The sequence below is a fragment of the Alteromonas sp. 38 genome, from assembly GCF_902506055.1.
GTDB classification, from domain to species: Bacteria; Pseudomonadota; Gammaproteobacteria; order Enterobacterales; family Alteromonadaceae; genus Alteromonas; species Alteromonas lipotrueae.
This window is the reverse complement of the sequence record NZ_LR733300.1, coordinates 2,652,336-2,767,678: the sequence shown is the minus strand read 5'-3', so window position 1 is coordinate 2,767,678 and position 115,343 is coordinate 2,652,336. Positions and strand designations below refer to the sequence as shown.

Annotated in this window: 102 protein-coding genes and 3 pseudogenes (2 of these 105 cut by a window edge); 43 read left to right on the top strand and 62 right to left on the bottom strand. The window is 43.1% G+C overall.

The genetic code is table 11. The features are described 5' to 3' along the window. A protein-coding gene (gene gap, locus FLAVO9R_RS12030; RefSeq protein ID WP_159531601.1) for a type I glyceraldehyde-3-phosphate dehydrogenase crosses the window boundary here: on the bottom strand, nucleotides 1–640 show its 5' portion. 356 nt of this gene lie to the left of the window's left edge; the window shows 640 of its 996 coding nt (coding positions 1–640); it begins with the start codon at nucleotides 638–640; the stop codon falls past the left edge of the window. Nucleotides 641–880: 240 nt separating this feature from the next. Between gap and malQ the strand changes: the two genes are divergently transcribed. The 5 genes from malQ to msrB all read left to right on the top strand — a co-directional run bounded on the left by malQ (nucleotide 881) and on the right by msrB (nucleotide 9,640). Then, a complete protein-coding gene (gene malQ, locus FLAVO9R_RS12025; protein ID WP_159531599.1) occupies nucleotides 881–3,076 on the top strand; it encodes a 4-alpha-glucanotransferase in 2,196 nt (731 codons plus the stop codon). A 114-nt stretch (nucleotides 3,077–3,190) separates the two neighbouring features. Continuing rightward, nucleotides 3,191–5,392: a 1,4-alpha-glucan branching protein GlgB gene (gene glgB, locus FLAVO9R_RS12020; RefSeq protein WP_159531597.1), complete on the top strand. Its 2,202-nt coding sequence runs from the start codon at nucleotides 3,191–3,193 to the stop codon at nucleotides 5,390–5,392. Between the two features lie 8 nt (nucleotides 5,393–5,400). Then, complete coding sequence (glgX, locus tag FLAVO9R_RS12015) at nucleotides 5,401–7,488, top strand: glycogen debranching protein GlgX (RefSeq protein ID WP_159531595.1); 2,088 nt, start codon at nucleotides 5,401–5,403, stop codon at nucleotides 7,486–7,488. Between the two features lie 112 nt (nucleotides 7,489–7,600). Then, a complete protein-coding gene (gene gndA, locus FLAVO9R_RS12010) occupies nucleotides 7,601–9,154 on the top strand; it encodes an NADP-dependent phosphogluconate dehydrogenase (RefSeq protein WP_159531593.1) in 1,554 nt (517 codons plus the stop codon). A gap of 87 nt (nucleotides 9,155–9,241) precedes the next feature. Next, the gene (gene msrB / locus FLAVO9R_RS12005) at nucleotides 9,242–9,640 is read left to right on the top strand and encodes a peptide-methionine (R)-S-oxide reductase MsrB (protein ID WP_159531591.1); all 399 of its coding nucleotides are present in this window, start codon (nucleotides 9,242–9,244) and stop codon (nucleotides 9,638–9,640) included. A gap of 180 nt (nucleotides 9,641–9,820) precedes the next feature. Here msrB and FLAVO9R_RS12000 read toward each other — a convergent pair whose 3' ends face one another. Then, the gene (locus tag FLAVO9R_RS12000; RefSeq protein WP_232370638.1) at nucleotides 9,821–10,690 is read right to left on the bottom strand and encodes a DUF2989 domain-containing protein; all 870 of its coding nucleotides are present in this window, start codon (nucleotides 10,688–10,690) and stop codon (nucleotides 9,821–9,823) included. Between the two features lie 147 nt (nucleotides 10,691–10,837). Between FLAVO9R_RS12000 and FLAVO9R_RS11995 the strand changes: the two genes are divergently transcribed. The 7 genes from FLAVO9R_RS11995 to FLAVO9R_RS11965 all read left to right on the top strand — a co-directional run bounded on the left by FLAVO9R_RS11995 (nucleotide 10,838) and on the right by FLAVO9R_RS11965 (nucleotide 19,327). Beyond that, the gene (locus tag FLAVO9R_RS11995) at nucleotides 10,838–12,283 is read left to right on the top strand and encodes a glyceraldehyde-3-phosphate dehydrogenase (RefSeq protein WP_159531587.1); all 1,446 of its coding nucleotides are present in this window, start codon (nucleotides 10,838–10,840) and stop codon (nucleotides 12,281–12,283) included. A 158-nt stretch (nucleotides 12,284–12,441) separates the two neighbouring features. Beyond that, complete coding sequence (locus FLAVO9R_RS11990; protein WP_159531585.1) at nucleotides 12,442–13,572, top strand: M14 family metallopeptidase; 1,131 nt, start codon at nucleotides 12,442–12,444, stop codon at nucleotides 13,570–13,572. Between the two features lie 102 nt (nucleotides 13,573–13,674). Then, nucleotides 13,675–15,333, top strand: coding sequence for an alanine/glycine:cation symporter family protein (locus FLAVO9R_RS11985; RefSeq protein WP_159531583.1), 1,659 nt, complete (start codon nucleotides 13,675–13,677; stop codon nucleotides 15,331–15,333). Nucleotides 15,334–15,531: 198 nt separating this feature from the next. Next, a complete protein-coding gene (locus FLAVO9R_RS11980) occupies nucleotides 15,532–15,861 on the top strand; it encodes a zinc ribbon domain-containing protein (protein WP_013783656.1) in 330 nt (109 codons plus the stop codon). After that, nucleotides 15,858–16,151, top strand: coding sequence for a YeaC family protein (locus FLAVO9R_RS11975; RefSeq protein ID WP_159531581.1), 294 nt, complete (start codon nucleotides 15,858–15,860; stop codon nucleotides 16,149–16,151). The genes FLAVO9R_RS11980 and FLAVO9R_RS11975 overlap by 4 nt, the downstream gene beginning before the upstream one ends. Beyond that, complete coding sequence (locus FLAVO9R_RS11970) at nucleotides 16,141–19,110, top strand: DUF349 domain-containing protein (RefSeq protein WP_159531579.1); 2,970 nt, start codon at nucleotides 16,141–16,143, stop codon at nucleotides 19,108–19,110. Before FLAVO9R_RS11975 ends, FLAVO9R_RS11970 begins: the two co-directional genes overlap by 11 nt. A gap of 1 nt (nucleotide 19,111) precedes the next feature. Next, nucleotides 19,112–19,327 carry a hypothetical protein gene (locus FLAVO9R_RS11965; RefSeq protein WP_159531577.1) on the top strand — a complete coding sequence of 72 codons (216 nt, stop codon included), beginning with the start codon at nucleotides 19,112–19,114 and terminating at the stop codon, nucleotides 19,325–19,327. 50 nt (nucleotides 19,328–19,377) lie between these two features. Here the strand turns inward: FLAVO9R_RS11965 and FLAVO9R_RS11960 are convergent, their stop codons facing one another. Then, entirely contained in the window at nucleotides 19,378–19,572 is a 195-nt protein-coding gene (locus FLAVO9R_RS11960; RefSeq protein ID WP_083820183.1) for a hypothetical protein, read from the bottom strand. A gap of 54 nt (nucleotides 19,573–19,626) precedes the next feature. After that, the gene (locus FLAVO9R_RS11955; RefSeq protein ID WP_041452796.1) at nucleotides 19,627–19,803 is read right to left on the bottom strand and encodes a DUF1328 domain-containing protein; all 177 of its coding nucleotides are present in this window, start codon (nucleotides 19,801–19,803) and stop codon (nucleotides 19,627–19,629) included. 254 nt (nucleotides 19,804–20,057) lie between these two features. Between FLAVO9R_RS11955 and yfbR the strand changes: the two genes are divergently transcribed. After that, a complete protein-coding gene (gene yfbR / locus FLAVO9R_RS11950) occupies nucleotides 20,058–20,711 on the top strand; it encodes a 5'-deoxynucleotidase (protein ID WP_159531575.1) in 654 nt (217 codons plus the stop codon). A gap of 80 nt (nucleotides 20,712–20,791) precedes the next feature. Here the strand turns inward: yfbR and FLAVO9R_RS11945 are convergent, their stop codons facing one another. From FLAVO9R_RS11945 to FLAVO9R_RS11905, 9 genes are all read right to left on the bottom strand, one after another. Beyond that, nucleotides 20,792–21,343, bottom strand: coding sequence for a CC0125/CC1285 family lipoprotein (locus tag FLAVO9R_RS11945; RefSeq protein WP_159531573.1), 552 nt, complete (start codon nucleotides 21,341–21,343; stop codon nucleotides 20,792–20,794). A gap of 30 nt (nucleotides 21,344–21,373) precedes the next feature. After that, nucleotides 21,374–21,631, bottom strand: a complete 258-nt coding sequence (locus FLAVO9R_RS11940) for a hypothetical protein (protein WP_159531571.1) — start codon at nucleotides 21,629–21,631, stop codon at nucleotides 21,374–21,376. Nucleotides 21,632–21,687: 56 nt separating this feature from the next. Then, nucleotides 21,688–22,200, bottom strand: coding sequence for a hypothetical protein (locus tag FLAVO9R_RS11935; protein WP_159531569.1), 513 nt, complete (start codon nucleotides 22,198–22,200; stop codon nucleotides 21,688–21,690). Nucleotides 22,201–22,203: 3 nt separating this feature from the next. Then, entirely contained in the window at nucleotides 22,204–22,521 is a 318-nt protein-coding gene (locus FLAVO9R_RS11930) for a DUF883 domain-containing protein (RefSeq protein ID WP_159531567.1), read from the bottom strand. A 254-nt stretch (nucleotides 22,522–22,775) separates the two neighbouring features. Next, nucleotides 22,776–24,761, bottom strand: coding sequence for a response regulator (locus tag FLAVO9R_RS11925; protein ID WP_159531565.1), 1,986 nt, complete (start codon nucleotides 24,759–24,761; stop codon nucleotides 22,776–22,778). 158 nt (nucleotides 24,762–24,919) lie between these two features. Then, nucleotides 24,920–25,372 (bottom strand): response regulator, encoded by a 453-nt coding sequence (locus FLAVO9R_RS11920; protein WP_013783668.1) that lies wholly within the window; start codon nucleotides 25,370–25,372, stop codon nucleotides 24,920–24,922. Further along, nucleotides 25,362–26,876 (bottom strand): sensor histidine kinase, encoded by a 1,515-nt coding sequence (locus FLAVO9R_RS11915; RefSeq protein ID WP_159531563.1) that lies wholly within the window; start codon nucleotides 26,874–26,876, stop codon nucleotides 25,362–25,364. Before FLAVO9R_RS11915 ends, FLAVO9R_RS11920 begins: the two co-directional genes overlap by 11 nt. Before the next feature lie 4 nt (nucleotides 26,877–26,880). Continuing rightward, nucleotides 26,881–27,105: a hypothetical protein gene (locus FLAVO9R_RS11910; protein WP_057791242.1), complete on the bottom strand. Its 225-nt coding sequence runs from the start codon at nucleotides 27,103–27,105 to the stop codon at nucleotides 26,881–26,883. 17 nt (nucleotides 27,106–27,122) lie between these two features. Further along, on the bottom strand, nucleotides 27,123–28,454 hold the full coding sequence (locus tag FLAVO9R_RS11905) for a sigma-54-dependent transcriptional regulator (RefSeq protein WP_159531561.1): 1,332 nt from the start codon (nucleotides 28,452–28,454) through the stop codon (nucleotides 27,123–27,125). Between the two features lie 577 nt (nucleotides 28,455–29,031). On the opposite strand from FLAVO9R_RS11905, the gene FLAVO9R_RS11900 reads away from it, so the two are divergent. After that, the gene (locus tag FLAVO9R_RS11900) at nucleotides 29,032–29,637 is read left to right on the top strand and encodes an exopolysaccharide biosynthesis protein (protein ID WP_159531559.1); all 606 of its coding nucleotides are present in this window, start codon (nucleotides 29,032–29,034) and stop codon (nucleotides 29,635–29,637) included. Nucleotides 29,638–29,709: 72 nt separating this feature from the next. Here the strand turns inward: FLAVO9R_RS11900 and FLAVO9R_RS11895 are convergent, their stop codons facing one another. Both FLAVO9R_RS11895 and FLAVO9R_RS11890 read right to left on the bottom strand, forming a co-directional pair. Further along, nucleotides 29,710–30,645, bottom strand: coding sequence for a LysR family transcriptional regulator (locus FLAVO9R_RS11895; protein WP_159531558.1), 936 nt, complete (start codon nucleotides 30,643–30,645; stop codon nucleotides 29,710–29,712). 73 nt (nucleotides 30,646–30,718) lie between these two features. Next, a complete protein-coding gene (locus tag FLAVO9R_RS11890; RefSeq protein ID WP_159531556.1) occupies nucleotides 30,719–31,069 on the bottom strand; it encodes a rhodanese-like domain-containing protein in 351 nt (116 codons plus the stop codon). 187 nt (nucleotides 31,070–31,256) lie between these two features. Here FLAVO9R_RS11890 and FLAVO9R_RS11885 point away from each other — a divergent pair, with 187 nt between their 5' ends. Continuing rightward, nucleotides 31,257–31,598 carry an ArsR/SmtB family transcription factor gene (locus FLAVO9R_RS11885; RefSeq protein WP_159531554.1) on the top strand — a complete coding sequence of 114 codons (342 nt, stop codon included), beginning with the start codon at nucleotides 31,257–31,259 and terminating at the stop codon, nucleotides 31,596–31,598. A 40-nt stretch (nucleotides 31,599–31,638) separates the two neighbouring features. Here the strand turns inward: FLAVO9R_RS11885 and FLAVO9R_RS11880 are convergent, their stop codons facing one another. After that, the gene (locus FLAVO9R_RS11880; RefSeq protein WP_159531552.1) at nucleotides 31,639–32,382 is read right to left on the bottom strand and encodes a PRC-barrel domain-containing protein; all 744 of its coding nucleotides are present in this window, start codon (nucleotides 32,380–32,382) and stop codon (nucleotides 31,639–31,641) included. 266 nt (nucleotides 32,383–32,648) lie between these two features. Beyond that, nucleotides 32,649–33,008 (bottom strand): DUF413 domain-containing protein, encoded by a 360-nt coding sequence (maoP, locus tag FLAVO9R_RS11875; protein WP_159531550.1) that lies wholly within the window; start codon nucleotides 33,006–33,008, stop codon nucleotides 32,649–32,651. 388 nt (nucleotides 33,009–33,396) lie between these two features. On the opposite strand from maoP, the gene FLAVO9R_RS11870 reads away from it, so the two are divergent. The 4 genes from FLAVO9R_RS11870 to FLAVO9R_RS11855 all read left to right on the top strand — a co-directional run bounded on the left by FLAVO9R_RS11870 (nucleotide 33,397) and on the right by FLAVO9R_RS11855 (nucleotide 35,192). After that, the gene (locus tag FLAVO9R_RS11870) at nucleotides 33,397–33,564 is read left to right on the top strand and encodes a hypothetical protein (protein ID WP_201299263.1); all 168 of its coding nucleotides are present in this window, start codon (nucleotides 33,397–33,399) and stop codon (nucleotides 33,562–33,564) included. Nucleotides 33,565–33,692: 128 nt separating this feature from the next. Next, entirely contained in the window at nucleotides 33,693–34,529 is an 837-nt protein-coding gene (locus FLAVO9R_RS11865; RefSeq protein ID WP_159531548.1) for a LysR family transcriptional regulator, read from the top strand. A 16-nt stretch (nucleotides 34,530–34,545) separates the two neighbouring features. Then, nucleotides 34,546–34,896, top strand: a complete 351-nt coding sequence (locus FLAVO9R_RS11860; protein WP_159531546.1) for a DUF2750 domain-containing protein — start codon at nucleotides 34,546–34,548, stop codon at nucleotides 34,894–34,896. A 65-nt stretch (nucleotides 34,897–34,961) separates the two neighbouring features. After that, nucleotides 34,962–35,192, top strand: coding sequence for a DUF2789 domain-containing protein (locus FLAVO9R_RS11855; RefSeq protein ID WP_159531544.1), 231 nt, complete (start codon nucleotides 34,962–34,964; stop codon nucleotides 35,190–35,192). Here the strand turns inward: FLAVO9R_RS11855 and FLAVO9R_RS11850 are convergent. After that, nucleotides 35,189–35,845 carry a YceH family protein gene (locus FLAVO9R_RS11850; protein WP_159531542.1) on the bottom strand — a complete coding sequence of 219 codons (657 nt, stop codon included), beginning with the start codon at nucleotides 35,843–35,845 and terminating at the stop codon, nucleotides 35,189–35,191. The genes FLAVO9R_RS11855 and FLAVO9R_RS11850 overlap by 4 nt on opposite strands. Nucleotides 35,846–36,011: 166 nt before the next feature. On the opposite strand from FLAVO9R_RS11850, the gene FLAVO9R_RS11845 reads away from it, so the two are divergent. The 3 genes from FLAVO9R_RS11845 (at nucleotide 36,012) to FLAVO9R_RS11835 (ending at nucleotide 43,560) form a co-directional block, all read left to right on the top strand. Beyond that, nucleotides 36,012–37,319: a ribonuclease J gene (locus FLAVO9R_RS11845; RefSeq protein WP_373996592.1), complete on the top strand. Its 1,308-nt coding sequence runs from the start codon at nucleotides 36,012–36,014 to the stop codon at nucleotides 37,317–37,319. A 112-nt stretch (nucleotides 37,320–37,431) separates the two neighbouring features. Continuing rightward, nucleotides 37,432–41,613 carry an EAL domain-containing protein gene (locus FLAVO9R_RS11840; protein WP_159531539.1) on the top strand — a complete coding sequence of 1,394 codons (4,182 nt, stop codon included), beginning with the start codon at nucleotides 37,432–37,434 and terminating at the stop codon, nucleotides 41,611–41,613. A 267-nt stretch (nucleotides 41,614–41,880) separates the two neighbouring features. Further along, nucleotides 41,881–43,560 carry an AMP-binding protein gene (locus FLAVO9R_RS11835; RefSeq protein ID WP_159531537.1) on the top strand — a complete coding sequence of 560 codons (1,680 nt, stop codon included), beginning with the start codon at nucleotides 41,881–41,883 and terminating at the stop codon, nucleotides 43,558–43,560. 107 nt (nucleotides 43,561–43,667) lie between these two features. On the opposite strand, the gene FLAVO9R_RS11830 is transcribed toward FLAVO9R_RS11835, so the two are convergent. Then, a complete protein-coding gene (locus tag FLAVO9R_RS11830) occupies nucleotides 43,668–44,321 on the bottom strand; it encodes a dUTP diphosphatase (RefSeq protein ID WP_159531535.1) in 654 nt (217 codons plus the stop codon). 574 nt (nucleotides 44,322–44,895) lie between these two features. On the opposite strand from FLAVO9R_RS11830, the gene recC reads away from it, so the two are divergent. Genes recC through recD form a run of 3 tightly spaced genes read left to right on the top strand, consistent with a single transcriptional unit; the run spans nucleotide 44,896 to nucleotide 54,754 of the window. Beyond that, nucleotides 44,896–48,528 carry an exodeoxyribonuclease V subunit gamma gene (gene recC / locus FLAVO9R_RS11825; RefSeq protein ID WP_159531533.1) on the top strand — a complete coding sequence of 1,211 codons (3,633 nt, stop codon included), beginning with the start codon at nucleotides 44,896–44,898 and terminating at the stop codon, nucleotides 48,526–48,528. Beyond that, complete coding sequence (locus FLAVO9R_RS11820; protein ID WP_159531531.1) at nucleotides 48,525–52,736, top strand: UvrD-helicase domain-containing protein; 4,212 nt, start codon at nucleotides 48,525–48,527, stop codon at nucleotides 52,734–52,736. The genes recC and FLAVO9R_RS11820 overlap by 4 nt, the downstream gene beginning before the upstream one ends. Then, nucleotides 52,733–54,754: an exodeoxyribonuclease V subunit alpha gene (gene recD, locus FLAVO9R_RS11815; RefSeq protein WP_159531529.1), complete on the top strand. Its 2,022-nt coding sequence runs from the start codon at nucleotides 52,733–52,735 to the stop codon at nucleotides 54,752–54,754. The genes FLAVO9R_RS11820 and recD overlap by 4 nt, the downstream gene beginning before the upstream one ends. Nucleotides 54,755–54,894: 140 nt before the next feature. Here recD and FLAVO9R_RS11810 read toward each other — a convergent pair whose 3' ends face one another. Further along, nucleotides 54,895–55,305: a hypothetical protein gene (locus tag FLAVO9R_RS11810; RefSeq protein ID WP_159531527.1), complete on the bottom strand. Its 411-nt coding sequence runs from the start codon at nucleotides 55,303–55,305 to the stop codon at nucleotides 54,895–54,897. A gap of 192 nt (nucleotides 55,306–55,497) precedes the next feature. Here FLAVO9R_RS11810 and FLAVO9R_RS11805 point away from each other — a divergent pair, with 192 nt between their 5' ends. Both FLAVO9R_RS11805 and FLAVO9R_RS11800 read left to right on the top strand, forming a co-directional pair. Beyond that, nucleotides 55,498–59,922 (top strand): hypothetical protein, encoded by a 4,425-nt coding sequence (locus FLAVO9R_RS11805; protein ID WP_159531525.1) that lies wholly within the window; start codon nucleotides 55,498–55,500, stop codon nucleotides 59,920–59,922. A 610-nt stretch (nucleotides 59,923–60,532) separates the two neighbouring features. Further along, a complete protein-coding gene (locus FLAVO9R_RS11800) occupies nucleotides 60,533–61,717 on the top strand; it encodes a pyridoxal phosphate-dependent aminotransferase (protein WP_159531523.1) in 1,185 nt (394 codons plus the stop codon). A gap of 156 nt (nucleotides 61,718–61,873) precedes the next feature. Here FLAVO9R_RS11800 and FLAVO9R_RS11795 read toward each other — a convergent pair whose 3' ends face one another. The 3 genes from FLAVO9R_RS11795 to FLAVO9R_RS11785 all read right to left on the bottom strand — a co-directional run bounded on the left by FLAVO9R_RS11795 (nucleotide 61,874) and on the right by FLAVO9R_RS11785 (nucleotide 64,897). After that, complete coding sequence (locus FLAVO9R_RS11795) at nucleotides 61,874–62,137, bottom strand: DUF7218 family protein (protein ID WP_159531521.1); 264 nt, start codon at nucleotides 62,135–62,137, stop codon at nucleotides 61,874–61,876. Between the two features lie 166 nt (nucleotides 62,138–62,303). After that, the gene (locus tag FLAVO9R_RS11790; RefSeq protein ID WP_159531519.1) at nucleotides 62,304–63,479 is read right to left on the bottom strand and encodes a saccharopine dehydrogenase family protein; all 1,176 of its coding nucleotides are present in this window, start codon (nucleotides 63,477–63,479) and stop codon (nucleotides 62,304–62,306) included. 209 nt (nucleotides 63,480–63,688) lie between these two features. Further along, nucleotides 63,689–64,897 carry an aminotransferase class I/II-fold pyridoxal phosphate-dependent enzyme gene (locus tag FLAVO9R_RS11785; RefSeq protein ID WP_201299262.1) on the bottom strand — a complete coding sequence of 403 codons (1,209 nt, stop codon included), beginning with the start codon at nucleotides 64,895–64,897 and terminating at the stop codon, nucleotides 63,689–63,691. 432 nt (nucleotides 64,898–65,329) lie between these two features. Between FLAVO9R_RS11785 and FLAVO9R_RS11780 the strand changes: the two genes are divergently transcribed. Beyond that, nucleotides 65,330–67,705 carry a zinc-dependent metalloprotease gene (locus FLAVO9R_RS11780; protein ID WP_220099903.1) on the top strand — a complete coding sequence of 792 codons (2,376 nt, stop codon included), beginning with the start codon at nucleotides 65,330–65,332 and terminating at the stop codon, nucleotides 67,703–67,705. A 194-nt stretch (nucleotides 67,706–67,899) separates the two neighbouring features. On the opposite strand, the gene FLAVO9R_RS11775 is transcribed toward FLAVO9R_RS11780, so the two are convergent. The 22 genes from FLAVO9R_RS11775 to FLAVO9R_RS11670 form a co-directional block, all read right to left on the bottom strand. Next, complete coding sequence (locus FLAVO9R_RS11775) at nucleotides 67,900–70,689, bottom strand: tetratricopeptide repeat-containing hybrid sensor histidine kinase/response regulator (RefSeq protein ID WP_159531515.1); 2,790 nt, start codon at nucleotides 70,687–70,689, stop codon at nucleotides 67,900–67,902. A gap of 29 nt (nucleotides 70,690–70,718) precedes the next feature. Continuing rightward, nucleotides 70,719–70,928: a hypothetical protein gene (locus FLAVO9R_RS11770; RefSeq protein ID WP_159531513.1), complete on the bottom strand. Its 210-nt coding sequence runs from the start codon at nucleotides 70,926–70,928 to the stop codon at nucleotides 70,719–70,721. A gap of 40 nt (nucleotides 70,929–70,968) precedes the next feature. Continuing rightward, the gene (locus tag FLAVO9R_RS11765; RefSeq protein ID WP_159531511.1) at nucleotides 70,969–71,778 is read right to left on the bottom strand and encodes an SAM-dependent methyltransferase; all 810 of its coding nucleotides are present in this window, start codon (nucleotides 71,776–71,778) and stop codon (nucleotides 70,969–70,971) included. Between the two features lie 544 nt (nucleotides 71,779–72,322). Beyond that, complete coding sequence (locus FLAVO9R_RS11760; RefSeq protein ID WP_159531509.1) at nucleotides 72,323–72,787, bottom strand: hypothetical protein; 465 nt, start codon at nucleotides 72,785–72,787, stop codon at nucleotides 72,323–72,325. A 323-nt stretch (nucleotides 72,788–73,110) separates the two neighbouring features. Next, the gene (locus FLAVO9R_RS11755) at nucleotides 73,111–73,842 is read right to left on the bottom strand and encodes an SDR family oxidoreductase (RefSeq protein ID WP_159531507.1); all 732 of its coding nucleotides are present in this window, start codon (nucleotides 73,840–73,842) and stop codon (nucleotides 73,111–73,113) included. Between the two features lie 86 nt (nucleotides 73,843–73,928). Beyond that, nucleotides 73,929–74,777 (bottom strand): acyl-CoA thioester hydrolase/BAAT C-terminal domain-containing protein, encoded by an 849-nt coding sequence (locus FLAVO9R_RS11750; RefSeq protein ID WP_159531505.1) that lies wholly within the window; start codon nucleotides 74,775–74,777, stop codon nucleotides 73,929–73,931. Nucleotides 74,778–74,833: 56 nt separating this feature from the next. Beyond that, a complete protein-coding gene (locus FLAVO9R_RS11745) occupies nucleotides 74,834–75,073 on the bottom strand; it encodes a hypothetical protein (protein WP_159531503.1) in 240 nt (79 codons plus the stop codon). A gap of 115 nt (nucleotides 75,074–75,188) precedes the next feature. Beyond that, on the bottom strand, nucleotides 75,189–75,695 hold the full coding sequence (locus tag FLAVO9R_RS11740) for a GNAT family N-acetyltransferase (RefSeq protein WP_013783713.1): 507 nt from the start codon (nucleotides 75,693–75,695) through the stop codon (nucleotides 75,189–75,191). 24 nt (nucleotides 75,696–75,719) lie between these two features. Continuing rightward, nucleotides 75,720–76,004, bottom strand: coding sequence for a hypothetical protein (locus tag FLAVO9R_RS11735; RefSeq protein WP_159531501.1), 285 nt, complete (start codon nucleotides 76,002–76,004; stop codon nucleotides 75,720–75,722). A 33-nt stretch (nucleotides 76,005–76,037) separates the two neighbouring features. After that, on the bottom strand, nucleotides 76,038–76,316 hold the full coding sequence (locus FLAVO9R_RS11730) for a hypothetical protein (RefSeq protein ID WP_013783715.1): 279 nt from the start codon (nucleotides 76,314–76,316) through the stop codon (nucleotides 76,038–76,040). A gap of 223 nt (nucleotides 76,317–76,539) precedes the next feature. Beyond that, nucleotides 76,540–77,229, bottom strand: a complete 690-nt coding sequence (locus FLAVO9R_RS11725) for a VIT1/CCC1 transporter family protein (RefSeq protein WP_159531499.1) — start codon at nucleotides 77,227–77,229, stop codon at nucleotides 76,540–76,542. A 425-nt stretch (nucleotides 77,230–77,654) separates the two neighbouring features. Beyond that, the gene (locus tag FLAVO9R_RS11720) at nucleotides 77,655–78,104 is read right to left on the bottom strand and encodes a hypothetical protein (RefSeq protein ID WP_159531497.1); all 450 of its coding nucleotides are present in this window, start codon (nucleotides 78,102–78,104) and stop codon (nucleotides 77,655–77,657) included. 24 nt (nucleotides 78,105–78,128) lie between these two features. Beyond that, the gene (locus FLAVO9R_RS11715; RefSeq protein WP_159531495.1) at nucleotides 78,129–78,380 is read right to left on the bottom strand and encodes a hypothetical protein; all 252 of its coding nucleotides are present in this window, start codon (nucleotides 78,378–78,380) and stop codon (nucleotides 78,129–78,131) included. Between the two features lie 898 nt (nucleotides 78,381–79,278). Next, complete coding sequence (locus FLAVO9R_RS11710; protein WP_159531493.1) at nucleotides 79,279–79,590, bottom strand: hypothetical protein; 312 nt, start codon at nucleotides 79,588–79,590, stop codon at nucleotides 79,279–79,281. Between the two features lie 126 nt (nucleotides 79,591–79,716). Beyond that, nucleotides 79,717–80,100 (bottom strand): hypothetical protein, encoded by a 384-nt coding sequence (locus FLAVO9R_RS11705; protein WP_159531491.1) that lies wholly within the window; start codon nucleotides 80,098–80,100, stop codon nucleotides 79,717–79,719. A gap of 82 nt (nucleotides 80,101–80,182) precedes the next feature. Further along, entirely contained in the window at nucleotides 80,183–81,064 is an 882-nt protein-coding gene (locus FLAVO9R_RS11700) for an IS3 family transposase (protein WP_159531489.1), read from the bottom strand. After that, complete coding sequence (locus FLAVO9R_RS11695) at nucleotides 81,016–81,375, bottom strand: transposase (RefSeq protein WP_159531487.1); 360 nt, start codon at nucleotides 81,373–81,375, stop codon at nucleotides 81,016–81,018. The genes FLAVO9R_RS11700 and FLAVO9R_RS11695 overlap by 49 nt, the downstream gene beginning before the upstream one ends. Before the next feature lie 92 nt (nucleotides 81,376–81,467). Next, on the bottom strand, nucleotides 81,468–81,854 hold the full coding sequence (locus tag FLAVO9R_RS11690; protein WP_159531476.1) for a hypothetical protein: 387 nt from the start codon (nucleotides 81,852–81,854) through the stop codon (nucleotides 81,468–81,470). A gap of 118 nt (nucleotides 81,855–81,972) precedes the next feature. Further along, nucleotides 81,973–82,407: a hypothetical protein gene (locus tag FLAVO9R_RS11685; protein WP_159531474.1), complete on the bottom strand. Its 435-nt coding sequence runs from the start codon at nucleotides 82,405–82,407 to the stop codon at nucleotides 81,973–81,975. Between the two features lie 123 nt (nucleotides 82,408–82,530). Continuing rightward, on the bottom strand, nucleotides 82,531–82,848 hold the full coding sequence (locus tag FLAVO9R_RS11680; RefSeq protein WP_159531472.1) for an SMI1/KNR4 family protein: 318 nt from the start codon (nucleotides 82,846–82,848) through the stop codon (nucleotides 82,531–82,533). Nucleotides 82,849–82,951: 103 nt separating this feature from the next. Beyond that, the gene (locus tag FLAVO9R_RS11675) at nucleotides 82,952–83,344 is read right to left on the bottom strand and encodes a hypothetical protein (RefSeq protein WP_159531470.1); all 393 of its coding nucleotides are present in this window, start codon (nucleotides 83,342–83,344) and stop codon (nucleotides 82,952–82,954) included. A gap of 106 nt (nucleotides 83,345–83,450) precedes the next feature. Beyond that, nucleotides 83,451–83,750, bottom strand: coding sequence for a hypothetical protein (locus tag FLAVO9R_RS11670; RefSeq protein ID WP_159531468.1), 300 nt, complete (start codon nucleotides 83,748–83,750; stop codon nucleotides 83,451–83,453). A 341-nt stretch (nucleotides 83,751–84,091) separates the two neighbouring features. Between FLAVO9R_RS11670 and FLAVO9R_RS11665 the strand changes: the two genes are divergently transcribed. Beyond that, nucleotides 84,092–85,042 carry an IS110 family transposase gene (locus FLAVO9R_RS11665; protein WP_159531466.1) on the top strand — a complete coding sequence of 317 codons (951 nt, stop codon included), beginning with the start codon at nucleotides 84,092–84,094 and terminating at the stop codon, nucleotides 85,040–85,042. A gap of 27 nt (nucleotides 85,043–85,069) precedes the next feature. Here the strand turns inward: FLAVO9R_RS11665 and FLAVO9R_RS11660 are convergent, their stop codons facing one another. From FLAVO9R_RS11660 to FLAVO9R_RS11630, 7 genes are all read right to left on the bottom strand, one after another. Next, on the bottom strand, nucleotides 85,070–85,603 hold the full coding sequence (locus FLAVO9R_RS11660) for a hypothetical protein (RefSeq protein WP_159531464.1): 534 nt from the start codon (nucleotides 85,601–85,603) through the stop codon (nucleotides 85,070–85,072). Nucleotides 85,604–85,735: 132 nt separating this feature from the next. Continuing rightward, nucleotides 85,736–86,290, bottom strand: a complete 555-nt coding sequence (locus tag FLAVO9R_RS11655; RefSeq protein WP_159531462.1) for a CbrC family protein — start codon at nucleotides 86,288–86,290, stop codon at nucleotides 85,736–85,738. A gap of 529 nt (nucleotides 86,291–86,819) precedes the next feature. After that, on the bottom strand, nucleotides 86,820–87,146 hold the full coding sequence (locus tag FLAVO9R_RS11650; RefSeq protein ID WP_159531460.1) for a hypothetical protein: 327 nt from the start codon (nucleotides 87,144–87,146) through the stop codon (nucleotides 86,820–86,822). A 114-nt stretch (nucleotides 87,147–87,260) separates the two neighbouring features. Next, complete coding sequence (locus tag FLAVO9R_RS11645; RefSeq protein ID WP_126873382.1) at nucleotides 87,261–87,995, bottom strand: hypothetical protein; 735 nt, start codon at nucleotides 87,993–87,995, stop codon at nucleotides 87,261–87,263. A 130-nt stretch (nucleotides 87,996–88,125) separates the two neighbouring features. After that, the gene (locus FLAVO9R_RS11640) at nucleotides 88,126–88,569 is read right to left on the bottom strand and encodes a DUF2059 domain-containing protein (RefSeq protein ID WP_159531458.1); all 444 of its coding nucleotides are present in this window, start codon (nucleotides 88,567–88,569) and stop codon (nucleotides 88,126–88,128) included. Next, nucleotides 88,566–89,042, bottom strand: a complete 477-nt coding sequence (locus FLAVO9R_RS20580) for a DUF3024 domain-containing protein (protein ID WP_442858570.1) — start codon at nucleotides 89,040–89,042, stop codon at nucleotides 88,566–88,568. Before FLAVO9R_RS20580 ends, FLAVO9R_RS11640 begins: the two co-directional genes overlap by 4 nt. Before the next feature lie 373 nt (nucleotides 89,043–89,415). Further along, nucleotides 89,416–89,727 carry a hypothetical protein gene (locus tag FLAVO9R_RS11630; protein ID WP_159531456.1) on the bottom strand — a complete coding sequence of 104 codons (312 nt, stop codon included), beginning with the start codon at nucleotides 89,725–89,727 and terminating at the stop codon, nucleotides 89,416–89,418. Nucleotides 89,728–89,975: 248 nt separating this feature from the next. Here FLAVO9R_RS11630 and FLAVO9R_RS11625 point away from each other — a divergent pair. Both FLAVO9R_RS11625 and FLAVO9R_RS11615 read left to right on the top strand, forming a co-directional pair. Beyond that, a pseudogene (locus FLAVO9R_RS11625) lies at nucleotides 89,976–90,946 on the top strand (integron integrase). 917 nt (nucleotides 90,947–91,863) lie between these two features. After that, on the top strand, nucleotides 91,864–92,220 hold the full coding sequence (locus FLAVO9R_RS11615; protein WP_159531450.1) for a HopJ type III effector protein: 357 nt from the start codon (nucleotides 91,864–91,866) through the stop codon (nucleotides 92,218–92,220). 4 nt (nucleotides 92,221–92,224) lie between these two features. Here FLAVO9R_RS11615 and map read toward each other — a convergent pair whose 3' ends face one another. From map to FLAVO9R_RS11600, 3 genes are all read right to left on the bottom strand, one after another. Continuing rightward, a complete protein-coding gene (gene map, locus FLAVO9R_RS11610) occupies nucleotides 92,225–92,995 on the bottom strand; it encodes a type I methionyl aminopeptidase (protein WP_159531448.1) in 771 nt (256 codons plus the stop codon). Continuing rightward, nucleotides 92,988–93,194 (bottom strand): ParD-like family protein, encoded by a 207-nt coding sequence (locus FLAVO9R_RS11605; protein WP_057792933.1) that lies wholly within the window; start codon nucleotides 93,192–93,194, stop codon nucleotides 92,988–92,990. The genes map and FLAVO9R_RS11605 overlap by 8 nt, the downstream gene beginning before the upstream one ends. Before the next feature lie 312 nt (nucleotides 93,195–93,506). Next, nucleotides 93,507–93,728 (bottom strand): hypothetical protein, encoded by a 222-nt coding sequence (locus FLAVO9R_RS11600; protein WP_159531446.1) that lies wholly within the window; start codon nucleotides 93,726–93,728, stop codon nucleotides 93,507–93,509. A 175-nt stretch (nucleotides 93,729–93,903) separates the two neighbouring features. Between FLAVO9R_RS11600 and FLAVO9R_RS11595 the strand changes: the two genes are divergently transcribed. Then, nucleotides 93,904–94,680: a CmcJ/NvfI family oxidoreductase gene (locus FLAVO9R_RS11595; protein WP_159531444.1), complete on the top strand. Its 777-nt coding sequence runs from the start codon at nucleotides 93,904–93,906 to the stop codon at nucleotides 94,678–94,680. A 70-nt stretch (nucleotides 94,681–94,750) separates the two neighbouring features. On the opposite strand, the gene FLAVO9R_RS11590 is transcribed toward FLAVO9R_RS11595, so the two are convergent. After that, nucleotides 94,751–97,270, bottom strand: coding sequence for a hybrid sensor histidine kinase/response regulator (locus FLAVO9R_RS11590; RefSeq protein WP_232370637.1), 2,520 nt, complete (start codon nucleotides 97,268–97,270; stop codon nucleotides 94,751–94,753). Nucleotides 97,271–97,700: 430 nt separating this feature from the next. On the opposite strand from FLAVO9R_RS11590, the pseudogene glpT reads away from it, so the two are divergent. Beyond that, nucleotides 97,701–99,058: pseudogene (glpT, locus tag FLAVO9R_RS11585) on the top strand (glycerol-3-phosphate transporter). A 98-nt stretch (nucleotides 99,059–99,156) separates the two neighbouring features. Here glpT and FLAVO9R_RS11580 read toward each other — a convergent pair. Continuing rightward, nucleotides 99,157–99,828: a TetR/AcrR family transcriptional regulator gene (locus FLAVO9R_RS11580; protein WP_159531442.1), complete on the bottom strand. Its 672-nt coding sequence runs from the start codon at nucleotides 99,826–99,828 to the stop codon at nucleotides 99,157–99,159. Nucleotides 99,829–99,975: 147 nt separating this feature from the next. Here FLAVO9R_RS11580 and FLAVO9R_RS11575 point away from each other — a divergent pair, with 147 nt between their 5' ends. Beyond that, the gene (locus tag FLAVO9R_RS11575) at nucleotides 99,976–101,163 is read left to right on the top strand and encodes a phytanoyl-CoA dioxygenase family protein (RefSeq protein ID WP_159531440.1); all 1,188 of its coding nucleotides are present in this window, start codon (nucleotides 99,976–99,978) and stop codon (nucleotides 101,161–101,163) included. Nucleotides 101,164–101,181: 18 nt separating this feature from the next. Then, nucleotides 101,182–102,237, top strand: a complete 1,056-nt coding sequence (locus tag FLAVO9R_RS11570) for a 2-dehydropantoate 2-reductase (RefSeq protein ID WP_159531438.1) — start codon at nucleotides 101,182–101,184, stop codon at nucleotides 102,235–102,237. Between the two features lie 10 nt (nucleotides 102,238–102,247). Here FLAVO9R_RS11570 and FLAVO9R_RS11565 read toward each other — a convergent pair whose 3' ends face one another. Together FLAVO9R_RS11565 and FLAVO9R_RS11560 are read right to left on the bottom strand one after the other, a co-directional pair. Beyond that, a complete protein-coding gene (locus tag FLAVO9R_RS11565; protein WP_159531436.1) occupies nucleotides 102,248–103,093 on the bottom strand; it encodes a DUF6279 family lipoprotein in 846 nt (281 codons plus the stop codon). Nucleotides 103,094–103,142: 49 nt separating this feature from the next. After that, complete coding sequence (locus FLAVO9R_RS11560) at nucleotides 103,143–104,915, bottom strand: hypothetical protein (protein ID WP_159531434.1); 1,773 nt, start codon at nucleotides 104,913–104,915, stop codon at nucleotides 103,143–103,145. Between the two features lie 124 nt (nucleotides 104,916–105,039). On the opposite strand from FLAVO9R_RS11560, the gene FLAVO9R_RS11555 reads away from it, so the two are divergent. Further along, a complete protein-coding gene (locus FLAVO9R_RS11555) occupies nucleotides 105,040–105,396 on the top strand; it encodes a VOC family protein (RefSeq protein ID WP_159531432.1) in 357 nt (118 codons plus the stop codon). 204 nt (nucleotides 105,397–105,600) lie between these two features. Here FLAVO9R_RS11555 and asd read toward each other — a convergent pair whose 3' ends face one another. After that, nucleotides 105,601–106,725, bottom strand: coding sequence for an aspartate-semialdehyde dehydrogenase (gene asd, locus FLAVO9R_RS11550; protein WP_159531430.1), 1,125 nt, complete (start codon nucleotides 106,723–106,725; stop codon nucleotides 105,601–105,603). Nucleotides 106,726–107,017: 292 nt separating this feature from the next. Between asd and FLAVO9R_RS11545 the strand changes: the two genes are divergently transcribed. The 4 genes and pseudogenes from FLAVO9R_RS11545 (at nucleotide 107,018) to FLAVO9R_RS11530 (ending at nucleotide 110,155) form a co-directional block, all read left to right on the top strand. Further along, on the top strand, nucleotides 107,018–108,034 hold the full coding sequence (locus FLAVO9R_RS11545; RefSeq protein WP_159531428.1) for an LLM class oxidoreductase: 1,017 nt from the start codon (nucleotides 107,018–107,020) through the stop codon (nucleotides 108,032–108,034). Next, complete coding sequence (locus tag FLAVO9R_RS11540; RefSeq protein WP_159531426.1) at nucleotides 108,031–108,837, top strand: SDR family NAD(P)-dependent oxidoreductase; 807 nt, start codon at nucleotides 108,031–108,033, stop codon at nucleotides 108,835–108,837. Before FLAVO9R_RS11545 ends, FLAVO9R_RS11540 begins: the two co-directional genes overlap by 4 nt. A 136-nt stretch (nucleotides 108,838–108,973) precedes the next feature. Next, a pseudogene (locus FLAVO9R_RS11535) lies at nucleotides 108,974–109,312 on the top strand (catalase); the annotation flags it as partial. Nucleotides 109,313–109,591: 279 nt separating this feature from the next. Further along, entirely contained in the window at nucleotides 109,592–110,155 is a 564-nt protein-coding gene (locus FLAVO9R_RS11530) for a cytochrome b (RefSeq protein WP_159531424.1), read from the top strand. Nucleotides 110,156–110,263: 108 nt separating this feature from the next. Here FLAVO9R_RS11530 and FLAVO9R_RS11525 read toward each other — a convergent pair whose 3' ends face one another. Next, nucleotides 110,264–111,178 carry a LysR family transcriptional regulator gene (locus tag FLAVO9R_RS11525; protein WP_159534581.1) on the bottom strand — a complete coding sequence of 305 codons (915 nt, stop codon included), beginning with the start codon at nucleotides 111,176–111,178 and terminating at the stop codon, nucleotides 110,264–110,266. A gap of 110 nt (nucleotides 111,179–111,288) precedes the next feature. Between FLAVO9R_RS11525 and FLAVO9R_RS11520 the strand changes: the two genes are divergently transcribed. The 3 genes from FLAVO9R_RS11520 to FLAVO9R_RS11510 all read left to right on the top strand — a co-directional run bounded on the left by FLAVO9R_RS11520 (nucleotide 111,289) and on the right by FLAVO9R_RS11510 (nucleotide 114,131). Then, entirely contained in the window at nucleotides 111,289–112,284 is a 996-nt protein-coding gene (locus tag FLAVO9R_RS11520) for a zinc-dependent alcohol dehydrogenase family protein (RefSeq protein WP_159531422.1), read from the top strand. 328 nt (nucleotides 112,285–112,612) lie between these two features. Then, nucleotides 112,613–113,623, top strand: a complete 1,011-nt coding sequence (locus FLAVO9R_RS11515; RefSeq protein ID WP_159531420.1) for a zinc-dependent alcohol dehydrogenase family protein — start codon at nucleotides 112,613–112,615, stop codon at nucleotides 113,621–113,623. 85 nt (nucleotides 113,624–113,708) lie between these two features. Further along, the gene (locus FLAVO9R_RS11510) at nucleotides 113,709–114,131 is read left to right on the top strand and encodes a CBS domain-containing protein (RefSeq protein WP_159531418.1); all 423 of its coding nucleotides are present in this window, start codon (nucleotides 113,709–113,711) and stop codon (nucleotides 114,129–114,131) included. Between the two features lie 107 nt (nucleotides 114,132–114,238). Here the strand turns inward: FLAVO9R_RS11510 and FLAVO9R_RS11505 are convergent, their stop codons facing one another. Then, nucleotides 114,239–115,343 carry the 3' portion of an efflux RND transporter permease subunit gene (locus FLAVO9R_RS11505; RefSeq protein ID WP_159531416.1) on the bottom strand. Its footprint extends 1,940 nt past the window's final position, so only the last 1,105 of its 3,045 coding nucleotides appear in the window; the start codon falls outside the window, past its right edge; it ends in the stop codon at nucleotides 114,239–114,241.

Genomic DNA, 115,343 nt, shown 5'->3' with positions numbered 1-115,343 from the left:
CTTTAGCGGCACCAGTAGACGAAGGAATGATGTTTTGGCCAGCACCACGACCGCCACGCCAGTCTTTCATAGAAGGACCGTCAACGGTTTTCTGTGTAGCTGTAGTCGCGTGTACTGTGGTCATTAGGCCATCTACAATACCGAACTTATCGTTAAGTACTTTTGCTAGAGGCGCTAGACAGTTAGTGGTGCACGATGCGTTTGAGACAATAGTTTCACCCGCGTAGCTTTCATCGTTAACACCCATAACGAACATAGGCGTGTCGTCTTTAGAAGGTGCAGACATAACCACTTTCTTAGCACCTGCCTCGATGTGCTTAGCAGCAGTTTCTTTAGTAAGGAACAAACCAGTCGATTCAACTACCACGTCTACATCTACTTCATTCCATTTAAGGTCTGAAGGATCTCTTTCAGAGGTGATGCGAATGGTTTTGCCGTTTACAACTAAGGCGTTGTTGTCTACTTTAACTTCACCGTCGAATAAACCGTGCGTTGAATCGTATTTTAACAAGTAGGCAATGTAATCTGTATCTAATAAGTCGTTAATAGCAACTACTTCGATGTCTTCACGGGCAGCAGCCGCGCGCATTACTAAGCGACCAATGCGACCAAAACCGTTAATACCGATGCGAATTGTCATGACGTACCTCGATTATTTTTGAATATGAAAATAAATTACGTAAAGTATGGATCAAAATGCCATAATTGGCAAAACAAAAACGCTAAACTGTTGGAAAGTTACGAACAACAGCTTATGCAATCGTATTCAGTTTTCATAGCGCGACTGTTTCTAGAATAATGTTAATATTTTGTACGTATAAGCAAATTTGCTTTGTGCAAATTAAGCGTGCCTCTCACAGGAATACAGGAACAAGTTACGATGACACAAGATCTTCTGCAACAACTGGTTGAAATGCGTGGAATAGAGACTCAATATGTCGACGCATGGGGCAAACCAGCAACCATCGCAGAGTCAAGTAAAGCCAAATTACTTAACGTGCTGGGTTATGACACCGCCAGTGAAGAAAAGATTCAGTCGCAAATTATAGACGACATTAGCTCAGTGTGGTTATCTCCTCTGAACCCTGTTCAAGTGGTTCGTAACGATGAAGCTATTGTTGTCGTTGTGCGCCTACCTATAGAACTTGTAAACGATGAACATGTCATTACAGTTCAGTGTGAAAACGGAGAAATTGAAAAACATACGTTTACACCGGTAGACCAAGAAATGACGACGATGGCACACATCGATGAGGTGGAGTTCCATGAATACATGGTGTCGTTGCCACTTACCTTACCGCTTGGTTATCACACTATAGCGTTAAGTGCTGACGACGATCAGTTTGCCGAGTCTCGCATCATTGTTGCGCCTAAAGCCTGCTACACCCCTGAGCCTATAGCGGCCGGTAAAAAGATTTGGGGATTAAGTGTGCAGCTTTATTGTGTACGTAGTGAAAAGAACTGGGGGATAGGTGATTTCTCCGATCTTGCAACACTAATTGAAAAAGCCGCAGGGGTAGGAGCTGATTTTATCGGCCTTAACCCTATTCATGCACTTTATCCAGCAAATCCTGACGCGTGTTCTCCTTATGGGCCGAGCTCTCGTCGTTGGCTAAATTACTTGTATATTGATGCTTCTGCTGTTGAAGGTTTTGATGATGACAGTGTTCAAGCCGTGGTGAATGCTGAAGATTTTCAAAAAACGCTGAGTCATGCTCGTGCAACTGAGCATGTAGATTATGAAGCTGTCGCACATATTAAATTGGCGGCGTTAAAAGCGGTATTTGATGTCTACGATGCTCGCCACCTCAGAAAAAATACCAAGCAAAATAAAGCATTCAAGGCGTTTATAGCACAAGGTGGCGAAAGCTTAGACATGCTGGCGGTATACGATGCGCTTCAATCTCATTTAAAAGCGAAAGGAAAAGACTGTTGGGGATGGCCTGTATTTCCTGAAGAATACAAAGACTACCATAACCCTGCTGTTGCGAAATTCAAAAAAGCCAATGCCAGCGAAGTAAAGTTCTATTTGTTCTTACAATGGGTAGCGGCGCAACAGTTAGAAGCGGCAAGTAGCAAAGCCTCTGACTGCGGTATGACAATTGGTTTATATCGAGACCTTGCGGTTGGGGTGAGTGAAGGTAGCGCAGAAATTTGGGGTAACAAAGATTTGTACTGCACCGATGCCAGCGTGGGTGCTCCACCTGATATCTTAGGGCCTTTGGGGCAGAACTGGGGGCTTCCTCCTATGGATCCTCGTAAGCTCTACGAACAGGCTTACCAGCCAATCATTGACTTATTTGCAGCCAATATGGCGTCGTCGGGATCCCTCCGTATTGATCACGTAATGGCATTGCTACGATTGTGGTGGGTTGTCAAAGGTGATGACGCGAAAGAGGGGGGGTACGTGTATTACCCTGTTGATGATTTGTTGGGCATCTTAGCCCTTGAAAGCCATCGTAACCAAAGCCTCGTCATAGGCGAAGATTTAGGTACTGTACCAGAAGAAATTCGTAGCAAGTTGGCAGACAATGGTGTGTATTCATACCGTGTATTTTTCTTTGAACAAGCAGAGGACGGCGGTTTCTTCTCGCCAAGCCATTACCCCGTGCAGTCTATGTCTACGCTTACTACACACGACATGCCTACGCTTATAGGTTACTGGCATTGTTTAGACTTGGCGCTAGGTAAAGACATTGGCCTTTATCCTACAGATGAAATTCTGCAAACCCTTTATACTGACCGTCACGCGAATAAGCAGTCTATATTGGACTCACTACATGGACATCTCTCGGTAGCGGATAATGTAGGTAGAGATGTGAACTCTACAGGCATGACAGCAGAACTTAGCCAAGGTATGCAAGTGCACATGGCTGGCGGTTCTAGTGCGTTGCTAAGTTTGCAGTTAGAAGATTGGTTACAAATGGACAAGCCCGTGAATATTCCAGGTACGTTTAATGAGTACCCTAACTGGCGTAGAAAGCTGACCAGGAATGTTGAGGCTATTTTCGAGACTCATGATATAACAGAGTTGGCAGCACAATTAACGCAAGCACGCAAACAAGCCAGTGCTTAAATTATAATTTTCATTTTCTAACGTGAACATGTTGGCGTGCAATTATGCACGCCTTTGCCTAATATAAGGGCAGTAAACCCGCGTTTTCTTGCGGGTTTTTAATAGGAGTAGCAGATGCAGGTAACGCGGATAAAACAGATAGCGCAGCAATTAGAACATGCAACATGTTCTCAGCCGTTTTCCGTTCTTGGGCCAATTGAAATAGGAAGTAAAACTAAGATTCGAGTATGGCGTCCAGACGCTTCATCTATCGAAATAAGTTGGCCAGATACCGCATTACAAAAGGTTATGTTAAAACCGCTCATTGAAGCTGGTTTATTTGAAGGCGAAATCACAAAAGCACAATGCACACAGATTTATTCGGTGACTATCACCAATAAAGCTGGTAGCTATACCTATTGCGACCCGTATCAATTCGCTGATAATGCTTACCACGCTGTGCACTATATAGACAGCAAACCAGAGAATTTGTATCACCAAGCCGGTGCTCAACTCATTACCGTTACGCCTGAAGAGGGGGAGGCACTGGCTGCCACCCGTTTTTGCGTTTACGCGCCAAACGCTTCGTCAGTTTCATTAATTGGTGACTTTAATCAATGGGACGGGCGCTTACATCCAATGGAAAAAACCTCATTGGGGTACTGGGTGTTAGTTGTCCCTGACTTGGGCGAAGGCGAACGTTACAAATACCAAGTAAAAGATGCCCACGGGCATGAGTTACCGCATAAAACAGACCCTTTAGGTTTTAGCGCTGAGCAGTATCCTTCTCATGCGTCAAAAATATTTAACCACGATAAGTACCAGTGGCAAGACGATGCGTGGCTTGCATCCCGTAAACAAAATAAATACGCGAATGCTATGAGTATTTACGAAGTGCACTTAGGCTCGTGGAAGCGTCCTGATGCAGACAGTGGGCAGCGTTATTTAACTTACGAAGAATTGGCCGACGACCTAATTCCTTACGCAAAGGAGATGGGCTATACCCACCTTGAGCTATTACCAGTTTCAGAATTTCCGTTTGATGGGTCGTGGGGATATCAGCCAGTGGGCATGTTTGCGCCAACGAGCCGTTTTGGTAACCCTGATGCATTTAAATACTTTGTCGATAAGTGCCACCAAGCAGGTTTAGGGGTAATTATTGATTGGGTACCCGCACACTTCCCAGAAGACGGCCATGGTCTTGCGCGCTTCGATGGAAGCCATGTTTATGAATATGAAGATCCAAGACGAGGCTGGCATCCAGATTGGAATTCGTGCATCTATGATTTTGGCAAACAAACCGTTCGCCAGTTTCTGGTTGCCAATGCATTATTCTGGTTAGACAAGTTTCATGTGGATGGATTACGAGTCGATGCGGTTGCTTCTATGCTTTATCTCGATTACTCCCGCAATGAAGGCGAGTGGATACCGAATATTGACGGTGGAAACGAGAATTACGAAGCCATCAGCTTGCTGCGTTGGATGAATGAAGAAGTGTATAAGCACTATCCTGACGTAATGACAATCGCCGAAGAATCCACGTCTTTTCCGAAAGTATCACGGCCAGTGTTTGAAGGTGGGTTAGGTTTTGGTTTTAAGTGGAATATGGGGTGGATGCACGATTCTTTAACCTATATCGCAAAAGACCCTGCTTACCGTAATTATCATCACGGCGAAATTACCTTCAGTATGGTTTACGCTTTTGATGAAAACTTTGTTTTGCCAATATCTCACGATGAAGTAGTACACGGTAAAGGCAGCTTATTACACAAAATGCCTGGTGATGAATGGCAGCAGGCCGCTAATTTACGTTGTTATACTGGCTTTATGTTCGGTCACCCAGGTAAGAAATTAAGCTTCATGGGCAATGAATTTGCTCAAAGCAAAGAATGGAACCATGACACAAGCCTCAATTGGCACCTTTTGGAGCATAAAAAGCACAAGGGTATTCAAAGTTTGTATAAAGCCTTAAATCAGTTTTATACCCATACCCCTGCGATGTACGAACAAGATCATACTCACACCGGTTTTGCATGGATTGACCATGAAAATGCCGACCAAAGCGTGGTGTCTTTTGTTCGCACGTCTTTAGATGGTAAGCAAAAGGTATATGTCATTTGTAACTTTACGCCTATCCCCAGAGAACATTACCGCGTAGGTGTTGATGGGGCGGGTGAGCTGTCGCTTGCACTAAATACTGATAGTCAGGTATTTTGGGGCAGCGATTATCCGGTGGACAGCCATGTCACGCCTACGCCGGTAGCATGGAATAACCGAGATCACTCGATTAGTATTAATTTACCCCCTTTATCTACTGTATTTTACATCACGAAATAGGAATTACGTTGGACGCGAAACAGAACGTCACAAAGGCAAGCCATGTTTTATTGGGTGAAGCGTTTCCATTAGGTGCTACGCCCTATGATGATGGCTGTAACTTCGCCGTTTATGCGCCAGATGCGAAAGCGGTGGCGTTATGCCTCTTTCACAACGATACCGAAGAGCCTATGGACGAAATATTGCTGCCTGAAAAAAACGGCGATGTCTGGCATGGTTTCTTTCCCAATGTAAAAGCAGGCCATTTATATGGCTATAGAGTAGAACGCGGCGAAGGGCAGCTTCACGGCGTGCCCACCGATAAACTACTTATCGACCCTTATGCGAAAAAACTAAGCAGACCCATTCATTGGGATGCAAGGCAATATAAATTTGACTCGCAATTTATGGTGCCTAAGTGTGTAGTGGTGGCAGATGCCGATTACCCTCAAAGCGCAATCCGCAAGGTCGATATTCCAAAACATAAACGTATTGTTTATGAAGCGCACGTGAAAGGGTTAACAAAGTTACACCCCGATGTGCCAAAAGAACACAGAGGTAAGTACCTTGGTGCGAGCCACCCCGCGGTTATTGCCCACCTAAAAGCGCTAGGCATTACCACGGTTCAGTTCATGCCAATGTGCTCATTTATGCCAGAGCCTTACATTACGGAAAAAGGATTAACTAACTACTGGGGGTATAACCCTGTTAACTTTTTCGCGCCTGAACCTCGCTATGCCAGCAAAGATGCGTTGTCTGAAATTAAGCATATGGTTGATGAATACCATAAAGCGGGGCTTGAGGTGATTATAGATGTGGTATACAACCACACGGCAGAGGGCGGTAAAGGCGGCCCTATTTTGTCATATAAAGGTTTCTGCCCTTATCAAGCGTATCTGTTAGAACAAACTAAGCGGGGAGAGTTGGTTTATTCGAATCACTCTGGCTGCGGTAATACAGTACACACGTCTCATCCTTACATGATGACGCTCATCTTAGACGCCATGCGTTTTTGGGCGACCACTATCGGCGTAGATGGCTTTCGTTTTGACTTAGCGGTAACCCTAGGGCGCGAGCCTCAAGCGTACAATAAATATGCTGGGCTAATTCGCGCCATCGGACAAGATCCGGTATTAAAGCAAACGGTTTTGCTGGCCGAACCCTGGGACATCGGGCTTGGTGGGTATCAAGTGGGTAACTTCCCCACGCCTTGGCTAGAAGTGAACGATAAGTACCGAGACACGGCGCGGGCGTTTTGGCGCGGTGACGAAGGTTTAGCGGCCGATTTCGCTACTCGCTTTATGGGGTCTCGCGACTTATTTCACAAAGGCTATCGTCATATTTCCACATCGGTGAATAACATCACTTACCACGATGGTTTTACCCTGCATGATTTAGTGAGTTATGCCGATCGCCATAACCTAGCTAACCTAGAAGAAAATCGTGATGGTCACGGGCATAACTTATCGGCTAATTACGGCGCTGAAGGTGAAACTCAGGATAAAAACATATTGGCCTTGCGTGAACGGCAAAAGCGCAATTTATTTGCCACGCTTATTTTCTCTCAAGGCACGCCGCATATTTTAGGAGGCGATGAACTAAGTCGCACTCAAAACGGGAATAACAACGCCTATTGCCAAGATAATCCAATCAGTTGGACGCAATGGGAAATGAACAAGCGTCAACAGGATTTTCTTAGTTTTTGTCAGTATGTTATTCGCCTTAAACAAGGCTCAACCTTGTTAAGCGAGATAAAACTAGAGGACGACCCTTACTCCTTATCGAAAAATGTCAGCCAAATTAATTGGTTCAAACCTGACGGCACCGATAAAGCCTCTGAAGATTGGAACGTGGCACACAATAAAGCCTTTGGTGTAGAAATTAGAGGGTGTGCGGTGGGTGAGCAAACCCCAGAACATTGGTTTTTGTGTGTCAATGCCAGTGACAACGACGTGAGGTTCAATTTACCAAGTTTATCACCGAACGGGGGGTGGACTTTGCATTTAGATACTCGTTACGCTTCATTAAGCGAGCAACCTAAAATTTGTATTCAAAAGGTATTTTTACAAGCGGGTAAGTCCCTTACCTTGTTTAGTTTTAACGAATTTACCTCGTAAGCTTTACCTCTGACGAAAAAAATAGCATACCGAACGGATATCGGCACGGTATGCTGTTCTTTATTGTTACAGGTGGTATTATGCTCTCCCATCTGAATGTGAGGGTTTTTCTATGCAAAATGAAGGTGGAAATAAGCACGCCACAACAGCGTGTGATATTGGTTTTATCGGTTTAGGCGTAATGGGTAATAACCTTACAATGAACTTGGTAGACCACGGTTATCGAGTAGCATGTTTCGATTTAGATCAGCAAAAGGTCGATGCTATTCTTGCAAAAGACGCCAGTGAGCGTGATGCCAACGCTGAACCTCGTGTTGAAGGTTGTAGCTCTTACACCGAATTACTCAGCAAACTAAAAGCCCCTCATCTTATTATTCTTTCTGTTCCTGCCGGCGACCCTGTCGACCATGTATGTAATCATCTTATTGATGCGGGTATTCATGCCGACGATATCGTCGTTGATACCGGTAATAGCTTATGGACGGACTCAGTTGCACGCGAAGAGCAATACAAAGGCAAGTTTATTTTCTTTTCTACCGCCGTGTCGGGTGGTGAAGTAGGGGCACGCTTCGGGCCATCGTTAATGCCATCGGGCAACCCTTATGCATGGACCCGTATTGAGCCTGTACTTAAAGCAATTGCCGCTAAGGTAGATCCTGAAACAGGTAAACCTCTGGAGAGTTTCGTGCCAGGAAAGCCTATTTTAGAAGGTGAGCCATGTGCTACCTATATTGGCCCTGTTGGCGCAGGCCATTACGTAAAAATGGTGCACAATGGTATTGAATACGCTGATATGCAGCTAATTTGTGAAACCTATCACGTGATGCGTGAAGCATTGCAAATGTCGCCTTCTGACATTGCAGCGGTATTTAAACGTTGGAATGAAGGTAAGCTAAACAGCTACTTAATGGAAATCAGCGCCGAAGTGCTCGACCAACTTGACCCAGACACCAAGCAGCCTCTTGTTGACGTGATTTTAGATAGAGCAGGGCAAAAAGGAACTGGCCTTTGGACTGCGGTGAGTGCATTACAAGTCGGTAGCCCAGCGCAAACCATTACGTCCGCCGTATTTGCGCGCAGCATTTCTAGCTTGAAAGATGAGCGTGTGGCAGCAAGTAAAGTGCTTTCAGGCCCCGAACCTGTGGTTCATTCTGATGAGCAAAAAGAAGACATCATCAATAAATTAGAGCAAGCCTTATACTGCTCTAAAATTTGTGCTTATGCGCAAGGCTTCCAGCTAATGGCTATTGCTGCTAAAGAGCACGGTTGGCAATTAGAGTTTGGTGAAATAGCAAAAATTTGGCGCGCAGGCTGTATTATCCGAGCCGTATTCTTACAGTCTATTTCTAAGGCTTATGAAAACAACGAAGAGTTGTCGAACTTGCTGATGGACCCCTTCTTTGCAAACCAAATTTCTCAATTCCAATCTGATTGGCGTCAGTCAATTGCGCAAGCGACTATTGCTGGTGTGCCGTGTCCCGCTATGATGTCATCATTAAGCTACTATGATTCATATCGCACCGCAGTATTACCGGCTAACTTGCTACAAGGCCAACGAGACTTTTTCGGTGCCCATACTTACCAGCGTGTAGATAAGCCTGCGGGTAAAAAGTATCACTTAGAATGGAGTGATCCCCAACGCCCGCAAACTTCTATAAAACGCTAATACGGGCTTTACACTAATTTGAAAGGTGTGCCAGATTCTTCAGGTGCACCTTTTTTCTTTTTTGAGGGCTGATTGTTAGGAGAAACTATGTCTGAGCAAAAATGGCAAGATACGCTGTCTGAAGCAGAATACCGAGTATGCCGCAATGCAGGGACAGAGCGACCTTTTACCGGGGCATTGTTAGATGAAGCCCGAGAAGGAACCTATGTTTGTAAGTGCTGTGGCGCCGAATTGTTTTCATCACACACTAAGTTTGATGCTGGTTGTGGCTGGCCCTCTTTCTTTGCACAACTTGAAAACGACAATGTTGGTTACCGAGATGACAATACGCACGGTATGCACCGTGTGGAAATATTTTGCAAACAATGTGATTCCCATCTCGGTCACGTGTTTCCAGATGGACCTGAACCCAGCGGCCAGCGCTATTGCGTTAATTCAATTTCATTAACGTTCAAAGGTAACGGTGATGTTGTGGTAAAAGGCTAGGCTCGAGCGCTGTAGTTATTACTTTGAGTAGAGTGTCTTTCACAAGGTAAACAGTCGAACAAAAAACATACAGTTGTGACTGCCTTAACGTAAAAAATAAAAAAATCCGCCTATATTCGGCGGATTTTTTATTTTTTTAGCACTTATTTAATACCTAAAAAATGTAATTCATTTTCATTATTACAGTCTATTTAGCTTAAGCGCGTTCGCATCGAATTGGCTATTATCAAGGGCAGAGACAATATCACGTACTACGCTGTCTAAAATATCAACCGGTAGATTAAACTTTTGGCCGATTGATTCCCGCCTAGCTGAGGGAATTTTTTCGTCGAAGTATTCGCTTACACCTAGCCATACATAAGCCATTCTGTAGTTTTCTTTATCCATACCTAACGACACCAACGACAGATAAAGTGCACTGTCTATGTCATCAGCATCCGTGTATAGGCTTAGCGCTTTATACAAGGTATCAATAGTGCGCTGAGGATCGGTTTTAATTTGCGCCGAGGCCAAAGAAATTAGCAACTCAGGATCTTTTACTCTGTTACTAGCAGCATAGCGTTCAAACCGGTGAAATGCTTCTTTATCGTTATGGCGAGACCAATGGTAGTAAGAAAGGTAAGGGTCGAGAGAGCGCTTAGTCTCACGCGCTAAACGGTTTAATTCACGTTGCGCTGTAATCACACCCTTAAGGCGGGTGGCTTCTTTGCCTTTACGTTTCACGTGTTCAATATGCTGAACTTCTTCCACACAGACCAAGTAATCTTCAAACGCTAATAGTAATGGGTATTTGAACGCTTCTGAGGTATCTGCTTGGTGGTTGTATCTTAACCTTATGATATCGGCACGTTCGTGGCGACACCGAGCATCTAGGCTTAAATCTAAACACATCTCACTGTTGGTTTTGCAAATTTCACTAATAGTGGGTTCGAACCAATCGCTACACCCAGACAACATAACGGTCATAGAAAGCGTAGCGATAACATTTTTATAACCTGTTGGAAAATTACTAAATAAAGTGCCTCGAACAGGCCGGTTTTGTGATTTCATGAAATTTATCAACAATTTGGTCATCCTTGTTTGTTTCTTTAAGATACTGCTCGTCACCGTCAGACGAAATCTTCACCTAGTGTACCCTAAAATATTAAAAAACTGACGTGTCACATACCGTTAATTTACGTCGATAAAGGCAAAAACATGAACCAACAGTTTGAGCAGGAATTACAAAGCAGCTGGCAAGAGCGTCAGGAATACGCGGAAATGATGTTGCCCCTTATCGGTAAGCTATACCGAAATAGCGCAGTAGAAATTTCAGTTTATGGCCGCTCTTTATTAAATGCCAGTGCGACTGATGTGATTAAAGCGCATCGCAAAGTGCGCTTGCACGAGGGAGTAAAATTGCGACTTCGGGAGAGTTTCCCAATTTTACTTGCGCTGAGCGAAATGCAGATTGCCCCTGCTCAAATTGATATTGGTAAGCTGGCTTTTGATTTTAATTACGGTTCGGCGGTAGACAACGACGACTTACATGCATTTTTAAGTGAGAAGTTAGGCGACGTTATTGATAAAGAGGACGATCAGAAGCCTCAAGACGTTGTACTTTATGGCTTTGGTCGTATAGGTCGTTTATTAGCGCGTTTGTTAATAGAGCGCCAAGGTAAAAATAACAAGTTACGTTTACGCGCCATTGTGGTGCGTGGTGGGCGCGATGGCGACTTAGAAAAGCGAGCTAGCTTGCTTCGCCGTGACTCAGTGCACGGGCCATTTAATGGCAGTATCTCAATTGATCATGAGCGCAATGCATTAAAAGCAAACGGCTCGTTTATTCAAGTGATTTACGCCAATAGCCCTGACGAAGTTGATTACACGCAATATGGTATCGATAACGCTATTATTGTTGATAACACGGGTATCTGGCGTGACCGCGATGGTTTAGGTTTGCACCTGAAAGCGAAAGGTGCGTCTAAAGCAGTACTAACGGCACCAGGTAAAGGTGATATTAAAAACATCGTTCATGGGGTAAACCATGAAGAGATCACGCCAGACGACACAATTCTTTCAGCCGCAAGTTGTACTACCAATGCGATAACGCCCGTGCTTAAAGCACTCGACGAAGAATACGGTATTGAAGACGGTCATGTTGAAACGGTGCATTCATACACCAATGACCAAAACTTAATTGATAACTATCATAAGGGTGACAGACGTGGTCGTAGTGCGCCACTTAATATGGTTATTACCGAAACAGGCGCAGCAAAAGCGGTATCAAAGGCTTACCCTAAGCTTGCTGGCAAGCTAACTGGTAACGCTATTCGCGTGCCTACGCCGAATGTTTCACTGGCTATTTTGAACCTTAACTTAGCGAAAGGCACAGATAGAGTAGCAGTGAATGAATTTTTACGGGATGCTGCACTTTTTTCTACCTTACAGCACCAAATCGATTACACGGCGAGCAAAGAGATTGTCTCTACTGACTTAGTAGGCTCACGTGCAGCGTCAGTAGTAGATTCACAAGCGACTATTGTGGCAGACAAACGCCTTACTCTTTATGTTTGGTACGATAATGAGTTTGGTTATAGCTGTCAGGTAATGCGTGTTATCCGCGATATGGCAGGGATGAGCTTCCCAACATTGCCGCTTTAATATTCAATTTGAATAAAAACCGACCGCTTAGGGTCGGTTTTTTATTTGTGTAAACAAAACCGTGCCTTCAAGTGGCATAAATAGCGCATCGGCACATAGTATTTCTATTGCTGACTATGCTAAATTACCGCTAAAATTAAGAAGAGAAACGACAGTTTATGCATATTTCTAGTCAATTCGATAGCGGCAACATTGACGTGTTGAGCGCTGAATCGGTTGAAGACATCCGTCTTGCCATTCCAAAAGATAACCAATCTGAATTTGCTCAATGGTTTCACTTTCGCTTAGTTGGCGAGTCGTTTGTTACTCATACAATGACCATTACTGACTTGGCAAAGTCTGCCTATCCAGATGGCTGGAAAGGCTACAATGTGCTTGCATCATACGATCGCCAAACATGGTTTCGTATTCCCAGCGAGTTTGATGGCGATAACCTCACATTCTCTCTAACACTCGAACAGCCTAGCGTTTATTTCGCTTACTTCATTCCTTATAGCTACGAAAGGCATCTTGACCTAGTGCACGATGCGCAAATGTCCTTGCTATGTGAGCATCGCTTTTTAGGCTTAACCCTAGATGGCCGCGATATGTCCATGCTAGTGATTGGCGAAGAAGCACCTAATAAAAAGAAAGTATGGGTTACTGCCAGGCAGCACCCAGGTGAGAGCATGGCCGAGTGGTGTGCGGAAGGCCTCATCTACCGTTTGCTAGATGAGCAAGACGGACTGGCGCGACAATTGCTGGATAACGCTGTGTTCTATGTAGTACCCAATATGAATCCTGACGGTAGCGCACGCGGTCATTTACGTACCAATGCGGTAGGCACCAATTTAAACCGTGAGTGGGCAACCCCAAGTGCTGACAAAAGCCCAGAAGTGCTTTATGTCATGGATGCGATGGAAAAAATTGGCGTAGATATGTTTGTCGATTTGCACGGTGATGAAGCACTGCCGTACAATTTTGTGGCAGGCTGTGAAGGTAATCCAAGTTATTCTGATGAAATTAAAGCGCTAGAAAATACGTTTAAAGATGCGTTATTAAATGCAACGCCAGAGTTTCAGGACGAGTTTGGATACGATAAAGATGCGCCAGGTGAGGGGAACCTAACCGTGGCAGCAAACGCAGTGGGTGAGAAATTTAACTGTATGTCTTACACTGTTGAAATGCCGTTCAAAGACAATGCTGATGTACCAGATGAAATCTATGGCTGGTCTGTTCAGCGCAGCAGACAGCTAGGCGAGGATTTACTTATTGCCGTAAATGCCGTAGTAAAGAAGTTAAATGGTTAATACGTTAAATTAGCATTACAAAAAAAGCCCCTTTTCAACGGGGCTTTATTAATAAATACAATAATAGAAATCATAACAACAAGATAATAAAGGGGTGATACCTTGGAAGGGTTATATAGTTTTCTCGTCATACTGGATGGTTTTTTAGGCGGCGCAGGGTGGTTTCCTTACGTATTGCTCGGTGTAGGTCTGTTCTTCACTATCTACCTTAAATTTCCTCAAATTCGTTTTTTCAAACATGCATGGCAAGTGGTAACGGGCAAGTTCGATAAAGAGAGCGACCCAGGGGATACCACCCATTTCCGCGCACTCACCACCGCGTTATCAGGTACAGTGGGTACAGGTAACATCAGTGGTGTGGCATTCGCCATATTCTTAGGGGGCCCAGCAGCATTATTTTGGATGTGGGTCACCGCCTTTTTAGGTATGACCACGAAATTCGTTGAAGTTACCCTTTCTCACAAATACCGTGTGAAAACCGAAGATGGCACCATGGCGGGTGGTCCCATGTATTACATGGACAGACGCTTAAACATGAAGTGGTTAGCGGTAGCTTTTGCCATTGCCACTGTGGTGAGTTCATTCGGTACCGGGAACCTGCCGCAAAGTAATGGCATTGCACAAAGTATTGAAGCTACGTTTGGTTTTGAGCCATGGGCAGTAGGTAGCGTGTTAGGTATTTTGCTTGCGCTCGTTATCCTTGGTGGTATTCAACGCATTGCCGCCTTTACTGCGCGGGTAGTGCCGGTAATGGCGGTTATTTACCTTATTGGTGCGTTAGCGGTAATCTTCGCGAACGTTGAGAATATTATTCCTTCTTTCACCGCAGTAATTAAAGATGCATTTACAGGGTCTGCAGCAGCTGGGGGCTTCTTAGGCGCGTCACTTGCTTATGCATTTAACCGTGGTGTGAACCGTGGTTTGTTCTCGAACGAAGCGGGTCAAGGTTCTGCGCCAATTGCGCATGCTGCGGCGAAAACAAAAGAGCCAGCATCAGAAGGTATGGTGTCGTTACTTGAACCTTTCATCGATACCATCATTATCTGTACAGTTACTGGTTTGGTTATCTTGTCTTCTGGTGTATGGAAAGAAAAACATGAAAACGTATTCGATCGTTCTGACATGTTCTTCGTTCAAGGCCAATATGACGATAGCGATCAAGCCGATGTTGATAAGCTTTACGGTTACCTAAACGATGTCGAAGGTAACGAGATAAAAGCGTATACAGGGAGTATCACTGTGGTGAACGGCACTGCGGTTAGCGATGGCTTTACCTTGTTAAATTCACGCTCAGTTGCCGAGGATGTTAAATACAACATTGGCAGCGAAGACTTGTTTACCGGAACATTAAAAATTGAAGATGGTAAACCCGTACGAGACAACCTAGAGGTGAGCGGTAAATCATTGGTGCACTCAGCAGCACTAACGACCATTGCCTTTACACGCGGGTATTTTGGTAACTTTGGGCAATACATAGTGTCTATCGGGCTTATGCTGTTTGCGTTCTCAACGGCTATTGCGTGGTCGTATTATGGTGACAGGGCGATGACGTACTTGCTTGGTCCCCGCTCGGTGATGCCATATCGCGTTATTTACGTAGCTGGCTTTGTATGGGCTGCTTTTTCTGATACCACCCTGGTATGGGCACTGTCGGCAGTGGCCATTGTGGTAATGACTTTACCTAACCTATTTGGTATTGTGCTGCTCAGTAAAGAAATGAAAGAAACCGTTAACGATTATTGGTCTAGACACAAAAAATAATCGCTAACGTGAACGTGGTGTGTAAGCCAACGTGGTAGCCTTTTAAGTTTGGCTTTCACACCACAAATTCAATTAAATTATATTAATGCTCATCTGCCTTTGAATAGGCTTTGCAATACGCATTTCAATACGTAAAATACTCACCTCTAAAACCAATGCTACCTGGTTATTTCCGCATCATTCCTACAGGAGCAAATTATGGCACTCGTTGACTGCCCATCGTGCAATAAAAAAACGTCTGACAAAGCAAAAATATGCCCGCATTGTGATTTCAAAATAGGCGATGCTTCCTCAGAAGATATTGAACGTAAGAAAAATCTACAAAAATTCAAAAAGTTACAGAGCATTCAAAATCAATCGCTTATTGCCATGATCATATTTGTGGCGGGATTCGGTTTTATGTATTGGGGCGGAACAAGACCTGGCGACTTGCAACATAATCTCGCTATTGTAGCCAGTATTGCAGGCTTCGTGTGGTATCTTGTCAACCGCGTAAGAATTGTACTTATTAAACGATTCCGTTCATGAATATAGAAGTATTACTAAATAGTATGACGCCAGAGGTGTACGAACGCCTGCGTCAATCGGTGGAAACCGGTAAATGGCTTGATGGTACGCCGTTAAGTGAAGATCAGAAAGCCAGCTGTATACAAGCAGTTATGCTGTATCAAGCAAAAATTGAGAAATCGTCGGAACATATGACGGTTAATGAAAGCGGCGAAATAGTGCATAAAAGTAAATCAGATTTTAAACGTGCACTTTCCAAGCAAGAAGATGATAACAACACTATAGCGCGGTTTAAACAGGATGATATTTAGTCGGTTCTTTGCTCCTTCTCACACCAGTCAGAATCCCGAAAAAAGACTGGAAGCCATTAAAAGCCTGTCGCCCGAAAAGCCAACAGACAAAACTATTTTACACGAACTTGCATTTAACGATGCTAATGCTGATGTCAGCCTTGCAGCCCTTAACAAACTAAATACGTTTGTATTGTGGCTTAAAATGTCACAAAGCGCCCACCATGCGAAGGTGAAAAAAGTTGCTGAACGCACCGTAGAAGCAGCCTTGATGGGACAGGGTGATGTAACCATAAACGCGAATGAAAAAGCGTCATTTTTGCGTGAAAGTGCCAATGGTGAATTAATTCAGACTGTATTGGTTAACGACCCAAGTTTATTGGCAGATAATATTCTTGTGATGACGTTGCTTCACAAAGTCGATAAGCCAGCTTTTACCCAAACCATTTTTCTTCATCATGCAGATAACGCACTGCAACAAGCTATTTTGGGCACAATTGAAGATAGTAGTGTGCTACAGAAGCTGGAGAAAAAATGCAGAGATAGTGCTATTCACGCCGCTATAGCTACAAAGCTTCAAGTATTGAAAGCGCAAGCCGAAAAGCCTATTGAATTAATGCGACGCGTTACTCTGTGTTTGTCTAAATATCAAGTGCTGGTTGATAAATCAGATGTTGAAGATATTGACAAGCGCCAAGCTGAATTGTTAAGTGAATATAATGACTTAATGACAGATTCATCGATATTGAGTTCAGACGATAAGACGGCGGTAGACGCTAAATTCGCGCGCATTAGCGAAAAGGTATCTCGTCACTTATCGCGTATTCGACCTGAGTGGGAAGCGCAAAAAGCAGCAAAAGACAAAGCCGAGATTGAAGCCCTTTGTAAGCAGCATTTATCGCATGCTACCACACAAGTTAATTGGCTTTATGGTGAGCGTTTATGTGAGGCTACCCTTGCTGATGTAGCGGTAGTGAATGAATCGGTACGCGCATTAGAAGTAAGCGCAGATCATATGGCTTCAATAGGGGGCAGCGCCAAACTGCTTGAAGAAGTTCGTACTGGAATAGCTTCGTTAAACAAGAGTTTAGAAGCCTTTTCGATGCAACAGCAGTACGGTCAAAAGCTTCTGATTTGCTTGTCTCAGGTGGAATCACTAGCAGAAGAATCTAGGCAACAACAGACGGCAGGCACGCCTTCTGAATCGACAAAAAGTGCACAAGACGATAAAGAGAAAGGGCTAACAGAACAAACTGCTGAATTGCCCGAAGCTGCAAGCACTGATACAACGGAAAGTGTATCTATTGAAGGAGACGCTGTTCAAAATGGCACCCATCAAAATGATGAGGTTAGCCATAAAGCCCCAGAATCAATCGAAGCCGAATTTAAAGCGTTAAGTGAAAAGTATCACGACTTACGCAATGAACTTATTTCAGTACCAAGCGCCATTAATAAGCGCTGGCATGCAGCTTCGCGTGTTTTCAGTCAGAAAAAACAAGCTAAAAAAGCAGAAGTAGATCACGCGCTTCGCCAGTGCAGAAAGCAAATCAGTGTAGTGGATAACTTAATTGCTCAAGGTAAGTACCGCGGGGCTATTACCAAGTTTGAAAAGCTATCTGCAACCTTCGAATCTATGCCTGAAAATGTTAAGAAACAATTGGCTAAGCGTTTTGAGAAAACTGCCGAAGATATCGCTCACCTTGAAGGCTGGCAAGATTATATCGCGGCACCTAGAAAACCTGCACTGGTAGAGGAAGCGCAGACATTAGCTTCAACTCCCGTCGAAGATATAAAACAGCGCGGGGAAGCCATTCGTTATCTACGTCAGCAGTGGCTTTCGCTAGGCGCTGGCAGCGACGATAACACACTACAAAGTGCTTTCGACGCCGCTTTAGAACTTGCGTTTCAGCCTTGTCGCGAACATTACGCTGCATTGGATGCTGAGCGTGAGAAAGCGCTTAAAGCTCGTCAGTCATTAATTGAACAAGTTGCTGCCATCGATTTGTCACAGGACGAAGCGGTGCTGGCTAAACTGTTCGATAGAACCGTTAAGCAGTGGCATGAGTGTGGTCAGGTTGAAAAGCGTGAATACGAGTCGTTAAAGCAACGGTGGAACAAAACCATCAGCCCGCTGCAAACCAAAGTGAACCAGTGGCATGCGATGAATAAAAAAGCGAAGCAGCAACTCGTTGCGCAAGCATCAGCGCTGTTAGCAGAGGAAGATATTGCTAGCGCCACTGAAACCGCGCAGCAGCTTCAACACAGTTGGAAAGCCATAGGCCATGCCGGTAAGCGTGATGAAAGCCGATTGTGGCGTGAGTTTCGCCTAGCAAATGACGCATTGTTCGGTCGCCTAAAAGAACAACGTAAGGCACAGTCATCAGCATTTGATGAAACCTTTAATACCCTTTTTACTCAATTGAATGCTATTGACTCGGAATCTGATGAATCGACGATTGCTACTTCAATACAGGATATCGAATCGCGTGCGAAAGACTTGCCTGGTGCTATGCGTGTAAAACTTGATAAGAAAATAGCCGGTATTCAAAAACAACAGCAAACACGTGCGCAGCAGCGTCATGTGCGTCAAGTACAACAGCGTGCTCAATCGGTTATTTCGGTGTTAAGTGAAAGCTTGCGGGCAGGCGATATTACTAACATCAGTGATGACGACGCTGACATGCTAGGAAAGCGATGGAAGTCTGCACTGTCTAAGCCTACACCTGTTCAACAAAGTCGTCATTGGCTAACCGTGGCGTTAGAAGCCGCTACTGATATACCTAGCCCTAAGAGCGATAGCAGCATGCGAACCAATGTGCAGCTAACCATGATGACAGCGAAACTCGAGAAGGGCGAGAGCCTGTCTCCTGCGCAGTTGTTAGAAGATTGGATTGCGCATGGGAAAGTTGATGACCAAGAAACGCATTTACTTGAACGGGTAGTGAATGTATTGGATAACAATCCAGAGGTAGTTGCTTAAGATGAAAAGCCAAGTTGAATTTGGTTTTGCCAGCGAGATGACGGCGTATCGGTTTATCAACACGGTTAAACACATGGATGTTGATTCGCTTGTCGTGAAGTTTGGCCGCACTGATCGTCACGTGTTGGTATCTTACCGGTATGCGGTAGCTGAATTTGATAGTACGTTATCTGATTTAGACGACTTAGCGCGAGAGCTTGGCGGGGAAGAAGTATAAAAAAAGCTGATGGACAACGTCCATCAGCTTTTTCTGTGATAAAGCGAGTATTAACAGTCTTTATCTTCGGCGTCTGCGCCTTCTTTAACATCTTCACAAGCATCTTCTACCGCGTTGCCTGCATCTGTAACAATCTCGTCTAGCTCTTCGCCTGCATCTTCTGCATTGTTATCACCGCATGCCGCAAGTGTAAGTGCAAATGTACCAGCTGCTAAAAGTTTCAATAATGATTTCTGTGAGATCATGTCCATTCTCCTGTTTCCTAAAAGTATCTAAAAATATCTAAATGTGTGGTAAATCTATGCTCGTGGTGACCGACCGCGTAAGGCATTCGCGACTAGTGAAATCACTAGTAAGGCGATAAACACAAAGAATAAAAATTGTGCGATACCTGTTGCTGCACCTGCGATGCCGCCAAAACCAAAAACTGCTGCAATAATGGCGATAATGAAAAAAGTAATTGCCCAACCTAACATAGCTAAATCCTCTTTTTGCTCCGTTACTGACATAGTTATTAATGCGAACTCCGTGCCTGAATGTTAAGTGCATGATTTATATGTATTTGATATTGAATTTCACTGCTTTTGGCTGGTAATGTCTTCGTCGGCTAAACAAGGTTTACAGAGCATTTGCACTTTTTACATGGCGGGGGGCATAGTAAGCAAGGCAGCATTCCCGATCTGCAAATGCTACTATCAATTTTTACTATCGTTATGCTAAAGGGCGCGAAATGGCAAAAACTCACTCCGCATTTATAGGTTTAATGCAACGGGCAAGAAACGTGAAACGATGGCCTTTAATGGCACAATTTCAAGAAGAAATGTTATCTACACACATCTACGAAGCCTCTATGGTCGCTCACATGCTAGGCGCTATAGCAGCGGATGTGTTCAATGAGGATGTTAACCCCGACCGAGTCGCTGCTATGGCTATTTTCCATGAAGGCAGCGAGATTGCAGGCATGAGTGACATTCCAAGCCCTGTGAAGTACCACGACCCTGAAACTACTGCGGCAATTAAAAAGCTGGAGCGTAGGTTTGAGGCTATGCTGATACAAACCTTACCTGAGCCTTTACAGAAGCGCTACCAGCCTTTAATAGAACAAGATAAAGATGATATTCATGTACGGCTTGCTAAAGCCGCTGACGTGTTATGTGCGTATCTAAAATGTGATTATGAGTTGTCAAAATCCAATTCAGAGTTTTCAAACGCTATGTATGAAATGGAAGTGCAATTGAAACAATACCGAGAGAGGTTTCAGTCAGTAGATTACTTTTGTAAAGTCTTCTTAGAAGATGCCAAGGGGACCTTGGATGAACAAACCAAAGATCTTGATTGGGTGGAGCGAGCCAACACATTGCATTTAGATTCTGAGCAAAGTTAAATAAAGCAATGTGCGTTGTAAACAAAACGACCGCCATTTGGCGGTCATTTCATCAAAAATTATTTCTGTTTGAATCACGCTTACTTAACGTTATCTACTTGGTCAGCGAGAATTTCTGTAACAGACATCGCGTTTTTGCCTAAACTGCCCTGGGTATTGCTCATTCTGACCAGAATGGAGAAGTAAACGTCATTAATCTGTGTCTGCGTTACCGTGTTTTGCCCTTGACCCGGTGCAGGCTGTGCCACCTCGGTACAACCAGACATAGTGCATTGCTGGTTGGTCGCAAATGGTTGGGGTTCATCTGTACTGTGGGTCACTGCTCTGGCCATGACAGGTTTTTTATCAACGTCGGTTTTGACAATAGTTAACCATTCATAATTATGTTTGTTAGCGAGTTCAGCGGCCCGGCGCAATGCGTATTGCTGAATGACATCTGCTGGTGTGCGATCTGTTGCTTTAAATAATACTCGGTATTCATTGTCGGTTAGTTGAACGCTAGAATACCCATAGCCTTCTTTAGTGACCGCAGATTTGTAGGGTGTTGGCGAGGCAACAGGTGTAGTGGTGCAAGCGGTAACAAATAAACTGCATGCTAAAGCCGCTATTTTCATTTTTATTGGTAAGCGCATGGTAATTCCTAGTATTAATTGTAGTGACTATTATTTTAGGAACGAAAGTGCGGTGGTGCGCACAAAAGTCATAATAGCTTGATTTCTTTTGCTCTTTGGAGCGTCAGTATTTATACCTTTGTAAACCCCAGCGGCAACAATACCCAATAATACTTCAGGTTTGCCCATAAGCAGACGACAATCTCGCTTAGCCTCTTCAAATGATTCTTCAGCATGATGTTTTTGGGCTAAATAATTATGCTGGCACTGCCTGATATCCTCTAAGTTCTTTTTCAGAAAAATATTCATGATAAGTGCTCCTTAGTTTTACGCTGATTGACGGCAATCCCGTAATGAGTTTGCTGCTACTTGGTTAAAGACTGCATTAATGTGGTAAGCCGCTTTAGATTAATAAAACGAAATGCACTTTGTGCATGTATAAATGCAACGACACTTAATACGCTATTAACCAGTAACAATATAACCATAATAAGTAATGCAGGCATGCCGGCATGGTGCATCGCTAACCCAATACACGAATTGAGTAAAATCCAGCAAAAGCCACCTAATGCAAATGCGGTAAGTGCGCCAAAAATGCTGACAAAAATCGACTTGGTAATGAGTTGAAGTTCAGCGTTAATCAGGTCGATTAATGCAAAGCCTTGATATTTTTTCTGTGCGTAAAGCGCTTTAAAAGAAGCCAGCGCCTCTTCAAAGGTAATGTCTGGGGGATTGTTGTTAGACGACTCGGATGACGCGCCTTGTGAACTTTGCTGGGGAATGCGAAATGTCGCCTGACTTCTCGGAGAAGTCAGGCGAAACGGATTTTCGCTGCTCAGCGTGTATGTGGCACTACGAAAATCTGGTAAAGGCTGCATGCTTTATTTCTTGCGAAATAATGAAGTAACTAACATACCTGCTGCGAAAGCCATACCAGCAGTTGCTAACGGGTTCTCGATAGCATACTTGCGTACACCAGATGACTGCCATTTTTGCTCAGCTAAACGTTTTCGTTCAGACATATTGTCCGCAGAGCGGCTTGCCGTGTTACGAATATTGTCCTCAGCTACGGCTGCACTATCAGCCAGTTTATCAACTGACGAATGAAGTGTTTCTTTTAACTGATCCGTGACTGGGTGACTAGGCTCGGTTACGCTATTCACTTTCGCTGCTTTTGGCGTAGTAGTTTGTGTTGCCATAGTACTCTCCTTAATTTTGCTAGATTGCATATAGAGAGTTGCAACGCTTGTACCAAGATACACATAATATTTAACTTGTTGTTTTTAATCTATTTTATTCTATTTCGTATTTTGAGGGGGAGGCTGAATTTTAATTCAACGTAAGAGTTGCAAGGTAGGCCGTGTAATAATTTCGTAATCGATAAGAATTCTACAAATCGTGTGAGGGCAAGTTAGCTACAAGAAGGCAGCTAACAGTATCTTTTGGCGTCTTTTTAAGACACCACACTTATTAAATCTTCTTTGCTCACCGGCTTTAGCAGCGACTGGCTAACACCTAAGTGCTTCATTGTATCTTTATCCGGCTCGTTTCCACTGACAATAACCAACTTCGCCTTGGGCTGAATTTGGTTCAACTCGGCCGCTAAGTCATACCCGTGATAGTCGGGAAGAGTTAAATCCATTAACACATGGTCAAATACCACTTCGTTCATACGCTCAATAGCATCTGCGCCCGTATTTGCCGTAATAACATCATGGCCTTGATGTACCAAAAATAATTGTAATAACTCAGCTGCGTCCTCATCGTCTTCTATCACTAATACCTTTTTAGAGGTGGGTTGAGCTTGAGTACTTTGAGTTACTGTTTTAACGGTTTCTATTTTCGACACGGCTGGTCCTTGAGACCGCACTAAATATTGGTCTAGCACCTCAGTAAGGGCAGCCCGTTCAATAGGTTTTCCAATAACATTGTCAAACCCATCATCCATTAGAGATTGTTTTAATCCTTTACGGCTAGCGGCTGTGACTGCCACAACAGGTACGTTGCTCTTATGCCGTCTTATTGCATGAAGGGCTTCAATGCCATTCATTACTGGCATGTGGATATCCATTAACACTAAATGGAAGGGGTCGTTATCTTCCTCGGCTTGTAAAACAGCCTCCAACGCTTTAACCCCGTTTTCAGCATACGCTACAGTTGCATGACATTGACTAACCAAGTGCCCTGTTAAGCGGCGAATCTCACGAATATCATCAACAATCAACACCTTGCCAGTAACTTGTAAATCCAAATTACTGGCTTCAGCCCTGCTAGGTGGCTTAAGCGCAAGATGAGCACGACTTTGTTTGCTAATGTCACCGGGATCGATGGAGAACGAAAAGCGACTGCCTTTGCCAAAAACGGAATCTACATTAATACTTCCGCCTAGCTTAGCAACGAGTTCACGGCTTATTGCTAAACCTAAACCAGCTCCGCCATGGTTTGCACGCATAATATCTTCGATTTGCTCAAAAGGCTGAAAGATTTTCTCTAGCTTATCTGGTGGCATGCCAATGCCGGTATCTTCAACAATAAAGTGTAACCGTTCGTTGATTTTACCAGGCGCTGGAGGGCGAACTTCTACCGTGACGGTAATGGCTCCTGTATCGGTAAATTTCACAGCGTTACTGACTAAGTTGATTAATACCTGACGCAAACGAGTAGGGTCAGTTTCAATCACTTCAGGTATCTTGGTTTCTGCGATTACATCGAAAACAAGATCTTTATCTTTCGCTGCTAATCGCATTAACGAGTGGATATCAGTAAGGAACGGGCCTAAATGTACCTCTTTGATATTAAGTTCAAGTTTGTCAGCCATAATGCGAGACATATCTAGAAGGTCATTTAACAAGCCAAGTAAGTGCTTTCCATTAGAGTAAATAATAGAAAGCTCTTGCGCTAAAGGGTCATTACCTTTGTCATCTAATAGCAGCTCTGTGTAACCTAAAATAGACGTAAGCGGGGTGCGAAGTTCGTGGCCTAAGTGAGCCAAAAATTTATCTTTCGCTTTGTTCTGTTGTTCTACTTTGTGTCTTTCTAATCGCTCGTTTTCTATCTCTCGTCGCACCATGGCATAGCGAATGGTTCGCATGAAACGCGGTGACTCAATTTCTGTTTTTTGCAGGTAATCGGCTGCACCTGCTCGCATAACCAATTCGTCAACCTGAGAGTCTGACTGACCGGTTAAAATAACCACCGGAAGGTTAAACTGATTCGATTTCAGCACTTCCAACACATCTACGGCGTTTTCTGCGCCAAGCAGATAGTCGAGAAGGCACAAGTCGAAATTACGACGTTGTAACGCGTCTATGGCGTCGGCACTGTTGGTCACCCAGGTAAGCTGAAAACGGGGTTCTTCGTATTGAAGTAAATAATCCGATGTTAGGAAATAATCATCTTCGTCATCTTCAATCAGTAAAACCCGGATAACTTCGGTCACTGTGCGCTCCATAAAACATTTGGTCGTAACTTAGCGCTGAATAGCTAGCGCTTTCAAACATAGCGGCCCTAATGGTTAGCGCCGTACAACATGAGTAACAATTTACTGAGCCCAAAATATTGACTCATAACAGCTTGAATCGAATAAATATGATTCAATTAATCGTGTGGCAATTCTACAAATTCAATCCAGTAGCGACCTAGTGCGCGCATTAGCTCGACGAGTCCTTCGAAGTTCACAGGTTTAGTGATATAGGAAGCACAGCCCAAGTCATATCCACGAAGCATGTCTTCTTCTTCTTTAGATGTAGTCAGAATGACCACTGGGATGCCACGTAATTTAGGATCGGTTTTCAATTCTTGTAACGCTTCTCTGCCGTCTTTACGTGGCATGTTGAGGTCTAACAGAATTAAACTGGGGCGGGGCGCTTTGCTCGCATCTGTATATTTACCTTCGTGGCGTAAAAATTCGAGTAACTCCACGCCATCTTCAACACAAAATAAGTTGTTTAACACACGGCTTTCTTTCAATGCGTCAACGGTTAATAGACGATCGTCCTCATCGTCATCTGCCATAAGAATATTAATTGGTTGGGTTTGTTTACGCGTCATGTGTGGTATCTCCATTATTATTTAGAGAGCCAAAAGGCTCACTGTTTGTTGGCAGAAGGATAGTAAAGGTTGCCCCTTTTCCTGGCGAGCTTTTTGCCGAAATTTGTCCATTGTGACGTTCAACAATGCGTCGGCATACTGCTAGGCCAATCCCCGTTCCTTTGTATTCGCTTCTTCCGTGTAAGCGTTGAAATGGGGCAAAAATCTTTTCTGCAAAACTTTGTTCAAAGCCAATGCCGTTGTCTGAAATTTGAATTTTAATCCAGTCATACTCGTCAGCTAACAATATGTCTTTCATGTCAGCTTCACTTGGCGTTGTAGCTGTAATTTCAATAAGAGGCTCTTTGTCAGCGGTTTGAAATTTCAGAGCGTTAGATAACAAGTTTAGAAACAGCTGATCAATTTGTGATTTGTCTGCGCGAATAGTTGGAATATCCTGCACAACAACATTGGCACCTTTTTCTTCGATGGCTATTTCTAAATCACCTAGTACACCATCGATAACTTCACCGACATTCACTTGCTCGAAATCTTTGCCTCGTGTAGAAACCCGAGAAAAAGACAAAAGGTCAGAAATCAACATAGACATACGCTCTGCCGCATTAAGCATACGGGCAAGAAAGTCTTGTCCACGTTCATCCATTACATCTTTGTAGCCAGAGTCTAATCGGTTACCGAATGCGCGAATTTTACGAAGCGGCTCTTGAAGATCGTGAGACGCCACAAAGGCAAAGTCTTCAAGCTCTCGGTTACTGCGGGCTAATTCATCTGAGTAAATTCGTAGTTCCTGAGTTCGTTCTGAAATTTTATGTTCTAGGTCTTCATTAACGTCAACAAGGGTATCTTTATGCTTTTCATTTTCTCGAATGTTGGCTTTTAACAACAAGAAGATTGAGATAATAAGAAATAGAGTGGTACCGGAAGAGATTAATAGTGTATTCACCGAGTCACGCCTTAGCTTCATTAAGCTTGCTAGGTGCGTGCCTTGGATATCTCTTTCAGACGAATCAATGCGTTCGAACATGTTCTCAAAATCGTTGTATAAATCAAGGCCCCTATCACTTTCAAGCAAGGTGAAGGCTTGATTTAAATCACCTACTCTTACCAGCTCTACAATCCGGACCATACCATTTATTTTAACGCGGGTAAGGGCGAGTAATTTTTCAATTCGTTGCGACTGTTGCGGCAGGTCGGATGCTAACGCACTTACTTCAACTTCGTCTGCTAACGCAGTGAAATTGTTTAAGGTTTCGGTGTATTCCTCAAGGTAGGCTTCGTCTTCGGTAAGAAGGAAACCTCGTGTGCCAGATTCGGCGCGCAACACGGCCACATGCAACTTGTTCACCGCACTTATCACGCGGCTTGTGGTAAACAAACGCGCTTCAAGGGCTGACAAGTCATCAAGGGTTTGAACCACATAAAATGAATTCGCAGTAATAATAGCAATCACGAATACCACCATGATCACCCAGCTGTATAGCGAAGACAAAACTTTGTTAAGCATTACATCAATCCAATAATGTGTCGCCAAAATCTGAAGTCATTTCAGAAAGGGAGTCACTGCAATCTTTTGCACTGGAAATTATTTTATCCAATGCTGCCATCGCTTTTTGGGCGGGAACTTCGCCATTAAGCGCCATTTTTACCAATTCAGCTTGCATAGAAATGCGATTCAGGGGTTTGCGTGCATCGTGTACATAGGTGCTCAATCGGGCAAACTCATCTTCTGTCATAACTTTTTCCTGCCTTATTAGTCTTCTTTGACCAAATCGCCATACGCGTGAAGTCGATTGTATAGGGTCTTAGTACTTATCCCGAGCATGTCAGCGGCCATGGTCTTATTTCCATTTACTTTCTCAAGCGTGGCGTAAATAAGTTCCTTTTCAACATCCTCAATAGTACGTCCAGCTTGAAGTGCTGGCGCTGTACTTTGCTTTTTAGCAAAAGGCGACTCTATGGTTTTAGGAAGCTCTATCACTTGTTTTGTCGGGTCGCTCATAATGGCTGCACGGTGAACAAAGTGCCTTAATTCACGCACGTTACCCGGCCAATCATAGGCTTGTAAGGTGTTTAGCTGACTTTCTTGCCAACTAAATTCAGAACCATTGTCTTTATTAAATTCTTCAATAAAGGTTTTAGCTAATAGAGGAATGTCTTCTTTGCGTTCGCGCAAAGTGGGTATGGTGATTGGAAACACCGCGAGTCTGAAGTAGATATCTTCACGTAGCACTTTGCTTTGTGCAATTTCTTCCATGGTTCGGTTGGTGGCTGACACTACGCGGCAATTAACCGGTATGGTTTTAGTACCGCCAACACGAATAACCACTTTATTTTCCAACACGCGTAGTAAGTTAGGCTGCATGTCGATAGGCATTTCAGTGATTTCATCTAAGAATAAACACCCGCCTTCAGCTTGTTCAAAAACTCCTTCTTTACGGCCAACTGCACCAGTAAAGGCGCCTTTTTCATGGCCAAATAATTCGCTACCAATCAGTTCTTTTGAAAAGGCACCACAGTTAGTGACGACATAAGGCCCTTCACTTTGAGAGGCGCGGTGAATGGCGGCTGCCACTACCTCTTTACCTACACCACTTTCGCCAAGCAGCATGACGTTAGCGCTCGTTCTGCTCACTCTTTCAATTAGTTTGTAGAGTTCTTTCATTGGCGCAGACTCGCCAATAAGTAAGTCGAAATGCTTTTCGATTTTTTCGCTGGTATCTTCAGCAACTTTAGGTTTCCCCGTTAATACCGCTTCAATGTCTTCACGCTGAATAGGTTTAACAAGGTAATCAATATTGGGGCCACATAAGCCTTTAATGACACCTTTTACCGATGGGTGTCCGGTAATAAGGGTAATACGTGGGCGTTTAGGAAGGGCGTTAAGTTCATCGAACAAGTGCGCGCCGCTGCCATCTGGCAACATGAAATCAAGTAATACATGATCGAAAGTTTCTTTCTTTAACCAGTCTCGCGCTTCGCCTAATGTGGCTGCGGTTAGTACTTCGTGACCGAGAAACTCAATAATAGTGCAGGCCACCTCGGTAAACTCGGCATCATCATCTACAAGTAAAACAGTTAACACTTGAATATCCCTTCTGTAATGACCAACCACTTCCTGATAGCTACACTAAGTGACTTGGGTAGGTGAATTGACCAGATTTTATAATTATTTGTGCATTATTACATTCAAACGTAGACCTTGTCGCATTCATACTCAACTTTGGTTGAACAATGCAGCAATATCTTTTAGCTAGCGTTACGATGCGTTCCACGCATTAAATTAAACGATGGCTAGCTAAATATAATCCGCACACCGACATATCTTTACCTGATAAAGCACAGATTGTGCCGTTTGCTACCAAAAAAGCACAGATTGAAACAGCGACCAACTCCAATGGCACAATTATCGCATTGTCATTCGCATTGTAGCTCTGTAACCGAATGCGAAAACTCAGCGCTTATGTCCAAATTTCTGAAAAATTTATCTCAGATTTTTACCTGTAGTCAGCGTTAAGTATAAGCGGTGTGTACGGTGATATTGCTCAACAAGTTTATTTATTGATGGAATAACCAAAGCGTATTGCGCTTCGCTATCACCCAAGACGCATAGGTTTCGATGGAAATAAGGCAGTTGTCTTAGCCATATATAGGGAATGAAAATGTTTAAGGAAACCGGTGCAAGATCAATGACACTTTATGAGTTGTTGGGAAAGATGCAGCCTAAAAACACCACTGATGTTATGGCGTTTTCCGAGTTTTGGAATGCCATGGAAAAAAGGGGGTTTGGACCCATGTTAGCTTTGCCTGCGTTTATTGCGGCAACGCCCATAGGAGCCATCCCCGGTGTGCCCACCATTACCGGTGTGACAATTTTACTGATAGCAATGCAAATTTTACTCGGTCGACGTCACCCGTGGCTTCCCGCTACCATTATGAAAATTGAAATGGATGCTGAGCGAATAGAATTTTTGGTTAATAAAATGAAACCCGTGGCGGTAAGGTTTGATCGTTTCTTAATGCCACGCTGGTTTTTTATGCGTCAACCTGTGTTTCGTTCTCTCATTGCGCTGAGCTGCGCGGCTTGTGGATTGATGATGGTGCCATTAGAGTTAGTGCCGTTCATGGGGTTAATACCGGCGTTTGCAGTATTGATTATGGCTATAGGTATGGCAACAGATGACGGTGCGGTAGCACTATTTGGATTGTCCATTGCCCTATTTGGCTTTTTGTATGGGGGACAACAATTAGCGCTAGGTATTGGATAGGCGAACTCAGCTTTCAATTACAGAACAAAAAATTAAGTATAATTCGGCGCTAACAGGTTGCCACTGCTTAAGCTACCGCTGTAAAGACTCTACGCATTGTTCAAGCATGCCATCAGCAGAAGGAAGCTGCATCGATTGGTATCGAAGTTCACCGATAAAGCTTCTCGCTGCGGGCCCTAGACCATCGCCATCTTCGAATGTGAGATAAAGCATAGCGCGGCGTAAACCGCTGCTGCTATCAAGAGGTAGTGGCAGCAATAGCCCTTCTTCTAATTCTTTTTTAATGATAGCGATAGGTAACCAAGCAAATCCAAGTCCTTGAGAAATCATATCTACTGACGTTCTAATGTGGCTAACCGTCCAGCGTTGCTCAGCGCCAAGCCAACCTGCATCAACTTTACGTTCAGCCGATGAATCCCTTACTACAATTTGACGATGCGACTTCAAATCTTCTAGTGTTAACGCACGGTCGAGAGCGTGCAAAGGATGATCGACATGCGCTACAGCGGCAAAGTCTATCTCGCATAAATCTTCACTGAATCCGCCGGGGTAGGGGAAAGGTGAAATCGCGATATCGACATTGCCACTATCAAGCAAGGAGTTAGCGCCGCTTAACACGGTTTCTTCAATCTCGATACGTAGAAGAGGAAATTCTTCAGACACTTTGCTCAATACATTATAAAGTAAGTCTGATGGGAAAATGATATCAACAGCGATGCGAAGAAGGGTTTCGGTTCCCGCTTGTAAGCTAGCCGCTACAGCTTCTAACTTCTGAGCTTCATTTAATACAAACGCCGCTCGCCGATACATTAACTCGCCTTGAGGAGAGAGTTTTACTTTACGCCCACTGTTTTCAAACAGCACAACGCCAATGGCGTTTTCTAACTTTTGAACTGCGTGATGCACACTAGATTGGCTCTTGTGCACTAATGCGGCAGCTTGATTGAAGCCTCCCGCATCAACCACTGCCTTAAACATGCGCCACTGTTCTAACGTAGATTTTAACATCCGCGAGCTCTAATCGATTATTCTGTCACAGTATAGCGCGGTTATACCACAAGCGGCCAGAGGCTGTCAGCGCTTATGCGTCGGTGGCTTGCTTAATATCGCTAATTGAACACGTTACCACGCTCACGTTGTCATACCCCATGTTCATTAGCTGTTCGGCAGCTAACTTAGCACGAATGCCTGAGGCGCAATGAATATAGATTGGAAATTTGGCATCTTTACATTTTTCGATAACTTTCATCTCAAGTACGCCACGAGGAATATTTAACGCAGCTTCTACAGGGCTAGAAGCTGCCTCTGCGGGTTCACGAACATCTAGTAATAACCCATGATTAGAAGATATTTCCTGCATTGCTTCTTTAGCCGTTATACAACGAATGGGGAAAGGGATATTGGCGATTCTAGTACTGATATCAATTAACATTGAGGCACCTTGAAGAATAATAATAAGTTTACTATATGAGGAATGCGCTATATTTTCTACCTTCTGCTTTTATTATATTTTTATAAAAAAGTGACATTGAGTTTTGGCGTTCACCGCTATAGTAGTATACTTTAGTATAAGGTGGCAGGGTGGTAGCCTGTTTACGTAACTTTATAAGTGAGTTGTTATGACTGATAATTTAGCCGTTGATGATTTATCTGTGAATATGAGCGAAATGGCTCAATATACAATGGAAGCTGAGCTTTATCTTAAGCAGTTGGCAAATAAAACCCGTTTAATGGTGTTGTGTTCTTTAATGGACAAAGAGTTATCTGTTACTCAAATGTTAGACCATGTAGACGTTTCACAGCCAGTAATTTCACAGCATCTAGCACTATTAAGAGAATCTAAAATGGTGGCCACACGCCGAGACGGACAAACCATTTATTATCGATTGGCCGATGAAAGGGTGAAGCAAACCATAGGCTTGCTCCACAAGTTCTTTTGCGCTCAGAACGACTTAACTTAACTGATAGTTAATCGCTCTTGTTCGAATTGTACTCGTCCAGCTAGACAAGTTTAGCGTTTGCCACCAATGCCTCTACATATGCAGCGTCACTCAATTTATCAAGGTCAACTTCCGGTCTAGCCATCAATCCCTCGTGGGTTAGGTCGACAGAGACATTGTGAGAAGACCAATCAATTTTCCTGATGTCAGAGGGCAGTACTGCAAGCTTTTTACCACCAGGAAGCCAGTTATTTGTATCAACCACTAACAACTGAATCTGCCACCCCTCAGTATCAAACACGAAATCGCTAATATGTCCTACATTATCATCTTGGGTTGCCACTTCGTAACCACTGACTTCTCCGCAAGCCCGTAAGTGATTTTCAGGTTTATTTTCTAGTTCTTCTTTACCCATGGCCGTTAACTCAGGATCGGCTAGTTGATTGGGATGAGCGAAATCGCCCCAAGCGCCAGGGCCTATCCAGTAATAACCATAACCAAAGTAACGAAATAATGTTTCTTCAAATTCTCTTGAAACAGGTTTATGTTCGTCAATTGATGGGCTGTTTTTAAGCGTGTCTGCAGTCATGGAAACATCCACGGTTTCTTCTTCCTGATCCAACCGTGTGACCGAAATAGGTGATATCACCACTTTCCTGCTAAGGGGAAGCCATGTATTCGTATCGGCAACCACATACCTCACGACGAAATCTTTATCGTCAAACAATATATCTCGTACGCCGCCTATGTCCTTATCGGTAGCATGAATTGAAAAATGTTTAATCTGTTTATATGACACCATCATCGCTGCGCCTCCTTTGCCTTGTGGCTTGGGTAATTCATTAGATATTGTTCTACTATTTTTCAACAGCGTGGTTTGCGTAAAATAGCAATTTCACAATGCTAAGTTATTAATATAGAACCATCTGTTTGAACATTACAAATATGCAAAGATTTGTTCGAGCGCAATCTAGATATGGATCAACAAAGTGGGGAATAACGGGGCATATCACAAATAAAATCAACCAGCCCGATTGGCACCAAGCTGGTTGAGGCGATGTTGAGTTGTAATTAGGCTACATCGAATGCTTCATCACTGTAATCTTCATCGTAATCTGATTGGTTACTCGCGGCGCTGCTATGCAGTGTATAGAAATGTTTCTTGCCTCGAGACAAGCGTACATACTTGGCCCAAGTGCGCTCAACAGTATTGTCAGCTTCCACTTTACCATTAATAAAGTCTAGAAAATGGCGCTCATCATCCGTCTCTGGTGCTAACTCTCCACATTCCAGTGCCAGCAGGGTTTTTCCATAACCGGTTAGTATATCTGCCTCACCAATACTGAAATCGCCAGATTTTCGAAAGCCATAAGGAAATTTTTGTCTATCTATAAAAGGTTTTTGAGAAACGCGGATTGATAAATTTTTCATGGTTGTACCCAGCATTGAGTTGTCTTCAAGCGAACTTTTAAGACAAAAGAATCAGAACATAAAACAAAACATTTTTTCCTTATCAATAAAAAATTTTGTTGGAAAATATAAAGTGTAAATATGTACGAGTTTGTGGGGTGTAAAAAGTGTGTGTGTGTAAAGATTTTTTCTTTTAATTTTATATAAGGTTATGAATATAATGTAATTTTGCTGTTTTTTTGATTCAGCATTGAAGAGGTGCCTGGGCGTAGGTGAATTGAGGGGATAATGCGAAATACGTGAGCGAAACCCACTATAAAAAATTATTGTCGCAACGATGATAAAAATTCGTTTTCTATTTTTGGTGCCAAGACAATAATGACGAAGTGGCAATAACCTAGAGATAGACATGAGTAAAGACTATCGTTACCAAAGTGAAGAATTGGACTCGGTAGAAGAGGAAGACTTTCACACCAAGAAGGTGAGCGCTAAGCGCCACCAAAGCGTAAAGAACAAACAAAATCGTGACTTACAACGTCGAGAGAAACAGCGCCGTTTGATGCACGAAGGCAGTTAATACGCTTCTTAGTTGAAAATAAATACAGCGCACTGCTTTTATAGCAGTGCGCTGCTGTGCTTTTGTGTTTACATGCCGTATTATCTGTGACAGTTTACAATCACTTATTTATCGGTTTTGTAAGAAGCATGGATATACGCTTTCTCACCACATTTATTGAAGTTGCAAAAACCCGACATTTTGGCAAAGCAGCTGAAAATCTTTATCTAACGCAATCTGCGGTAAGTGCGCGGATCAAGTTGCTAGAAGAATATTTTCATACCACGCTATTCATACGCCAGCGCAATAGTATTCAGCTAACCCAATCGGGTGAAAAGCTGTTGCCGTATGCACGCCAACTTTGCAGTACGCTTAATGAAGCTAAGCAAGAGCTACAAATTCAATCTTCTGAATATGTAGTGTGCGGTGCAACGCAGTTAGCCAGTGAATTAATGTTGCCAACCACCTTGAGTCACCTTCACAATACCTTTCCCGATTGGTCAGTTAAAGCAGAAGTACTCTCCCTCGATGGCTTATCTCGTCAATTACACGAGCGGGTGACTGACTTAGCTTTTTCAACAGAGCCGCTAAAGTCAGAAGAAGTTAAAAGTGAAGTGTTACTGGAAAAACAATTAGGGTTATACCGAATCGGCGAAGGCGGTAATGTGGTAGACGCGGCAGAGTTTGTGGCCATTGATTGGGGCAGCAAAGCCAGAGATCTATTGCTTACGTTATACCCTCAGCTTCGTGATGCTAAACTGCGGACGAACTCACTCAACTTAGCCCTAAATAACCTACAATATGAAGGTGGCGTTGCTGTACTCCCTGAAGGAACGGTAAATCAACTTGATCCAACTATCGCAATTTCACTAATACAGCCTTTAGAAGGTATAACGATGAAAGTTTATCTTCACACCATGAAACAAGTCAGGCGTGTGGGGCTTGAAGCCTTAATTACCAGTGTATCGGCCATACACCCAGCCTAATAGCAAAGAGAAAATTATGACAACTCAACACCCATTATTACAAATGAACGCGTTCGAACGCTTAGAAGCCAGCGTTGAATTAATTAAAACCTCGGGCAAGCTTTTCATTCTTAAAGATGAACATGGTTGTGTGATGTTAACCACAGACGATGAAGATGGCATTCCTGTATGGCCAGAATCATCTCTTGCTTTGCTATGGGCAACTGAAGATTGGTCAGACTGTGAAGCGATGGAAATCTCTACCAAAGACTTTCTTAACAAATGGGTGGGCGGCATGACGCAAGACAATCTTACGGTTATGGTTTGTCCGGTACCAGGAGAAGAAGGTGAAGTGATGGAACCAGAGGAATTTGCACAGCAAATTTAATGATCCCATCATTTGCTTTTAGCGTTTCAATATTAACGGATTATCATGATTGAAGAGGAGCTACCATGTTTACTGAACAACCGACTATGAGCAGTTTGTTTGAACAGTTAGGGCTAGCTAGTAGCGATGAAGCGATAGAAAGTTTTATTGAAACGCACAAAGGCTTAAATAAGCGCCAACATATTTTCGAAGCGCCGTTTTGGTCTGAAAGCCAAGCGGATTTCTTGAAAACGGCTATCGAAGACGACGCTGATTGGGCTGAAGTTATTGACCAACTTAACGTACGTTTACACTAGTCGCCAGATGCTAAGTCATTAATTCTCGATTCTAAATCGGCAAGGGTGGCTTTTACTTGCAGTAGAGCCGCTTTTAGTGTTTCAACAGTATCAGTGTTTTCGTTTTTGCTTTCACTGCCACTGTTATTATTCTCGTTCTCATCTAGCTGACAAAATGTGTGGTTATAGCGTATCTCTCTTTTACCTGACTCTCTTGGTAATGAGTAAATAAGCGCATCGGGCTGGTAAGCAAGTAAGCTGCTGATGGTTGCCTCTACATCACTGATATCGGCAAACTGAGCTAATCGCTGGCACCGCCCCCTCAGTTCACCGGGTGTTTGCGGACCACGTAGCAAAAGTTCAGTAATAATGGCCTGTTGATGATCACTCAGTTTTATATCGCCAAATTCGGTATTGCAAAAACGATGAGAGTACTTGTCCACACGGCTACCGTAACCAGACGAAGCTTGAACAATTCGTTTGCCTTTCAACCCATCAAGAATTTTGATTACCTCGTCTTCAGTTAACTGGGTCACGGGCAATCGGTTACTTTTTTGGTTACACCCATTGGTCAGCGCATTAAGTGACAAAGGGTATTGTTCTGGCGTAGTGACTGACTTTTCAAGCAATACACCAATAACACGTGCTTCCATATCAGATAAAGTCGTGGTCATGACAGATATTCGGTCTTTAAGTATTTACGTATGAAAGTATAGTAACAACTCTCATGGAAGTTTTATATTCTAACCTGCAAGCAGTTAAAGGAGTGGTTAAGGTTTGATAACGCCGAAAAAAGAGGAACTTTGGTTTTTGCCCTTAGGGGGAACGGGCGAAATAGGCATGAACCTGAACCTGTATGGGCATGACGGCAAGTGGTTAATGGTAGATTGCGGGGTGTCGTTCGACGAACCTCTTATTCCTCCTTATCGCTATTCTGGCACAAATAAGCAAACTCATCATAGGGTAGTGGCACCAGACCCCTCCTTTATTGCAGCGCAAAAAGAAAACATCGCGGGGATTGTAATTACCCATGCTCATGAAGATCACGTTGGCGCATTGCCGTATCTATGGGCGCGTTTTCAGTGCCCCATCTACACCACCTCGTTTACTGCCGAAGTGTTACGCCGCAAACTGGCACAAACAAAATTAGTCAATAAAGTGCCTATAGTAGAGATTGCCACTGAGCAAACGCTGACACTGGGGCCATTTAATGTAAGTTGGTTATCGGTAACCCATTCGTTGCCCGAGCCTTATGCATTAAAAATAGCCACATCAGCGGGCACGGTTTTGCATACTGCCGATTGGAAAATAGACGCGCAGCCTATTACCGGTAAGCCTTTTGACAGTAATACTTACCGCGCCTTAGGGAACGAAAATATTCTTGCCATGGTGGGGGATTCTACCAATGCAACAAAACCGGGTTTCTCAATCTCTGAACGCAATTGCTATGATGGTTTGTTAAGTACAATTAAACCACTGAAGGGCAGAGTAGTCGTAACGTGTTTTGGTAGTAACATAGCGCGGCTAATTACCCTTGCAAGGGTTGCCCAAAAAACTGGGCGCTACATTGCGTTATACGGGCGCTCACTCATCAATATGTACAGCATTGCCCGCCAGCAAGACATTTGGCCTGTAGATTTGCCTGTGGCAGATGCGTTTCACTTAGGGTACTTACCACCAAATGAAGTACTCGCGGTGGCAACAGGCAGTCAGGGTGAGAAAAATACGGCCCTTTCTCGAATGGCTAATGACAGTCACCCTCATTTGCAATTAGACAAAGGCGATACCGTGATTTACTCCGCTATTGCGATACCGGGCAATGAGGATAGCATCAAGCGGGTAAACAGTGTGCTTAGTGCTAGAGGCGTTAAGGTAATAATGAGTGAAGAGAGTCAATTGCCCATTCATGCAAGCGGGCATCCGTGTGCCGAAGAACTCAAACTCATGTATCACTGGGTGAAACCTCAAATTGCTATTCCTGTGCACGGCGAAGAGGAGCACCTTAAAGCACACGCGATGATTGCCAAGGAATGTGGTGTAAAAAAACACTATGTGGGGCAAAACGGTGACTTGTATCGCTTAGCACCTCAACCGAGCATCCGACGGCAAGTTATTAATACTGGGCGAGTTCCTGTACAACAAGACTAATAAAGTGAAACGGACGAGCGTCTTAGTAACTTAATGGTACTGACTGCAATTTACTCAAACATTCTGATACACTATAAAAAATAATAATAACGATTCATTCATGCGAGTTGTCATGCGCTGGTACCTAATCTCAGTTTTGTTTGCTGTCTGTTTCGTTAGCACTGTTAGCTACGCTGAGCCCCCCCGTCTTTCAAATCCCGTATTCCAATCGCTATCCACTAAAAATGGGCTTCCACAAGACGTAGTTAACGACATCGCTATTGATAAGGATGGCTTTGTGTGGATAGCTACTGATGGCGGCGTGGCGCGTTGGGATGGTGTTAGAACCAAAATCATAAAAGGCCCTAACGACCTCTTCGTTAATGCTTCAATAAACAAGATTAGCCTGGAAACTGACAAAGCGTTGTGGATAAGCACGTACGCATCGGGTGTTTACCGTCTTGATTTCAACACCCAAGTCATCACGAAACAAGTGGCGTTGCCTTTTTCAACCCAAGAAGATTGGTTGCAGGATGTGAGTCAATTTTTTTGGCAAAATGAAACCACGTTATTCATTGCCATGCCTGAACAGGTCGTTCGCTTTGATACTAACACCATGTCTTACGAGTCGATATTCACGCTAAGTGAAGAACTGATTGCTCAACGGCATTTCATCCGAGACATTATCGTCGTGGACAATTGGCTGTTACTGGCCACCAGTGATGGATTGGATGCCCTTGATTTATCCATTGCTGATGCAGAAGCCATTTCCGTTAGTTACCTAAACGGCGTTGAGCCCGATGTGGATAACCTAAATACTAAGTTTTTACTGCATGACACACAAGGCCGAATTTGGGTAGGTACCGTTAATGGGTTATTTCAAACCACGAAAGCCGAATTGTTATCTCATGTTGTTAGCGGCAAGTCGTCGGGGTTTCAGCTGGTAGTCAAAAGCCGCAATGTCTGGACGATGGAGCAACGTGATGACAACGCATTTTGGTTTGGCACCAACGAAGGCCTATTTGAATTACAGCTTAGCCAAAATAAGTGGGTGAGTGAACACATTCTTGAGCCTCATAACGGCAGAACAGAGCTTTCTAACAAGCGCATTGTTGATATTGAAACCGATTATGCCGGTAATCTTTGGTTAAGTTCGGTCTATGCGGGGGCACTGTATTTTGGGGTGAAAAGCGCCGAAATTTACGCTATTCAAAACAATCGAAATGACAAAAGCACAACGCTAAGCGACAGTGTGGTTTGGTCTTTAACCCAAACTGATAAAGACGTGTTGTGGATCGGAACCGAAAATGGGCTGAATCGATTTAACCTCGTAACGCGCACATCTGAACAATTCATTACTTCTGATAGTGAATTTGTGGCCGAAAGAGAGTGGCTGGTTGAAAAGTTAGTACCAACGGGCGATGGCAGGTTGTATGTGCAAACTTACATGGGTATCCGGTTATTCGACCCCAGTACTGGAAAGTTATCCATGCCTCCACTGCAATCATCTTCTGATAACGATGTGTTCAATGCCTGGAACTCCAGCATTACTTTAGGTGCCGATGGCGACTTATATTTTGTTGGGAATCATTACTACCGCTACAACTTAGAAGCGCAAAAATTAGATATTATCGATTTGGACGAGGATATCTTCGATATCAATTTTTCCATAGGCTTTTTAGGTGCGTCCTCTTATCACGACAACCGGTTGTTTCTCGCCATGGTTGGCGGACTATGGCTGGTTGACCCTGTTACCTTAGCGCATGAACTGGTCTATCGCTTTTCAGAAAAGCAACGAGCCAATGAACGGTCGATAACGTCATGGGTTATCGATAACACAGGTGTGCTGTGGTTAGCTTTTAGTGGTTATGGGTTATTCGGGGTAGATGCCGACACTTTTGAGCCGCTTTATAAGTTAAACGAGAGTAACTTGTTGCTCTCCAATATCGTTTACGGTCTACAAAAAGACAGTAATGGGGATATTTGGTTTAGCTCGCATTCTGGATTGCATCGTTACTCACCAGCCTCAGCTCAAGTACAAAACTTTATTTATGGCCGAGAGTTATCAGTGTCAGAGTTTAATCAAGGCGCATCACTTGAGCTCATTGATGGGCGACTCGCCTATGGTTCAACATCAGGTGTTGTGGTTTTCTCTCCTGCTTTACTCAAACAAATCGGTAGTAACTCGAACCTGGTTTCAAGACAAACTGCCATTACTGATGTCAGTGTCGATTCTCGTGAGCTTCCACTCCCATTAGGCAATCTAAACGGGCAGAATATCAGTTTGGATTATCAAGATTACGGAATGACTATCCATTTTTCATCCTTGTCGATGAATGGAGTGGGTAAAGCAAAGTATCACTACACCTTATTACGCTACAATCAAGTTATCAGCGAGGGCGTGTCAGAAGACGATAAAATCACCCTAACCAACTTGGAGCCAGGTCGTTATCACTTTACAGTGGGGCCACTTGCCAGCAGTGTAGAATATAACGTTTTACCGGCGACTTTGACGTTTGATATGCCTTATGTGCCATGGCGTTCGCCCTTCGCCTATGCAGCGTATTTCACCTTGATACTACTGGTTATCATTGCGTACGTGGTATCACGACAGCGTCATCTATTTCGACTCCAAAAAGCGCAGCAGCAAGCGTTACTTTTCAACGATGCATTTCGCCAAACCCGAGACTGGGTGCTTATTTTTGATAAAAATAAAGTGCCAGTGGCTGCAAATCCCGCATTTGAAAACGTATTTAATTTCAACACTAAAGAATCGTTAGCAAAGCAAATTGACAGGCTATTTACCCGTTACCCTACATTGGAATGGCAGCTATCTGGCAAGCTCTCTGATCTTAAAGGGGGAGAGTTTTGGAAAGACGAAGCGGTAATTGAAGGCGCTGACACGAAGCAGTACGACGTACTTATAGACATTAGTGCTGTTAAAGGTAACGAAATGGGCGAGCAACCTGACCATTATTTGCTCGTGGTGTCCGACATTACTGAGCAAAAAAATGCGGAACGCAAATTGTTAAAGCTTGCTAATTACGATGGCCTGACGGGCTTAGTTAACCGCAGTTTGCTACTGGACAGATTAGAGCATGCCATTGCTGGGGCGCGTCAACAAAATACCCATGTTGCAGTGTTATTTGTTGATTTAGACCGCTTTAAAGGCATTAACGATTCACTAGGCCATGATTATGGCGATAAGCTACTTAAGGTGGTGGCTAATCGAATGCGCAATTTGGCATCTGATGCAGGCACCGTAGCTCGCTTGGGCGGCGATGAGTTTGTGATTGTCATTGAAGACATGGAAACCACGGACGGGCTAACCTCTTTTGTGGCACAGTTAATTGAGTCGGTAGAAACACCAATTTCGCTGGCCAATGAAGTGCTACGTGTATCTTGTAGTGTGGGTATTGCCTTTTACCCCGATGATGCCACAGAGCCCGCCGAGCTTATTAAGCAAGCCGATGTGGCCATGTATTCTGCAAAGAAAGATACGCTTAGTGGCTTCACATATTTCACAAAAGATATGAATGATAGGGCCAAACATAGGCTCATCACAGAAAACCTTATAAAACGGGCTTATTCTGAAGACAGTTTCTTCAACCATTACCAGCCAATCATTAATACCCGCGAAAAAAACACCATAGGGGTTGAGCTATTACTGCGTGGTGAGCTAGATGGTAATCCCATTTACCCAGACGTCTTTATTCCAGTATTAGAAGAGCTGAGGTATATCATCGAAGTGACTCGAGCGGCGATGCGTAGGGCTGCCGCAGACCTCGCTATGTGGTATGAGGATGGCTTTAGAGGCTTCGTTTCAATCAATTTATCTGCCCTTCATTTTAAAACTGAATTTGATTTAGAGGGTGTTTTTTCGTTACTAAAAGAATTCAATTTGCCAAAGGAAGCGTTTCGTTTTGAAATTACGGAAGGGGTATTGATGGATGATAGTGACAATGCGCTGCGTCAAATTGAACGCTTCGTTGATGCAGGTTTCATTCTAGCGTTAGATGATTTTGGTACGGGCTATTCGTCGTTAAGTTATCTTAAGCGTTACCCACTATCAGTACTTAAAATAGACAAGAGTTTCGTTAACGATATGGCACCAGGTAATGCTAACGACGCGTTGGTTACCACCACAATTACCCTCGCTAGCAGCTTAAATATGCTGAGTGTTGCTGAGGGGGTTGAAACTCAAGAGCAGGCATTAAGTTTGTCTGAGAAAGGCTGTGTATTACATCAGGGCTACTTTTACGCTAAACCTATGCCTAGCAGCGAACTATCCCCTTACCTGAACAAACAATGGTGAGTGAATTCTGCGATTAGAGTATACCGAGGAATTCCTAAAGTGCTGGAATAACGGATGTTTGATTAAAAATGACGCGTATTAGATCATCATAGAAGTTAAGTCTGAACTATAAGAAATCTAAATTTCAGGCGCTACGCCACGTCATTCATCGCATGAAATGTAAACGTCCGTTTAAAAAGCTTGTTATTCATCTGAAAATAAGGCTTATTAGAGATCTGTGAAATGATTGTAAAAATAAGCTACATTATAACAACATATGAGTGACCTATGCCGCTAGACATGACAGCAAACGCAAACAGCACTGAAGTGATTAAATCGCCATTAAGTATGTTGTACCACTGGGAGCAAACCAGTGGGGACGACGTTTTCCTTACTCAACCTGTTAATGGTGAATATCAAAATTATACGTGGAAGCAGGTGGGTAACCTTGCTCGTCGCGTAGCGAAACGACTTGAAGAAATGGCGTTGCCGACGGGCAGCCGTATCGGTATTTTCTCAAAAAACTGTGCAGAATGGTTTATTACCGATTTAGGTATTATGATGGCAGGGCACATCTCAGTGCCCATTTTCTCTACTGCCGGCCCTGACACAGTTCAATATGTTCTCAAGCACGCCGACGTTCAATTATTGTTCGTAGGTAAGTTAGATAATACTGCAGAGCAAGTAGCGTCTATCCCAGCCGAATATAATACCGTCGCGTTCCCTTATCCGAATATTGATACCAAGCAACAATGGAAAGCGTTTATCGATTGTTCGCCAATAGATGATTCTCCTGTTCAAGATATGAATAGTATCATGACTATTATCTATACATCGGGCAGTACGGGTCAGCCGAAGGGGGTAGTGCACAGTTACTACTCTATCTGTTGGGCGGCGCAAAAATCCTTGGAGCAACTTAGCGTTGACAGTACCGATCGGATTTTGAGTTACCTTCCCCTTGCTCACATTACCGAACGGGTTCTGGTTGAATTAGCCAGCTATTACAGTGGTGGCAAAATCCATTTTGTTGAAACGCTATCGTCGTTCCAACGTGATGTGCTTCATTGTGAGCCTACCTTGTTTATTTCAGTGCCACGTCTTTGGACTAAGTTCCAGATGGGCGTATTGGCTAAAATGCCACAGAAAAAACTCGATACCTTACTGAAAATTCCCCTTATTAATAAGTTGGTAGCGAAGAAAGTACGTAAAGGTATTGGTATCGACAGCGCGCGATTATGGGCCAGTGGTTCAGCACCATTAGCGCCTGCTGTTATCGAATGGTTCGCTAAAATTGGCGTTTATATCTCAGAAGGTTGGGGTATGACGGAAAACAGTGCCTACGGCACTAGCAGCGTGCCTTTCCGTCACGACAAAATTGGCTGTATTGGAAAAGCTTATCATGGTGTAGATGTTCGTATTTCAGAAGAAGGCGAGATTCAAGTTAAAGCGCCTTGTAATATGCTGGAGTACTACCTAGAGCCAGATAAAACAGCAGAAGTTTTTACTGATGATAAGTATCTTCGCACGGGTGATAAAGGCGTTATTGATGCAGACGGTTACGTTAAGATTACCGGCCGATTGAAAGATATTTTCAAAACAGCCAAGGGCAAATACGTAGCGCCCGCACCAATTGAAGCTAAATTTATGGAAAACCCTATCGTAGAACAGGTTTGTGTAACGGGGAATAACCTTCCTCAACCTGTCGCGTTGTTAGTTCTGAGTGAAGATGCACAGAAGCATGATAAGACCAGTGTTGAAGCTAGCCTTAAAAAGACTTTTGAACATATCAATGCGAAGCTAGAAAGCCACCAAGTTATGGATCGCGTAGTTATTATGAAAAATGAGTGGAGTATTGAGAACGACTTACTTACCCCTACACTTAAGGTAAAACGTCACGTGCTTGAAGAGCGTTTTGACGGCGTAATTCAAGGTGAATACAAAGAAAAACTAGTATGGGTAGATGCTTAACTTATCGGTTTAGCAGCGTAAATAATAATAAAGCCGAGCACATGACTAAGCTCGGCTTTTTTGTAGGTGCTGTTAGGTAAAGAGTAACTAGCACAAAGTCGTTTACGTTACGCAGTGTATCGTGCTTGTAGCCCTTTATACACGTTGTCACTGAAACTGGCATCTGACAGATTTAAGGCATTCATAACCTCAACTAAATGTTCATTGTCTTCGCGGCCTTGCCACTCTTTTTTGTATGTGCCTTCTTTATAACCGTTATCTTGGCGGAAGAAATTCAGAACGTTTTTACCTACGTACTGGCGATAGAGTTCATCAGCATGCATATCGCACTGCTCAACAATTTCCATGAAAAGTGGCACACTAAAACGTTTAGCAGCACAAAGCCCGGTCATCAATTCTAAGTTATCTAGTAACGATTGTTGTTTTGGTTGGTAGTCTTTACCGTCGAACGTCACGATAGCATCGCCTAAGGCCAATTGTGCGGCAATACTTTCAGCGGCAGTACTTACCTCACCCTCTGAATCGATGATGCAGGCAGATAGAGCAAAGTGCCAAATATCGACCAATTCCATTTGCAGTTGTGGTAAGTCTTTTTGCTGTGCTTTCCACCATTTCCAGCCGTGGTGCTCAATAGCTTCAACGGATTCCACCATAGCTGCTCGCAAATAACCGTAACCGGCGTTAATCCAATCGGGGTTAACTTTTGTGTTCATTTTGTCTTGTAGTGCAAGCATGGTGGCAAGTTGTTGTTGTGTAAGCATTATTATTCCTAAAACGGTGTCTTTATTAAATCAAGCACTAGGTTGCGCTACGCCTGATTTGTTATTGACGAAATTGTACTGCAATGCGAAGAGTCAGTGAATGTTTATTCAAGACTTATTTAGCTTAATTCTGTTGCAGGTTTAAAGAGCGACACGGAATGATTTCATGGTACATAAATGGTGCACCTGCACCATTAGTAACCTAAGGAAAGACTTATATAAATTAAAGGGTAATCTAAGTTTCTGTTTTCATTAGAAATAAAAGTTGGCACTTAACCTGCAAAATCAATTTTGTTAACTGTGTTATGCAGTAGCGCTAACGTGAATGAGCGCCAGGCAACGCTTATTCACGTTGCTACTGGGTAACCCGTAAACCTTACCCATACAGGTTTTTCGTGTCCTGAGGCCTGTATGGGTTTTTTTCTTTCTATTGTCTATCCCTTCTAGTCATCTACTTAGCCCCGTACGATATAATAATTTCGCTTAAATCTAATTAATTTCAGCTTACCTATTCATTGAATTACGATACACTCATTATCATAACGCCCGCTGAATACGACAAAGGATTTTCCGATTGCTCGCGCTTTATCCATCGAACAAACTTGAACACCTCAGCTTCCTCCTTACTACGCTAATTAAGCATCAACCCAATGGTGTTTTTACGCCTGAAACGATATTAGTCGAAAGCCCAGGTATGCAGCACTGGGTAAGTATGCAACTTGCTAAAGAGCAGGGCGTGGCGATGAATTTTGATTTTCCTTTGCCGGTTAGATTTATGTGGAACACGGCAAGGCTGGTGTTGGGTAAAGATAAAGTACCTAAGCAATCGCCTTATCGACGTGAAGTCCTCGTATGGCGCATTGATGCCCTTTTACTAGAGGCATCGGGACTAGAGGCATCAGGACAAGAGACATCTCTACAATCGATGGCAGCGTTCGAGCAAGTTAATAAATACTGGTTACAAGCGGGAAGTGAGCAAGAGCAGGGCGTACAACGGTTGCAATTGGCAACGGCGCTGGCCGATGTGTACGAGCAATATTTGTTATATCGTCCAGATTGGTTGTTTGCATGGGAAGAAAGCCAGCGTAAAACCAATGATGAATCTGAAATTTGGCAAAGCGAAATATGGCGTCACCTTGCCAAGCAAGAACCTTTACATCCTGCACGACTGCACCAACTTACCCTGACTGCGTTAAATAACGGCGATCATCTAAAAAGTGGTGATAGCGAATTACCCAACCGTATCGTGGTGTTTGCAATCAACACCATGGCACCGCAGTTGATTGCCTTTTTCGATGCATTAGCGGCGCACATCGATATTCATATTTTTCATTTGAACCCAAGTGTTAATTACTGGGGCGATGCGAAAAGCGATAGTGAACTGGCAAGGCAGCTGCGTATGGACGGGTTAGAGAAATGGATGCAGCAAGATCAAAGCAACTCGTTGTTAGGCAACTTAGGGCTGCAGGGGAGGGAGCTTTTTAATTTGCTTACCGATTTAGACACCTTTGAAGTCAGTGCCTTCGACGCGCCGATTCCTGCTGATAGTGAAACTGGTGAAACGTTACTTTTAAACCGAATTCACAACGATATATTAGAAGCTTTACCCGCAACGCACGTTGGCACTATAGGAAGTAAAGGAAGCACAGAAACAGGCTCTGCCGAAAACGCTGACGACAGTGTTACCATTATGTGTACCCATTCAGCGTTACGTGAAGTGCAGGTACTGCACGATCATTTACTGCACTGGTTATCACAGGACTCATCTCGTACGCCATCCGATGTGCTGGTAATGTGCCCCGCGATAGAAAATTATGCCCCCTTTGTTGATACCGTATTTCATCGGGTGGGTACCAAACCCCTAGCGGGCAATGGGCCTGTTCGCTTGCCGTGCTCTATCGCAGATAGAAGCCCCATGGATGCAGAACCCCTTATTGCCGCTTACATGACGCTACTCCATTTGCCTGACAGCCGATTCGGTGTATCGGATATTGTCGACTACTTACAACTTGATGCGGTACAAAAGTGCTTCAGTATTGCTCAAGACGATATCGATCAAATGACCGTATGGCTTAAGCAAGCTCATATTCATTGGGGGTTGGATGGCAGCCATAAAGCCAATGTGTCGGCAGGGGCCACCCATGAAAATACTTACAGCTGGTGGTGGGGAATTAGGCGTTTATTGTTAGGTATGTTAGCGCCAGATAGTGAAGGTGTTATTGACGACATGCTGACTATTCCTGATGTGGAAGGACAGTCGACGGTAACGCTTGGTAAGCTTATCCATGTTATTGAGTTACTAGGCAGATTTGCCACTGAGCTTAATACCCCGCGAAGCCCGAATGCATGGGGTGCCGATTTATTAGCCCTGCGTGATACCTGCTTTACACCAACCAAAGAACAAGAACACAGCTGGGATCTTATTGCTAAAGTTGCCGCTGATTTGGCTGCTCGATGTGAAGAAGCCGAATATACCTACGATTTAAGTTTACGTCAGGTGCGGGAATTACTGTTAAGCCGATTTTCGTCTCCCGATGCAGGTAACCACTTTATGACGGGGCAAGTCACGGTATGCTCCATGCTACCTATGCGTAGTATCCCGTTTAAAAAAGTGTGCATATTAGGGCTTAACGACAGCGAGTTTCCTCGTAAGTCTACACCGTTAGGGCTCGATTTAATGGCGGGGCCTGATAGAAGAGTGGGCGATCGCTCGCGTCGTTTAGAAGACAGGTATCTTTTTTTAGAAGCGATTATTTCGGCCAGAGAAAGCCTATATTTAAGCTACCAAGGTAACGATGTAAAAAATAACAGTGAGCGGCAGCCCAGCCTAGTGTTAGGCGAATTTCTCGATATGTTAGACACGGGCTATCAGGTAAATATGGGTCATTATTTAAAACATGCACCATTGCATCCGTTTAGTGAAAGTGCTTTTACCGGCACACTCCCCAGCTATGAGACGGGCTGGTTGCGTCTAGCCCAATCATTATGTGACGCTGCTACGAGTGGCCCCAACATTGACAAAAGCGAAGAAAGCAGCGAAAAAAGCAGTGAAGAAACTAGGCAAAAAGAACATTCACTCGCGCCTCTGGCAGTAGACAGCTCCCCTGAAAACGCGAGCTTTCAGTGTATGCAGGTGGCTCGAGCGTTTAGAGATCCTCTTGAGTTCTTTTCTCAGCAGCGGTTAGGCGTTGACTTATCCCAATCGGTAACCTTGCTAGACAATAGCGAACCTTTTGAAACCAACGCACTAGTGCGGTACCAAGTACTCGATGCTATGTTTTCTTCCAGTGCTTTCTTCGATGATGCTAATGCGGCAACCCTCCAGCATAGCGATAGGGTAGTGCAATTCGCCGCGCTTCGTGGTGACATTCCCAATAACCCGGTGGCGCTAGAGGAGCTTGAGTTGTGGAAGGAAAGCGCGGCAGCCCTTACCCAAGCGATGGGACCACATGATGCTGAACCCAAACGGGCGCAATTTGCAGGCAACCACTTTACGTTTACCGCCAGTGCGCTTGAAGGTGGAAACAGCTTGATGCAGCCGTGCGCAGGCAAGGTGAATGACATTAGAGCGTTAGGTTACTTTATGACACAGCTTGTGTTTAGCGCAAACGAGGAAGTAACACCCTATACACAATATCCGCTAGATATCTTTTACTGCGATTGGGTAAAAGGTGAAACCAAGCTAATGAAGCGTAGCTTTCCGTCAGTAGACAAAAACACAGCCTGCCAAATTTTGCTGAGTATTGAATCATTGTTTGTTGACATATTGAGCGCACCAACGCCCGTATATAGCTCATTAATGAGTGCCGTAGTCAGTGGCACAAAAAAATCCCCCGGAACCCTTCTGGCAAACAAAGTCACCTTACCCACATTTCTGGCAAGTCTAGACGCCCAAGGGTTAGATGATAGGGAAGGTGTGGATAAGCAAGGTGGTCTTGATTCTGAAAATACTATTGATACCAAAGACACAGATGAACCCGGCAACTCGCTAATAACCGATATACGTGCATTTTTTGCCAGTGATGATGCCCAGCGCCTACTCAAAAATTGGCTTCAGTCATCAGGGCAATTTACTGCTGATATCGCTAGTAACCCTTATGTTAAATGGTTATTTCCTGATGGCGTGAGTTGGCATGATATGCCAACCACACAGGCTTTTTTATTGTTTGCGTTGGTGGCTAACATTTCATCACAGGAGCAGTTATGAGCTTGTCTACAAGTGCTTCTCAATTACTAAATGTGCCCGCCATGCCGCTAAAAGGAAGGCATTTAATTGAAGCCAGTGCGGGCACAGGTAAAACCTACAACATCACGCGTTTGTACTTACGCTTATTGTTAGAGAAAAAGCTTAACGTAAAAGAGATTTTGGTGATGACCTTCACCAAAGCGGCCACCGAAGAAATCAAAGGCCGTGTGGCCAAAACGCTGCGAGAAGCCACCGCGTTCTGGGAAGCGTGTTTAGGCGTTGATGACACTAATACAGGTAGTGCCAGTGCTGGTGATGATAGTGCTGGTGATGATGGTGCTGGTCGTGATAGCGCTAGTAATGACAAAGACGATTTAAATGAAAATGCTGACCTAGCTGCGCTATTAAACAGCACCGATCCTGTCTATGCCCATCTCTATAGAGCCTGTTCACCCAAAGACAGTTTGGCCCTGCTAAAAGCTGCGCAATTAGAACTTGATGATGCGTCTGTCTTCACTATTCATGGCTTTTGCCAGCATGTGATTGGGCAATTAGCGTTTAATAGTGGTTTTGCAATGGCGTTGAATTTAAGTAAAGACACTGCAGATCTGTATTTGCAGGCGGCACAGGATTGGATAAGAAAAGTCTCCCAAAATGAAGACGACTTCATGTTATTGGCGGAACAAGGCTGGCATGTGCCAGAGAGCCTATTAAATGAATTCTCCTCAAGCGTAAGAAGCACGCTTACGCCGGTTTTGCTAGATGAGGAAACCATAGAAAAGGCGTTTATCGCTGGCCTTCACGAAAACGAAAGTACTGCGCCTGCACAGTTTACGTTTCATTATAATAATATTGTTGATAACGAAGCGCTTATTCACGATCAACTACTTAAAAAGCCTGATCATAAAGCGCTGCGTACGCCTGAACTTGCTGCACTTAAGTCTTGGCTTGAAAGTGGTGAATATGAGCCGCTACCGCCAGAGGGCGCTGCCTTTCTTGATGGTCGTCGGTTTGGTAGAAATAAGTCTGGGGTAAAAGAAATACTTGCGCCCATTAAAGGCTTTGCCGATGCCATTTCAACTGCCTGTAAAGACAAGCAGGACAACCTCGATAAAATTCCTGTATTTACCTTGGTTAACCATGCTATTAGCTTTATTAAAAGCAATGTGGCGGCGCAAAAGCAACAACTAGGGGTTATCGACTTTGACGACCTTATTCGTATGCTCGCCGATGAAGTGGTTAAGCCTAATAATAGCTTAGTACCTGAGCTTAGGAAGAAATTCCCCGTTGCGTTAATTGATGAGTTTCAAGATACCGACGCCAAGCAATACGCTATTTTAGATGCGGTTTATCCAAAAGCACAGGTTAATAACAGTAAAAATCACGAAGCCGGCGCTGACATTAAAGCTAGCTTAGGTACTGACGTAAGATTAGATAGTAACCAAGGTTCTGGGGCTGGCTTTGAACCAGACACGAGCAAATCAAAAAGCGAAAATGCACTTCTGATGATTGGCGACCCCAAACAAGCGATTTATCGCTTCAGGGGCGGCGACATTTTTACTTATTTAAAAGCAGGGCAGCAGGCCGATTATCGGTGGGTAATGAATACCAACTGGCGTTCGGTCGCCGGCATGGTGAAGGCCTATAACCGTTTGTTTTACGGCGCGCCAGTTCCACCAGCGCCCATCTCACAAACACAAAGCACGCAGGATGCCATTGCGCTAGCGCCTAGCCCGAGAGATGTGTTCGGTTTTAATATTCAATACAATCCGGTTGAATTTACGTCCAAAGCTGCGGCAGCAACCCACCCACTTAACGATTCTAATGACGAACGTGATGCAATGAATTACGTGAGTTTTAGTTTAGATGAAAAAAGTGATGCGAATACGCTGCGCCGTGGTTTAGCACAATGGATAGCGCAAGAGATTTACCGCTTGTTTAACGAGGTGACTTTTGTCGATGAAAAGGATCCCACAAAACCCGCTAGACCGGTTAAACCTGCCGATATTGCCATACTGGTAAAAAACCGTAATGAAGCTTCCGTCATTAAATATGTATTACAGCAACAAGGCTTGGCCTGCGTGTATTTAAGCGATAGAAGTAATTTATTTGCCTCCCCTGAGGCTAAAGATGTGCTGCGCCTACTCAATGGTGTGTGGCACAACACAGATACTAGCAAGGTCGCCTCAAGTTTGGCATCACCGCTATGGGGTTATACACCGCAAACCCTAGTTAATTTGTTGTATCACGAAGACGATGCGCTATGGGATGAGGCTTACGACAAGGTCACTTCACTGCGTGATATGTGGCAACAAAAAGGCTGCATGAGCGTACTGTTGCACTTAATGCAAGAGAACTACACGCCATATGGTTCAGAAGTAGAGCGCGCGCTTACTAATTACCAACATCTAGCGGAAACGTTAGAGAAGGCGGGGGCAACTCATCAGCGCCCAGAGCAATTACTTGATTGGCTGCACAAGCAAATTCATCAGCCTGAAAGTGATGAAGAAATGACGCTAAGACTTGAAAGTGACAGCCAGTTAATACGCTTGGTTACCCAGCACGGGTCTAAGGGCTTAGAGTACCCCATTGTATTTGTTCCCTTTGCTACAGGTTACCGAGACCCAGCGAAGAGTGGAAAGTCGTACTCGCAAATATTCACCTATTACGATGAACAGAGCCAAGAATTGCAGCTGCAATTAGGGCGCACTAATGCAGCAATCGAACGAGTACGTAAAGAGGGTGACGCAGAAGAAATGCGATTAGCTTATGTAGCCGTTACCCGTGCAGCGCATCGTTGTTATATGGGCGTATTGCCATTAGACGGACATGAAAAAAGCGCCTTGGCCCATGCACTCAATATCAATGACGATGAAGGTCGTGATTGGGGCACCGTGTTAGACGCCATTGCCAGTGAACCGCAAGCTCATGCCACCCACATTTGCGCCGATCCCTTGGCTCAACAGTATTCAAGCTTTGACAACACGGAAACGGTTGTGCCCTTAAGTACGTTAACGTTTGCAGGTACTAGCAGCGAAGATTGGCGGTTGTATTCTTTCTCGGCTATTAGCCGCATGACGGTTATGTCAGCGGCACAAGGCGTTTCTTTTGCAGTACCCAGCATTCCAGTTATGCAGACGGTACGAGACGAAGAGATAACATCTAATGATGGTTTTGCTGGTACGTTTGGTGAGGTAGTTACCCAGAGCATGGCGGCAGGAAATACGGAAATTGAGGAAACGGCAACGCCATTGCACGCGGCTAAACAGGGCAATACAAAGTCAGATACAAAAACAGCTGCGCCACATGCAGATCAAATACGCTTTACCTTACAGAAAGGGGCGAGTGCAGGTAATTTACTGCATGACTTACTTGAGCTAAACGATTTTTCTGCGCCTGACTGGAGTGAAAGTGGTGCTGAACTCGCCGTTCGATTCGGGTTAGAAACAGCACGTACAGCAGATTTGTATTCGTGGTTAGATGAAGTACTGGCTACACCGCTTTCTATGCCTACGCCTACAAGCCACTTGCTAAGTGACTCCCAAAGCCAGCTTACTTTATCGGACCTTTCGCTGCCGCAAACCCTTCGGGAAGCAGAATTCTATTTTCCCATGAACGAAAGTAAATGGAGCGAACTAAAATACATATTGTTTGAACACAGAAAGTCAGTGGCGAAACAGCTTGCGGTAGGTAACAACTCAGAAACTGCTACCGGTTTACCTACAGCAGAGGTTGTTCCCTCGTTAATGGTGTCGGCCCTTGAAGGCATGATGCACGGGTTTATCGACTTAATATTTACGCATGATGGTAAGTACTATGTTGCCGATTATAAATCTACGTGGTTAGGCGATAGCGTATCGCATTATATGCCTCAAGCATTAAACGCCAATAATCAGCACCATCTATATGACTTGCAGTATTTAATCTATTGCTTAGCACTACACAGATACTTAAAGAATGCCATTGTCGATTATACGCCCGAAGCACATTTTGGTGGCGTGTATTATTTGTATTTACGAGGAATGCACCCGAGCAATACGAACGGGGAGGGCGTCTTTTTCACGCCCATAGATTCCGTAACGCTAGAGGCTTTGGATCGCTTATTTTTAGGCGAAGAGACTTCAAACGAGAAGCCTTCAGCCGAAAAGCCTTTGGCCGACAAACATTCAAATGAAGAAGCCTCAAATGACCCGTCGCCCGATGCTGTGCAAGGGGAGTTGGACTTATGATAGATAGTAACGAGTACGTAGAACAACTTTTCGGGATTGAAGCTATCGACCGCTTTGTGGCACTGGAGTTTGCGCATTGCGAAAGGCTAACCGACGCTGAACAGGTTGTCTGGTTACACTTGTTGGTGGCATTGTCATTTATGCAGCGCAGCGGCCATAGTTGCTTGTTACTCACTGAAGTCGCGGGAACTAGGCTGTTCGTTGAGCCTGAGCTTGACCCTGAGTTAGAAACAAAGTCCAACACGGTATCTGAATCTACCGAATCAGATACCGATACGTCACCACATAAATTAGGCTATGCATTTCCAGGTCTTACCGAAATGATCAGTGTGATTAAAAAGGCACTGGACAGTGAAACGGATGACAAGAATAACAAAATTACTGATCTATTTGTCTATCAAACAGGCAAGTTGTATAGCCGGCGCTACTATAATTTCGAACAGGAGATTGCCGCCAGCATTGCTAATCGAACTCATATCACAGCGCTAAGTGAAGATGGGCTATCAAGGGTTAAAGCCCTATGGCCAGCCATGTTTCCAACCAACGCCATGGATGAGCAAGATTGGCAACAAGTCGCTGTGGCGAAAAGTTTAGTGCAACAATTTAGCGTTATTAACGGTGGTCCGGGCACGGGGAAAACCTACACAGTACTCAGGCTGCTATTAGCGCTTCAAGCGTGTAATCAGAATGAGCGAATTGTGCTAGCGGCTCCAACCGGTAAAGCGCAGCAGCGCATGACCGAGTCTATCGTGAGTAATTTGGAAAGCTTACGCGGTAAGGTAGATGATAATCTGTTAAACAGTGTACCTACTGATGCTGTCACATTGCATAGGTTGCTAGGCTTACGGGAACACACCATAGCTACACGCTACAATCAGCATAACCCGCTTATGCTTGATGTGCTTATTGTGGATGAAGCGTCCATGGTCGATTTGGCGCTCATGGCTAGAATTATTCGCGCCTTGCCGCCTCATGCGCGTTTGTACTTTATCGGTGATGCGGATCAACTGCCTGCTGTAGAATTGGGTAACGTACTTGAGCAACTTGTACACGATAGCGATGAAGCAGAGTTTGCCGAAACGGGTATATCTGAAAATAACCTAGGTGCAGTTACTCGCGAGCTACGTCAACATATTGCCACCCTGTGCCCACATCTGCCTTTACTGCCCGTTAACGAAAATGCCAAAACCTGGGTGCATACCCTTCAAGCGCCTCAGCGATTTAAAGGGCAGGTGGCTGAAGTCGCTACCGCTATTCAGACCGGGAGAAGCAAGCAAGCGCTAGATGCTATGCATTCAAAAGAGGCCAGCCAGAAGGCTGAGCCTCAAAGTCATGGCGAGAATAGCCACTGGCTACAAGATGGTGTATATATCCAAGCTGAAACTAGGTTTAAGACCAGCGTGTTAAAAAAGTTAGCACAAGAAAGCTACGAACCTGTTTTTAAAGCGCAAAGTGCCAAAGAAGCGCTTAGTCTGCTCAATCGTGTGCGATGGTTGACCCCAGTTCGAAAGGGCGACATGGGTGTAGAGGGGTTAAATGCACTGGTATTTGACGCGATAAAACACAATATCAAACGCCGCGAAGGTATTTTCTACCAAGGCCAGCCCATTATGATAGTGAAAAACAATCATCCACAGCGTTTATCAAACGGCGAAGTGGGTATTATCTGGCCTGATCTCAATGGAAAGCTACTGGCTTGGTTTGAAACTCAAGACGGCGTCCTACGTTCAATTTCTTTATCTCGAGTTCCTGCTTTTGAAACGGTATTTGCAATGACGATACATAAATCGCAGGGCTCAGAGTTTAAGTACGTGGTGTTATTACTGCCTAGACCTGAAAGTGAAAAAGCCGCAGGGCTATTTCATCGAGGGCTAGTCTACACCGGCCTAACAAGGGCAAAAGAAGGTTGTTTAATTATAGCGAACAGCGCCACATTTAGCGCTATGGTAGAAAGGCGAGATAAGCGTTTTTCAGGTTTGTCAGAAGCGATTAAAATGTGCTTTTCAGAAAATGAATAATATGCAGCAACTCGTAGTTACAGGCTCACAACAATTGGGGCAATAAAAAGCGGGCAACGAAAAGCTAGTAATTACAACGGCAGTCGCTTGTAGGTATACCATTCTTGATAACCTGCTTGCGCGTAGTTATATCTCGTTAACTACACGGGGGTGAAGTAACACAACCCATGTTCCTGAATGTCTCTGGGCGTTTTCGCAAGCAGGTATATGCGAAGCGTTGATGTGAAGCGCAGCATGCCATTTTCCGCGCTTATAAATTGTGAAGGTAGTGTGGTTGTAGTATTCACATTGTCCACGCCAAGGGGATGCTGACCTGAACAAATAGTAAAATAAACCAATCCCCCCAGATCTACCCATCCTAATAGATTGTCAGGCTTAACAATGAAGCTGTCGTACGTGAGTAGGTCTGTGTGAAAAGTAATACTCGCACCAAAGACAGGCTTGCTCGCAACCGCAATGTCCGCATTACGCGTTAAGCTAAGTTTATACAAGCCATGATGTTCGGGACGAATGTTTAGGTTTGTATTGCTGTTATTTACTAACGAGAGCATACACGTTGTCATAATGGTTTAAGGATAGGCGTAGTGTGGTTCAAGTCAGTCAAGATAGCGTTGATATGGATCAAAACGGGCTAAAACTCTCTTCATAGCTTAAGTTATCGTAAATTAATTGTTTAAAAAGTGTACAAGTTAAATTGGTTGTTCCATACTTATTTATCTTAATTCGACATGGATGTATGGATTATGCACACAGGCAGACACGAAGCTCTCAAGCGTTACAGCCTACTTTTGTTTATTGCTATTTTGGTGGGCTCTGCTTACTACTTTCTTCGAATTCAACAGAATGAAATCCTACAAAACCATGGTTATCTGCGCCAGTTAAACGAGGCGGGTAGAGGTCTACAACAATCTCTTGATATGCTTTTGACAAGCGTGAAAGAAGAGTTTAAGTCTCAAGAAAATGAGAAAGACAAAGACAACGAGTTTAAAAAGCGCATTAGTTCGAATGAAAACTTTAAGCACCTTGGAATAGCAGATACCGCTGACAGTGAAAAGAAGAATAATGACAGTACTGGAGAAAAACCTAAGGTCGAAGGAAATGAAGGTAGCGGCATAGAAAGTACAGGCGATGACAGAAAAGTTATTACTAACAGCGAATTCGACGCTAAGTCTCGCATTTTTAAAGTTCACGTAGGGCATAAAACGGTAACCGTTCCCATCGCTGATCTAATCTCAACACATTTAAGCCCGTTTCCATTGCTGGTTATCAGTGATGGAAAAGGGGAGGTTTTAGCAGAAAAAAGACACAGTAACTTTGCAAAAGCGCTATCCGATCTTCGTTTTTCGAACGTAGGTGAATTATTAGGTGAGAACGAAGGAAGTGGCGAAGCGTCCGGCCACAATATAGAAGGTGGGATAGGACTAAAGGCGAGTGATTCTGTAGACAGGCAAATCGCGGGGCTCTATCTACGTATTTATCGGCAACCAATTACAATAACTGGCTTAAACGCTGGAGGTGAAGACAACGCAACAACACTCTACCTGCTCGCTTTCGTAGAAAAAAAAGAAGTGGTTCTCAATAACCTTAAAATTGGCAACAATACGGCATTATGGATAGTACTATTCTTAACACTGCTCGTCGCTACACTTCCTATTCTTAAAATTCAATACTGCGCCCCCACCTATAGCTATACACGTTCTGATGTCACTCAATGCATTTTAGGGTTATTCATTTTGCTGGGGGTTGCTACGATAGCGATAAGCGATCAGCTCTTTTTTAGATACTGGCTTGCCCAAAAAACGCTAGATTCAGAACATATACACCAATCCATAAGTTTAGATTTCGCTAAAGAGTTATCGGAGTTATTACAATTAGATACGCGTTATTTTAAGAGAGCTAAACAAGGAGTCACTTCTGGCTGTAAGGCGTCGAACAATCGTAATGAAAATTTTCGCCCTACAGATTTACTGAATTGTCCGCTGATTAACGAGCAATCAGTAACTGACAACAATGCTTATTTCATTGAAAACTGGTTTTTACTTGGCAAAAGCGGTGTCGTGACCAGCTATAAACAGAACAGTCCATCAATGATTTTTCGTCCTCATGAAAACCTATATAACTTTAAAAAAACACGCTTGAATGAGCGGGAATACTATAGGCGTGCATGGCATGGAAATATGTGGCGTTTGGATAAACATTTTATTGGTGATTTACACTATAAAAGCACAGGGCAAAAAGTGTGCTGCGAACAGTTACTTAAAACAGCCAGCGCGATGCCTCAGCATTTCTTTATTGAACGAATACGTAATATTGACGATGCCAGGTTTAATAGCCAATTGGTTTTCGAACGTACCGATAGAGATGAGGAAAATGATACAGGTGAAATAACAAAGCGTATAAGCTCGATAGGTACATTGCTGAGAAGTTTAAATCAGCGCGTTATGCCAAAAAATATAGGGTATGCCGTAATTGACCAATCGGGGAGAGTGCTCTACCACAGTAACGAAGAACGAAGTTTAGTCGAAAGTTTCGTGGCTGAAAATGGGCATGATTTACAGCTTTTAACTACCTTGTCCAACTTGCAGAATATAGACGTTAACCAGCCCGCACACTTGCAGTTAGATTATCGCGGAGAAGAACACAGCATGGTAATTGGGCCATTGCATGAAGCAATACCCGAATGGGCGCTCGTGGTGTTCTATAATCAAGAAGAAGCTTCACAAATCAACATGTTGCTGGTGTTTCTTGCGGTTATTCTTTACCTAGCACTATTAATTCCCTTAGTACTAATAAGCCGATATGTTAGCTCGCAGGGTGTGTGGGCGCGTTTATTTCATTATCAGTATGATGATGAAAATATCACCACGTCAAACCAAAATACCCTAACGGGGGATCGTAAAACCTATCGCTGGTTAGCCCTGTGGATTTGGTCTGCCTGCGCAATGCAACTTTTCACCATAGGCATTATCAACGCAGTGATCCCACGGTTGGCGTTTTTGTCTTTTACGTTAACTTTCATGCTTATTATTTTGCAGTTTATCTTTGTACCCGTTGAAGTGGAGGGTAAAAAATTATCGTTAAAGGCTTTAGCATGGCGATACCTCAACAGGCCTAGTTTGTTAATCCGAATGCCTTTTTTTATTCCGTTGATGTGCTTCGTCACGTTGTCTTTAGTACTTTTATCGGAGGTTTACAACAACACTGAAAACAGTCATGTATCTCATTCGAGCTACGATTCGCTACTCTTTCCACTAGTAGGTATCGGGCTATTTTTGCTTTCTAGTTATCTAATGTGGGTGAAATCCGTCCGAGAGGGGATTGCTGTTCAATCAAATAAAAAACCCAGTAGTTTGTCTGAGTTGAGCAGTCGAGTACCGAACAGCTACATTTGGTATTTAGCGGGATGTATTTACTTCATTGCGGTTGTGCCTACCGTTATATTAGTGAATAGCGTAAACAGCTACATGCTAGAAGGGCAGGCGACCTTCCAGAATCAGCATCTGTTGGAGATGCAGCAAGATGTCTCACTGGAAAGCCAGAAGTATCGAGCATTAATGTATCAGGATCCATTGAGTCGAAGAGAAGGCCTGCCAGCTGCTAACCCAGAGATCCCGTTCAAGCGCATATTCCCAGCATTAGAAAGAGAAGAGTGGGTAACACTGGACAACGCAGAGGCCTATTCATCGGTATTGAACAACAACACAGATACCTTTATTAACGCTATTGTCAGTAATTTAAAGTTACAAACGGACTCTGCAGCGGAGTATCGATTTAAAGCGGGTACCGATATAAAAACAACCAGTGACAAAATACTCCACTACTCAGCGCAACGTTTCATGCGAGCATCTAGTGCCTTATACTTTTTACCAGTACTAGTGATTACCGCTGTCTTCGTATTCTGTGTGTTTTGTGCAGCCCTTTTGCTTATTAGTCGCAAGCTGTTAGGTGAGCATATTTTTGATAGCTACCGCTTGCGCCCTCCCTCTGAAGCGGAAGAAAGCGAGTACATTTGGAAGCAACTTACGCCACAACATTCTAAACGTATGCAGGTGCAGTTTATCAGTCAACTGAGCCAATCTGACTTAGAAAAAGCATTCTTAGCGCATGAACACACAATTTTTGAAAATAAAGTGGGTGACATCCAAGATTGGCTCACTCGCGTGAAAGAACCCAATTTTGATAAAATAATAAAAATAGATGAACATGAAAACACGCCTACTATTATCCTAAAAGGGCTAAATAAGGCACTGCTTGATCACACCGAACGAGATGCGGCATTCGAGCTTATTCAAACGCTTCAACAACACAAGTGTCACTTAATTCTAGTATCTGAAATGTCACCCATGCAGCTAATTAGCCACGCTGAGAGCTTTCCTGCATTTGAGCTTGAGCATTTACCGAGTAAAAACGAGTTGTGGCAATGGAGTAAATTGCTTCGCAGTTTTTCTATACATTATTACTGGGTGGCCAGTAAAAAGAATACCCTCACCACATCGCCTTCCGCCTTTTCGGTACTAGCACATGAATCTACTCATTGGCCCGATTTACTTGATGTGCAAAAGGCGTTTTTAATTTACCACCTAGAAATAAAACTGAAACGCTCAGCAGAAGATATTAATGGGCTATTAACGTCACTAAATGGTGCCAATGTTTCCTCTCGAAAGGAGGGGCAACAGTCACTGAAATTAGATGATTACTGGTCACCCCAGCAAATCGTTGAGTTTTTTGTTCACCATGCACGACCTGCATATCGCTTGAGGTGGGAGCAATGTACAACAAACGAACGGCTCATTTTGTTGCAGCTTGCACAAGGTGCCAAATTAAACCCTGCAAGTGCCGAAATTATTGGGCATTTACAACGAAGGGGCTTAATTTATCGAGATTGTGGATGGCACTTGGTGAATGAGAGCTTTAGACAGTTTGTCATGAGTGCAGAGTCTGCGAAGCACATTGAGGCATGGCTTACAGAAACGCGGTCTAGTATTTGGCATAACTTGCGCCCACCATTATTTATGCTGGTGGGGCTGCTATTTTTATTAGTGATTTTTAGTGCCAATATTGCATTCGACTCCATCATTACCACGCTAGCGGCGGTGCTCGGTGTACTCCCCATGTTAATTACTAATTTATCGAGCCTTCGAACATTAGAGATATTGCCTAAGGACTGACAAATAAAAATGCTGAAGGATGATCAGAAAAAGCCGTATTTTTCTAAATCTTCATATGCACCATAATGCACCAACACGTAGCATGATGTTCATCGTATTCGGTGTGCTTTAATAAACTTGAGGATCAAGCAGCTTAATATGGGGAAGTATACAAAAAAGGGTACTACAACTCATGTTTAGTTGCGTCTTTTAAGCCGAAAGATTATAAAAAATAGAGTAAGGCTTGTAGTCACGATGATAAAAACATTGCTGCTAAAATAGGCTATTTTCTTTTGATTTCTAAGCTAATAGTGTCAAACGTGAATGATGAAAATGCGTCACTAATACCCTTTCTTGGTAAAAAGCGGACGAAATTCTAGCGTAACAAAACCATATGCTCCGCTATAGCAAAATATCAGGTTTTCACCGCATTTTATGTGGATTGTCCGAAATCTGATTTAAAGAAGAATTAAAATCTCAATGTAGCAGTTAATAAGTGATGTACATTTTTGAGCATTGCGCGCACTAAATAAGTGCAATGAATTCAGTGGGTTACTAAAAATTCTCTCTTGCATGCCCGCTTGTTACCCATTAATCTAAAGTTCGGTGTACTTATTAGGCATAGTGGCAAATGAAACAAGAAATAAAAAATAATCCTTCAGTTAATTCATCACGTCGTAATTGGTTAAAGTCAGTAGGAATAGGTGCAGGCGCAGTGGCGCTAACAGCATGTGTAGACTCTAGCGTTAAAGAGCTTAGCGCAGCGGGTATGAAAACGGATCATTTTCCTACTGCTACTCCTAATGTGAGTGACGGCCTTGTACGTTTATCGTCTAATGAAAACGCCTTTGGCCCTTCAGCTAAAGCGGTAGATGCCATGCAAGGTGAATTATTCAACTTAGCGCGCTACTCAGATGCAACCGTTAATGTGCTTAAAAGTAAAATTGCTGCACAAGAGGGGGTATCTGAAGATCAAATTATTGTTACCAATGGTTCTTCTCCCATCTTATTTGGCTACGCCGATTGGATTACGAAGAACGGCAATAAATTGGTAACGTCTATGGCTACATACGAGGGTGTGCCTCGTGGGGCCGAATTCATGGGCGCTGACGTCACTTACGTTCCGCTAGATGCGGATATGAATTTCGATTTAGATGCAATTGAAGCTGCGGTTACTGAAGGCACCACTGCTGTGTATATTTGTAACCCCAATAACCCGACGGGCACAGTGGTAGATGCCGCTAAGCTTACCGCGTTTGCAAAGCGGGTATCTAAAAAAGCGCAGGTATTTATCGATGAAGCGTATATCGAAATGTCAGACGCCTATCCTGCTAACGTACAATCAAAGTTAGTGGCTGAAGGGCATGATGTGGTTATCTGCCGTACTTTCTCTAAAATCCATGCTATGGCAGGCCAACGTTTAGGTTATGCCATTCTGCCCGCTGAACAAGCAAAGCAATTAGGTGGCATGTTGCGTATGGGGGGGGTGAACTACTTAGCATTAGTTGCGGGCATGGCTAGCATGGAAGATCATGCAAATTTAAATACCATGCGTACGCGAGTGAAAGTTGAGCGTGAGAAGCTAACAGCTGCTGCTGAGTCACTAGGCCACGCTTATGCGAAAAACCCGCAAGGCAACTTTATCTATATGGATACCGGTATGCCGCACGACGAGTTTGCAAAGTTAATGAAGGCGCAAGGAATTAAAGTAGTTGGCCGAACATGGCCTGGCTACGACACATGGTCGCGCATTAGTGTAGGTATTCCTGAAGAAACGGATGCTTGCGTAAAAGCATTAAAAACGGTTTTAGCATAAGTTTGTAACGCAATATAAAGACTAAATGCAGGTGGTTTTGTTGATACCTCTATGGGGTACGTCAACAGCAAAACCATCGGCTTTTAACCCTACCTTTACTAGTACGCATTAGAATTCAAAATACGCTTTCTCTAGTAAAGCACCCTCAATGCAGTATCAATGATGTCGTAGCGCATCAATAAGCTCACTTTTACTCATGGTTGAGCGGCCTGAAATACCTACTTCTTTAGCGTTGTCGTAAAGCTCTTTCTTGGTACGTTCTTCATATTTTTTACTTTCACCGCCTTTTTTCGAGGGCGATTGCTCATCGTTAGCTTGCGCGTTGGCAATTCTGGCTGATTTTTCTTTGCTGTAGCCTTTATCCCGAAGCGCTTCATACGTGTCGTCGTTCTTAATCTGTGCTGCGTGTTGCTTGGCCATGGCGGTGCTCCTTATTAAACTTTTGCTCTCATATGCATACTTTGCAGACGAGCTATTAGTTTAATTGGAGTGTAGGTAATGCAATGGGGAAAGATTAAATAGAAAAACGCCGGTGCTTAACAATAAGCAGCCGGCGTTTGTTAAATGGGTACTATTTGAAAACCGCTTACTTCTCGATAGTAAACGTAAGCCCTGCTTTTTCAGTGAGGCGAGAAATCAACTTATCACCCAATGCAGATGCAGGTGTAAAGAAGCCGCCAGAAAGTGACACATCTTTACAAAGACAAAGGGCAGATTCTGAAATCATTTTACTGGTTGAGCCATAACCCGGGTCTTTGTCTCCGGTTACTGATACCGCAAGGGTATCGCCATTAGTTGCTTCACCGATAAACATAACATCGTAAAACCCATTTTCCCGCTCTTCTTTACTTGGGCCTTCACCAGGCTTAGGGCCACCCTCGCCACCTAATGATTTGTCTTGGGCAACATGGTTCGCCATCGCTTCGCCTTTCTCGCCAGGGCCAGTAAGCATCATCTCATCATACTGAAAGGTTTTGCCGTAGGCGAAGTTTGCCAAGTAGTTAGAACGGTGTACATTCTTGGTATTGATAGCCGCCATAATAAATGGCGCAGCCCACGAACCTAAAGATTCGTCGTAGTAGGGCTTGGTGCCATCTGGCTGTGGGTGACTTTGGCTAGCATCAGCAAGCGAGAACGGATTAATCAGTGCAGACATAATCGATTTGTCTTTATGTGCTGCTACCATCGTGGCTTTTAAGCTGGCTGCTGTACCACCAGAAAACGTACCCTGCATTTTTCTTACACGGCCTTTTACGTATTCAATCGCTTCGCCGGTTTGCTTTTTAGCGTGTTCTTGTAAGAAGTGAACCCCCAAATCGAAAGGTACAGAGTCAAACCCGCACGAGAAAACAATATTGGCTCCCGTTTCTTTTGCCTTGGCTTCATACTTGTTAATCATCTGGTGCATCCACGCAGGCTCACCACACAAGTCGGTATAACCCGTGCCGGTATCAACACACGCAGAAAGTAGTTTTTCGCCGTAAATTTGATAAGGCCCTACCGTGGTTAGTACCACTGAGGTGCGTTTAGTCAGCGCATTCAATGCAGCGTCGTCTTCACCATCTGCAACAATGCTTATTACAGTGTCGCTGATGCCCAAATCGGCCTTAACATCCGCAAGTTTGGCTTCGTTGCGCCCGGCAATAGCCCACTTTACGCTACTGTCGCTGCCATACTGCTTCTGGAAATACTCAGCAACTAATTTACCGGTAAAACCTGTGGCACCAAAAATCACTACATCAAATTCCCGTTGATCACTCATAAATAACGTGTCCTGTTTTGTATATTTCATGGAAAACTTATGTGCAACCAATATACGCAATCCATACACATTAAATTATTTTTTTAGGTAATAATTGAGTATTGATTTGGGTGTGAATGCACATGCAATTCGCCACCAGTTATTAAATACGCAGTGCTCGATAAAGCAGAATAGATAAAACAAAATACATAAAAGCGACGAGATACCGGTTAGCGAATATAGGTTTCAACAAATCGTTTCATACGGGTTAAGCCTTCTTTTAACCGGCCAATCTCTGTTGCAAACGACAGCCTTACATAACGGGTGGCATTATGTTCACCAAAGTCATCGCCAGGTGTTAAGGCCACATATTCTTTTTCTAATAAATGGTCACAGAATTCAATGGCGTTAAGGCCCGTAGGTTCAATATTGATATACGCGTAAAACGCGCCGTCTGGTGTAGCGTCAATACTTAAGCCCATATCTGCAATGGCGTCCAGCACAAACGTAGCACGTGTGCGCAATTGTGCTTTTTTCTGTTCACATTGGGCAAGTGACTCCGGTGTAAAGCACGCTAGCGCAGCTTGCTGGGCTAGGGTAGAGGGGCAAATAAATAGGTTTTGTGCTAATCGCTCCATAACTTGGGTCATACCTTCGGGTACCACACACCAACCTAAGCGCCAGCCTGTCATACCGAAGTATTTGGAAAAGCTATTAATCACAATAGTATTGTTATGCAAGCGCTCATTCGCCAAAACCGTGTTGAGTGGGGCAGGTTGCTTTGCAGCAGAAGGCGAGCTATCGCGTAAATCTAAGTTGAGATAAATTTCATCAACAATAAGAAATCCATCATTTTGCTTGCAGGTTTCACCAATACTATATAGTTCCTTTTCTGCAATAGCGGTGCCGGTTGGGTTAGCCGGACTAGCGATAAGCACGCCTTTGGTTTTACTATCCCAATGGTGTGTTACATCGTCATGGGTTAACTGAAATTGTTGCTCGCTAGAAGTCGGCACTAGCGTAACTTCGCCGCCAAACGTGTTTAAAAATCGACGATTACAGGGGTATGAAGGATCGCCAAGTATCACCTTATCGCCGTTTTCAACCAACGCAGCGCTGACTAATAACAAAGCCGCAGATGCGCCAGCGGTCACCACAATGCGCGAAGCTGGAATATCAACATTGTGCTGTGTTTTATAGAACTGGGCAATGGCGCTACGAAGTTCAGGCAAGCCTAGTGCTGAAGTATACGGGTAATCAGCTTGAGCTAGCGATTGCTTCATAGCGTCAACAACCGGCGTGGGCGCGCCAAAGTCGGGCTCACCCAAATTTAACCGAATAACATCGTGTCCTAGATTGCTAAGCGCAGTGGCTTTTTCACCATAGGCCATGGCTAAAAAAGGGGATAGGGTGGTGGCTCGAGTAGCGTACTTCAACATGCTTTCTTACAACGTAGGGTAACAATGCCCCGTACTATATCAACTGTGCAAACCTAATTACCAATAAAGTCGCCATATCTAATAGGCAAAAGCAGGTAGCGTTAGCCAGCAGCCATGACCAATAGTGGTTCAAGTTGCGACTTTTAATAGCAATACACACAAGCATTAATCATCAGCGACTAAGCTAAAACCTTACCCATTAAAAATTCACGCAATACACGGTGTTTTTCGATGAATAGCCATATGCATAATCAAACACTTACGATAGGGTAGAAGAGGTATAAGTTGTGATGATATAAAAAGTAAAATACAGCGCTCGCGTTATTTAAAAGGAAATCAGTCGTGTTAGTCGAAAACAAACAAAGTGATAAAAAGGCAAAGGTTGAGAAGTGGTTCTCATTTAGCGCTATTAGGTGGTTAACGGTTGTTGTCATGTCCGCTTTTTTCGCGACACCTGTGTGGGCAACGTTACCCACCATTAGTGAATTCACCAAAGAGATGTCCGCCAAAGAAGGCCTCATCCCCGTATATTACGATGATGAAACTGACAAAGTGTATTTATCGATACCCAACAATGAGCAGCAGTTTTTATTTCAAAGCAGCTTACCCTACGGCGTAGGCTCTAACGATATTGGTTTAGATAGAGGCCAGTTAGGGCGTACTCGCTTAATTACCTTCGAACGCTTTGGCAATAAGCTGATGTTGAAGCAGTTGAATACTAAGTACCGCGCGGACCATGGTAGCGCAGCTGAAAAGCAAAGTATTAATGAAGCCTTTGCCAGTTCGGTATTAGCCGGCTTTGTTATAGTGGCAAAAAGCGATAGTGCTAATTTAATCGACTACACACCTTTTTTATTCAGCGATATTCATGGCATTGGCAATCGCTTGTCAGCTAAAAAACAAGGCAGCTTTAAAGCAGACAAAAACCGCAGCGGGGTGTATTTACCGCGCACAAAGGGTTTTGAGAAAAACACCGAGCTTGAAGCCTTAGTCACATTCGCTGGCAGCAAGCCTGGCAACTATGTATCTGATGTCACGCCAGATCCTGAGAACCTTTCTGTTCACCTTCATCATTCATTTGTTGCATTGCCTGACGATGGTTATACACCGCGTGCTTACCATCCCTACTCAGGTTATTGGAAGTTCCGCTATTTCGATTATTCTACGGCAATTAATGAGCCTACGGAGCAGCGCTTTATTACACGCCACCGTCTAGCCAAGGTATCGCCCCATGCGCCTATAAGCGAAGCGGTTGAACCTATTGTTTATTATTTAGACCCAGGTATTCCAGAACCGGTGATGTCCTCATTAAAAGAAGGCGCCAGCTGGTGGAACCAAGCTTTCGAAGCGGCAGGTTATAAAAATGCCTTTCAGGTGAAAGTGTTGCCCCAAGATGCCGATCCCATGGATGTACGTTACAACGTGATCAACTGGGTGCATCGCGCCACCCGAGGTTGGTCTTATGGTTCGTCCGTGGTCGACCCTCGTACAGGCGAAATTATTAAAGGTCACGTAACATTAGGTTCGTTACGTGTTCGCCAAGATTATTTAATCGCATTAGGGCTTACAAGCCCATTTTCGGGTGATAATGCTAGCTCACCAGAACAAGAAGCAATGGCGTTAGATCGCATCAAGCAGCTTTCGGCTCATGAAGTAGGCCATACCCTAGGTATAGCGCACAACTTTGCTGCCAGTGAAAACGACATGGCTTCAGTGATGGATTATCCACACCCTCGAATTACTTTAAAAGGTGGAAAAGTAAGCCTTGAAGGGGCTTACGATAAGGGTATTGGCGCGTGGGACAAACACGCTATTGTCTATGGCTATCAAGAGTTTGGTTCTAGCGCAGAAGAAACCGAGGGCTTGGCTAAGCAAATTGTAAAAACCCGTAATAAAGGTCTAGCGTTTAAGTCTGATTCTGATACCAGAAGTTCACGTCATAGTTCGGCAAACGGTCACATGTGGGAAAACGGTGCCGATCCGCTAGATGCCTTTGATGAAATCTCTGCGGTTCGTCGTCATGCGCTTGATCAACTGGGAATGAATACACTGAAACCAAATGCGAGCTTGTCTTCTCTGGAAAATGCGTTAGTGCCTATTTACTTGCTACATCGTTTTCAACTAGAAGCGGTGGCAAAACAAGTGGGAGGTTTGATTTACGAATACGAGCGTAAAGGTGATTACACCACGCCACAAGGCCAGCAAGACGTAGCGCCACAGGTACAGCAACGTGCCATGCAGCAGCTTATTACTGCCACTACCGTGCCTTATTTAGCTATTCCTGAAAGCGTGTTGTCACTCATTCCGCCTACTGCGTACGGTGATGATGTTACCCGCGAACATTTTCAAGGAAAAATGGGGCTTATGCTCGACCCAGTATCTGCAGCTGCCTCTGCTAGTGATTTTGCATTGTCGCTATTACTACACCCAGAACGTTTGAATCGTTTAGCATGGCAAAGTAGCCGTACAAAGGAACTCGTGGGTGTGGAAGGGCTAGTGCGCCAGATATTAAACGTGCATTGGTATCGTGCAAAACACAAACGTAGCGGTAAAGGTGATTTGGTTGCTACCCGTCTACAGTTAGTTGCATTAAACGCCATAATGAAAGCCGTAACAAACCCAGCATTAGCACCAGAAGCTAAAATGGCGATGCACAGTGCGTTATTGGAGTTTGACGAATGGCTAGATGATGACAGCGATAGGGATGCTGATGAAGTTTTACATAAGTACTTCGATACATACTGGAAATCAGGGCATTGGTCTGGGGCGTTCGACGTGAAGCCGTTACCACCGGGTTCACCTATATAGCTTTATTTTAAAAGCGCTGAAATTTAGGCGTGTATTTTTGCTAACGCCTAACCCCCAACAACTAACACGTAAACATTAATAAAAAGCGGTTAACCTAAACAGGTTAACCGCTTTTTTTGTTCCTAGCTTTGTTCCTGTATGTGTTCTTAAACTTAAGGTTATTATTGGGGCCCAGCTTTTTCTGAATGTTAGGCTTAAGCTTCTTCTATAAACTGCTCATTTAACACCTGATACAAATATTCAGGCTTAACGGGTTTTACGATGTGTGCATTCATACCAACAGCAAAGCTTTTTTCTATCTCTGTTTGCATAGCGTGGGCTGTCATCGCCACAATCGGAACATCTAGCTTTAACTCTTCTCGAATTTTTTGAGCCGCAGTTAACCCGTCCATCACAGGCATTTGCATATCCATCAAGACAAGATCGAATCTGCTTTCTTGCTGCAACATTTGCAAAGCAATTAAGCCATTTTCTGCAACACTGACCTTGGCCTTAGTATCGGCTAAAAACAGCTTGGCAACTTTACGATTTATCGCATCATCTTCAACCAGCAGGATATTTTTTTCAGAAAAATCGGGTGGCGCTTCGGCATCGCTTTCTAACGTTGCCATTTGAGGTTTGCCCCGTGTAGACATTCTCAGTAAGCAATTCTGCAACGAGCTGCTATTGACAGGTTTTTGCAGATAATACTCTACGCCCACTGGTCGCCCGAGGGTTTTAAGTGACTCAATATCATACGCTGACAACATCGCAATATTCGGCTTACCTTGACTGAATTCCTGATTGATAATTGAGGCCAACTCGATGCCATCAATATCTGCCATTTTCCAATCAATAATGATTAAATCATACGGTGCATTACTTGCCATAGCGGTACGCAGATGCATAAGCGCTTCTTTACCCCCTGTGGCCAAATCTGGGTTTATATTGATGCGTAGTAACGCTTCGGCTATTGCTTGTCTAGACAGCATAACGTCGTCAACCACCAACACTTTTAAGTCGGATAACGTTAAGTTACCCAATGAACCGGGTTGTGGCAGCTGATCATGGTGCTCAACTAACACAGTAAAGAAGAAAGTAGCACCTTGACCAAGCTTACTTTCTACCCATATTTCCCCGCCCATCAACGAGACAAGGTGCTTACAAATTGATAAGCCTAACCCAGTTCCGCCATACTTACGGGTAATCGATTCGTCAGCTTGCGTAAAGGCATCAAACAAAGATTCTATCTGATTGGTAGATAGGCCAATTCCTGTATCTTTTACTGAGAACTCAAGTAACACGCCGTGCTCAGAGTATTTTTTATTGACTGATACGAATATCATGCCTTCGTCGGTAAATTTAATAGCATTGCTTAGTAGGTTATTCAGTACTTGTTCAATACGCAGGGCATCACCAGACACTTGCAAGGGAACATCTCTTGCCACGTACTGTAATAATTCTATACGCTTCTCTCTAGCATTTAACCCGTGTAACCGAATGACTTGCTCGACCAGTTTGTCAAGTTCAAATGCCTGAGATTCGATATCAAGTTTACCCGCTTCAATTTTTGAAAAATCTAGCACATCGTTAATAACCCCCAGCAGGGTTTGTGACGACTGTTCAATTTGGGTTAGGTTGGTTTTCTGTTCTTCATTTACAACAGATTTTTGCGTCAGCTTTGTAAGTCCCACTATGGCGTTCACAGGCGTTCTAATTTCGTGGCTCATGCGGGCTAAAAATTCTGACTTCGCGTCGGTGGCTTTTTGTAGATTTAACGCAAGCTCTCGCAATTCTCGCTTCTGTTTGAGCGTGATAACAAACATAAAAAATAAAAGAATAGCGACACAGCAAATAGTGACAATGATGTACACTTGGAACGTACTATTTTGTTCTGACAGTTGCTGACTAAGTTCTAATTGAGTAATTTTTCGTATCTTTTGGTCGGTTTCTAATCGGGCTCTGTTAAACGCTAGTTGCTCCGATTGACGCGTATCAAAAACCTGCTGCTTCAATTCTGAATGTTGGAAAAGAAACTGATAGGCATCGCGATATTGGCCCTTTAGAAGCGCAATATTGGCCTGCATCTTTAAGCCTTCATACTGATATTCAGTAATGTCTAAATCTTCTGCAATAGATAGGAGCTTTAAAACAGTTTGGCTGGCTTCATCAATGCGTTCGAGTTTGAGTAAGACTTCTGACTGCAGTGTAAGGCCCGCTAGCTCACGTTGGCGATGCTTTCCAAGCACAGCGTGCTTAATAATTTCTTCAGTAACAGAGAGTGCTTCTTCGTAGTTGCCTAATTGCAGGTAAGTTTTTGCAAGATAGAAATTTAAGATAGGCGCGAATTTGTCGGGGTTAGTATTTACGTGGTCAATTAACGACTTCGCTTGTTTTACTTCTCCCTTGGCCAAAAGGCCTGACACAATAAACCCGTACCCTTGCTCTTCATAATAAGTGTTGCCGCGTTTAATCGATTCTGCGACCAGTTGTTCACCTGTATTTATTAAATTATCGGCCCATTGATTCGATTTAGAATACAAATTTCCGATGGCTTGCAACGTGTTTTGTATGTAGCTGGTGTCTAACGACTGATGAATACTCAGGCTATTAAGGAGCAATTCTAACGACTCGCCATATAAATCAAAGAAATAGGTTATTATCCCTTGTCGTCTTAAGGCTTCAGCAAGTTGCAATTGGTTATTGGCCTCTGTGGCGAGCTTTTTTGCTTGGGTTGCCATTTCATAGGCTAGCTTGTAATTACCCTCAAGAATGTACGAGTGACTTTTTAGGTTAAGTAAATGCGCTTGGTAGGCGGGTAGGTTTTTGTCAGCCAAATACCGTTCGGCTTGATTAAGAAGTTTTTTGGCTAGGGTGGGATTAACGAACACATTCTTATCGGCGGTTTGTAGTACTTTATCAATATCGACAGTTGCGTCTTGAGAAAACACTGAAAAGCTGGGGAGTGCTAAAAGCACTACCCACAAAAGCCACAACAATCTCATGAAATTATATCCATCTCGCCAGTATCAACCTATTTCGAGTGACTGATTTCTAGGTTGTCTGCACCTTCAGCTTCACATCGGCTTTTTATCGCATCAATATCGTTTTTCGCGCATATTTGAACATCTTCGTCAGATAGACCAAAAGCTTCAGCAGTTCCTTTTGGATCGCTGACATACTGCTGTTTTAATTTTTCATCTTTATCCATAGCGATCAAAAATTTTACTAGTAAATCATTCATTTTTTATTCCTTTATTTTATGTGGTTAGACACTTAGGTTTTTAGCCAAACAACTTCTGTTCAAAAAGGGCAGGGGTTAAATCTAGTTCTGCCATCGATTTCATATCAAAATCTGGTAATCCTTTAGAAGGGATCACCAAAGTAGTGATAGGTTTTGGTATTACCGCCGCTAAATCTTTTAGTTCAAGATAGTCTATTCGAGGAGCGGCAATGGGGATGGTAGAGGCTTCATAAACGATAATGCTGTGCTCAGGAGAAAAGTACTTTAACAATTCGTTTTTAAGCTGCATTAGGCCTGGGTGCGATGTTCGGTGTTTGTTATGGGTAAAATCAGCAATACTGCCAATCTGCCAGATAATTTGCATCATATGAGGATCTAGAGTGTATTGCCTAAGCAGGAACTGAGTAGCCTCATATGACTGGCATCCATAATGCGCGGGGTCTAATCCTAAGTCAGCAATTAAGCAGTCCTCAGCAGAAATTCCCGGTAACATTTCGGCATTATAACCTTCTTCTTTTAACTGTTTGATGGCTTCATGGGAGGGATTCACAAATACGCCTGGATGACCATAAAATGCTGCGACCACTTTTTTTCCCGCCTTCACCTCATCAACGATGCGCTGCGTCATTTTTTGGTAGGTGATTGCCCGAGATTTACCTTGCTCGTAAAGGTGGCGTAAACACACCACGTTCGAGTTTATCATTTTTAAATTGATTAGCGCCGACTGCGTGACAACGCTCAATATGATATCGGCTGTTTTAAGTAGGCTTTCCGTAATTAAGGTCATTTGGCCAGATACAGTAATTCCTGTACCTACAACTACCAAAGATCCTTTTGATTCTATGTTCATTTCGTCCATTTCCATTGAGAATTAACTACGTATAGCCTCAATGAAATATAATGGAAAATATACCCATTGTTAATCATTTTATGCTTATATCTGATATAGTTTTGAAGTAGAGAAGGAGTGCGCTTTAAAGTGAATAGTTATAAAGTACTATGCTCTGAATAAAGAATTGCTAAATAAGATAGGGTTTAAAATGTTAAAACACGGCGGTATGACTATAACAAGTTCAGCTATATGTTTAGCGACACTGGGCGCACTGTCTACACTGCCAGGCTGCACGTTTAGTCACGATCCTAGTGCAAAAACCCAGAAGCCAGTTTGTGTAGCAGTTTTAACGAATTCACTCAATTGCGAAAATGAACCACTGGCTTATAACGAAACCAATCACTCATAGTGAATTCGACCAGCAAATGCTTCCGGTCAATCAGCGTGAAGGCATGCTTGAAAGTGAGCTAGAAAATAACAGGCGTAATCGCTAGCGCGAATACCGCTTTGCATTTACCTTATGATAAAATGCAGCGCGATGAGTTAATCTTTAATAGGCCTCTTATGGCTGATATGGCAATGAAGATTGGTGCAAAATAATACGAACCTTGCCATCTTCACACTGCTTAAAGACAAAGCTTTTGTTCACAAATATGTGACTGTCGTCATCCCCAATAAAATGAACGTTGCACTGCACAATGGCCAGTTCGCCGTTTAAAATAAAATCTTCTTTGCTGTACCACACTTTAACCCAAGGCTTAAGTTTAAAACCATTGTCGTTGGGGTAATCGCTGTTTCCGCCAACAAAGTAAGAAAGCGCGCCTTCTTTGGTAGGGCGGAACGTGTGCTGGCCAAACGTTAAAGTAGGCTTAAACAAAACATGGCCATTATCATAATCATAGCTGTCAGAGAGCACTTGAAGAGAAAACGCTTGAACGTCTCCACCTTCGGTATGTACTTTCCCAACTTTTACAACATTATCGCACCACGTTTGTAGCGCCGAATGCACCATCTCTTTAGTAAACATAATGTATACCTCTGCGTTAAAATATCGTTTGTTAGTTTTAAAGCTGGTTAGCAAATTTTAAAATGGTTTCGTCTTTTGCGCAAAACGCCAGCAACGTTTCTTCACGTTGTAAAATTATAAACGAAACACATAAATGCGTTAACAAACAGATACTGTAATACAAACCGCCCTTTTTGTTATGTAATATCATCACGCTAATAGCTTAAATAATTGGCTACAGTTAGCAATAGTAATTGGAGATAGCTTTTATCTATCAAGTGGAAATTCACTCGAATTTTTTACTGCGTATTAATTGCATAAATGTAGTCTGTGATTATTCTAACTTATCTACCGCCCGCAATATCAATAAATGAACCTGTTACGTAAGATGCTTCATCTGATAATAACCATGCGATAGCATCTGCCACTTCCTGTGTATTGCCTCCGCGTCCCATCGGAATTTGTGAGCTTAGGCGATTTACGCGATCGGGTTCACCTCCGTCTGCATGTATATCGGTGGCAATAAAGCCAGGGCGCACGCTATTGACTCTAATATTTTGGCTAGCAAGTTCTAACGACATACCTGTGGTAAGCGTATCCATAGCGCCTTTTGATGCAGCATAATCAACGTATTCAAACGGGGCCCCTGTACGAGATGCAACCGAAGACACGTTCACAATGGCGCCATCACTTTGAATTTGTTTCATAAAAGCTTTCGCGCAAAGAAAGGCGCTAAGTACATTTGTAGTCAGTATTGTTGTGAAGCGCTCGGCACTGATGTCAGAAAATGGGGTTTTGGTAAATAGTACGCCCACATTGTTGACTAGATGCGTGACGGTGCCGAACTCAGCGTTAACTTTGTTAAACATGCTTTGAACTTCTGCCTCTTCTGAGACATCCGCTTTATGAGTAATTGCAACGCCGCCACTGGTGTTAATTGAAGTGCATAAAGCTTTCGCAAGCTTTTCATTTTTCAGGTAGTTGATGCAAACATGGTAACCCTTTTTAGATAGCGTAAAAGCGGTAGCGGCACCAATACCCCTACTAGCCCCAGTTATAATCGCAACTTTTTTCAACTTTCAGTCCCTGTTTGTCTAGCTCGCCACTGTAGCGTATTTGAATTGGATTGAACCAACCCTAGGTCGATTTAGAGAATTATTCTTTATTGTTTGCCGGCGATGCTGTTTACAAAGTGTTTATACAAGTCTTCTGAGGCGTTAAGCATCTTGTAATCTAACAGATGGTCTAGTTCTGGGTAATCAATGTGCTTACAACGAGACCGTTCATTTTCTATCATACGTTCGCAGATTGAAGCCGCCATAGAAGAGGACGGCCATATTTCATCCATTCCCCCCGAATAAAGCACAACATTTCCGCGAATATTTTCAACAGGGATTGTCGCACTTCCTCCATCCGTTCTATTTTGTAAAGATTGGGTATATAGGTCTAACAATCCTTCAACAGGTCCGGTTGGATTGAAGGCAACAAAGGGTAATCCCTTTTTGTTGTGACTCCAGCTTGAGCCCGGTACCGTTTGCCAATCATCTAGAATGCCTGCCCACACCACTGAGCTTGGTGCAATCGCGATTACTCTATCGAATGCGTTGTCGCGAGAAGCAAGCAGCAACGCCAACTCGGCGCCTTTAGACCATCCGATGAGCGTGATATGTTTTTGTGCAGGGTGTTTTTGTTTTAGCCAAGCTGTCGCTTTTTCGAAATAGGAGAGGGGAATTTCTTCTAATTCTCTGGGAAGCATATCGGCTTTGAAATAAGCAATGGCTAACGTAGGGTGACCATTATTGGCGATGACTTCAGCAAGCTTGGTAGGAATGCCGCCCTCTGAACCACCAAGTACGATAACAGGCTGTTTGTAGGAATTAGCGGGTGGCTGATAATAGTGACCCACAATACCATCTTGTTCCACGCTAAGGGCTTGCGGGGCAGCAATTGAAGCAAGTGCTGGCAAGAGTGAGGTTAAAAATAGTAAAAAGTGGCTCTTTTTAAATTTCATATTTTGTTTTTCCTTTAAGCGCTCAAATGCTAAAAAATGTTTAGTTTTTGATGCCTTTATTCTGAGCCAAATATGCCACGAAAAAGGGCGGTAATTACACCTGACATAGTGTCTTCTATAGCATCGGTTTCGGGTGAATTCTTTTTAGCGTGCATTGCGTTCGATTCTTCTTGTTCCCTTTTTTCTGCACTAGAAGATGCACCGTCAAGAAAATCACCCACCGTTTTGTTAGAGGTGGATGCGCATCCTGATGAAATAGCTGACGCTATCAAAATGGCTGTTAATTTGGTTTTCATTTAATTTCCATATTTTATAAGTGCATAACGCGGCAAATAAGGGGGGCGCCTATAGTAAGAAGTGGTACCTGTGTTTGCGTCCAAGCCGAGATAGCGAGATATTTTGACTGTTAGTTTAGCAGCGTGAATGAACAAATCGAAGCACCTGTTCGTTTTTACCCTGAGTTTCAACTATAGAATCTAATTTAGCACCCGATGACGCTATAAGCGATGATGAAACTTTATTACTCTTGTAGCAATGAATATGTACCTCATCGACGCCAATTTCAAAGGCTTTTTCTAGCGTTAGATTAAGGAGTTTCATACCATAGCCTTGCCCACGCTTAGAAGGCCTTATTCCCAACCCTATATGACCTCCTGCAAACCGTAATGCATCATTCAAACAATGCCTTAGATGGGAACAACCGACAATTTCACTGTTTTCAATAAGCCAAAATGTCGTATTGGGAACTAAGTTTTCTGGCAAGTTTACGCCCTTGGAATAGCCATTCAATAGGTTAACAAAAGATGCAAAATTTGAATGGTCTAAGTCAAGCGGGTAAGGGTACCGTTCTTCGTTTCCCAGCTCTTTGATGTATTCTTTGTAACTGGCTTCGTAGAGCACTGTGGGCGTAATGAGCATAAATTTCCTTCTAAGCAGCTAACTTCATTTTGGGGTAATAATACGTGGGATAAGCTTGGCGCCAAGAAACACATGTCTGCTGGTTGCTGTGCGATGAACCGAGGTAAGAGGTGCATTCTCGTAGTTTTTCGCGCACAAGCTAAGCGCATACTCCACAGCATATTTATCGACACTTGGCAAACTAGTAAACGCTACATCACAGCCTAAATTGCGCTTGCCTCTGTTGTCTGTGTAGTAAAGCTTACCTGTGGTACAGCCACCCATAAATATGAAAATGAGAACGATAAAAATAAACTTCAATTGTTCCACTAGCCTTGTTTACCTGCTAACTAGCCAAGAATGCTAACGTGCAATGCACTCGCTTTCTTTCAGCGCGATTATTTGTCTAAGGTACTCTGTTCTTTTCATTGCAGCATTTCCCGTTACAAAGATATTGGAGGCCAATAAAATGGCTAAATAACCATTATCAATAGGGGAGATAAATACGTTGTTGATGAAAATAAAAATGACAACGAATAGAAACGCAAAACCAGGAACGTAGTAGACACGAGAAAATTTTTTCTCTAAGTTCTGAATTTTAGTTATCTTCTGTAAAGCTAATTCAGCATCAATATTGTCCATCTATTAATATAACCTCCCTGATCAAATTAACTAGAAATATAACACCCAAGGCGTGTTTAGCGGGTACAGCAGATTGTTACAAGACATTTCTCACACTGTTCCCAGTTCTATTTTCCCCACCCCTGAAACGTATTCTTGCGCTTGACTCATACTTTCAATTCACTCCAATTCCTACATGAAAGCTTAACTTGTAAAGAGGCTGCTATTGTAAATAAACCCATTGTCATGCAACCACTCCAAAGATGCGACCTACAACTGCTGTCAATACCATTGCAAGCGCACCCCAGAAAGTCACTCTGGTTGCACCCACGGAAATAGATGCACCGCCAACACGCGCTGCGATCGCACCTAGAGCGGCGAGGAACATTAAAGATAAAGCTGCGACGATAGGTATAAGTAGCTCTTGTGGCACTAACCAGGCAACCGCTAAAGGAAGTGCAGCGTCTACTGTGAAAGCACCCGCCGACGAGAAAGCCGCTTGAATGGGCTGCGCATTAGCGCTTTGTGAAATTCCGATATCATCTTTGGCATGAGCGCCAAGAGCATCGTGAGCCATCAGCTGCTCAGCAACTTGTTTAGCCAGAGTTGGTTCAAGGCCTCTACCTTCGTATATTGTTGCTAGCTCTTCTTTTTCAGATTCAAAATTTTGATCCAGTGATTTTTGCTCTATGGCGAGATCGGCATTTTCTGTATCTGATTGAGAACTAACTGAAACGTATTCACCAGCAGCCATAGACATAGCCCCAGCAACTAAACCTGCAGCACCAGCGAGAAGAATGTCTTCATGGGCAGTACTCGCAGCGGCAACACCGATGATAAGGCTTGCAGTAGATACAATTCCGTCATTTGCACCAAGCACTGCTGCGCGCAACCAACCTACGCGTTGTGAACGATGTATTTCAGTATGAGTCATAAGGTTGCTCGGTAATTTCTTTTACAGTTAACTTATATTTAGTTCAGGTGTTTACGTTATAGGGGGGAACTCTCGACCCGCCCCGCGGATTGCGACTTAGGCGTTTGCTAGTTGCTTTAACTCAATGCCTGAGCTAACAGTTGTGTGCACACGAATAGAGAGTTCACCATGGATACTCGCATACAATTTAGTGCTGATGAAGAAACTAAACACTTGGGCCAGATATAGACGTTCTAGCGAACGAAGTGAGTTTATTGAGTTGTTATATCGCTACTCCCCACAACAAAAACCTGACCCATAATGGCTCTTTGTTCCATTCTTTTGATGTTTTGTCTATCACGATAATTTCCTCTTGAAGTTGAGAAATGTCAATTTTAGACACAGAGGTAAAGGCTTTAAGAGATTCTATACTGGTTTTATTATGGTTACGTTGTCTTGTACACGTACCAATTTCCTGTGACATGCTCAATATAGATATAATCCTCATCTGACATTTGGGGCACTTCAGTGCCAGGTGGTACAAACAGGTAGCCAACCGAGTTATCTAAAATCCCACCTACGTTGACGTCAACTATGCCACTACTTGAGTCGTAACCTACTAGATTTAGATTTAAATGTTTAGCAGATTCAGTAGCCTTTTTCTGACTTGTTTTAGCCTCAAAGGCTATCGCATTTAAGCTACCAATATTTTTATGCAAGTATTCTTTAAGCTCCGAATCCAACTGCAAAGTAAGAAGCATGTTCTGATAGTGATTCTCTTCTTCTTTTGTTCTATTGGGTTTGCTTTGTATCGCCTGCAGGGACATAAAGAACATACTTGGTAATGCTAGATTTCTAACGGCTGAAATTTTCCATTTGTTTTGGTCGTTTACCAAATAGATATACCAATCTTGAGATATTCATTCTTTCGTTAGTAATACAGCGTAAATTTCTCTTCGCGGGCTTTGTTCAAGTGCTCGAAGGCTAACATTGGTGCCTTTTGGTAAGTCCTCGCCTAAAGTGGGCTTATCCAGATAATGCTCCAACATCTCTCCGGTATACACTTCTCTTTTATTATCTAGTCCATCTTGGCCAAAAAACTGCTCTACAAGCCTCGACTCATCTGCGAAAGCAGCCAAAGGAAATAATAAAAAAACAATTAAAATTCGCACGAAATTTCCTTAGTGACCATACTTTTAAATAGCGGGCGAAGCCACCCTGCGTGAACGAAGTGAGTGTGTTGATTGGGTTGTTATACTATGCGTTGCGCTCACTCATACCTCTGACAGCAAAGAAGTAATAAACTAAAAAGCCTAACCATGAAAAGAATAATGAAACGAGGCACCAAACTAGTTTGTGTACCCCCTTAGCTTTCTTAGATGTTAAGGCAACTAATACTGGTAACAGCGTTAGACTGAAAAGCACAATAAAAATGATAATTTGCCAAATACTCATATTAAAAATGACTCCTTGTTTTTTGGCCGTAATGATGCTTGATAAATTTGTTATGTGTACATTACTTGATGCTAGTCTTTTTATCTCTAGCAACTCTGACTTTCAAGCTATGAAATAGAGATGCAAAAACAAAAGTTGTAATTAATAAAACTGAATAAAGTAGTTTTACCCCGATACTTTCACTTCCTAAGAATTCATTTAAAATTGCAGAAAAGAGTATGAACCCAATTAGATAATAACTATGTATTTTATTCACAAAAATTCCCTGTAAATATAGCGTCCCAGCGAGTGAAGGGAGTGGCTTAAGCGTTTGTTAGATCCCGTTCTATGGAATTCCTATTTCCCATAATTGTTCCTGACTCAACAGTAGAGGTTCTTTATAAGCGGAAAACCTAATACCAATACAATAGCTGTTTGTTACCAGGATGCCTTTCTTTTTTAACTCAAAAACTGTAATTGCATCTTTGTCATGAAAGTCTTTCCAAGAGTTTAATCGATAAACAGTCCCATCAATAGTGCACTCTTTATCGTTAAATAGTAACTCATCACTTTCAGTGTCTACGTACGTTGAACGAAGTGAGTGAGTTTATTGAGTTGTTAGGCCGTGCTGATAAGTTAGTCATGGCTATTAATAAAACTTTGTAATTCATCTGAGAAGCCATTGATTTGCTTAGCCTCTAGAAGGCCATCTGATTTCATTAATGCAAGTTGCAGCATAGCTTTGGACCTTGCATTGTAATCGAATATGTTGGCGATACGTTTGTCGCTGTTTTCCATCAATTTATACAAATAAAGATATTTTGCATGATCTGAAAGTTCGGGATTATCGATTCCTTTACGCACATCCTCCAAAACTTGCTGGCAGCATTTATCTAATGCATCTGCCTTAACTCGTTTGAAGTGTTTCCAATCTGCCTCTGAAATCATGTTTTACCTCTATAGGCCTAACGCTAAGCTAACGAGCAGTGACGTAGCGGCATAATAGCGAAGCGCCGCTGCGTTACTGTCCCAGTGACCGAAGGGAACGTGTTAAGCGTTTTGTTAGGTGTCATGCTAACTACTCCATTCGATGCTGCTAATTTCTGGGGTTTCTTCTAGTAGCAATCTTACTGCATTTAGCAGTGGAATCACTGGCTCGAGCGATGCAAGTGTCTTTTTGAAGAGTCCTTTTGAGTGCCTTTTTAAAAAGCATTTCCACATATTCTCCTCATCTTCAAAGTTACCACAACACAACCAATACTCATTATCTTCTACTATAAACTCAATGAACCAACCCCAATCTTCGTATTCAGGGTAAGATGTATAAATTCCCTGTCCCGCAAGTTCTTTAGCTAGCCAATAAGCTAATTCTGCGCCATAGACCTTTGGATTGACCTGTGAATCTTCTGGCAGAAATGGCTGAAAAAGTTCTGTTTTAAAAACTACTGATGTATCCATACTTTGTGACACCTAACTTTTAAATAAGGGGCGCAGGCAGAGAGTTCCCCCATAAAAGTGGACACTCGTTTCAATTGTTGAGTTACATACTTTCATATTGCTGTGGTGTTTTAAAGTTCAAGGATGAGTGTATTCTCTGATTATTGTAATATTCTTCAAGGTACCATTGTGTAGTTTCTCGTAAGTGGTTTTCATCTTTAAACGTTTCACCATGGTATGTTTCGGTTTTAAATGTCCTAAAGAACGTCTCTACGTAGATATTGTCCGTCATCTTTCCTGGCCGATTCATACTTGGCTTTATCCCACACTTTCTTCGATGATTTTGATAGTCATGACAGGCATATTCGGTCCCTTTGTCGCTGTGGAATATCAAACCAGAGCAAAGTTTTCTCGATTTAACCGCCATATCCAGTGCGTTAATGGTTAGCGATACTTTCCTTTGTCTATCCAGTGACCAGCCAATGACCTTTCGAGAGAACATATCGAGAACAACCGCCAGATATATAAACTGTCCATTGAGTTTTAAATAGCTTACGTCGCCACACCATTGTTGATTCGGTCGGCGTGGGATTACGTGCTCCAAGATAAGGTTACCTACCTTGTTGCAGGTGTTTTCTGGCAGGGGATAGCGGCGATATATTTTAGCGGCTTTACCGATTAGCTTTTGTTCGCGCATTATTCGCTCAACTCTTTTATGGTTGACTTGCCAGCCTTGAGCCTGCAGCTGCTTATGAATGCGAGGGCTGCCGTAATTTTCTTTATGGAGTGTGTAGAGACGATGGATTTCTTTTGTCAGTTCGCTATTAAGCGCTTGACGACGGCTAAGCCCATTATGAAACCATTTGTAAAAGCCGCTCGTTGAAACTTGCAGTTGAGAGCAAAGGTATCTGATGCCAAATTCATCACGGCGTTCGTTTATGAACGAGAATTTTTCTGACTTTGTTCCTTCAGATACCCATCCCACTTTTTTAGAAAGTTGTTTTCCTTCTGAGCGTCCGCAAGGGCTCTTTTGAGCTGTGCAATTTCTTTGTCTTTACTGAGCTCTTTTTTGTTATCAGAGGTCTCTTTAGTCATTGAAATTCTTCTCGTCGGCTTTTCTTTAAATTTACCTGCTCGGTACTCTTGTCGCCAGCGATAAATCATTATTGGATGCAGCCCTAGGACACTCGCAACATCCTTCGCTTTAACGTCCAATGCTAGCGTTAACTTAACCACCCGGATTTTAAATTCCAGAGAATATTCAACGACCCGCTCCGCACTGCCTATCTTTGCCATGTTACACCTACCTGATATTTAGTTAGGTGTCTACTTTATAGGGGGAACTCTCCAGCGAGCGCCAGCGAACGGCTACAGTTGTTTGTTATGTTTCATTCACTCTGGCCGTATACAGTGAACTTGTCAGAAGTTGCGTCTTTGAAAAATGTAACGCTATTACTGCCCGTTGAGCGTAAAAGCTGAACATTTTCAGCTAGGTTCTCTACAGTAACGTTTTCTATGTAACTGTCAAAATAACAGCCAGATACTTCTGTACTGAAAGAGGTATTGGAGTTGAGGTTAAGGTCTAGTGCTAAATAACCGGAAAGAAAGTTAGGGCCAATGACATTTGTCTCACTAGACGACGAGCGTAATTTTTTAATGCATTCCGCTTGGGACGAATTGGCTATGACTAAGTTCGCAGCTTTTGGGCTGAACGTAAGCTGATATACATTAATTGCTAGTGATAGCGCCAGCGCGGCTACTAAGAATACCTTCACTCAACTTTCCTTGAAACATAACTTTTAAATAAGGGGCGCAGGCACGCAGGGCATAATGGCGCAGCCGCCCAGCGTGTTTGCGTCCCAGCCCGCGCAGCGGGCGTACTTAATTTTTTTGTTATATTGCATTTTTCAATACAGCCTTTGTTTTACCAAGAGGGTTAACCGCTATGCGCTGAAGCTGTATACCAAAGTTACAAATTGCTTGAGGCTCGACTTTCATATCAAAGTTAACTTTATAGCTTTCGTTTCTGACATTAGTGAAAGATTCGATGTGAGCAATAGTAACAGCAAACATTGTATGGCCAGAACTGTCTGTACAGAAAGCATGAATGGAAAAATAAGAAAGATCAGGGGTGGAACGGCTTTTGAACTCGAACTCATCTTTTGTGGTTCGAGGAAACTTCTCAAGAAGTCTTCCCAGATGCTCAATCTCCTCTCTATTTGTATAGCAATCTGCTTGGCCAGAGAACTGCCCATTACTACCGAATATAGAGATTTCAAATAAAGATTCATCTTCCCATATTGATGAAACTACGAGCTGACTTTCCATGTTACTCCTGCAATATAACACCCCAACTTAGGGGCAATAACACGTAGGCTAAAATGGAAGCGAAGCGACTGAGCCTACGTGTTATTGTCCCAGTGAGTGCCAGCGAGCGGCTACAGTTATTTGTTATGTGCTAACTACATGATTTAAAAAGTGCTGCCACGAATCTGCCACTTTAATTGCAGTATCATTTGCCATGCCAATTAAAGGAAGAAGAAAGATTTCTCCCGCAGGGTTAAATGCATATATTTCACCGCCGCCATTTGAGGCGAAAGCAATAAAACCGGGCACGTATTCATTTATTTTAATGTCATCGTTCAATTCTTGTATTGAGTGCAATGGCTCTAAGTCAAAATAATCAGCATTATCTAAAGAGGTTTCACCGTAGTAAATTTTGGTGAATTCCAAATATTCTTTATATTCAGTGGGTAGTAATTTAATCATGGCACATAACTTTTAAATAAGGGGCGCATACGCGTGGGCTACAATGCGAAGCAGCCCACGTGTATGCGTCCCAGCGAACGAAGTGAGTGACTTAATTTTTTTGTTAGGTGCGTGCTTGTTCATAACACTCTAGCATGTAATATGCACTCTCTTGCTGTTCGTGACTTAACATTTCTGTTTCTGAAATAGAGCGAACCAAACAATATTCCTGCTCCTTTTTAATACTACCTCGATTTAAGACTTTCATGAATTCTCTGAAATTTTTGTTTTGAAATGAACTTAAAGACGGCAATCCGATAGACAGCAATTTCGAATCTAGAGCAGCTTGATCTGTTTTGCGCATATGAGATGAAATTTCTATCGCGTCATTTGCGGCTAGGCGAACTGACGTCAGAGAGCCCTTCATTAAACTCTCTTTAGATAGATAATCGAAAGCTTCATTAGTCTTAAAAACTAGCGCGACGAATTCAGCGAGAATTTCCTTTTCTGTTTTCATGAAGCACCTAACGCCGCCATAAGGGGCAATAAAATCAGTTGGTTATACTTTAGCGAGGCACGAGCGACAAACCAACTGTTTTATGTCCCTCTACTTTATGGCCTTGTTAGGTGTTTTTACTTGCAAGCATTCCATTTTTAACATCAGTTGGGATATTAACCCAAGCTGTTTGAATATTTGTTGCTAGATTAATATTACAGTTTTTGGCGACTTTGAGTATGTGATGAAACCAATCTGAATGACTCCACTCTCTTGGTGGTGGAGAAGTAAATGCTTTTAAGTTGCTATCCCACTTCACTTCAGCGGCTTCTCGATAAATGTGTTGATAACTAGAGTTACCGCCACTAGCTAAAACTAATATCAATTGACCGTTTTCAAGTATTTCAACACGCTCGATTACTTCCATGTTCGATACACACCTAACTTTTAAATAAGGGGCGCAGGCACGCAGGGCATAATGGGGAAGCCGCCCTGCGTGTATGCGTCCCAGCAAACGCAGTGAGTGAGTTTATTGAGTTGTATGGATAATTCTTCCCTAAATACACGACATTCCTTTTCGAAGATGGGTAAAGTGAGGCCCAGACTTTGGCTGCAACCAAAGTTGGCTGTGTAGTAGTTCGGCGATTGAGTGGATCCTCAATAGAGAGACCGATAACAAACTCGAACGCTACACGGTACTCCAAGCAACATACTCGAATAGTCGACTGGGCCCCGAGCTCGTATTTAGCAAACCAGAGTTAGCTTATTATGAATAAAACCGTAGTGCAAAACATAAACGTAGGTGTAGATACCGGTAAGGATTCTCTCGATATTCATATTCGTCCATTAGACGAATATTTCAAAGTCAGTAATAACAAGAAAGGCATTGGCGAGGCGATAAAACGTCTGCGGAAGCTCGACATTGAGCGTGTAGTTATTGAGTCAACGGGACGTTATGAAGCTGAATTTGTCGCTGCTTGTGCCAAGGCTGACATACCGTTCAGTGTCGTCAATCCAGTTCATGTTAAGCGCTTTGCAGGTGCTATAGGGCGAAGAGCTAAGACGGATAAGCTGGATGCGGCGTTAATAGCCCAATTCGGTGAAGTAATACAACCTAAGTTATCTAGGCTGAAGCCAGAGAATATGCAGAAGATGTCAGATATTGTTAGGCGTAGAAACCAGTTAATAGAGATGCAAACTAAGGAAAAGAATCGTCTGCAGATTATGTCAAAGGCCATTCAACCCAATATAAAAGCGATGCTTGTTCTACTGAAAAAGCAAATAAGTAAGATGAACGATGAGCTAGCAAAGCTGATAGAAAGTTGCCCAGATTACAGAGCGAAGAGTGAGTTAGTGCAAAGCATGCCTGGCATAGGGAAAAGATCAGCCGCAGCGTTAATTAGTTATCTACCAGAACTCGGTTTGATGAATAGCAAGCAAGTAGCGTCACTTGTTGGCGTTGCACCGATGAATAAAGAAAGTGGAAAGTACAAGGGTAAGCAAGTTACTCAAGGTGGGCGTCACCAAGTCCGTACGGTTCTATTTATGGCGATGATGTCAGCAATGCAGTGCAATCAAAAATTTAAGGTGTTTTACGAGCGCTTAGTTGGAGCGGGCAAACCGAAAAAAGTTGCCATAATAGCTTGCGTGAGAAAGATGGTGATCATCTTAAATTCAATGGTAAGAGATGGCGTCATGTGGGAAGAAAAAACAGTTTAAATTCAAGGTTGACGCCATAGTCGTTTGTTAGTTGCCACGTTCTCGAAACATCCTTATTCGTTTTTTTGCTTCCCTTAAAGAGTCTTCAGTCCATATATCAACTTGACTATTATCATGAGAATAGTTGTCAACGAAGTTTTGCGCAAAATGCCATGGGTGGTAATCCCAACCATCGTTGATTGCTCCGCTTGAGTTTCTTATCCATAAATCCCATATGGCAATGTCTATAGTTTCTGATAAATCCATTGCTGAAACAACAAACGCTCTCCAATCACCTTGAGTAGATTCGAAAAAACTGGGGTGCTTTTCTGAGAATTCGGTTAAGGCGCTTAATGATTTTGTGGGCAGTTTTTTCAAAGTATCAATGACGTAGAGTTCAAAGAAATAGTCGAGTGGTCGCTGCGCGCGATAGTATGGGGCGAGTGTTTGCATTACCTCTTCATATGACTCTGGATATGCGGGCATTTCGGGAGGAGTATAGGTGTTTTTTTCCACTGCATTGCCCTTAAGAGTAAAGCCAAAAATTAAACTAACCATCAAAATAGTACAAAAATACTTCATATTTACTCTGGCAGCTAACGTTTCACATATGGGGCGCATGCTTGCTGGCTATACTTGCGCGAAGTGCCAGCCAGCGAGTTTGCGTCCCAATGAGCGCAGCGAATGAACATAATGTGTTTGTTAGCCATCATGTTAATCAAAGTCAATGTAGCCACCATGTTTACCGCAATGAATACATTTGAATATATAAGCAGTTGGTGAGCCATCAGCATCAAGTGACTGATAGAAGTTTTCCCATTGTCCCTCTTTGAGGCCGTACGTCGCTGTTGCCTCTGCTTTCAGCGTGACTTCTAAATCCTGACCGTACTCTTTAATTTCGCTGAAGCCTGCACAACCAAGATAATCTGCGCCATCATTACAGTGCGTCCACCACCTTTCCTGCTGCCAACCAGTAAATCCCGGTGTGTGATAGGTTATTTCTTCTTTAACTGATAAAGCTACATCATCCCAATCACCATACCCACCTATACCGTCAAAATCTGTGAATTCTGCATCAAATTTTTTATGGGCAGCACCATTTGCTATGCACCAAGGGCATATTGAGTCCTCTAACTCTACTTCAGAATAGGGTAGCCCACCGTATATATATCCTGTGGCTTTGCCGCAACATAAACAGACTGCGTCTGACTCAATTATGGAACCAGACTTTAACGAATCAGAATGATATTTAAACTCGGGAAGTTCCATGTTCCTCCTTGATGGCTAACTTTTAAATAAGGGGCGCAGACGCGTGGGCTATAATGCGAAGCAGCCCACGTGTTAGCGTCCCAGCGACCGAAGGGAGTGCCAACAGCGTTTTGTTAGGCGTACAAAGGAACGTACGCAGCTTTGCTGCCACCACTAGCCAAATAGACCGCATGTTTAAATTATTGAATTTAAGATAAAACAACCCTGTGCGAAATGCCAGATGTTAACGACATTGCTGGATAAAAGAGCGAGTTTAGAAAGTTGGTGATGCAGAATGTTGGCGTTGCGGTGTTGATTAAAAGCGCGTTACTAAAGTTTGTTTAAAGTACTGAAAAAAGCCAGCCGTAAATACAACCTAGCGAAACAGCCTTGCTGCTGGAATGTCACAGCTGAGACTACTTTTTAAAGCTGTAAGTAAATGACGCCTAACACCCCACTAAGGGGCGATAACGCGTAGGGCATAATAGCGAAGCAGCCCTGCGTGTTAGCGTCCCAGTATGCGCGAAGCGCATACGACTTGATTTTTTTGTTAGGTGCGTGTGCAATTAGCGAGCCCAGCCTCCAATACACTAGTTGTAATTGACCAAGCATAAGCGACATGAGCGCAACCACCACCGATGTTTTCGCCCCCCTCAGTTGCTTCGCAATATTCAAAGAGTCCTTTTTGGTATTCATTTATAAAAGAATCTAAACACGCCTTTGGTTCACCTTCCAATGAATTAACTTGGTCTAAAATGTTTTTACTCTCTGCTTCGTTATATTCTCCGATAGGTATCTCGGGGTTAACTAATTGCAGTGATTCGCACCCAGCAAAGATCATTGCGAAAGCTAATAAAATGAATATTTGTTTTTTCATAACTACATAGCACCTAACTTTTAAATAAGGGGCACAGGCACGTAGGGCATAATGGCGAAGCCGCCCTGCGTGTTTGCGTCCCAGCCCGCGCAGCGGGCGAACTTAATTTTTTTGTTATGTTTCAAACCTATGAAGCATAAACGAATAATTCTTTTTTAATGTAATCCGTTTTATCGCATTGCGAGCTTTAGGCTGATACTCGCGCCAATTCCAATGATTGTCTATGAGAATAATTTTCGATATACCAAATCGCTCTAAATCATCTAAGCTGTAATCCCACCCTATTAAATCATTGCCAAAAAGAGATCTTAATTTATCCCATATGGTCATTTCATTATGTCCGTACACAGTAATAAGATTATCGACTCCTATTCTACGATAAAAGGCAGCTTCTCTTTTTCTCATTTTGGGTAGATAGCTAGAATAAAATGATTCGTCAGAATTTGTGGTATCCCACTGTTTCTGCCAAGCACTTCCGTGCCACATTAAAATTGTGTCTTTATGTAAGTATTTAATATTAGCTGCGGGTAAAACATAGTTTGCACACGACGATAAGCAGAGATTTTTTATTTCTATATTTAGCTTATTGCTGTGTATCCACTCACCGAGATCCATCCCTGCACCAATTTCTCCGCCTGGACTTGAAATAATAAGTCTTTTTGGCTTTTCCTTCGATTTTTTTAATGCTTGAAAAATCGCTAAGTTCGAAGACTTGGTTATCGACCCTTCATATACTAAAACGTCATTTTGGATGCCTACAAAGAAATTGCTTTCCACATCATTTTTTTCAGCATCCAACGACGTGCAGGCTACACTCCCTAAAAGAACAAATATAAAGAGAAATTTCATCTGGCATCCACTCGAAACATAACTTTTCAATAACGGGCGCAGGCACGTAGGGCATACTGGCGAAGCCGCCCTGCGTGTATGCGTCCCAGCGAACGAAGTGAGTGAGTTCATTGATTTGTTATGTTTCATTTCAATCAACCTGCTGAAACTCACTGATTAATGAATTAAATTTTGGGCTGATTTTTTCCATAAACTTTGCGTTCAAATTCCCTGATTGGCTTAGGAATTTTTTTCCGGTTGGCGAAGCATAGAAAGTCACAAGATCTCGTAATTCTGATTCAGTGAACGTTTCACTATAGCTATGCTTAAACGCTTCCAAAACTTCTTCAGTGCTCAAAAAAGCTATAATTTTGTCTACAATTACTGAATATTCCTGCTCTAATTCTGCTCTCTCTTCGTCTGGCATTTCTGTACTTGCTAATGCAAGAACCATTTGCTTTTTATAGTTGATTGCCTTTTGCGCAAGAAGTTGTTTCATTTGTAAAACTGTGAAAAGCTCAGTTGCAGCATCTTCTTCCGAAGCTGAAACTGATAGTGACAGAAGCGATACTAATAAAGCCGATAATATTTTCAAATTTCCTCCTTGAAACATAACTTTAAGCTAAGGGGCGCAGATACGTGGGGCATAATGGCGAAGCCGCCCCGCGTATTCGCGTCCCAGCCCGCGCAGCGGGCGAACTTGATTTTTTTGTTATGTGACTTACCCAAAAAACAAGCGTATTCATCATGATCTATAACGGCAAAGACTTGCTCAATAGTTTTTACATACATATTTGGCTCATAGCCATGCCATTTTAGATCTTGTCGCATCCAGAAAATTTTCCATTTACCTTGAGCGCGGATAAAAGTTGCTTTAGCCATGTCCAGGTCATGATATTCATTTGGGCTGTTCCAAACAGGACGCGTTTCATATATATAAACTGATTGCTTCTCCAGCCGCCAACCAATGTCTAACTCATTTCTAATATGCACTGGTGGCCTACGCTTATTTAAAAAAGCGTTGGCAGCTTTTTCTATCTTTTTTATTTCGAATTCACTTAAGGCCATAAAAGTTTAATTTTCCACTTGTCACATAACTTTAAGCTAAGGGGCACATACGTGGGGCTATAATCGCGAAGCGGCCCCGCGTATGGGTCCCAGCGACCGAAGGGAGTGACTTGAGCGCTTTGTTGTGTGCGTGTTTATTAAACACTACAATTCTTACGTCCGAGCAATCAGAATTTAAACTTCCCCATTCACTAGGGAGATCGTCCTTTAGTGCACACGAACACAGAAACAGGGATAAAAAAACAATGGTGGTAAGTTTCACATTCATAGGCCTAACTTTTAAATAAGGGGCGATAACGCGTAGGGCATAATAGCGAAGCGGCCCTGCGTGTTAGCGTCCCAACGAGCGACAGCGAGTGACTTTATTTTTTTGTTATACACCAGATAGCCAACCATAAAACGCGATACCACCACACAGAAAACTGAACAAAAAATACGGCAACAAATTTACCCGCATGATTTGTGAAGATGGTTCGTTTCCAAAATACTCTTTGCGCTTGCCAAGCACTGGCCCTGCCATATAAAAAACGATGCTGACTAAGAACCAGCAATAAAACGCCCCTTGCGTAAGTGATACTGAACCGGACACTATGAGGAAAACCATAAGCAATGTTGCTAATACAGCGACAAGAGCAACACCAAGTTTATATCCGTTGCTTGGCTTTTTGTTGGTAATAAAATCCATATTATCTATCAATTACAGTGGTGTATAACAATTTAATAAGGCGCAAATTGCGCGTTTTTCTACCGAGCTACCGCTCGTTTTTGTCCATATTGTCATGATTACCAAATTTGTGAAAGCCGATGCAGACAATGGCTGCAAGAAAATAAAGCTATTTAATTTTAGGATGCAAACGCGCAATTGGGTCGTTTGCTTGAATATAGGGGAAAGGTAGCTATAACTGTATATAAATACAGTTATATTAAAAGTTCATGAAAACAAAGTCTCCTTTCTTAAATCACATAAATGACTACATGCTGCTAAAACAGTATTCCCCAAGGACTGTCTCTACATATTTAAAATGGATTTCAGCATTTATTCACTTTCATGGGAAACGTCACCCTTCATCAATGGGTGATAATGAAGTTGAACAATACCTTGAACATTTGGCGTTAAATGCAAATGTGTCACGGCGCACGCAAGCCACTGCATTAAACTCGATATCGTTTCTTTACAAGCACATTATAAAGAATGAACTGTCTCTCAATTTGAATTTTGCCAGAAGTAAACGCCAACCCAAACTACCCATTGTTATGACGCAAGATGAAGTGAAGCTGCTTATGTCAAGATTGGATAAACGTTACTATCTTATTGCTGGCTTGATGTATGGCAGTGGCCTAAGGAGCATGGAAGCTGTGCAACTGCGCGTGCAAGATATTGATTTCGATTGCAAGTGTTTAAGAGTCTGGAATGGTAAAGGCCAAAAACACCGAGTCGTTACTTTGGCAACGGAGCTTATTCCATTACTTAGAAATCAAATAGCGCAGGTTGATGAATACCTGAGACTCGATATACAGAATGAGCAATACGCCGGTGTTTGGATGCCTCATGCACTTGCTAAAAATACTCTTCAGCGAATAAATCGCTTGCTTGGCAGTTCCTGTTTCCCTCTCATAAACTGAGCGCAGACCCAGAAACTGGTGAAATAAGAAGACATCATTTTCATCCTACTTGCGTTCGCAAAGCGGTAAAAAAAGCTGTATTGGTGTAGGGTTTGAAGAAGCCAATCACGCCTCATACTTTAAGGCACTCATTTGCTACCCACTTACTACAGTCTGGCGCAGATATCCGGACGGTTCAGGCCCAACTGGGACATTCTGATGTAAAAACTACTCAAATATATACTCATGTTCTTCAGCAAGGCGCTAATGGCGTAGTAAGTCTTTTGAGTCGTTTATTTTGATGATGTATTAACACTATTGACCGCTTTGGCACCAAAAGCACCTACTCAATTTATAGCGGACCTACCTCTGCTCATTTCAGATCTATAAAACGAAAAAACCAATGTCTGCTTATTGCATACAGCAAGCATTTAAACCCTGAGTGCATGCGGCCGCCTTATGGCACAACTGGGAAGTTAAAAACCTAAACTCTGGAGGTCTGCTGTTTGTCTTCAGCAGCCCCTCAATCAGACTGCGATCAGTGACTGGTTATCGCACGAAGCCGAATATCGGCCATGTACCAAAAGCCGATCTTGAGACACTTAGAGATTAACACTGCAAAGATACGATATTAGATGACCTATTATTGAAAACACTGTTCGACTAATCGTTGCGATAACAAAAGACGCTAAGTAGGTGCATTTTTTGCTCCTACTGCAAATCCATCTTGCTAAATCTACTCAGCCAACTTTGTGAAATCATGTTCTTAATAAATTGTCCAACAAGCTGTTGGATATTTGACGCTTGTTTAGCTGCTGCATTTTGTGCAACAGCTTATTGCACTTTTAATTGGTCAACGGGCTGTTGACCATATGTTCTATTTTGGACCCCATGAGTCATTTGTGCAGACATGTTTGTACAAATAGGAAAGTGCATATTTTGCACATTGCTCAGGTCTCTTGATCGTTCATTACAGTCTGTCGAGTTGACCCAAGTCAACGTGTCAGGCCAAGCTTAAGCAATACACTTCCTGACTATTATTTTTCAGGGTAACTCAGCGCTAGATTTATCATTTCTTTCAATATCGGCATTCATTCTTTTCGACTTTTTTAGTACAGCCTATTCCTTAAATAGATCCCAGAAGCATGTAAACCTGCTTGCAACCCTATACATACGATTTTAAACTTCCGTTTTTTCAAATTCGTTACGGAAATTTCTTATGAGCTACAACAATGTCGATGCCTTAACAAAGCACCTTAATGATTCTCCTGAAAGCGTTGAGTTTGTTGACGTTATTGCCCTTATCGATAATGCATTTACTTTCACGCCAACGGCCTTTACTAATGGCGAAGTAACTAATGAAGCTAACCAAAACAATGGTTCTTGCAAGTTACTCGCGTTAGGCCAGCACCTTCAACTTAACCAAGCGCAGACATTGGCACTGTTTGGTGGTTTTTATCGTGATGACGTTTTGAAAAATCCTGATGGTGATGACCACGCGAAAATTCGCAATTTTATGCAGACAGGGCAGGAAGGAGTGAGTTTTGAGACATTCCCGCTATCCGTTAACAGCTAGGTTTTTATCTAGGCTCAGAATCTCTCAACGTTAGTACTTCTGCGCCTGTCGCCGTTACCAATACCGTGTGTTCCCATTGAGCAGATAACTTCTTATCTCTTGTAACCACGGTCCAGCCGTCTTTTTTAAGCTTTGTTTTGTACGTTCCTTGATTAACCATGGGCTCTATTGTGAATGTCATACCTGCTTCCAATTTAAGCCCAGTTCCCGCGCTACCCACGTGGACTATTTCTGGCTCTTCGTGCATTTCTTTGCCAATACCATGGCCACAATAATCGCGAACAACACTGTAACCATGTTTATGCGCATGCTGCTGAATAGCAAAGCCAATGTCACCAATTGTCGTGCCGTGCTTAACGGTGTCTATACCTTTCCACATCGCTTCATACGTCACATCAACTAATCTTTTCGCTATAGGTGAAACAGTACCAATAGCGTACATCTTGCTGCTATCTGTAATATAACCATTTTTTTCTAGGGTGATGTCTATGTTGACGATATCGCCATTCTTGAGCTTTTTGGTAGCAGATGGAACGCCATGGCAAACCACATCATTTACAGAGCTATTAAGCACAAATTGATACCCGTATTGCCCTTTACTTGCGGGTCTCGCATTAAGGCAATCAACAATATACCGTTCTACAAAGCGATCAATTTCAAGGGTGGTAATACCTGGGGCAATAAAACTATCTAACTCGCTAAAAACCTTTGCCAGTAATTTGCCAGATTCACGCATGAGTGAAATTTCACTTGTCGATTTTATAAGGCTATTCACTAACCAACCTTACTGAAAATACGTTTTGAGAGCGCATCTCTAAATCAATGATCTGTTCGTAAGATAATTTGGGATTTTGCTCTGCTAGCCGGCCGACTTTCATCCAAAATTCTGCTTGCGAATTAATAGAACGTTCCATCACTGCGCTGGTTTTGCGCACCTCTTCATGCAATGCATCAGATATTTTAACAATTCCCATAACCAACCCAGTAGATATATATTATGCTACATAATGTACTATTCTATATATATTGTCCATTTCTGGGTTTTTAGACTTAATAACAGCAGACGTTAGCAAAACTAGTACAACACTTGTTGTCGCAAGTGGTATTGATGCTAGAGAGCGATTCCAATAACAGGTCGATGTTTGTGAGCGCATTCCAGCGAAAGTTAGACAATCTGAAATTTATACCCCTTGCACCTCGTAAAGTGTCGAGTCGGCAGATTTTAGATAACTTGCTACACTGTCCTTGCGTGCCTCTAAATGGTTGGTTTGCACTAAAGGTTTTTGTTAAGCATGGCTCAGGGCATCGCACAGTGTTTCATCACTGTGTGCCACACCAATGACGTGAATATTTATTTTTGTTGCGTCTTTTCCAACATAACCACCACTCAAAGTTAAGCAAAGTAGATTATTTAGGATGATGTAGTGCTGATGAAAAACTGACGCACCCAATTTTTCATCAGCACTGGCGAAGTGGTATACCGAAGGAAAAGAAGTGGGATGCCGCATTGTTCTTCTTGTTGCAAGAGGTGAAGATCGTCAAACCTGGTTCAATATTAAGCGCTATTATCTTCAATTTCAGAATTCTGTTTATATCTGTATCCCATTTATCTCTCGCCTCTAAAAAACTATATTCCTTTGCATCGGGGAGGAATCCTATACCGTTTTTTAAGGAGTGCGTTATATGGCTATAGCCACAGTAAACTATCATGTGAAAAGTAACGAAGTTCAGGCATTTCATTTTGATGTTAATGGTGTTGTTGGAAATTTGATTTCGCCGGAATTAGTTTCAGTCAAGGTGCCGGTTACTGACATTCGAAATAAAACGCGTTCAGTGAACTTCGATGAAGATGGGATCATTTTTATAAATGCACCGACAAAGGTGCATGCATTTGATGAATCTGAAGCGTGGGCGAGCGACTATGAAAGTGAGCTTACTGCCATTCTACAGCAGCAGATAAAAGCAAAAGAAGTGATTGTTTTCGACCACACAGTACGAATTGACGACCTTAATGCTACGCGCAGACCTGCCCGTAATGTTCACAATGACTACAGTGAAGGTGGGGTAGAAAAACGTTTGGTAGATGTTGTAGGAGCTCAAAGAGCGCATGAGTTTCAGCAAGGGCATTTTGGATTTGTGAATGTATGGCGCCCAGTGGAATACAAGATACCGTCATCGCCATTAGGGTTTATTTGCCCACGCTCGATGCAAGAAGATGATTGGATGAACATCGAATTAGAATACCCTGATCGCAAAGGCCAAATATTAGGGGTAGCTGAAAACAAAACACACGAGTGGTTCTATCAGTCTGATATGACGCCCGAAGAAGCGATAATTTTTAATATTTATGATAACCGTGGAAGACCGCATTTGGCGCATAGTGCACTAGATATGGAAAGTGATACTGCTACGACAAGACCTCGCCAAAGCATAGAAACGCGCACGCTTGTTCGGTATTAGTTTATTTTTGACATACTCGGGAGCGCATAACAGAAAATAAGGGGGTGTATAAGTCGAGATGACTCCGTTTTTAAGGGTTAAGGTATTTATCTAACACTTCAAGCAGCTTTTCTTTTCTTATTGGCTTGCTAACATGGTCGTCCATGCCTGCATGTAGACAGGCATCGATATCTTGCTGCATGGCATTTGCTGTTAATGCAATAATGGGTAAGGTACCGTTCATTTGATGGCGTATAACCCGAGTGGCCTCGTACCCATCCATCTCTGGCATTTGAATATCCATCAAAATAACATCAAACGATTGTTGAGATAATTTGTGAATAGCGTCGTTTCCGTTGGCAACACGGAGTATTTGTAGATTTGTGGCGTTTAGCATTGCCGTTATAACTTCAACGTTTATGTCGTTATCTTCGGCCAATAGTACGCGTGTCTTTTTGAACTGGGTAATTAATTGCGCGGCTTCTTGGTTATGAATGTATTCGTCACCTATTGAATGACAAAATTCCAACGTAAAATAAAAGCGTGAACCTTGTCCAATGGCGCTAACAACGTGAAGTTTAGAGTTCATTTGCTCTAATAATTTATTGCAAATATTTAAGCCTAGGCCTGAGCCTCCATACTTTCGTGCCGTTGAGCTTTCAGCTTGAATGAAGGGCTGAAACAAGTTTTCTTGTTGGGACTTGCTGATACCGATGCCGTTATCCTGAATCCATACGTCGAACAAGCAGTGGGTGTTGTCTTTGTGTTTAACCTCAATGCCTATTTCTATAACCCCAGCACTTGAAAATTTAATGGCGTTGCTAATCAAGTTGGCGAGTACTTGTTTAAGCCTAAGCTCATCAAAAATCATCTCTTTTGGAAGGTTTTTGTCGATATTTAGTTTAATCGTTAAACCCTTGTTACTTGCTTGAGCGTGGAATATATCAAGTAGCTTTCGTATGCTTTGACGTAAATTATAAGGGCCGTAATCTAGAGTTAACTTGCCCGCTTCAATTTTAGAGAAGTCCAGTAAGTCATTAATAAGTTGCAGAAGCATTTCAGATGAATTAACTATTTGGCTGGTCAGCTTTTTAGTTTGTTTATCTTCTAGTTTGTCAGTCAGTACTTGCCCAAAACCAATGATGGCGTTCAGAGGGGTTCTAATTTCGTGGCTTATGTTAGAAATAAACTCTGTTTTAAGCCTGCTATGAAGTTCTGCTTTTTCCTTCGCTGAAATGTAGAGAGCATTGGTCTTACGTGCCTTTTTAAGCAAAATTAAAATAATAACCAGGGTGACAAGTGTTAATGCAATAAAAATCACCAGCCACCGGGTGAAGAGCTTTTGCGTTTGCTGAGCAGCTTCCCTAGCGTTAAGCAGTTCAGAAATCGCACGGTTTTCTTTTTCTAGTAATGTGGTTTTTTCTTTTTGCTGCTCTATTTCGTAAACTAAGTTTGCGCTCTCTAATAGCTCTAAATCTTCGTACTTTTTAGCCTCAAGATATTCGTTATGGTAAACCTCGTACTCTTTGTACGCCGTTTCAAAATCACCTTCTTTGGCAGTAATTTGGGAGGCGAGTTTTTCAAGTTCTGCTCGCCACGTGGTCTTCTCACCTACTCGGTAGTCATCATAGGTGCTGCGAGACTGGTCAAGGGCCACCCTCGCTTCTCTCAAACGTCCGCGTTCCATCAGCGCTTTCGCTTTTAATCTATAAATTTCGCTATCGTAAAAAGAGGTAGTAAGCGGGTGAGAGGTGACAGTTTCAGCCAGTTTCAAGGCCTCTTCAATGTTGTCAGTGCGAAAATAGGTAGACGCCATTCCATACAGGGCAATATATTCTGCGTAATTAATGTCTATATTTCTGTCTGATTCTATGGTCAGTTCAAAGTAGGTAATCGCTTTATCGAAGTTGCCCATATTTCTAAACAAAATGCCAATGGCGTACAGGTTGTCACTGACAAGCGGCCATTCATTGAGCGCTTTTGCCTCTGCTAACGACTTCTCATAATACTCAAAGGCAATATCAAAGGACTTTACCGAATGATAATAATCTGCGGCCATGTAATGGTACAGGGCGGTGGCATAAGCGAAGTTATTTTCATAAACCAGTTCGTTGAGGGTGTTTAATAAGTTAACGCTTGATGCAAAAACTTGCCCTTCATTGTATGAAAGGATGAGATACGCAATCGCCATAGCCTTAACAGACGGGCTGGCTGCAGGGGATTGTATGACTTCACCGAATAGCTGATAAGACCGGTCGTAATTGGCATTGATACCACTCATTCTGGCCAGCCCGGTTTTAATGATTAACCCATCTTCCGTTTCAGCGACTAAAGATTCAAGGATAGTCAAAACATCATCAGGGGCGGTGTGATGTAACTTGAGTTTAAGTTGAACGTATCTAACGGCTATTTTGGTTTTTTCAAGCGAGGTGAAGTCGGGGGTGAGTAAACGCGTTTCTAGCGTCGATATTACCTCGCCAATAGGCATTGGGGTTTCAGTTTTAACCCGTGAATCTAACGACTCAAGTTCAGTCAATACATTGGCATTCACCACGTGGCTAAATATACTAAGGCCAACTATTGCTAGAACTTTAAGATAAAATCGGATCATGGATAGCACAGTATTTTCTTACGTCTTGTTGAGTGATTGCTAGGCTTAAACTAACACCAACGAACTAAATTCACTTCTCGCAAATTAGCAGAGATAAAACCTCATGTCTTGAATTTAGGATAATTATCCAGCGCGCCATATAAAATTTAGTCTTTAGTCTAATGTTTTTGACTTGATTGCTCTTTGCTGAAGCATTTCCTCGTGTTCTTTTTAGAAGTCGTTTTTGGTAACGTCTTAGTGTAACGGGGGGCGTGTGCAATATTCGTAAAAATGCCATGATAGCCCACAAGTCGCTATGTAGCATGACTACTGAGCCTGCAATATTGCAGACCTTCGAGTGATAACTAAGATATATGCTTGTTTTCTTAACTTTCTAAAAGCAGAATGCAACCATAAAAATAGTTTATCGCCAGATAGTTGGAAACTTTATATGATTGGTTTTTTCAAGCCTGCAGTACATAAAACTCGGTTAAACGAACAAGAAATAGACCCAGTTTATAAAAAGCTTAGATGGCAGGTATTCCTCAGTATCTTTGTCGGCTATGCGGGCTATTACCTTGTAAGAAAGAATTTTTCACTGGCCATGCCTTATTTAATTGAAGAGCAAGGCTTCACAAAAGGTGAGTTAGGTTTTGCGCTGTCTGCAGTCTCTATAGCCTACGGGTTAAGTAAATTTTTAATGGGCAATGTTTCTGATAGAAGCAACCCCAGATATTTTTTAATGACAGGGTTATTACTGTCTTCCTTGGTCATGTTTATTTTTGGTTTTGTGCCATGGGCAACCCAGAGCATAGCAATTATTTTTCTGCTGCTTTTTATTAACGGCTGGGTGCAAGGTATGGGGTGGCCCGCCTGTGGCCGTACTATCGTACATTGGTACTCGGGGAATGAACGAGGACAAGTTGTTTCGGTTTGGAATATTGCTCATAACGTTGGCGGCGGACTCATTGGCCCTTTATTTATCTTGGGAATGGCGTGGTTTAATGATTGGCGTAGCGCTTTTTATGTACCCGCAGCCTTCGCTGCATTAATCGCCGGTTTTGTATTTTTAACCTTACGAGATACACCGCAAAGTTGTGTTTGCCGCCTATTGAGGAACATCGTAATGACTATCCCATCGATTATGAAGAAAAGCATGAGCAAGAACTCAGTGCTAAAGAAATATTTGTTACCTACGTATTGAACAACAAACTCCTGTGGTTTATCGCTATTGCCAATGCGTTTGTGTATCTCATTCGATATGGCGTTTTAGATTGGGCGCCGACGTACTTGTCAGAAGTAAAAGACTTCTCATTCGAGCATAGTTCTTGGGCGTACTTGTTGTATGAGTGGGCGGGCATTCCAGGTACGCTGTTATGCGGTTACATTAGCGACAAATGGTTTAAAGGCCGTCGTTCACCAGATGCTATTTTGTACATGGTGCTCGTATTAGTCGCCGTTCTTGTATATTGGTTTAACCCTGCTGGAAACCCATCCATAGATATGGCTGCGCTAATGGCTATCGGCTTTTTAATCTATGGACCTGTTATGTTGATAGGTTTATACGCGCTAGAATTGGTGCCAAAGAAAGCCGCTGGCACGGCAGCCGGGTTAACAGGACTGTTTGGGTATCTTGGTGGTGCTGTTATCGCTAATATTGCCTTGGGTTTTACCGTCGATTACTTCGGTTGGAATGGCGGGTTCATACTTCTCACAGGTGGGTGTATTTGTGCCATTGTGCTAATCGGGTTTACGGTAAAACATGAAATTGCGCATTTAAAAAGTAAAGAGACGTCTGCAGCTAGTTAAATGATGACGTTTATTTAACGCTAGAACTATCAAGATAGACTGGGTAATGGACAGCCCGGTCCTTTCTTACATTTTGTTGAGTGACTGCTAGGCTCAAGCTAATAAGTTTGACTTAAATGCTCTACGCGTCGCTGAAGCATTTCTTTGTAATCTTGCCTGGCATCGGCCATAAAGGTGATGTACATACCGCAAAGCACTTGTGCTCTGTATCTGTCTAAATCAATATAGCTATTTACCCAATCTTGTCGGGCCAAGCGTTGGCAGCCAAACACCTGTCTAGCCAGAATTTCGGTGTTGATATTACCTAACAAATAGCCATCTTCACGGCCTTTTTGGCACACCTGTGAGCAGATATCTAAGGATGTCTGAAAAATACCTCCGGGTAGTTTTTGATCAAATATTTTCGTGTTTTCCCCAGCTACAAAGGCGGCTTTATACAACCCCTCATTGGCCCTAAAAAGCGAGATAAGTTTATCGATAAAAGCTTCGCTTGCCGTGATAGGATCAGATAATACAAGGTCTGCAAGCGCCTTTTCTACTCGCTCAATCATTTCAATAACGAGCCTTTCAAAAATATCCGCTTTTTTACCAAACAAATTATGAATGGTGGGCACGGTCACGTCGGCAGCAAGGGCTAACTTACTCATGGTAAGCGCATCTACGCCTTGGGTGGCAATAATATCTCCAGCGCGCTCTAGAATAATATGTTTGCGTTTATTGACGTTGGCTGCTCTAGTGCTGCTGCCTCGTGCTAACCCTTTTTGTGTCATCGTTATTTTTCTGCCTAGGTGACTTGCTTTATATACGTTGTTACTGATAGCTCAGCATTAAGACACAGTTTATCATTTTTATTTTTGTTGACCACAGATTTTATTGATCGTAAAGTTTTATCACTAATAAAAACTGTGAAATCAAAAATGACAACCATAAAACACCCTGTAGATATTAGTGAGTCAATTGAAGCCTGCGCGGCGCATTACGGTAAAGATGCTAACGCGATGAAAAGCTACTTGTTGGAAGGTCAGCGTAAAGCGCTTGCCATGGATAACCGCGGCTCGCTTAAGTTTGAAGCAGATGATTCCCTTGCCACCCACATTAAAGATGCTTACTCAAAATATGGCTTTTATATATTTGAGGGATTAATCTCTGATAAAGAACTTGCCGATTTAGAGCAAGATATCGAACGGCTAAAAACTCAATTTCCATTAAAAAATGGCGAAAAATTAAATGCCCAAGGAGAAAAAGCACTTGCCAGTGATGCTTTAGGGCCTAGATTAATTTGGTCAAAATCACTTGGCGATCCTTTAGGCGGAACCCCTATCGCAAATGGGCGTCATCAGGTGAAATTATTTGAGCCCAGCGCCGCGAAAGATGCTCCAGAGGAAGCGGTATTTGTGCTACTCGGTTCACTTGAATATTCTGACGCTTGCTTACGTGCTTATGCACACCCTGAATTGTTAAAAGTAGCCGAATCTATTAATGGTAAAGACTTTGCGCCTTTTCATGAATGTTTGTTTATCAAAGAGCCCGGGTTAGGCGCTGCGGTATCTTGGCATCAAGACGGTGATACTCACTGGAATAGCCCAGACTTCGATGAAGGCATTCATGGTTTTAATTTTATGGCACAGGTTTACGGAAGTACCGCAGTAAACGGGGTGTGGGTAGTACCTGGTACGCATAAACAGGGCAAGCTTGATATTAAAGAAATGGTGGCGCAGGCGGGTAGCGAACGGTTAACTGAAGCGGTCCCTATTATTTGTAATGCTGGCGATGTAGTTATCTGTAACCGTCAAATTGTACATGGCTCTTTTGCCAATACAGGCTTTGAGCCTAGAGTTACAGTGAACTTTGGATTCCATCGCCGGAGTTCGGTGTTGAATGTCAGTGGAGCGGGTATTCATTGTGCTTCGCAAGAATTCGACGACGAACATATTGCAAAGCGAACGGCGGTATTAGGTTATGCCATTGATGCTCGTATGAAAAAGTATCCAGAAGAGACACCTTATGTTTATGCATTATTTGCAAATTCCGATACCCAGTTTGAATACAACAATGATACAAAGAAAGCTCTAAAAGATTACAACCTTTTAGATCTTAGTATTTAATTCGGCAGCAGGTTAAAAATGAGCAAAATAAAGACAGCAAACAAAGCGAATATCGTCATATTGGGCGCTGGGAGTATCGGATGTTATTTAGGAGGTTGTTTGCTGTCTATTGGCGCGAATGTCACCTTAATTGGCCGTGCAAGACTTAAAGATCAAATTGCGAATAGCGGCTTAACGTTAACCGATTGGCGCGGCAGAAATACAAAACTTAAACCGGCAGACATTAATTTTACTGAAAATGCCGAGGTCATGGCGAGCGCTGATTATATTTTAGTGTGCGTAAAAAGCGGTGATACCCAAGAGGCCGCGTCGCTTATTGCGGAATATGAAAATAGTGACTCATTGAAGGATAATCCTGTTGTCATCAGCTTTCAAAACGGGGTAAGAAACGGTCAAGTGCTATCAGAATGCTTACCGAATCATACGGTCATGAAAGGCATGGTTCCCTTTAACGTGCTGGGGCAGGGCGACGGGCATTTTCATTGTGGCACAGAAGGGAATTTGTGTGTTGAAGACAAAACTGGGAAATCGGGAGATCTCGTCGCCCTGTTTGACATGGCCGACTTACCTGTTCATGTGTACAAGGATTTATCTAGTGTGCAGTGGGGTAAGCTGCTCATGAATTTAAATAACGCCGTTAATGCACTTTCTGGCAGGCCATTGCTTGAGCAATTGCACGACAACGAATACCGAAAAGTAATGGCGGTTGTGCTAAAAGAAGCTTTAGTCGCAATGAAAGCGGCTGGTATTGAACCAGCTAAAACAGGTAAGGTCGTCCCTAAGCTTATGCCTTACATTATGTCTTTACCTAATTTTCTATTTAAAAAGGTGGCTGCAGCTACGTTAAAAATTGACCCTCAGGCACGCTCATCTATGTATGAGGATTTAGCGCTGAATAGAAAAACAGAGGTCGATTACCTAAATGGCGAAATTGTTGCTTTAGGTGAAGCTCATCAAGTGAGTACCCCCGCCAATACCGCAATAGTAAAACTCATTAAAGCGGCTGAAAATGCAAGAGACGGGTCGCCGAGGTTGAGCGCCGCCACTTTACAACAAGCGATAGTAGCTAATTAGCCTATCGCTTTTAATCGTCTTGAAGGTCTTTAATATCGTCAATAATATTGTTGAGCTTTTTCAGCAGGTGTGACTTCTGTTTTGCGGTCATTGTCTTTACCAGTGCATCGGCTAGCGATAAATATGCTTCTCGATTAGCTTGTCTGCGTGCTAGGTACTCTTCGGTGCGGTAGTCATCAGGGTGAGTAAGTAGGTGGGTTAGCTTTTGTTGAAACGCTTCTGTGTTTTGTCTGCTTGCAAACAATCGGCGCGCTTCATTCTGCATGGCTAATCGGTATTCAAGCCAGTTTCCACGGGTACGGGCAAAGTGAGGGGCAGCGTTCGCCACCATGGTTTTTTGCTCGTCAGTTAAATCCCCCAAATTTTCTTCAAAACCTTCCTCAAAATTCTCAATTAACTTTTCAAGCCTTTCACTTTCAGACATTGAGTCGTACTCATCAAGCTCTTCTTGCTCTTCGTCATTTTCTTTTTGGATGGCAGCAAACAAATAAATAACTTGGTCGTCACTTAAGCGGGAAGCGAGTTCTGCTAACTCAGGCGCTATTTTTGAGCGTAACGTCATTACATGCTCATTAGCCTGATTTAGATGATTAGCTATAACTGCTTTGTTTAACTTATCTTGTTTTATCTCTTCGGTAATCTGCTCTAGTTGGGCCAAATATAAAGCCAATTGTTCTTCTCTGTGCCAATCAATCCACCCTTCAAGCTTAATATCGAAAATAGCTTCTTGTGAGTCGTTAAGCTCTACATAATCGTCCATGTACCAATAAATAAGCCAATCGAGGTTATTGTATGCAAGCTTAGACGAGCACCCTGTCAGTACTAAGAAGCCAAGAACAAGCCATAACTTTTTCATCTTTAAATCCGTTGTAGATGTAGCTATTAGCTACTGATATATAAATTAATTACTGAGCACTAATAGTTCTTAGTAATTTAGCCGCCTTTTGGATTTCGAAATCGATAAATCGCTGCTGAATTTCTATGGCAGCGCCACACATAATATTTGGTGACTCGAGAAAATCTTTAGGTGCTGCTACCACCTCAAAATGTGCCTTACTGCTATCCTTCATGTCTTTAACTAAATTCGTGATGATGTCATCACTTTCCTCATCAGAATACAAAGAGGGGCTTACCTGCTGATGAGCAATAAGCTTTGCTAAAACCTCAAGCTCAAGTGCCTTTACTTCGCTCGATAGCTGAGCTTCATTCCCAGCATGGTGTTCTAGTGGCACCTCTTCGGGATACACAAATGCGGCGCAGGCAAGGGGATATTGCCCTTGAAGTTCTTGCATTTGTTTTATCATTACATGCCAATAATCAACGATGTCGGCATCACTACCATGGGCGATATAATGCGTAATTCTCGCTTCAAACACCGCTCGAGCTCGGGTTGCAATAGCATTAATAGAAGCGCCTTCCCGTAAACCCTCTTCATTTATAGCGACAATTCGATAGTAGGTATCTGGATCTTTGTCTTTCATGGCAACCAAGTAGGGATGAGTCAATAAACCAGATTCTACTGCTTGCGTGTTTATTTCGCTTTCGTCTTCATAGCCACTGAACCCGTAGGCGCTACTGTCCACTACTTTACTGACAATACCTGCTCGTAAAAGTTCTTTGTGAGAAGGAGCCCAAAGTTCAGTATTCGGCGTATTTCGTATTTTATTCGCAAACCAATTTGGAACATCGGCATCTTTATACGCTTGGTCAAACGCGGAACTTAACTCTGTGTTGTCATGCATAGACTTGCCGCCTAATGCGGGAGCGTGAAACTGCAACACGCCGTCTTCACCCAATAGCCTTTCTTTTCCCGCTAAATACACAATAGTGCATGCCGAAGAGCACGAGGTTTTCACAAATGTATTAAGTCCATATTCTTTGACTACAGCAGCTAGACGAGTCGCGCCGATAAGTCTTCCGCCAATACTGTGTAAGTGTATTGTTGTTATGTTTTCATTCTGTTTCAGTACATCTAGCAGCAGTAGTTCGGAGCCAATTTCTATACCGCCATAAAGTTCTAGCTCGGTGCCATTATTTAAAACTCTAAACTTGGTAGGGGGATAGGTGGATTCAGCGCCAATTAAAGAGATACTTTCAGTAATGATGGGTACCCCTGACCGATAGAAATCTACAGTGAAATTTATCATTCCTACTACTGTCATTATTATCGCCATTGTTGCCCAACCAGCAGAGCCACCGCGATGAGGGTGACGGATGGCAGAGCGAATTACGCCAACCGATTGCCAGATAACCACGGGCGTTAACACCACGTACAAAAGCATCATGTATATACCAAGCTCAGCTCGCGATGATGCACTTTCTATTTTAAGTTCAACAAATGAGCTTAGCGCAAGTGCACCAAGTGTTATTAAAATGCCAACCACCCAATAACTGATAGGTAACGATACTTGGCCTTTCCAAAAACGAATTAGCCAGTTTGCATGCAATGCTTCGTCATCGTATCTATCTTCCGCCAATAATGGGTCGTGATTGGCAGTATTTTGAGGATGAGAACTATCTTGATGCTGAGACGTTTCGGTTTTACTTGTTAAGGGTTGTCTTAAGGCTATTTCCTTTAGCACGGCAGACACTCTATCGGGATATTGCTCTTTGTCGATGTTGGCTAACACATCTTCAAGTTCGGCAAGGCTGTAGTTTGAATAATCCGGAGCTTGCATTAAATACTTCCATGTGGCTTTTATATTATTGAAGATGACATTCATTGACGTGTTAATAATACGGAATATTAGCCGCTAACACTACAGTATTCACCATATCTACCTGAATAGATGAGGAAAAACCATGGCAACATATGAAAAGCTAAACTACGTTGAGTTCGGTACATTGGATATCAACAGTACTAAACGCTTTTTCGAAACCGTATTTGGTTGGGCATTTACCGATTACGGGCCTGAATACACGGCATTTGCTAACCAAGGATTAGACGGGGGCTTTTTTAAAGCTAAGCATGCTGGCATTACAGAAAATGGCGGTGCGTTATTAGTTTTTTACAGTGCTGATATTAAGCAAACGTTAAGCAAGGTAGAAGGCGCTGGTGGCGATGTGAACAAGTCTATTTTTGAATTTCCAGGGGGCTGCCGGTTTCACTTTATTGAGCCTGGGGGTAATGAATTCGCGGTTTGGTCTGAAAAGGTATAGGGCATAAATAATAGGAAGTTAGAGAAAGTACTTTAACAAGAGTACATTAACAATAGAACGTCAGCACGACTGCCTTGCTAGAGAGGTATTACCAATCGAGCCTTAGCAAAAAGGGGGGGCGGTGGTAGTTTAATACAAAAAAGCCCGGCTTAAAAAGCCGAGCTCCAAATGTTATAGCCGAGTTTATGTTTAAATTCGGCTTATCTAAGCCTTACCAAGAACAATACGCAGCATTCTTCTAAGCGGCTCGGCAGCACCCCATAGCAGTTGATCGCCTACGGTGAAGGCTGAAATATATTCTGGCCCCATGGTCAGTTTACGAATTCGACCTACAGGAATAGACAATGTGCCTGTCACTTTTGCAGGCGTTAATTCTTGCATGGTGGCATCACGATCGTTTGGTACCACTTTCACCCATTCATTGTGCTGTGCAAGAATTTGCTCAATGTCTTCAACTGGCAGGTCTTGTTTAAGCTTGATGGTAATAGCTTGACTGTGACAACGCATAGCGCCTACACGCACACAAATGCCGTCAATAGGAATAGGCTGATCAGTTAAACCCATAATCTTATTGGCTTCAGCTTGTGCTTTCCATTCTTCACGGCTTTGCCCAGAAGGCAGCTGTGAATCAATGTAAGGAATTAAGCTTCCTGCTAGCGGCACGCCAAATTGCTCAGAAGGATAATCTTCGCTTCTGATAAACTCAGCTACTTGCTTGTCGATGTCTAAAATCGCCGACGCTGGATTGTCTAAATTTGCTTGTACATTAGTGTGAATGGCACCCATTTGGCTAATAAGTTCGCGCATATGCTTAGCACCCGAACCAGAAGCAGCTTGGTATGTCATGGGTGAAGCCCACTCAACCAAGTCTTTTTCGAATAAGCCACCTAGTGCTAACAACATTAACGATACCGTGCAGTTTCCGCCTACGAAAGTGCGAATGCCGCTTTCTACGCCAGCGTCAATTTCTTTACGGTTTACAGGGTCTAAAATAATGACCGCATCGTCTTTCATGCGAAGCGCTGACGCTGCGTCTATCCAGTATCCATTCCAGCCAGTATCGCGCAATGAAGAGTACACTTCTTTGGTGTAGTCACCGCCTTGGCAGGTAATAATAATATCTTGCTTAGCTAACGCTTGAATATCAAAGGCGTCTTCTAGTACACCTGCGTTAGCACCGGCAAAGTCTGGCGCTGGAAGGCCTTTTTGAGAAGTGGTAAAAAATGTGGGTTCAATGTGCGCGAAATCTTGCTCTTCTTGCATGCGCTGCATTAACACTGAGCCAACCATACCGCGCCAGCCCACTAAACCTACTTTTTGTTGAGACATTAACTTGAGAACCCTATAAAACTAAACTGTGTATTCATGTTGAACTAGCGGTGATATCGCCCTGCCAACCCTATACCTGTCGCATTTTCATTATTATGCCTGCAGTCTATAAACAATTTAAAACGCTGGCTAGCGGGTTTTTAGAAATATTACGTTATAGATATAAGTGAATCACATTTGGTTAGTACATTATCAATTTTTTATTGAAACTAATTCTTAAAATGCTTAATTATCATTCATGTTCGAGGAAGGTAATCTTGGTTCAACAGTTTTTCAGACCCTAGCAGCATAAATGAGTACCGAGTCAAACGCGCCTAATTTTGCGAAAATTAACAACGGCTTTCGCAATGTCTTTAACAATGGTCGTATGTCGATAGGCTTAGTTGTGCCAATCGAGTCTTATCCATATGGGCCTGTCCCTACTATGCAAGACCATATAGAAAGAGTGAAGCTTGCAGAAGGCTTGGGCTTTAAAGCTGTGTGGATAAGAGACGTTTTATTCAATGTGCCAACATTTGGCGATGCAGGGCAAGTATACGACCCTTTTGTTTATCTAGGCATGCTTGCAGGACTGACGAAAGCCATTACGCTTGGCGTAGCATCTTTGGTACTTCCTCAGCGCCATGCCGCACAAGTTGCTAAGGCTGCTGCGAGTATCGACGTACTCAGCGGCGGACGTCTAGTGTTAGGGGTGGACTCTGGAGACAGACCTGAAGAATACCCGGCTATTAACCTAGGGTTTGATGACCGAGGCGAACGCTTTCGTGAAAGCGTGGAATATATAAAACGTATGATGCAAGGGTATGGCCAAATTAACAATAGCTTTGGGCATGTGAATGGAACCTTGGACTTACTGCCCAAGCCCCATGGTGAACGCTTTCCAATGATGATCACAGGGGGCTCTCAACAATCACCGAACTGGGGGGCAGAGCACCTAGACGGGTTAATTACGTACCCCAGAAGCCCTAAAATTCAAGCTCACGTGGTTGATAGTTATCGCTCACGTGTGAATACCTTTACCAAACGAAGTAAGCCGGTGATGCAACCGCTCTATATTGATATAGACGCAAACGATAATTCTCCGGTATCACCAATTCATTTGGGTGTGCGCTGCGGAATAAACCGTTTATTAGATTACCTTTTAGTATTGCGTGACAGTGGCGTTAACCACGTTGCACTCAACCTTAGGTTTAATCGCACTCCGGTTGAAGAAACTTTACAAAAACTGTCGGAAATGGTGTTACCGCATTTCCATTCTGACGAATTTAGTCATCAAGCTATTTTGCAAAAAGAGGGAATGAACGGATGAAAACAATATTAGTGACAGGCGCGACCGACGGCATTGGTCTTGAAACCGTCAAATTGTTAGCTCACGAAGGGCATAATTTGATCATTCACGGAAGAAGTGCTGATAAATTAAAGCGTGTAGAGCAAATGTTAGGTGCCGATTACCCTGCAATAAAGGTGACAGGGTTCGTGGCAGATTTAAGCGACTTTAAAGCAGTAGATAATTTTGCAACTCATGTGGCAGACGCTTTTTCAGCGATTGACGTTATCATTAATAATGCTGGTGTGTTTCACTCTCCCTCAATTGAAACAAGCGCTGGCTTAGACGTACGCTTCATGGTGAATACGATTGCGCCGTTCATCATTACTAAACGTTTGTTGCCACTTTTGCCAAGTGATGGCCGAGTAGTTAACGTGTCATCTGCGGCACAAGCCCCCGTAAACTTTGACCTGCTAAGCCAAGGCCCTTCTATGAGTGACGGCATGGCATACGCACAAAGCAAGCTTGCTATTACCATGTGGACGCGCTTTTTTGCCGAAAAATACGAGGCAACAGGGCCATTGTTTGTGTCTGTTAACCCTAAATCTTTGCTTGGAAGTAAAATGGTGAAAGAAGCTTATGGTGTAGCCGGTGGTGATTTAGCAATAGGTGCGACGATATTTGTGGAAGCTGCCGTTAGTGATAGGTTTGCTAACGTAAAAGGTGAATATTTCGATAATGATAACAATCAGTTTGCGCCTGCGCATCCATTTGGTGAAAACCCAGCAAATAGAGAGCAATTGGTTAATGTGATTGAAGCTATTGTCGCCAGCCACTTAAGTTAATATTTTTCAAAATTATCATGTTTATGTAGAACACATCAGGTCACCTGGTGTGTTTTGCCTATTCGGCACTATTTCTCTTTTTCAATCACGCCCTTATTCTCATCCTTATTAACGCTTGCCTTGCGAGTCTGTAAAATATTCCTACTTGGATACGTAATTAAAACGCCTAGGTAGCACGAACTTTATGCAGCTTCCTATTAATGCACCCAAATGCCCAATGCGCCATTTTCAACAAGGCGGCCATATGGCAATACAAAAGCCTAAAGGGCGCGCCAACTACGAACCAAATTCGTGGGATGCCGATGAAAATAACCCTCGTGCGTGTCCAGAAACGGGTTTCCAATCACATGCAGAGCCTATGGAAGGCAGTAAAACACGCTACCGTTCAGAAACCTTTGCAGACCATTACAGCCAAGCGCGACAGTTTTATATCAGTCAGACTGGGAAAGAACAAAAACATATGCGCGACGCATTTAACGCTTTTACTCTAATCGAGACGGGCCCTAGTTATCAACCTGAGGGGGGCGCTTTATAGGCGTTTCCCCCTATACCCAAGCAAAATTTCCCGTGCTAAGTTGGGTTTTTAATTTAGAATAGCAAAAAGGCTCGTGAGCTTTACTTTGCGAGTTGCGCATTATGTAAATAGCATTTGCGGTAAAAAAGTAGCAGGGCTCTATGAAATTTATAAGAGCGTAATTTCAGACGTCTTCTATAGTGAAGCACATTATTAACCATCGCGATGCCAGAGGAAAATATGCAGTACGATTCACATCAAAAGTTTTCACCTACCACTTTATTTCTACATTGGCTTGTTGGCTTAATCATTATTGGCATGCTGGCTTCTGGCGTCTATATGGTAGAGGAAAATGCCTATTGGGTATTTTCATGGCATAAATCTTTTGGCTTTATTGTGCTATTCCTTGCATTAGCCAGGGTGGCGTGGCGAATGAAGAATGGTTGGCCTACAGCGGCAGGGGATTACTCTGCGTTAGTGCATGGCGTAGCTAAAGTGATTCATTGGGTACTTATTCTTAGCACGCTGCTAATGCCGATATCTGGGCTTATGACCTCGGTTCTGGGGGGGCACGGTTTATCTGTGTTTGGATTAGAGGTGTTCGCTCAAAATTTCAGTGTAGAAGATCCTGAAAAAACATTGCCAATAAACTATGAGCTTTCGAAAGTTGGCGGCACTGTGCATCATTATTTAGGCTATGTACTCATTGGTGCTGTACTGCTTCACATTGCAGGCGCGTTAAAGCATCATGTTATGGACAAAGATGGCACGTTACGACGTATGCTGGGCAAGAGCATTTCGTGATTAAAGCCCAAGATTAATGCCTTCGAATAGGCAATAAAACCTAATAGAGATTATTTAGTTATTTAAAAACCACAGTTTACTTACTGTGGTTTTTTTATGACTTTTCTATTAAAGACCCGCTTCTCGCAACGCCTTATCCCAGTAGGGTTCACCACTGTATCGCTCCTTTAAAAAGTCGATAAAGGCGCGCACTTTGGGCGCCAATAAACGGTTGCTTGGATATACTGCCCACAGTGCACATTCAGCAGTTAATGGATAATCTTTTAAGACTTGAATCAATTGACCACTTTTAAGATACGGGTAGCTACACCACGTGGCGGTGAGGGTTAAGCCATTGCCACCAATGGCTGCGTCGCGCACCGCTTCACCATTATCCATACGAATTCGCGTTTTAGGTTTTATCGATACTACGCCCTGCGGTGTGTTGAATTCCCATGTTTCTAAACCCATAAGATTTACCGCAGCATGTTGAGGTATGTCTTGTGGGGTTTTCGGCGCACCATATTTCTTAATATAGTCTGGTGACGCTACAATAATTCGCTTGTCATCAGCCAGTTTCCTAGCGTGTAGATTAGAGTCTTTTAGCACCGCGTCACGAATTGCTACATCAAACCCGCCTTCTATCAAATCCAAAATACTGTCGCTGAATCGAAAGTCGATATTTAACTGAGGGTAAGATGCTAAGAATTCTTCCATAGCAGGTACTAAGTGTAGGCGACCAAAAGAGGCTGGAGCGGTTACTCGCAATGTGCCCTGTGGCGTTTGTGAGCCAACGCCAACGGCAGCTTGAGCGACCTCAATACTAGATAACACTTCTTCCGCATGAGGTAAAAATAGTTTTCCTTCATCGGTTAACGACACTTTTCGCGTGGTTCGGTGAATAAGTCGCACGCCCAAATTTTCTTCCAATTTATTAATGTGAGCGCTGGCCACAGCCGGTGAAACATTCAGTTCACGCCCAGCAACACTGATGTTATTGGTATTGGCGATACGTACAAAAAGCTTAAGGTGGTCGATGTTCATCATTGATTATCAATAAAATCTAAAAACTGTATGTGGTTATAACCCAATTATCATATGTATGGCTAGTGTCTATTATAACCCTCGAACTTAACGCAACGAGGTGAACTCTCATGAAAGCAATGGTTATTAACGAATTTGGTGGTCCTGAAGTATTTACTGCGGCTGAAGTAGACGCGCCGCAGCTTAAAGTTGGTCACGTGATTGTGCGTATTGCCGCAACCAGCGTGAACACAGTAGACACCATGATACGAGAAATGGGTCAAGACCTACCATTTGCTCCCGAACTGCCTGGAGGTGTATTAGGGATGGACTTTGCCGGTACGATTGAAGCCGTTGGTGAAGGCGTAGATAATTTTAGCGTTGGTGATGAAGTTTATGGGTGTGCGGGTGGCCTAGCCGACTTGCAAGGCTCGCTGGCTGAATTAATGTTAGCCGACGTTCGTCTTATTGCGCCTAAGCCCAAATCGTTGTCGATGCGTGAAGCCGCAGCTTTACCTTTGGTGGGGATCACCGCTTATGAGGGACTAACCCGCGCACAAACTGCAAAAGATCAAACCGTGTTGGTCCATGGCGGCGCTGGCGGTGTGGGTCACCTTGCTATCCAAATGGCCCGTTACTTTGGTGGATCAGTTTTTGCTACAGGTGGTTCCGACGAGCAAGCCGCCCTTATTGAGAAACTCGGTGCTACTTATATTGATTTTCGCTCAGAAAAACTGGCTGATTATGTTGCTAAGCATACTGGTGGCGCTGGTTTCGATGTGATTTATGACTCTGTGGGTGGCGGTAACCTCCCTAACTCGTTTGAAGCTGCAAAGTTATGTGGTCAAGTAGCGACGACCGTGTCGTTTATTGAAACAGATTTAACCCCAGTGCACTTCAAAGGTTTGAGTTTGCATGTTGTATTCATGCTGATCCCTATGATCCACAACTACAAGCGTGAAAGTCATGGCGCTATATTACGCGCTATTACCGACATTGTTGATGTAGGCGCATTAACCCCCGTCTTGGATAGCGAAGTGTTTACCCTTGAGCAAGCAGGTGATGCTCATGCGCGCTTAGCAAGCGGCAAAGCCATGGGCAAAATTGTTATCGATGTCGCCTCTTAAATTTTCGTGCACAGGTTCTTGTATAAGTTTTTGAACAAGCTCTTGAATATGTTTTTGAAATAACGACTTGTGCTAACTTTTAAATTTGTACTATTTACTTTCCCAAAGCGCTTTCCCTTTGCGCACTTTTCCCCTTGGCGTTTGCAGTTTGCTCGCCAAGGGGCTTTTATTTTTCCTCTCGTCTTTAATTAATCGTCACTATCCTTACCTTTATACTCATCAATAGATCATATTTACTTATGTTCATATGTTGCGTTGCGAGTTTTTTAGCGCTATTGGTATTTTATACTCGCAACTATTGTCACTTGCTAATCAGGAAGGAAATCTTATGAAAGTAATGCGTTTGAAAGACAACAGTGAAGGCTTAGCATCACTTTACTGCGCAGACGAAGCAGAGCCAACCGTCGTCGGCAATGATGAAATTAAAGTAAGGATCCACGCTAGCTCTCTAAATTATCATGATTATAGCGTAGCGACGGGCGCTATTCCCACTGAGGGCGACCGCATCCCTATGTCTGACGGCGCTGGCGTAGTGGTAGAAGTTGGGGAAGGCGTTACACAATTTTTCCCAGGAGATCATGTGGTTTCTACCTTTTTTCCTGACTGGTTAAGTGGCGCACCTACAGTAGGTGATTTTAGTCGCACACCCGGCGACGGTATTGACGGCTACGCCAGAGAAGTCGTGGTAAAACCGCAGCAGTGGTTTACTAAAGCACCTACAGGGTGGTCTCATGAAGAAGCCGCTACTATCACTACGGCAGGGCTGACCGCATGGCGGGCTTTAGTTGTGGAAGGTAACTTGAAGGCGGGCGACACGGTTCTATTGTTAGGTACTGGTGGTGTTTCTATATATGCGCTTCAAATAGCCAAAGCAATGGGAGCGAAAGTGGCTATAACCTCAAGCTCTGATGAAAAGTTAGAGAAAGCTAAAGCCCTAGGTGCAGATTTTACGGTTAATTATAAAACAGACGAAAAGTGGGGGAAAACCGTTGCCAAGTGGACCGGCGGGAAAGGAGTCGATCACGTAGTAGAAGTGGGCGGCCCTGCCACATTAGGGCAATCTATTCATGCATGTAGAGTAGGGGGAAGTATTGTACTTATTGGGGTATTAACCGGTATTAAAGGTGATATTCCAACGGCTACTCTTATGCGAAAACAAATTAGGTTAACTGGGGTTATTGTGGGTAGCAATAAAGAGCAATGTGACTTTGTTAGTGCCTTGGAGTGTTTGGATTTTAAACCTGTGGTTGATACTACATTTGCCCTTGAAAGGCTATCGGATGCGTTTGCTTTCGAGGAATCGGGTAAACACTTTGGCAAAATTTGCGTTAGCCTTTGATCCAAAATTTGAGGGCAGCAATATTGAACGCAGTGCCCTTATAAAGGAATATAAGAATCGCTAAGGTTAACATAAAAGGAATACCATGAGCTTGTCCCATATCATGTCAACGCGTGTGGTCAGTGTACACATGGATGATAGCCTAGAATTGATACAAACTTTGTTCGCCGAAACGGGGTTTCATCATTTGGTGGTAGTGCATCAGAATCAACTGCAAGGCATCATTTCAGACCGCGACGTATTAAAGGCCACCAGCCCTTTTGCCAATACGGTTAATGAGCGTTTTCGTGACCGAGCGACACTGGAAAAAAAAGCGCATCAGATTATGACGCGAAACGTGTTAACCCTTTCTGCTAGCGATTCTATTGTTAGCGCAATTTCCTTGTTCAATGAAAATAAGATTTCCTGCATCCCCATCATTGATGAGAAACGATGCCCAATTGGGATAGTATCTTGGCGAGATGTGATGCGCTTTATGGAAGCGAGGGTGAATGCTAAGAAAGGTTAATCTGCTAATTAAGGGGGGAGCCGAAAAGACAAATTAGCGACGTTTACATGAATAAAGAAGGTGCGTTTATACGCACCTTCTTTGTTGGTTAGCTTGCCATATGTAAACTAACTGGTTTTTCGATAACTCACTCTAAATAAGATGCTATACAGTACAGGAACGGCGATAAGCGTGAGAATGGTGGCAAAGGTTAATCCGCCCATAATCGTAACTGCCATGTCGGCAAAGAAGGCATCGAATAACAGGGGTGCCATACCTAAAATGGTGGTTAATGCGGCCAGCGTTACAGGACGTAAACGGCTTAATGTCGCTTCCACTATCGCTTTTTTGATTTCTAGCCCTTCTTCAATTTGTAGGTCTATTTCTTCGATAAGTACAATGGCATTTTTAATTAACATGCCGAATAAACTTAAAAACCCAAGAAGTGACATAAAGCCAAATGGCATATTGGTAGACAGAAGGCCTGTTACTACCCCGACAATAGCCATAGGTACCACTAACCAAATGATTAGCGGCTGACGAGCGTGGCCAAATAACAGTACAGAGATAATGAACATCACTAAGAAACCCACAGGTAAGCCTGCACCAAGTGCAGCTTGAGCATCGCTAGAGCTTTCAAATTCGCCGCCCCATTCAAGAGCATAACCGGCAGGAATGTCCATCGCTTCAATTTGAGGGCGAATACGCGCAAATGCTTTCGCGGCAGTTTCATTGTCGCCAGGCTCAGCTTCTACCGTGATGGTACGCAATCTATCTTTTCTATGAATGCGAAGCTCTTCGGTCACAATATCTAAACCGCTTGATACTTGCGTAAAAGGTACGTACTGACGTTGCTGAGACGACCATACTTGGCTCTCTCGAACTGATTGAATGGCAGTGTCATCGGGATGCCCCATTTTTGCCACAATACTGTAGGCATAGTCTCCGTCTTGCACACTGCCTAAGCGCAAGCCACTACTAGCATATTGCACGGTTTGACTGAAATCTGAATGAGACACGCCTGCAATTCCCGCATTGTAATTATCGTACTGGGTATTGATGGCGACACCTTTTTCACGCCAGTTATGTCGAACATCTTTGATATTGCTGTCAGCTAACATCATGCCTTTCGCTTCTTCGGCGAGGGTTCGTAAAACTTCTGCATCAGGGCCTGAGAATCGTGCTTCAAGTTTAGCGCCAGAACCTGGGCCAAACTGCATACGTTCTTGGTAG

Coding starts and splice junctions, on each gene's coding strand:
- malQ (WP_159531599.1), top strand. CDS start 881: ATGACACAAGATCTTCTGCAACAACTGGTTGAAATGCGTGGAATAGAG.
- glgB (WP_159531597.1), top strand. CDS start 3,191: ATGCAGGTAACGCGGATAAAACAGATAGCGCAGCAATTAGAACATGCA.
- gndA (WP_159531593.1), top strand. CDS start 7,601: ATGCAAAATGAAGGTGGAAATAAGCACGCCACAACAGCGTGTGATATT.
- msrB (WP_159531591.1), top strand. CDS start 9,242: ATGTCTGAGCAAAAATGGCAAGATACGCTGTCTGAAGCAGAATACCGA.
- FLAVO9R_RS12000 (WP_232370638.1), bottom strand. CDS start 10,690: ATGAAATCACAAAACCGGCCTGTTCGAGGCACTTTATTTAGTAATTTT.
- FLAVO9R_RS11995 (WP_159531587.1), top strand. CDS start 10,838: ATGAACCAACAGTTTGAGCAGGAATTACAAAGCAGCTGGCAAGAGCGT.
- FLAVO9R_RS11990 (WP_159531585.1), top strand. CDS start 12,442: ATGCATATTTCTAGTCAATTCGATAGCGGCAACATTGACGTGTTGAGC.
- FLAVO9R_RS11980 (WP_013783656.1), top strand. CDS start 15,532: ATGGCACTCGTTGACTGCCCATCGTGCAATAAAAAAACGTCTGACAAA.
- FLAVO9R_RS11975 (WP_159531581.1), top strand. CDS start 15,858: ATGAATATAGAAGTATTACTAAATAGTATGACGCCAGAGGTGTACGAA.
- FLAVO9R_RS11970 (WP_159531579.1), top strand. CDS start 16,141: ATGATATTTAGTCGGTTCTTTGCTCCTTCTCACACCAGTCAGAATCCC.
- FLAVO9R_RS11965 (WP_159531577.1), top strand. CDS start 19,112: ATGAAAAGCCAAGTTGAATTTGGTTTTGCCAGCGAGATGACGGCGTAT.
- FLAVO9R_RS11960 (WP_083820183.1), bottom strand. CDS start 19,572: ATGATCTCACAGAAATCATTATTGAAACTTTTAGCAGCTGGTACATTT.
- FLAVO9R_RS11955 (WP_041452796.1), bottom strand. CDS start 19,803: ATGTTAGGTTGGGCAATTACTTTTTTCATTATCGCCATTATTGCAGCA.
- yfbR (WP_159531575.1), top strand. CDS start 20,058: ATGGCAAAAACTCACTCCGCATTTATAGGTTTAATGCAACGGGCAAGA.
- FLAVO9R_RS11945 (WP_159531573.1), bottom strand. CDS start 21,343: ATGCGCTTACCAATAAAAATGAAAATAGCGGCTTTAGCATGCAGTTTA.
- FLAVO9R_RS11940 (WP_159531571.1), bottom strand. CDS start 21,631: ATGAATATTTTTCTGAAAAAGAACTTAGAGGATATCAGGCAGTGCCAG.
- FLAVO9R_RS11935 (WP_159531569.1), bottom strand. CDS start 22,200: ATGCAGCCTTTACCAGATTTTCGTAGTGCCACATACACGCTGAGCAGC.
- FLAVO9R_RS11930 (WP_159531567.1), bottom strand. CDS start 22,521: ATGGCAACACAAACTACTACGCCAAAAGCAGCGAAAGTGAATAGCGTA.
- FLAVO9R_RS11920 (WP_013783668.1), bottom strand. CDS start 25,372: ATGACGCGTAAACAAACCCAACCAATTAATATTCTTATGGCAGATGAC.
- FLAVO9R_RS11915 (WP_159531563.1), bottom strand. CDS start 26,876: ATGCTTAACAAAGTTTTGTCTTCGCTATACAGCTGGGTGATCATGGTG.
- FLAVO9R_RS11910 (WP_057791242.1), bottom strand. CDS start 27,105: ATGACAGAAGATGAGTTTGCCCGATTGAGCACCTATGTACACGATGCA.
- FLAVO9R_RS11900 (WP_159531559.1), top strand. CDS start 29,032: ATGTTTAAGGAAACCGGTGCAAGATCAATGACACTTTATGAGTTGTTG.
- FLAVO9R_RS11895 (WP_159531558.1), bottom strand. CDS start 30,645: ATGTTAAAATCTACGTTAGAACAGTGGCGCATGTTTAAGGCAGTGGTT.
- FLAVO9R_RS11890 (WP_159531556.1), bottom strand. CDS start 31,069: ATGTTAATTGATATCAGTACTAGAATCGCCAATATCCCTTTCCCCATT.
- FLAVO9R_RS11885 (WP_159531554.1), top strand. CDS start 31,257: ATGACTGATAATTTAGCCGTTGATGATTTATCTGTGAATATGAGCGAA.
- FLAVO9R_RS11880 (WP_159531552.1), bottom strand. CDS start 32,382: ATGATGGTGTCATATAAACAGATTAAACATTTTTCAATTCATGCTACC.
- maoP (WP_159531550.1), bottom strand. CDS start 33,008: ATGAAAAATTTATCAATCCGCGTTTCTCAAAAACCTTTTATAGATAGA.
- FLAVO9R_RS11870 (WP_201299263.1), top strand. CDS start 33,397: ATGAGTAAAGACTATCGTTACCAAAGTGAAGAATTGGACTCGGTAGAA.
- FLAVO9R_RS11865 (WP_159531548.1), top strand. CDS start 33,693: ATGGATATACGCTTTCTCACCACATTTATTGAAGTTGCAAAAACCCGA.
- FLAVO9R_RS11860 (WP_159531546.1), top strand. CDS start 34,546: ATGACAACTCAACACCCATTATTACAAATGAACGCGTTCGAACGCTTA.
- FLAVO9R_RS11855 (WP_159531544.1), top strand. CDS start 34,962: ATGTTTACTGAACAACCGACTATGAGCAGTTTGTTTGAACAGTTAGGG.
- FLAVO9R_RS11850 (WP_159531542.1), bottom strand. CDS start 35,845: ATGACCACGACTTTATCTGATATGGAAGCACGTGTTATTGGTGTATTG.
- FLAVO9R_RS11845 (WP_373996592.1), top strand. CDS start 36,012: ATGAACCTGAACCTGTATGGGCATGACGGCAAGTGGTTAATGGTAGAT.
- FLAVO9R_RS11840 (WP_159531539.1), top strand. CDS start 37,432: ATGCGCTGGTACCTAATCTCAGTTTTGTTTGCTGTCTGTTTCGTTAGC.
- FLAVO9R_RS11835 (WP_159531537.1), top strand. CDS start 41,881: ATGCCGCTAGACATGACAGCAAACGCAAACAGCACTGAAGTGATTAAA.
- FLAVO9R_RS11830 (WP_159531535.1), bottom strand. CDS start 44,321: ATGCTTACACAACAACAACTTGCCACCATGCTTGCACTACAAGACAAA.
- FLAVO9R_RS11820 (WP_159531531.1), top strand. CDS start 48,525: ATGAGCTTGTCTACAAGTGCTTCTCAATTACTAAATGTGCCCGCCATG.
- recD (WP_159531529.1), top strand. CDS start 52,733: ATGATAGATAGTAACGAGTACGTAGAACAACTTTTCGGGATTGAAGCT.
- FLAVO9R_RS11810 (WP_159531527.1), bottom strand. CDS start 55,305: ATGCTCTCGTTAGTAAATAACAGCAATACAAACCTAAACATTCGTCCC.
- FLAVO9R_RS11805 (WP_159531525.1), top strand. CDS start 55,498: ATGCACACAGGCAGACACGAAGCTCTCAAGCGTTACAGCCTACTTTTG.
- FLAVO9R_RS11800 (WP_159531523.1), top strand. CDS start 60,533: ATGAAACAAGAAATAAAAAATAATCCTTCAGTTAATTCATCACGTCGT.
- FLAVO9R_RS11795 (WP_159531521.1), bottom strand. CDS start 62,137: ATGGCCAAGCAACACGCAGCACAGATTAAGAACGACGACACGTATGAA.
- FLAVO9R_RS11790 (WP_159531519.1), bottom strand. CDS start 63,479: ATGAGTGATCAACGGGAATTTGATGTAGTGATTTTTGGTGCCACAGGT.
- FLAVO9R_RS11785 (WP_201299262.1), bottom strand. CDS start 64,897: ATGTTGAAGTACGCTACTCGAGCCACCACCCTATCCCCTTTTTTAGCC.
- FLAVO9R_RS11780 (WP_220099903.1), top strand. CDS start 65,330: ATGTCCGCTTTTTTCGCGACACCTGTGTGGGCAACGTTACCCACCATT.
- FLAVO9R_RS11775 (WP_159531515.1), bottom strand. CDS start 70,689: ATGAGATTGTTGTGGCTTTTGTGGGTAGTGCTTTTAGCACTCCCCAGC.
- FLAVO9R_RS11770 (WP_159531513.1), bottom strand. CDS start 70,928: ATGAATGATTTACTAGTAAAATTTTTGATCGCTATGGATAAAGATGAA.
- FLAVO9R_RS11765 (WP_159531511.1), bottom strand. CDS start 71,778: ATGAACATAGAATCAAAAGGATCTTTGGTAGTTGTAGGTACAGGAATT.
- FLAVO9R_RS11760 (WP_159531509.1), bottom strand. CDS start 72,787: ATGTTTACTAAAGAGATGGTGCATTCGGCGCTACAAACGTGGTGCGAT.
- FLAVO9R_RS11750 (WP_159531505.1), bottom strand. CDS start 74,777: ATGAAATTTAAAAAGAGCCACTTTTTACTATTTTTAACCTCACTCTTG.
- FLAVO9R_RS11745 (WP_159531503.1), bottom strand. CDS start 75,073: ATGAAAACCAAATTAACAGCCATTTTGATAGCGTCAGCTATTTCATCA.
- FLAVO9R_RS11740 (WP_013783713.1), bottom strand. CDS start 75,695: ATGCTCATTACGCCCACAGTGCTCTACGAAGCCAGTTACAAAGAATAC.
- FLAVO9R_RS11730 (WP_013783715.1), bottom strand. CDS start 76,316: ATGGACAATATTGATGCTGAATTAGCTTTACAGAAGATAACTAAAATT.
- FLAVO9R_RS11725 (WP_159531499.1), bottom strand. CDS start 77,229: ATGACTCATACTGAAATACATCGTTCACAACGCGTAGGTTGGTTGCGC.
- FLAVO9R_RS11710 (WP_159531493.1), bottom strand. CDS start 79,590: ATGATTTCAGAGGCAGATTGGAAACACTTCAAACGAGTTAAGGCAGAT.
- FLAVO9R_RS11705 (WP_159531491.1), bottom strand. CDS start 80,100: ATGGATACATCAGTAGTTTTTAAAACAGAACTTTTTCAGCCATTTCTG.
- FLAVO9R_RS11695 (WP_159531487.1), bottom strand. CDS start 81,375: ATGGCAAAGATAGGCAGTGCGGAGCGGGTCGTTGAATATTCTCTGGAA.
- FLAVO9R_RS11685 (WP_159531474.1), bottom strand. CDS start 82,407: ATGGAAAGTCAGCTCGTAGTTTCATCAATATGGGAAGATGAATCTTTA.
- FLAVO9R_RS11680 (WP_159531472.1), bottom strand. CDS start 82,848: ATGATTAAATTACTACCCACTGAATATAAAGAATATTTGGAATTCACC.
- FLAVO9R_RS11675 (WP_159531470.1), bottom strand. CDS start 83,344: ATGAAAACAGAAAAGGAAATTCTCGCTGAATTCGTCGCGCTAGTTTTT.
- FLAVO9R_RS11670 (WP_159531468.1), bottom strand. CDS start 83,750: ATGGAAGTAATCGAGCGTGTTGAAATACTTGAAAACGGTCAATTGATA.
- FLAVO9R_RS11665 (WP_159531466.1), top strand. CDS start 84,092: ATGAATAAAACCGTAGTGCAAAACATAAACGTAGGTGTAGATACCGGT.
- FLAVO9R_RS11660 (WP_159531464.1), bottom strand. CDS start 85,603: ATGAAGTATTTTTGTACTATTTTGATGGTTAGTTTAATTTTTGGCTTT.
- FLAVO9R_RS11655 (WP_159531462.1), bottom strand. CDS start 86,290: ATGGAACTTCCCGAGTTTAAATATCATTCTGATTCGTTAAAGTCTGGT.
- FLAVO9R_RS11650 (WP_159531460.1), bottom strand. CDS start 87,146: ATGAAAAAACAAATATTCATTTTATTAGCTTTCGCAATGATCTTTGCT.
- FLAVO9R_RS11645 (WP_126873382.1), bottom strand. CDS start 87,995: ATGAAATTTCTCTTTATATTTGTTCTTTTAGGGAGTGTAGCCTGCACG.
- FLAVO9R_RS20580 (WP_442858570.1), bottom strand. CDS start 89,042: ATGGCCTTAAGTGAATTCGAAATAAAAAAGATAGAAAAAGCTGCCAAC.
- FLAVO9R_RS11630 (WP_159531456.1), bottom strand. CDS start 89,727: ATGGATTTTATTACCAACAAAAAGCCAAGCAACGGATATAAACTTGGT.
- FLAVO9R_RS11615 (WP_159531450.1), top strand. CDS start 91,864: ATGAGCTACAACAATGTCGATGCCTTAACAAAGCACCTTAATGATTCT.
- FLAVO9R_RS11605 (WP_057792933.1), bottom strand. CDS start 93,194: ATGGGAATTGTTAAAATATCTGATGCATTGCATGAAGAGGTGCGCAAA.
- FLAVO9R_RS11600 (WP_159531446.1), bottom strand. CDS start 93,728: ATGCGGCATCCCACTTCTTTTCCTTCGGTATACCACTTCGCCAGTGCT.
- FLAVO9R_RS11595 (WP_159531444.1), top strand. CDS start 93,904: ATGGCTATAGCCACAGTAAACTATCATGTGAAAAGTAACGAAGTTCAG.
- FLAVO9R_RS11590 (WP_232370637.1), bottom strand. CDS start 97,270: ATGATCCGATTTTATCTTAAAGTTCTAGCAATAGTTGGCCTTAGTATA.
- FLAVO9R_RS11580 (WP_159531442.1), bottom strand. CDS start 99,828: ATGACACAAAAAGGGTTAGCACGAGGCAGCAGCACTAGAGCAGCCAAC.
- FLAVO9R_RS11575 (WP_159531440.1), top strand. CDS start 99,976: ATGACAACCATAAAACACCCTGTAGATATTAGTGAGTCAATTGAAGCC.
- FLAVO9R_RS11570 (WP_159531438.1), top strand. CDS start 101,182: ATGAGCAAAATAAAGACAGCAAACAAAGCGAATATCGTCATATTGGGC.
- FLAVO9R_RS11565 (WP_159531436.1), bottom strand. CDS start 103,093: ATGAAAAAGTTATGGCTTGTTCTTGGCTTCTTAGTACTGACAGGGTGC.
- FLAVO9R_RS11560 (WP_159531434.1), bottom strand. CDS start 104,915: ATGCAAGCTCCGGATTATTCAAACTACAGCCTTGCCGAACTTGAAGAT.
- FLAVO9R_RS11555 (WP_159531432.1), top strand. CDS start 105,040: ATGGCAACATATGAAAAGCTAAACTACGTTGAGTTCGGTACATTGGAT.
- asd (WP_159531430.1), bottom strand. CDS start 106,725: ATGTCTCAACAAAAAGTAGGTTTAGTGGGCTGGCGCGGTATGGTTGGC.
- FLAVO9R_RS11545 (WP_159531428.1), top strand. CDS start 107,018: ATGAGTACCGAGTCAAACGCGCCTAATTTTGCGAAAATTAACAACGGC.
- FLAVO9R_RS11540 (WP_159531426.1), top strand. CDS start 108,031: ATGAAAACAATATTAGTGACAGGCGCGACCGACGGCATTGGTCTTGAA.
- FLAVO9R_RS11530 (WP_159531424.1), top strand. CDS start 109,592: ATGCAGTACGATTCACATCAAAAGTTTTCACCTACCACTTTATTTCTA.
- FLAVO9R_RS11525 (WP_159534581.1), bottom strand. CDS start 111,178: ATGAACATCGACCACCTTAAGCTTTTTGTACGTATCGCCAATACCAAT.
- FLAVO9R_RS11520 (WP_159531422.1), top strand. CDS start 111,289: ATGAAAGCAATGGTTATTAACGAATTTGGTGGTCCTGAAGTATTTACT.
- FLAVO9R_RS11515 (WP_159531420.1), top strand. CDS start 112,613: ATGAAAGTAATGCGTTTGAAAGACAACAGTGAAGGCTTAGCATCACTT.
- FLAVO9R_RS11510 (WP_159531418.1), top strand. CDS start 113,709: ATGAGCTTGTCCCATATCATGTCAACGCGTGTGGTCAGTGTACACATG.